Annotated in this window: 97 protein-coding genes, 1 tRNA gene and 1 pseudogene (2 of these 99 only partly in view); 65 read left to right on the forward strand and 34 right to left on the reverse strand. The window is 61.9% G+C overall.

Translation table 11 applies throughout. The features are described 5' to 3' along the window. Both GST84_04295 and GST84_04300 read left to right on the forward strand, forming a co-directional pair. Positions 1-24: the 3' end of a peptidylprolyl isomerase gene (locus GST84_04295; GenBank protein XGB11615.1), read on the forward strand. The gene continues 462 nt to the left of window position 1, outside the view; 24 of the gene's 486 nt are visible here — the last part of the coding sequence; the start codon falls outside the window, past its left edge; it ends in the stop codon at positions 22-24. Between the two features lie 145 nt (positions 25-169). Further along, on the forward strand, positions 170-652 hold the full coding sequence (locus tag GST84_04300; GenBank protein ID XGB11616.1) for a glutathione peroxidase: 483 nt from the start codon (positions 170-172) through the stop codon (positions 650-652). 64 nt (positions 653-716) lie between these two features. Here the strand turns inward: GST84_04300 and GST84_04305 are convergent, their stop codons facing one another. Next, entirely contained in the window at positions 717-1,907 is a 1,191-nt protein-coding gene (locus GST84_04305) for a glycosyltransferase (GenBank protein XGB11617.1), read from the reverse strand. Between the two features lie 178 nt (positions 1,908-2,085). Between GST84_04305 and GST84_04310 the strand changes: the two genes are divergently transcribed. The 3 genes and pseudogenes from GST84_04310 (at position 2,086) to GST84_04320 (ending at position 4,572) form a co-directional block, all read left to right on the forward strand. Beyond that, positions 2,086-3,402 (forward strand): PAS domain S-box protein, encoded by a 1,317-nt coding sequence (locus tag GST84_04310; GenBank protein ID XGB11618.1) that lies wholly within the window; start codon positions 2,086-2,088, stop codon positions 3,400-3,402. Between the two features lie 224 nt (positions 3,403-3,626). Further along, positions 3,627-3,857: pseudogene (locus GST84_04315) on the forward strand (glycine zipper family protein). Between the two features lie 91 nt (positions 3,858-3,948). Further along, entirely contained in the window at positions 3,949-4,572 is a 624-nt protein-coding gene (locus GST84_04320) for a DUF1851 domain-containing protein (GenBank protein XGB11619.1), read from the forward strand. 437 nt (positions 4,573-5,009) lie between these two features. Here the strand turns inward: GST84_04320 and GST84_04325 are convergent, their stop codons facing one another. Further along, positions 5,010-6,566 carry an IS66 family transposase gene (locus GST84_04325; protein ID XGB11620.1) on the reverse strand — a complete coding sequence of 519 codons (1,557 nt, stop codon included), beginning with the start codon at positions 6,564-6,566 and terminating at the stop codon, positions 5,010-5,012. A gap of 18 nt (positions 6,567-6,584) precedes the next feature. Then, entirely contained in the window at positions 6,585-6,941 is a 357-nt protein-coding gene (gene tnpB, locus GST84_04330; protein XGB15704.1) for an IS66 family insertion sequence element accessory protein TnpB, read from the reverse strand. Positions 6,942-7,060: 119 nt separating this feature from the next. Between tnpB and GST84_04335 the strand changes: the two genes are divergently transcribed. Beyond that, positions 7,061-7,603, forward strand: a complete 543-nt coding sequence (locus GST84_04335; GenBank protein XGB15705.1) for a DUF1851 domain-containing protein — start codon at positions 7,061-7,063, stop codon at positions 7,601-7,603. Positions 7,604-7,648: 45 nt separating this feature from the next. Here GST84_04335 and cysZ read toward each other — a convergent pair whose 3' ends face one another. Beyond that, complete coding sequence (gene cysZ, locus GST84_04340; protein XGB11621.1) at positions 7,649-8,377, reverse strand: sulfate transporter CysZ; 729 nt, start codon at positions 8,375-8,377, stop codon at positions 7,649-7,651. A 330-nt stretch (positions 8,378-8,707) separates the two neighbouring features. Here cysZ and trxB point away from each other — a divergent pair, with 330 nt between their 5' ends. Further along, positions 8,708-9,670, forward strand: a complete 963-nt coding sequence (gene trxB / locus GST84_04345; GenBank protein ID XGB11622.1) for a thioredoxin-disulfide reductase — start codon at positions 8,708-8,710, stop codon at positions 9,668-9,670. A 75-nt stretch (positions 9,671-9,745) separates the two neighbouring features. Here trxB and GST84_04350 read toward each other — a convergent pair whose 3' ends face one another. Continuing rightward, a complete protein-coding gene (locus GST84_04350; protein XGB11623.1) occupies positions 9,746-10,594 on the reverse strand; it encodes a carboxylating nicotinate-nucleotide diphosphorylase in 849 nt (282 codons plus the stop codon). Between the two features lie 242 nt (positions 10,595-10,836). Here GST84_04350 and GST84_04355 point away from each other — a divergent pair, with 242 nt between their 5' ends. The 3 genes from GST84_04355 to ampE all read left to right on the forward strand — a co-directional run bounded on the left by GST84_04355 (position 10,837) and on the right by ampE (position 14,484). Further along, positions 10,837-12,996: a DUF1631 family protein gene (locus GST84_04355; protein XGB11624.1), complete on the forward strand. Its 2,160-nt coding sequence runs from the start codon at positions 10,837-10,839 to the stop codon at positions 12,994-12,996. 88 nt (positions 12,997-13,084) lie between these two features. Next, a complete protein-coding gene (ampD, locus tag GST84_04360) occupies positions 13,085-13,657 on the forward strand; it encodes a 1,6-anhydro-N-acetylmuramyl-L-alanine amidase AmpD (GenBank protein ID XGB11625.1) in 573 nt (190 codons plus the stop codon). Next, positions 13,654-14,484 (forward strand): regulatory signaling modulator protein AmpE, encoded by an 831-nt coding sequence (gene ampE / locus GST84_04365; GenBank protein XGB11626.1) that lies wholly within the window; start codon positions 13,654-13,656, stop codon positions 14,482-14,484. The genes ampD and ampE overlap by 4 nt, the downstream gene beginning before the upstream one ends. Before the next feature lie 44 nt (positions 14,485-14,528). Here ampE and GST84_04370 read toward each other — a convergent pair whose 3' ends face one another. After that, positions 14,529-15,305, reverse strand: coding sequence for a YchF/TatD family DNA exonuclease (locus GST84_04370; GenBank protein XGB11627.1), 777 nt, complete (start codon positions 15,303-15,305; stop codon positions 14,529-14,531). A gap of 2 nt (positions 15,306-15,307) precedes the next feature. Then, positions 15,308-16,303: a catabolite repressor/activator gene (gene cra / locus GST84_04375; protein ID XGB11628.1), complete on the reverse strand. Its 996-nt coding sequence runs from the start codon at positions 16,301-16,303 to the stop codon at positions 15,308-15,310. Between the two features lie 284 nt (positions 16,304-16,587). Here cra and ptsP point away from each other — a divergent pair, with 284 nt between their 5' ends. Genes ptsP through GST84_04390 form a run of 3 tightly spaced genes read left to right on the forward strand, consistent with a single transcriptional unit; the run spans position 16,588 to position 22,127 of the window. After that, positions 16,588-19,440, forward strand: a complete 2,853-nt coding sequence (gene ptsP, locus GST84_04380) for a phosphoenolpyruvate--protein phosphotransferase (protein XGB11629.1) — start codon at positions 16,588-16,590, stop codon at positions 19,438-19,440. After that, positions 19,441-20,388 carry a 1-phosphofructokinase gene (gene pfkB / locus GST84_04385; GenBank protein XGB11630.1) on the forward strand — a complete coding sequence of 316 codons (948 nt, stop codon included), beginning with the start codon at positions 19,441-19,443 and terminating at the stop codon, positions 20,386-20,388. It begins immediately after the preceding gene. Beyond that, positions 20,385-22,127, forward strand: a complete 1,743-nt coding sequence (locus GST84_04390; GenBank protein ID XGB11631.1) for a PTS fructose-like transporter subunit IIB — start codon at positions 20,385-20,387, stop codon at positions 22,125-22,127. The genes pfkB and GST84_04390 overlap by 4 nt, the downstream gene beginning before the upstream one ends. A 59-nt stretch (positions 22,128-22,186) precedes the next feature. Here GST84_04390 and GST84_04395 read toward each other — a convergent pair whose 3' ends face one another. Continuing rightward, positions 22,187-22,408: a hypothetical protein gene (locus GST84_04395; protein ID XGB11632.1), complete on the reverse strand. Its 222-nt coding sequence runs from the start codon at positions 22,406-22,408 to the stop codon at positions 22,187-22,189. Between the two features lie 200 nt (positions 22,409-22,608). Between GST84_04395 and GST84_04400 the strand changes: the two genes are divergently transcribed. After that, the gene (locus tag GST84_04400) at positions 22,609-23,085 is read left to right on the forward strand and encodes a PA2169 family four-helix-bundle protein (protein XGB11633.1); all 477 of its coding nucleotides are present in this window, start codon (positions 22,609-22,611) and stop codon (positions 23,083-23,085) included. Here the strand turns inward: GST84_04400 and GST84_04405 are convergent. From GST84_04405 to norR, 11 genes are all read right to left on the reverse strand, one after another. Beyond that, complete coding sequence (locus tag GST84_04405) at positions 23,082-24,572, reverse strand: diguanylate cyclase (protein ID XGB11634.1); 1,491 nt, start codon at positions 24,570-24,572, stop codon at positions 23,082-23,084. The two genes, GST84_04400 and GST84_04405, sit on opposite strands and share 4 nt — an antisense overlap. Before the next feature lie 200 nt (positions 24,573-24,772). Further along, complete coding sequence (locus GST84_04410; protein ID XGB11635.1) at positions 24,773-26,107, reverse strand: outer membrane porin, OprD family; 1,335 nt, start codon at positions 26,105-26,107, stop codon at positions 24,773-24,775. Positions 26,108-26,312: 205 nt separating this feature from the next. Beyond that, positions 26,313-26,537 (reverse strand): hypothetical protein, encoded by a 225-nt coding sequence (locus GST84_04415; protein ID XGB11636.1) that lies wholly within the window; start codon positions 26,535-26,537, stop codon positions 26,313-26,315. Between the two features lie 317 nt (positions 26,538-26,854). Continuing rightward, positions 26,855-27,589, reverse strand: coding sequence for a YkgJ family cysteine cluster protein (locus GST84_04420; GenBank protein ID XGB11637.1), 735 nt, complete (start codon positions 27,587-27,589; stop codon positions 26,855-26,857). Continuing rightward, a complete protein-coding gene (locus GST84_04425; GenBank protein ID XGB11638.1) occupies positions 27,586-27,897 on the reverse strand; it encodes a hypothetical protein in 312 nt (103 codons plus the stop codon). The genes GST84_04420 and GST84_04425 overlap by 4 nt, the downstream gene beginning before the upstream one ends. Positions 27,898-27,985: 88 nt before the next feature. Continuing rightward, entirely contained in the window at positions 27,986-28,885 is a 900-nt protein-coding gene (locus GST84_04430) for a response regulator (protein XGB11639.1), read from the reverse strand. Positions 28,886-29,057: 172 nt separating this feature from the next. Next, entirely contained in the window at positions 29,058-30,242 is a 1,185-nt protein-coding gene (locus tag GST84_04435; GenBank protein ID XGB11640.1) for an HlyD family type I secretion periplasmic adaptor subunit, read from the reverse strand. Then, positions 30,239-32,407 carry a type I secretion system permease/ATPase gene (locus GST84_04440; protein XGB11641.1) on the reverse strand — a complete coding sequence of 723 codons (2,169 nt, stop codon included), beginning with the start codon at positions 32,405-32,407 and terminating at the stop codon, positions 30,239-30,241. The genes GST84_04435 and GST84_04440 overlap by 4 nt, the downstream gene beginning before the upstream one ends. Next, the gene (locus GST84_04445; protein XGB11642.1) at positions 32,404-33,840 is read right to left on the reverse strand and encodes a TolC family outer membrane protein; all 1,437 of its coding nucleotides are present in this window, start codon (positions 33,838-33,840) and stop codon (positions 32,404-32,406) included. Before GST84_04445 ends, GST84_04440 begins: the two co-directional genes overlap by 4 nt. A 63-nt stretch (positions 33,841-33,903) precedes the next feature. Continuing rightward, positions 33,904-47,424: a BapA prefix-like domain-containing protein gene (locus tag GST84_04450; GenBank protein XGB11643.1), complete on the reverse strand. Its 13,521-nt coding sequence runs from the start codon at positions 47,422-47,424 to the stop codon at positions 33,904-33,906. Positions 47,425-47,612: 188 nt separating this feature from the next. After that, complete coding sequence (norR, locus tag GST84_04455) at positions 47,613-49,169, reverse strand: nitric oxide reductase transcriptional regulator NorR (GenBank protein ID XGB11644.1); 1,557 nt, start codon at positions 49,167-49,169, stop codon at positions 47,613-47,615. A gap of 154 nt (positions 49,170-49,323) precedes the next feature. Between norR and hmpA the strand changes: the two genes are divergently transcribed. From hmpA to GST84_04505, 10 genes are all read left to right on the forward strand, one after another. Then, complete coding sequence (gene hmpA / locus GST84_04460; GenBank protein XGB11645.1) at positions 49,324-50,502, forward strand: NO-inducible flavohemoprotein; 1,179 nt, start codon at positions 49,324-49,326, stop codon at positions 50,500-50,502. Positions 50,503-50,958: 456 nt separating this feature from the next. Further along, complete coding sequence (locus tag GST84_04465; protein XGB11646.1) at positions 50,959-51,465, forward strand: disulfide bond formation protein B; 507 nt, start codon at positions 50,959-50,961, stop codon at positions 51,463-51,465. Positions 51,466-52,024: 559 nt separating this feature from the next. Then, positions 52,025-52,966, forward strand: a complete 942-nt coding sequence (gene cyoA, locus GST84_04470) for a ubiquinol oxidase subunit II (GenBank protein ID XGB11647.1) — start codon at positions 52,025-52,027, stop codon at positions 52,964-52,966. A 3-nt stretch (positions 52,967-52,969) separates the two neighbouring features. Further along, on the forward strand, positions 52,970-54,988 hold the full coding sequence (gene cyoB / locus GST84_04475) for a cytochrome o ubiquinol oxidase subunit I (protein ID XGB11648.1): 2,019 nt from the start codon (positions 52,970-52,972) through the stop codon (positions 54,986-54,988). 3 nt (positions 54,989-54,991) lie between these two features. Beyond that, the gene (gene cyoC / locus GST84_04480) at positions 54,992-55,618 is read left to right on the forward strand and encodes a cytochrome o ubiquinol oxidase subunit III (GenBank protein XGB11649.1); all 627 of its coding nucleotides are present in this window, start codon (positions 54,992-54,994) and stop codon (positions 55,616-55,618) included. After that, on the forward strand, positions 55,618-55,950 hold the full coding sequence (cyoD, locus tag GST84_04485; protein XGB11650.1) for a cytochrome o ubiquinol oxidase subunit IV: 333 nt from the start codon (positions 55,618-55,620) through the stop codon (positions 55,948-55,950). The genes cyoC and cyoD overlap by 1 nt, the downstream gene beginning before the upstream one ends. A gap of 11 nt (positions 55,951-55,961) precedes the next feature. Beyond that, entirely contained in the window at positions 55,962-56,849 is an 888-nt protein-coding gene (locus tag GST84_04490) for a protoheme IX farnesyltransferase (protein ID XGB11651.1), read from the forward strand. Between the two features lie 334 nt (positions 56,850-57,183). After that, a complete protein-coding gene (locus GST84_04495; GenBank protein ID XGB11652.1) occupies positions 57,184-58,392 on the forward strand; it encodes an alanine transaminase in 1,209 nt (402 codons plus the stop codon). 112 nt (positions 58,393-58,504) lie between these two features. Next, positions 58,505-59,632 carry a hypothetical protein gene (locus tag GST84_04500; GenBank protein ID XGB11653.1) on the forward strand — a complete coding sequence of 376 codons (1,128 nt, stop codon included), beginning with the start codon at positions 58,505-58,507 and terminating at the stop codon, positions 59,630-59,632. 160 nt (positions 59,633-59,792) lie between these two features. Continuing rightward, a complete protein-coding gene (locus GST84_04505) occupies positions 59,793-60,176 on the forward strand; it encodes a YkgJ family cysteine cluster protein (protein ID XGB11654.1) in 384 nt (127 codons plus the stop codon). A 186-nt stretch (positions 60,177-60,362) separates the two neighbouring features. Here GST84_04505 and GST84_04510 read toward each other — a convergent pair whose 3' ends face one another. Next, positions 60,363-61,097, reverse strand: coding sequence for an RHS repeat-associated core domain-containing protein (locus GST84_04510; protein XGB11655.1), 735 nt, complete (start codon positions 61,095-61,097; stop codon positions 60,363-60,365). Positions 61,098-61,325: 228 nt separating this feature from the next. Here GST84_04510 and GST84_04515 point away from each other — a divergent pair, with 228 nt between their 5' ends. From GST84_04515 to GST84_04525, 3 genes are all read left to right on the forward strand, one after another. Next, positions 61,326-61,889: a GNAT family N-acetyltransferase gene (locus GST84_04515; GenBank protein XGB11656.1), complete on the forward strand. Its 564-nt coding sequence runs from the start codon at positions 61,326-61,328 to the stop codon at positions 61,887-61,889. A gap of 86 nt (positions 61,890-61,975) precedes the next feature. After that, the gene (locus GST84_04520) at positions 61,976-62,515 is read left to right on the forward strand and encodes a hypothetical protein (protein XGB11657.1); all 540 of its coding nucleotides are present in this window, start codon (positions 61,976-61,978) and stop codon (positions 62,513-62,515) included. Positions 62,516-62,535: 20 nt separating this feature from the next. Further along, on the forward strand, positions 62,536-62,922 hold the full coding sequence (locus GST84_04525; protein XGB11658.1) for a DUF1311 domain-containing protein: 387 nt from the start codon (positions 62,536-62,538) through the stop codon (positions 62,920-62,922). A gap of 125 nt (positions 62,923-63,047) precedes the next feature. Here the strand turns inward: GST84_04525 and mnmH are convergent, their stop codons facing one another. After that, entirely contained in the window at positions 63,048-64,160 is a 1,113-nt protein-coding gene (gene mnmH / locus GST84_04530) for a tRNA 2-selenouridine(34) synthase MnmH (protein XGB11659.1), read from the reverse strand. Continuing rightward, positions 64,160-65,194: a selenide, water dikinase SelD gene (selD, locus tag GST84_04535; GenBank protein ID XGB11660.1), complete on the reverse strand. Its 1,035-nt coding sequence runs from the start codon at positions 65,192-65,194 to the stop codon at positions 64,160-64,162. The genes mnmH and selD overlap by 1 nt, the downstream gene beginning before the upstream one ends. A gap of 126 nt (positions 65,195-65,320) precedes the next feature. On the opposite strand from selD, the gene GST84_04540 reads away from it, so the two are divergent. Genes GST84_04540 through phnE form a run of 4 tightly spaced genes read left to right on the forward strand, consistent with a single transcriptional unit; the run spans position 65,321 to position 68,566 of the window. Then, positions 65,321-66,175, forward strand: a complete 855-nt coding sequence (locus tag GST84_04540) for a putative selenate ABC transporter substrate-binding protein (GenBank protein XGB11661.1) — start codon at positions 65,321-65,323, stop codon at positions 66,173-66,175. After that, positions 66,172-66,981: an ATP-binding cassette domain-containing protein gene (locus GST84_04545; GenBank protein XGB11662.1), complete on the forward strand. Its 810-nt coding sequence runs from the start codon at positions 66,172-66,174 to the stop codon at positions 66,979-66,981. Before GST84_04540 ends, GST84_04545 begins: the two co-directional genes overlap by 4 nt. Next, positions 66,975-67,802, forward strand: coding sequence for an ABC transporter permease subunit (locus GST84_04550; protein XGB11663.1), 828 nt, complete (start codon positions 66,975-66,977; stop codon positions 67,800-67,802). Before GST84_04545 ends, GST84_04550 begins: the two co-directional genes overlap by 7 nt. Beyond that, the gene (gene phnE / locus GST84_04555; protein ID XGB11664.1) at positions 67,799-68,566 is read left to right on the forward strand and encodes a phosphonate ABC transporter, permease protein PhnE; all 768 of its coding nucleotides are present in this window, start codon (positions 67,799-67,801) and stop codon (positions 68,564-68,566) included. The genes GST84_04550 and phnE overlap by 4 nt, the downstream gene beginning before the upstream one ends. Before the next feature lie 36 nt (positions 68,567-68,602). On the opposite strand, the gene GST84_04560 is transcribed toward phnE, so the two are convergent. Continuing rightward, positions 68,603-69,496 carry an effector protein gene (locus GST84_04560; GenBank protein XGB11665.1) on the reverse strand — a complete coding sequence of 298 codons (894 nt, stop codon included), beginning with the start codon at positions 69,494-69,496 and terminating at the stop codon, positions 68,603-68,605. 512 nt (positions 69,497-70,008) lie between these two features. Between GST84_04560 and GST84_04565 the strand changes: the two genes are divergently transcribed. Continuing rightward, positions 70,009-70,305 (forward strand): putative addiction module antidote protein, encoded by a 297-nt coding sequence (locus tag GST84_04565; protein ID XGB11666.1) that lies wholly within the window; start codon positions 70,009-70,011, stop codon positions 70,303-70,305. 10 nt (positions 70,306-70,315) lie between these two features. On the opposite strand, the gene GST84_04570 is transcribed toward GST84_04565, so the two are convergent. From GST84_04570 to GST84_04580, 3 genes are all read right to left on the reverse strand, one after another. Beyond that, positions 70,316-70,795 carry a GNAT family N-acetyltransferase gene (locus tag GST84_04570; protein XGB11667.1) on the reverse strand — a complete coding sequence of 160 codons (480 nt, stop codon included), beginning with the start codon at positions 70,793-70,795 and terminating at the stop codon, positions 70,316-70,318. A gap of 168 nt (positions 70,796-70,963) precedes the next feature. After that, on the reverse strand, positions 70,964-71,611 hold the full coding sequence (locus GST84_04575; protein XGB15706.1) for a serine protease: 648 nt from the start codon (positions 71,609-71,611) through the stop codon (positions 70,964-70,966). 261 nt (positions 71,612-71,872) lie between these two features. Beyond that, positions 71,873-71,957: transfer RNA gene (locus GST84_04580), tRNA-Leu, on the reverse strand. A gap of 105 nt (positions 71,958-72,062) precedes the next feature. On the opposite strand from GST84_04580, the gene queA reads away from it, so the two are divergent. From queA to GST84_04610, 6 genes are all read left to right on the forward strand, one after another. Then, positions 72,063-73,112: a tRNA preQ1(34) S-adenosylmethionine ribosyltransferase-isomerase QueA gene (queA, locus tag GST84_04585; protein ID XGB11668.1), complete on the forward strand. Its 1,050-nt coding sequence runs from the start codon at positions 72,063-72,065 to the stop codon at positions 73,110-73,112. Then, a complete protein-coding gene (tgt, locus tag GST84_04590; protein ID XGB11669.1) occupies positions 73,109-74,242 on the forward strand; it encodes a tRNA guanosine(34) transglycosylase Tgt in 1,134 nt (377 codons plus the stop codon). Before queA ends, tgt begins: the two co-directional genes overlap by 4 nt. A 42-nt stretch (positions 74,243-74,284) precedes the next feature. Continuing rightward, a complete protein-coding gene (gene yajC / locus GST84_04595) occupies positions 74,285-74,620 on the forward strand; it encodes a preprotein translocase subunit YajC (protein ID XGB11670.1) in 336 nt (111 codons plus the stop codon). Between the two features lie 62 nt (positions 74,621-74,682). After that, entirely contained in the window at positions 74,683-76,545 is a 1,863-nt protein-coding gene (gene secD, locus GST84_04600) for a protein translocase subunit SecD (GenBank protein XGB11671.1), read from the forward strand. 10 nt (positions 76,546-76,555) lie between these two features. Continuing rightward, positions 76,556-77,464, forward strand: coding sequence for a protein translocase subunit SecF (gene secF / locus GST84_04605; GenBank protein XGB11672.1), 909 nt, complete (start codon positions 76,556-76,558; stop codon positions 77,462-77,464). 119 nt (positions 77,465-77,583) lie between these two features. Next, the gene (locus GST84_04610; protein XGB11673.1) at positions 77,584-78,126 is read left to right on the forward strand and encodes a glycine zipper 2TM domain-containing protein; all 543 of its coding nucleotides are present in this window, start codon (positions 77,584-77,586) and stop codon (positions 78,124-78,126) included. Positions 78,127-78,295: 169 nt separating this feature from the next. Here the strand turns inward: GST84_04610 and GST84_04615 are convergent, their stop codons facing one another. After that, complete coding sequence (locus GST84_04615) at positions 78,296-79,114, reverse strand: inositol monophosphatase (protein XGB11674.1); 819 nt, start codon at positions 79,112-79,114, stop codon at positions 78,296-78,298. Positions 79,115-79,265: 151 nt separating this feature from the next. Here GST84_04615 and trmJ point away from each other — a divergent pair, with 151 nt between their 5' ends. The 21 genes from trmJ (at position 79,266) to GST84_04720 (ending at position 97,903) form a co-directional block, all read left to right on the forward strand. Then, positions 79,266-80,021 carry a tRNA (cytosine(32)/uridine(32)-2'-O)-methyltransferase TrmJ gene (gene trmJ / locus GST84_04620; protein ID XGB11675.1) on the forward strand — a complete coding sequence of 252 codons (756 nt, stop codon included), beginning with the start codon at positions 79,266-79,268 and terminating at the stop codon, positions 80,019-80,021. A 3-nt stretch (positions 80,022-80,024) separates the two neighbouring features. Next, on the forward strand, positions 80,025-80,810 hold the full coding sequence (cysE, locus tag GST84_04625) for a serine O-acetyltransferase (protein XGB11676.1): 786 nt from the start codon (positions 80,025-80,027) through the stop codon (positions 80,808-80,810). A 179-nt stretch (positions 80,811-80,989) separates the two neighbouring features. Further along, positions 80,990-81,481 carry a Fe-S cluster assembly transcriptional regulator IscR gene (iscR, locus tag GST84_04630; protein XGB11677.1) on the forward strand — a complete coding sequence of 164 codons (492 nt, stop codon included), beginning with the start codon at positions 80,990-80,992 and terminating at the stop codon, positions 81,479-81,481. 45 nt (positions 81,482-81,526) lie between these two features. Next, the gene (locus GST84_04635) at positions 81,527-82,741 is read left to right on the forward strand and encodes an IscS subfamily cysteine desulfurase (protein ID XGB11678.1); all 1,215 of its coding nucleotides are present in this window, start codon (positions 81,527-81,529) and stop codon (positions 82,739-82,741) included. Between the two features lie 46 nt (positions 82,742-82,787). Further along, positions 82,788-83,174: a Fe-S cluster assembly scaffold IscU gene (gene iscU, locus GST84_04640; GenBank protein XGB11679.1), complete on the forward strand. Its 387-nt coding sequence runs from the start codon at positions 82,788-82,790 to the stop codon at positions 83,172-83,174. A gap of 28 nt (positions 83,175-83,202) precedes the next feature. Then, entirely contained in the window at positions 83,203-83,526 is a 324-nt protein-coding gene (gene iscA / locus GST84_04645) for an iron-sulfur cluster assembly protein IscA (GenBank protein XGB11680.1), read from the forward strand. 8 nt (positions 83,527-83,534) lie between these two features. Further along, positions 83,535-84,056 carry a co-chaperone HscB gene (gene hscB, locus GST84_04650; GenBank protein XGB11681.1) on the forward strand — a complete coding sequence of 174 codons (522 nt, stop codon included), beginning with the start codon at positions 83,535-83,537 and terminating at the stop codon, positions 84,054-84,056. Positions 84,057-84,099: 43 nt separating this feature from the next. After that, on the forward strand, positions 84,100-85,962 hold the full coding sequence (hscA, locus tag GST84_04655; protein ID XGB11682.1) for a Fe-S protein assembly chaperone HscA: 1,863 nt from the start codon (positions 84,100-84,102) through the stop codon (positions 85,960-85,962). Positions 85,963-85,965: 3 nt separating this feature from the next. After that, positions 85,966-86,307, forward strand: a complete 342-nt coding sequence (gene fdx / locus GST84_04660; GenBank protein ID XGB11683.1) for an ISC system 2Fe-2S type ferredoxin — start codon at positions 85,966-85,968, stop codon at positions 86,305-86,307. Between the two features lie 10 nt (positions 86,308-86,317). Continuing rightward, positions 86,318-86,518 (forward strand): Fe-S cluster assembly protein IscX, encoded by a 201-nt coding sequence (iscX, locus tag GST84_04665; GenBank protein ID XGB11684.1) that lies wholly within the window; start codon positions 86,318-86,320, stop codon positions 86,516-86,518. An 88-nt stretch (positions 86,519-86,606) separates the two neighbouring features. Further along, positions 86,607-87,032: a nucleoside-diphosphate kinase gene (locus GST84_04670; GenBank protein ID XGB11685.1), complete on the forward strand. Its 426-nt coding sequence runs from the start codon at positions 86,607-86,609 to the stop codon at positions 87,030-87,032. Positions 87,033-87,060: 28 nt separating this feature from the next. Further along, positions 87,061-88,206 carry a 23S rRNA (adenine(2503)-C(2))-methyltransferase RlmN gene (gene rlmN, locus GST84_04675; GenBank protein ID XGB11686.1) on the forward strand — a complete coding sequence of 382 codons (1,146 nt, stop codon included), beginning with the start codon at positions 87,061-87,063 and terminating at the stop codon, positions 88,204-88,206. Positions 88,207-88,220: 14 nt separating this feature from the next. Then, on the forward strand, positions 88,221-88,979 hold the full coding sequence (pilW, locus tag GST84_04680) for a type IV pilus biogenesis/stability protein PilW (protein XGB11687.1): 759 nt from the start codon (positions 88,221-88,223) through the stop codon (positions 88,977-88,979). Then, on the forward strand, positions 88,976-89,992 hold the full coding sequence (locus tag GST84_04685) for a DUF4115 domain-containing protein (GenBank protein XGB11688.1): 1,017 nt from the start codon (positions 88,976-88,978) through the stop codon (positions 89,990-89,992). Before pilW ends, GST84_04685 begins: the two co-directional genes overlap by 4 nt. A gap of 3 nt (positions 89,993-89,995) precedes the next feature. After that, a complete protein-coding gene (ispG, locus tag GST84_04690) occupies positions 89,996-91,105 on the forward strand; it encodes a flavodoxin-dependent (E)-4-hydroxy-3-methylbut-2-enyl-diphosphate synthase (GenBank protein ID XGB11689.1) in 1,110 nt (369 codons plus the stop codon). 25 nt (positions 91,106-91,130) lie between these two features. Continuing rightward, entirely contained in the window at positions 91,131-92,420 is a 1,290-nt protein-coding gene (gene hisS / locus GST84_04695; protein ID XGB11690.1) for a histidine--tRNA ligase, read from the forward strand. 39 nt (positions 92,421-92,459) lie between these two features. Further along, the gene (locus GST84_04700) at positions 92,460-93,101 is read left to right on the forward strand and encodes a tetratricopeptide repeat protein (protein XGB11691.1); all 642 of its coding nucleotides are present in this window, start codon (positions 92,460-92,462) and stop codon (positions 93,099-93,101) included. After that, complete coding sequence (gene bamB / locus GST84_04705; GenBank protein XGB11692.1) at positions 93,102-94,244, forward strand: outer membrane protein assembly factor BamB; 1,143 nt, start codon at positions 93,102-93,104, stop codon at positions 94,242-94,244. A 116-nt stretch (positions 94,245-94,360) separates the two neighbouring features. Beyond that, positions 94,361-95,824 carry a ribosome biogenesis GTPase Der gene (gene der / locus GST84_04710; GenBank protein XGB11693.1) on the forward strand — a complete coding sequence of 488 codons (1,464 nt, stop codon included), beginning with the start codon at positions 94,361-94,363 and terminating at the stop codon, positions 95,822-95,824. Between the two features lie 151 nt (positions 95,825-95,975). Continuing rightward, the gene (locus GST84_04715; protein ID XGB11694.1) at positions 95,976-97,124 is read left to right on the forward strand and encodes an aminotransferase class I/II-fold pyridoxal phosphate-dependent enzyme; all 1,149 of its coding nucleotides are present in this window, start codon (positions 95,976-95,978) and stop codon (positions 97,122-97,124) included. Next, complete coding sequence (locus GST84_04720; protein XGB11695.1) at positions 97,112-97,903, forward strand: amidohydrolase; 792 nt, start codon at positions 97,112-97,114, stop codon at positions 97,901-97,903. The genes GST84_04715 and GST84_04720 overlap by 13 nt, the downstream gene beginning before the upstream one ends. Before the next feature lie 209 nt (positions 97,904-98,112). On the opposite strand, the gene GST84_04725 is transcribed toward GST84_04720, so the two are convergent. Beyond that, complete coding sequence (locus GST84_04725) at positions 98,113-100,668, reverse strand: flavodoxin (protein XGB11696.1); 2,556 nt, start codon at positions 100,666-100,668, stop codon at positions 98,113-98,115. 102 nt (positions 100,669-100,770) lie between these two features. Next, a complete protein-coding gene (locus GST84_04730) occupies positions 100,771-103,014 on the reverse strand; it encodes a TonB-dependent siderophore receptor (protein XGB11697.1) in 2,244 nt (747 codons plus the stop codon). A 221-nt stretch (positions 103,015-103,235) separates the two neighbouring features. Here GST84_04730 and GST84_04735 point away from each other — a divergent pair, with 221 nt between their 5' ends. After that, positions 103,236-103,916, forward strand: a complete 681-nt coding sequence (locus tag GST84_04735) for a Fe2+-dependent dioxygenase (GenBank protein ID XGB11698.1) — start codon at positions 103,236-103,238, stop codon at positions 103,914-103,916. 3 nt (positions 103,917-103,919) lie between these two features. Further along, the gene (locus GST84_04740) at positions 103,920-104,690 is read left to right on the forward strand and encodes a sel1 repeat family protein (protein ID XGB11699.1); all 771 of its coding nucleotides are present in this window, start codon (positions 103,920-103,922) and stop codon (positions 104,688-104,690) included. A gap of 28 nt (positions 104,691-104,718) precedes the next feature. Here the strand turns inward: GST84_04740 and GST84_04745 are convergent, their stop codons facing one another. Next, on the reverse strand, positions 104,719-105,882 hold the full coding sequence (locus GST84_04745; GenBank protein ID XGB11700.1) for a type III PLP-dependent enzyme: 1,164 nt from the start codon (positions 105,880-105,882) through the stop codon (positions 104,719-104,721). A 494-nt stretch (positions 105,883-106,376) separates the two neighbouring features. Here GST84_04745 and GST84_04750 point away from each other — a divergent pair, with 494 nt between their 5' ends. From GST84_04750 to GST84_04760, 3 genes are all read left to right on the forward strand, one after another. Then, complete coding sequence (locus tag GST84_04750; GenBank protein XGB11701.1) at positions 106,377-106,874, forward strand: sigma-70 family RNA polymerase sigma factor; 498 nt, start codon at positions 106,377-106,379, stop codon at positions 106,872-106,874. Between the two features lie 20 nt (positions 106,875-106,894). Further along, positions 106,895-107,857: a DUF4880 domain-containing protein gene (locus tag GST84_04755; protein ID XGB11702.1), complete on the forward strand. Its 963-nt coding sequence runs from the start codon at positions 106,895-106,897 to the stop codon at positions 107,855-107,857. Between the two features lie 108 nt (positions 107,858-107,965). Then, the gene (locus GST84_04760) at positions 107,966-110,395 is read left to right on the forward strand and encodes a TonB-dependent siderophore receptor (protein XGB11703.1); all 2,430 of its coding nucleotides are present in this window, start codon (positions 107,966-107,968) and stop codon (positions 110,393-110,395) included. Between the two features lie 96 nt (positions 110,396-110,491). Here the strand turns inward: GST84_04760 and GST84_04765 are convergent, their stop codons facing one another. From GST84_04765 to GST84_04780, 4 genes are read right to left on the reverse strand one after another with little or no spacing between them, the layout of a single operon-like run. Then, positions 110,492-111,649 carry a betaine/proline/choline family ABC transporter ATP-binding protein gene (locus tag GST84_04765; protein XGB11704.1) on the reverse strand — a complete coding sequence of 386 codons (1,158 nt, stop codon included), beginning with the start codon at positions 111,647-111,649 and terminating at the stop codon, positions 110,492-110,494. Continuing rightward, positions 111,646-112,299 carry an ABC transporter permease subunit gene (locus GST84_04770; protein XGB11705.1) on the reverse strand — a complete coding sequence of 218 codons (654 nt, stop codon included), beginning with the start codon at positions 112,297-112,299 and terminating at the stop codon, positions 111,646-111,648. The genes GST84_04765 and GST84_04770 overlap by 4 nt, the downstream gene beginning before the upstream one ends. Then, positions 112,296-113,210, reverse strand: coding sequence for a glycine/betaine ABC transporter substrate-binding protein (locus GST84_04775; GenBank protein ID XGB11706.1), 915 nt, complete (start codon positions 113,208-113,210; stop codon positions 112,296-112,298). The genes GST84_04770 and GST84_04775 overlap by 4 nt, the downstream gene beginning before the upstream one ends. 13 nt (positions 113,211-113,223) lie before the next feature. Then, positions 113,224-113,937 (reverse strand): ABC transporter permease subunit, encoded by a 714-nt coding sequence (locus tag GST84_04780; GenBank protein ID XGB11707.1) that lies wholly within the window; start codon positions 113,935-113,937, stop codon positions 113,224-113,226. Positions 113,938-114,494: 557 nt separating this feature from the next. Here GST84_04780 and GST84_04785 point away from each other — a divergent pair. Beyond that, a protein-coding gene (locus GST84_04785; GenBank protein ID XGB11708.1) for a peptide chain release factor 3 crosses the window boundary here: on the forward strand, positions 114,495-115,343 show its 5' portion. Its footprint extends 735 nt past the window's final position; only the first 849 of its 1,584 coding nucleotides appear in the window; the start codon lies at positions 114,495-114,497; its stop codon lies beyond the right edge, outside the window.

The following is a 115,343-nucleotide window of genomic DNA, read 5'->3' on the forward strand; positions in this document are numbered from 1 at the left end:
GGTGAAGGTGGCCATCACCACTGATTTTCTGCGCTAAGCTCAGAAAGTCGCCAGGCGCTCGGGCAAGCCGATTTGCCTTCCTACGGGAGGTGAACGGTTTGGACGAGCGCCTTTTTAGTGGGCGAAATTCGCCTGCACGGCAACCGGGAACCTGAGAGGGGATTTCATCATGAGTGCATTTCACGACCTGAAACTGGAAGCGCTGAACGGCGGAGAGCTGCCCCTCGCACCCTTCAAGGGCCAAGTGGTGCTGGTGGTCAACGTTGCCTCCAAATGTGGCCTGACGCCGCAATACAAGGCCCTGGAAAACCTCTACCAGATCTACAAGGACAAGGGTTTCAATGTGCTTGGCCTGCCGTGCAACCAGTTTGCGGGGCAGGAGCCGGGTAGCGAAAAGGAAATCCAGGACTTCTGCAGCCTCAACTACGGGGTCAGCTTCCCGCTGGGGGGCAAGCTGGAGGTCAACGGGCCGCAGCGCCATTCGCTGTACCGCCTGCTGGCAGGCGAGGGGGCCGAGTTCCCCGGTGACATTACCTGGAATTTCGAGAAGTTTCTGGTAGGCAAAGATGGCCGGGTGCTGGCGCGTTTTTCACCCCGCACGGCGCCGGATGACCCGGCAGTGGTGCAGGCCATTGAAAAAGCACTGGTCTGAATAGTACCGGGCGCGATCATTGTGGCGCCTGCGAAGCCGAGCGCCGCCTGCGCGGCGCTCACTCTCACAGGCGCTGCACATACTGCGTCGAACGACCAGCCGCAGCACTGACATTTCGACAGGCGCTATCCAGATACTCCTCGAACTGCTCGACAATCGCCGGCCAGCCCTGGCGGCTGGCGTGTTGTCGCGCATTCAGGCGTACCCTGCGCAACGTCTCTACTTCTTCCAGCAACCAGCAAGCCGCGTCGACAAACGCAGCCTGGTCCCCTGGCATGGCCAGCGCGCCGCTGTGGCCATGGCGAATATGCTGCGCTGCGGCTGCCTCGTCATAAGCAACCACCGCCAACCCTGAGGCCATGGCTTCGAGCACCACATTGCCAAAGGTCTCGGTCAGGCTCGGGAACAGGAACAGGTCGCCGCTGGCGTAGTGCTCGGCCAGTCGTTCACCGCGCTGGGCGCCGCAAAACACGGCGTCCGGTATCTGTTGTTCAAGGCTGGCGCGCTGAGGCCCGTCGCCGACCATGATCAGGCGCAGACGCTTCTGTGGATACGTCTTGCGTAATGCCTCAAAGCAAGGCCGTAGCAAGCCAAGGTTCTTTTCCGCCGCCAGCCGCCCGACGTGCAAGACGGCGATATCCTCCGGGCCTAGCCCCCAGCTTTCGCGCAAGGCCTGGCTACGTCGGGCCGGATTGAACAGGCAGGCATCGACCCCTCGTGCCAGCAGTTCCAGGCGCTCGAAACCGCGACGCTCAAGCTCCAGGCGCTGGCTGGCGCTCGGCACCAAGGTGATTGCCGTGCGCCGATGGAACCAGCGCAAGTAGTGGGTGAGCAGGCGCGCCAGCAGGCCAAGGCCGTACTGGCCGGAATACTGCGGGAAGTTGGTGTGGAAACCACTGACCACCGCCACCCCCAGGCGACGGGCCGCACGAAGGGCGCTGAGCCCCAGCGGCCCCTCGGTGGCGATGTACAGTACATCCGGGCGCTGTCGGCGCCAGCGGCGCAACAGCTTGTGCATCGACACCTCGCCCCACTGCAAACCCGGGTAGCCAGGCAGCGCCCAACCACGGCACAGCATCAGGTGCGGGTCGTTGTGCGCGTGACCTTCGTCGGCCTGGCGCGGGCGCACCACCTCGACCTCATGGCCGCGCAGGCGCAACCCTTCACTGAGGCGGCCAAGGGTGTTGGCCACGCCGTTGATCTCGGGTGGGAAGGTTTCGCTGACCAGGGTGATGCGTAGCGCGGGTGTATTCATGACAAAAAGTTTCCGCCTGCCGGGTTGCGCTAATGTGACTGCCTTATGACGTAAATATGACGCCTGATCGCCGGCATTTTTGCCTCTATGAATATTTCCTCGCACAGCACTCAAGAAGGTGTCGCCGGCAGCCGATGAAGATGCATTCGACTACGTGATGCGCTCCAGGAGAGCGGTGATGTTCAACAACAAGCTCAAGCAAGAAATCCGGCAACTGCGCGAAGACCTGATGTCCATCGAACAGGTCAAGAGTAGTCTCGACAGCGAGATGCTGGTGCTGCAGCTCGACCCTCAGGGACGGATCGAGATGGTCAACGGCAACTTCGAGAGCGAGATGCTCTACCGTGCCGAACAATTGCTTGGACGCAATATCGAGGACATCGTCCCCGCCCACGTAAAGTCACTGGACTTCTACCAGCGCATGAAAAGCGCGATCAGCCGTGGCGAACACCTGAACGGTGCGTTCCGTCTTCTGCGCGGCAATGGTCAGGAAGCCTGGCTGCGCTCGATCCTGCAGCCGGTGAAGAACAGCGAGGGGCGCATCAAGTACTTCACCCTGCATTCCAGCGACCTCACCCGAACCATCGAGACCTCACGCGAGCACGAAAGCCTGATCAAGGCGCTGATGCGCTCTACTGCGGTGATCGAGTTCGACCTCGACGGCATCATTCTCACTGCCAACGAACGTTTCCTGGCCACCGTCGGTTATCGCCTGGAGCAGATTCGCGGTAAGCACCACCGCATGTTCTGCGAACCGCAGGAGGTCAACTCGGCCGGCTACCAAGCGTTCTGGGACAGGCTACGCCGTGGCGAATATGTTGCCGAGCGCTTCAAGCGCATCGATGCCCATGGTCGGGTGATCTGGCTGGAGGCCTCGTACAACCCGATCTTCGATGCCCACGATGTGCTGTACAAGGTGGTCAAGTTCGCCACCGTGATCACCGATCAGGTCAACCAGGAGCAGGCAGTGGCCGAGGCGGCGGATGTCGCCTACAACACCTCGCTGGGTACCGATGTCAGTGCTCGCAAGGCCACCGAAGTGGTCACCCAGACTGTCACTGTGATGCGTGGCCTGGAGGCTTCGATGCAAGAGGCGGCCGACGGCATCCAGGCGCTGGATACCCAGTCGCGGGTGATCGGTTCGATCATCAAGACCATCAGCGACATTGCCGGGCAGACCAACCTGCTGGCCCTCAACGCGGCCATCGAAGCTGCCCGCGCGGGCGAGCAAGGGCGGGGCTTTGCCGTCGTTGCCGACGAAGTGCGCCAGCTGGCCTCTCGCACCAGCACCGCGACCGAAGAAATCGCCCGGGTGGTACAGCAGAACGAACAACTGGCGCAGGCGGCAGTGTCGATCATCGATACCAGCAAGCGCCAGGCCGAACAGGGGCTGGCGCTGGCGGATGAGACGGGCAGCGTGATTGTCGAGATCCAGGACGGGGCGAAGCGGGTAGTGGACGTAGTGGGGCAGTTTTCCAGCCGGCTGAGTCTTTGATATGGCTTGGGGTTTGTAATGGCCATGGGATCGAGCTTCGCCTGCGCGGCGCTCGATCTCAAGAACGATAAAAATTTCAGCCTTACTCACGCTAGCAACTGAACAGCTGAACTTCGCCGAGCATGCCGGAAACGAAGGCGCACTTTCCTACAACTGACTCAGAAACCTCCGATCCGAATCCATGATGGGATTTCCCCCTGCACACGTTGTCAGGGAGACACCTCATGTACCTGGATTACCTCGTGCCCTCATGGCACGAGATCGAGTCACGTGTCATCGCCATGGTGGGCTACCCAAGCGGTGGCCAGTTCCGCACCGGCCTCAATGAAGAGGTCGCCTCGCTGGGCCTCAACCTGCGCCGGGTCGACGCTGTCCGCACAGCCTTCCACCAGGCTGAATGGCAGGCGGCGCACATGCTACGCCAGCGCTTCGCTGACCTCGACATCAACAGCATTAAAGAAAGCGGCCGAAAGGGTACCGCTGGAGTTCAGAGGCTCAATCCGCATGAATGTCAAATTACATAAGTGCTAAGGTGAGAAGGTTGAAATGGATAAAGTATTTGCCAATTTGATTGAGAATTTCGGTCCGCCGATTGACCGCCGGGAAGTACCTGGCTCCACAATCGAAAAATACAGAGACAAGCTTCCTCCCAAGCTTTTGGAATATTGGTCCGAGCATGGGTGGGGGGGCTACGGTGAGGGCATATTCTGGCTAGTCAATCCGCAAGAATATGACGCCGTAGTTTCCTGTTGGATTGCAGGCACGGCACTTGCTTCGTACGACAACTATCATTTGGTTGCGAGAAGTGCCTTCGGAGACTTGTACCTTTGGGGAGAGAAAACTGGCTTTTCATTGGAGATAACAAGCGTGGGCTCTCAGTACATATTTTATCGAACTGAGTTCACAAAGGAACAACTAAATACTGAGCTTCAAGGCTTTATTTTGTCAAGAGAAGTGGAGTCAATGGATTTCAATGGTCTCTTCAATCCCGCCAAGGAAAAACTGGGTAGACTTAAACATGACGAGATGTACGGCTTTTTCCCCGCGCTCATGCTGGGCGGGGCTGACTCCCTGCAACATCTTAAAAAAGTCAGCGCTGTTGAACACTTGATCTTTCTGGCGCAATTGACAGATCTTCAACCTTACTCCTTTTCCGAGCAGCCAGATTAATGCCGCAGTCAACCAGCACCGCCACCGAGGAAATCGCCCGGGTGATGGACGTGGTGGAACAGTTTTCCAGTCGGTTGAGTCTTTGATAATTTGTAATGGCCATGGGATCGAGTTTCGCCTGCGCGGCGCTCGATCTAAAGAACGATAAAAATCTCCAGCCCCACCCACGGTAACAACTGAGCAGCTGAACTTCTAAGTTACAGGAGAGAATTCAGAGATCTTATGATAGCTATGAATGCCATTGAAGCTAGAAAGCTCTCGGTGAAGCAGGCAAAGGAAACCCTGTCATCTCTAGCAGCTTTGCACAATCCATGAATGCTAGTCGCTTGAGGTTTTCGCCGTGGATGAGGTTTTTTCCCTGTTTGTAGAGCAAGTTGGTGAGCCGTTTTTTCGAGTGCGATCCATGAACCCCACCTTCTAAAAGATAGGGCCTCAGCTTACCGTGGTATCTCTGGCGAGCAGTTCCATGGCAGCAAGGCTTCGTAGTCTGAGACCGACGACGCATACGGCAGGCGCTCAAGTACGTGGCGCAGCCACGTATAGGGCTCCTGGCCGTTGACCTTGGCGGTCTCGACCAAGCTGTATATCTGCGCACTTGCCGTGGCGCCCTTGGGCGTGTCACTGAACAGCCAAGCCTTGCGCCCAATGACAAACGGTTTTATCGCACGCTCTGCCAGGTTGTTGTCGATTGGCAAATGGCCCGCTTCGACATACCGTTCCAGGCGGCGCCAGTTGTTTGCCAGGTAATGCACCGCCTTGCCCAATACGCTTTGCGGCGTCACCTGGGCGTACGTCTTGTCCAGCCAGCTTTTCAGCTGACCGAGGATCGGTAAGCTTCTTTCCTGGCGACCGATGAACCGCTGTTCGTCGCTGACCTCCTTGAGGTCGCGCTCGATGTCATACAGCTTATTGATCATCGTCAGCGCCACATCGGCTCGTCCGGTCTTACCCTTGGGCTGCACCTTTTGTGCTTCGACGAACTTGCGGCGCGCGTGAACCATGCATGCCAGTCGCTCGATACCGGGCTGCAACGCCAAAGCGTTGTAACCCGCATAATCGTCGGTCATCACATAGCCGCGATAGCCTTGCAGCAGACGCAATGGTACTTCCTGCGCACGGCTGGTGGTGTAGTCGAACAGCACAACTTGTCGATCAGGCGGGCCACTGGCTTGCACCCACATCCAGGATTGGCTGGTCGGGTCTCGATCCGGTTCTTTCAACACCTGGACGCGGGTCTCATCGCAATGAATCACCGGACTTTCCAGCAGCCGATCACGCATCAGGTTCAACAGCGGCTGGAAGTATTTACTGCACTGGATCACCCAACGCGCCAGGGTTTGTCGTGGAATCTCGATGCCGTGGCGGGACAGCACACTTTCAAACCTGTGTAGCGGCAAGCCATCGACGTACTTGGTCGTCAGCAGCATGGCCAGCACGCTTGGGCTGGCCATGCTTTTTTCGATTAACTGGGCGGGCTTGTCAGCAGTGACAGGAGCAGTCTCGCAACCACGGCAGCCATAGATCTTGCGCACGTGTTTGAGTACGCGGATCTGCATCGGCACGATATCGAGCTGCTCGCTGGTTTCTTCGCCGATGACATGCTTGCGGCAACCGCAGGCGCAGGTCAGTTCGTGTTCGGGCAACTCATGGATAACTTCGATACGTGGCAGATTAGCCGCCAATGACTTGCGCTTGCCACGGCGCTTGACCGGGACAACGACTTCTTCATTGGCATCATCGACTACAGCCAGCAGAGGGTCATTTTCCGCTTCATCGAACATGGCCAGTTGCGGCGTTTTGGGATCGACGGTTTGCTCGGACTTGCGGCCAAAGAAACGGTCACGCCATAACTTGATTTGTTCTTTCAGATCGTCAATTTGGACGATGTGGGCCTGATTGACTTCCTGCTCGCGCAAACGGGCAGCATAGCTCTCAAGCAATAATTGCTTGAGCAGGGCAGGATCGTCTGGGAGATTGTCGGGCACGGAAATCATGCCGCGGATTATACCGGGTCAGGCGACGTAGCGCGGAGTCAAAACCTGATGAGGACGGTTGCGCCAAAGGTCGAAACCGTCGAGCAGCCAATTGAGTTCTTGGACGGTCAGGACAATCGCTTCGTCGCTGGGCTCAGGCGACATTTTGAAGCGCTCGGCTTCCAGGCGCTTGAGCCAGAGGCAGAAGCCGTTGCGCTCCCAGTACAACACTTTGATCCGATTACGCGCCTTGTTGAGGAAGACGAAGAGCACGGGGTCGAACACGGCGACTTTGATATCCAGTTCTACCAAGGCAGTAAGGCCGTCGATGGACTTTCGAAAGTCCACAGGCTTGGGGTAGAGGTAGACTTTTTCGACTTTGCTGTCGGGGCGCATCATGCAGGGCTGGCTCCAGAAGGAAATCGGGAGCACAGCATCGGGCATCAGGTAAGCGCTTTGAATGTGGGGTTCATGGAGCACTTACGTTTTTTCGACAGGAGGTTCCTCCCTCAAGTCTGGATCGATACAGAGGCATCTTGCCGAACAAATTGTTAGCGTATTGGAGTGAGCACGGTTGGTGCGGGTATGGTGACGGGATATTTTGGACTGTCAATCCCCAGGAATATGAAGGGGTAACTGCCTCGCTTATCGAAGGCACAATATTGGAGAAGCGAGATAGATACCACCTTATCGCTCGCGGCGCATTTGGTGACCTGTATCTCTTTGGAGAGCAAACGGGTTTCTCAGTAAAGATTTTGGCTCATATTTCACGATACAGGGGCAGTGAATATGAGTTGACGGCGGCGGATATGGACAGGGAAGTGCAAGGTTTCTTCCTTGGCAAAGAGAAGGCGTCTGTTGACTTTGATGGCATGTTCGAGCCAGCAAAGAAAAAACTGGGTATGCTAAAGCATGATGAAATGTATGGGTTCGTTCCAGCCTTGGCGTTCGGCGGGTCAAGCGATCTTGCTAACCTCGAGAAGGTTAAGGCAGTGGAGCATCTAATACTGCTTTCTCAGATTGCCACCCTCGAACCCTACAGTTTCTCCGACTTCTAAAAAAACAATCTGCAAAAAGGGGCTGCCCTGCAGCCCCACGCTCCTTCAGCTCCGCTCCCGCACCCAGAACAGCGTAGCCCCGGCCACCGCCGCCGGCATCATCAGCACGTTCACCCCCGGAATCATCAGCGCCAGGTAGGTGATGCCGCCAAAGCCCAGGCTCTGCCAGCGCTTCTGGCGCAGCCAGGCGAGCATGTCCTGCCAGCTCATCTTGTTGTTGTCCGCCGGGTAGTCGATGTACTGGATGGCCATCATCCACACGCCGAAGATCAGCCACAGCGGCGCAGCCACCACGTTGACCACCGGGATAAGCGACAGGACGAACAGGCCGATGGCGCGTGGCAGGAAGTAGCCCAGCTTGCGCATTTCGCGGCTGAGGGTGCGCGGTACCATGGCTGCCAGTTCGCCCCAGCTGAAGGCTGGGAAGGTGTCTTCGCCACGCACTACCACCTCGACCTTTTCCGCCAGAAAGCCGTTGAACGGCGCGGCAATGATATTGGCCACCAAGGTGAAGGTGAAGAACACCATCAGCACCAGCAAGGCAACGAACAGCGGCCAGAGGATGTAGCTGAGGAAGCTCAGCCAGTCAGGCAGCGTGGGCATCAGGGCATCGAGCCACATGCCGAACTGGTGGCCGGCGAAGTAGATCAGGCCACCGAACAGCAACAGGTTGACCGCCAGTGGCAGCAGCACGAACAACCGTAGGTTGGGGCTCAGCACCAGTTTCAGGCCTTCGCGCAAGTATTGGGGGCCAGAGAGGACAGGGGCTTGCATCTAGATACTCCGCAGAGAAGGAAAACGCGCTGACCTTACCGAGTTTGCCGCGCCGACGAAAGGCACGCAGTGGGCGGGAAACGGGATGTAACAAAAGCGCCCGGCGCGTGTTTATCGATGAAATCGCAGCATAGGCGATGCCTATGAGGTGGATTGTCTAAGGATATTTCCTTAATCTTTGCGACCTCGCTACAGTGCGCTCAACTTTTCGCTTTGCGGGCCTGCGCGTTTTAGCCTTCCCCAAGTGCTGCGTGGGTCCTTTTTAATTTCTTGGCTGGCGCAGCCGGTACACCGATGCCGGCCCTGCGGCCCGCTCGACAGGAGTTCGACATGTCTGAAGTACGTCATTCGCGCGTCATCATTCTCGGTTCCGGCCCTGCCGGTTACAGCGCTGCGGTGTATGCCGCCCGTGCCAACCTCAAGCCGCTGCTGATTACCGGCATGCAGGCTGGTGGCCAGCTGACCACCACCACCGAAGTCGACAACTGGCCGGGCGACCCCCACGGCCTGACCGGCCCGGCCCTGATGCAGCGTATGCAAGAGCACGCCGAGCGTTTTGAAACCGAAATCGTCTTCGACCACATCAACGCTGTCGACCTGGCCAACAAGCCGTTCACCCTGCAGGGTGACAGCGGCAAGTACACCTGTGATGCGCTGATCATCGCCACTGGCGCCAGCGCTCGCTACCTGGGCCTGCCGTCGGAAGAAACCTTCATGGGCAAGGGTGTTTCGGCCTGTGCCACCTGTGACGGTTTCTTCTACCGCAACAAGCCGGTCGCCGTGGTGGGCGGTGGCAACACTGCCGTGGAAGAGGCACTGTACCTGGCCAACATCGCCAGCAAAGTGACCCTGGTACACCGTCGCGAGACCTTCCGCGCCGAGAAGATCCTGGTCGACAAACTGAACGCCCGTGTGGCCGAAGGCAAGATCGAGCTTAAGCTCAACGCCACCCTGGACGAAGTGCTGGGTGACAACATGGGCGTAACCGGTGCGCGTCTGAAGAACAACGACGGCAGCAGCGACGAAATCAAGGTCGACGGCGTGTTCATCGCCATTGGCCACACCCCGAACACTTCGCTGTTCGAAGGCCAGCTGACCTTGAAAGATGGCTACCTGGTGGTCAACGGCGGCCGCGAAGGCAATGCCACCGCTACCAACGTCGAGGGTGTGTTTGCCGCTGGCGACGTGGCTGACCACGTTTACCGCCAAGCCATCACGTCGGCCGGTGCGGGCTGCATGGCGGCGCTGGATGTCGAGCGCTACCTGGACGGTTTGGCCAACGCCTCGTTCTGATCTGAGAAAAAGGGGTGCAAAGCGCCCCCAATAAAAAACCGGCCAAGCGCCGGTTTTTTATTGTCTGCAATCAGCTCACAGGCTCAGTCGCATCGACAGGTCCACCGCTTTCACATCCTTGGTCATGGCGCCAATCGAGATGTAGTCCACCCCTGTCTCGGCAATCACCCGCAGAGTCGTTTCGTTTACGCCGCCGCTGGCTTCAAGCTTGGCTTTGCCAGCGGTAATGCGCACGGCTTCGCGCATTTCGTCCAGGTTCAGCTCGTCGAGCATGATGATGTCCGCGCCAGCGGCCAGCGCCTGGTGCAGTTCATCCAGGCTTTCGACCTCGATTTCAACCGGCTTGCCCGGTGCAATGCGGTGCGCTGCGGCCACGGCCTCGGCTACGCCGCCGCTGGCGGCGATGTGGTTTTCCTTGATCAGGAAGGCGTCGTACAGGCCTATGCGGTGGTTGTCGCAACCACCGCAGGTAACCGCGTACTTTTGCGCCAGGCGAAGGCCGGGCAGGGTTTTGCGGGTGTCCAGCAGGCGCACCTGGGTGCCTGCTACCAGGTCGGCGAGGAAGCGCGCACGGGTGGCGACCCCCGACAGCATCTGCAGGAAGTTCAGTGCGCTGCGCTCACCACTGAGCAGCGAACGGGCCGGGCCTTCCAGGTGGAACAACGGTTGATTGGCAGTGGCCTGCTCACCGTCGGCCACCTGCCAGTGCACAGCAACGCGCGGGTCGAGCTGGCGGAACACGGCATCGACCCAGGCGGTACCGGCGACCACGCAGTCTTCGCGGGTGATGATGGTCGCCTTGGCCAGGCGCTCGGCCGGGATCAGTTGCGCGGTGATATCGCCACTGCCGATGTCCTCCAACAGCGCGCGGCGCACGTTGGCTTCAATTTCAGCGGTCAGGTCGGCAAGGCGTAGGTTCGGCATGGTCGGCTCCACAAGCTAGGTGCCCGCGATTATAGGGCAGGGGGCCTGTGTGTACAGCCGCCTTGGTGCTGACCTTTGGTCGGGCATTGTGAGTAATCGGAGCAGAGCAGGGTCATTAGCCAACCAGCGAAACGGCGCTGGCAGGCATACGATTTTTTACCGATAATGGTGACCAGTATTTGGCGTCATAGCTTTGACGATTTTCAGCCCTTTCGGGCAAGACACCCTGCAAGGAGTCCAGGATGCAAAAAGAAGGCAAGGTGGTGGCCTTGGCGGCAGCCATCGACCAAGGGGGGCGTACGCCTCTGCCTTGCCTTCCGGTCCTGTTGCTGCAGGTGCGCGACAAGGCCGCGTTGCAGTTGCGTCAGGGGCTGCAGGACTTGTTCGACAATGCCGATGACACGCTCTTCGAAATGGCCGACAAGGCCTTGGACCGCGGTGACCAAAACCTGTACTTCGAGGCCATGCGTGACCTGCGTCTGAAGCGCAAGAGCATCGAGCGTGGTTTTCTGGATACGTTCCATGATGCTTTCCTCCGAACCGGCCAGGTCGACTTGCTGGCAAACCTGGCCCAGCCGGGCAACCCGCGCAGCAAGGCTCAAATGGAGCGGGCCGCCGCCATTGAGGGCATGGTGGCGCGGGTGCTGTCACGCGATGGCATTGCCCTGCAGCAACTGGGTTTGCGCCTGCAGGCATTGCTCGACCGGCCCCTGTACGAGCAGCACAACCCATTGGGGCCTGCCGCGCTGTGTCGTTACTTCCTCGATGCCGGGCGGAATCTGGGCGTTGGCCTGCGGGTCAAGCTGGTGCTGCTGAAGCTGTTCGAGCGTTATGTGTTGCGCGATGTCGATGTGATCTATGGCGAAGCCAACCAGTTGCTGGTCGCTGCCGGCATACTGCCCGAACTGCAACCGGCGCCGCGCCGGCGTGCCGAAGACCGGCGCATGCGTGCGCGCCCAGGGCCGGCGAACCTTGGCCAGGAGGTGGGGGCGGACGCCGCAGGGCAGGCGTTTTTCGACTCGTTGCAGGCACTACTGGCGCCGGTACGCGGGCAGTTCGCTCCGCGGTTGCACGCGGTGGCTACCGCCCAGCCGATCAGTACCGCCGACCTGCTCCGGCTCCTTTCGCATTTGCAGCGCTACGTGCCCTCCACCCACGAGGCCGATGACTTCGAGCTCGGCCAGCAGCTTGAGCAACTGTTGTTGCGGGTGAGTGTGCGCAGCGGCACGCGTCGGCGCCTTGGAGTGGCTGACGAAGACGTGATCAACCTGGTTGGCTTGCTGTTCGCATTCATCCACAACGACGACAACCTGCCCGCCAGCCTGCGGGCGCTGATTGCGCGCCTTCATATTCCCCTGCTCAAGGTGGCATTACTGGACAAGGGGCTGTTCAGCCGGGGTAGCCATCCGGCGCGCCGGCTGATCAACGAAATCGCCGGCGCCGCGATTGGCTGGGAGTGCGGCAGCGAAGGCCAGCGTGACAGCTTGCATTTGCGGGTAGAGCGTATCGTCCAACGCCTGCTCAATGATTTTGCTGACGATGCAAGCCTGTTCGCCGAGCTGCTCGACGACTTCCTGGCATTCAATCAGGACGAACGGCGACGCAACGAGTTGCTGGAACAACGCACTCGCGACGCCGAAGAAGGCCGTGCCCGGGCACTGCAGGCCCGGCAGCAGGTGCAGCATGTGCTCAACCAGCGCCTGCGTGGTCGGGTATTGCCGCAGGTGGTGGTGCAAATGCTGGTGCAGGCCTGGAGCCAGGTACTGCTGTTGGCTTGGCTGAAGCAGGGCGAGGCCTCACAGGCCTGGCGCGACGCATTGCAGACGATGGACATGCTGCTGGTCAGCATCACGCCGCCGCATGAGCCGCAAACCTTGTTGCAGCAGGTGCCGGCCCTGCTCAAGGCGCTGCGCGATGGCCTGGCCAGCGTAGCCCTGGACGCGGTGGCGACCCGCGAGTTCTTCCTGCAACTGGAACAATTGCACCTGCGCGCCTGCGCAGGTAAAGAGGCGTTGCCGGCAGGTGAGGGCCAATCCTTGGGTGACGTGCTGGTGGCCGAAGAGATTGTGCTGGCGATTGCCGAAGAGCCCGCCTGCGTGCCCCTGCACGCTGCCGAGGGGCAGGCTGCAGCGCTGCGCCAGGCTCAACGCCTGCGCATCGGCACCTGGGTCGAGGCACTCGACGAGGATGAACCACTGCGCTGCAAGCTGGTCGCGCGCATCGACAGCAGCGATAGGCTGGTGTTCGCCAACCGCACCGGCATGAAAGTGCGCGAGTGGAGCAGCGCCAGCCTGGCCCAGGCATTTCAGCGGCACGAAGTGCGCGTGCTGGATGACCGCCTGTTGTTCGAGCGGGCGCTGGAGGCGGTACTTGATAGCTTGCGGCAAGGGCAGGCGCAATAGGCAGACGCATTACAATCATTCACATGCACACGGCGTTGACGGCAGGGCATACTGTGGGCATGTTCACGGCGTTTTTCAGGATCTGCCCATGCAATTGGACCGTGCCACTGGCTGGTTCCACGGAATCGGAATCACCCACTGCCCCTCGCCGAACTTCAATACGCGCCCCGAAGGCGAATCGATTTCCCTGCTGGTGATCCACAACATCAGCCTGCCCCCGGCCTGTTTCGGCACGGGCAAGGTGCAGCAATTCTTCCAGAACCGCCTGGCCCCTGATGAACACCCGTATTTTGCCAGCATCAACCACCTGACCGTGTCGGCGCACCTGTTCGTCGAGCGTGACGGCGCGGTGACTCAGTTCGTGTCGTTGCATGACCGTGCTTGGCATGCGGGTGTGTCGAGCTTTGACGGGCGCGAAGGCTGTAACGACTTTTCCATCGGCATCGAACTGGAAGGCACCGACGACCTGCCCTATACCGATGCCCAGTATGCGGTGCTGGAACAACTCACCCGGCACATCCGCGATGCCTGGCCGGCCATCGACCTGAACCGCATTCAGGGCCACAGCGACATTGCCCCGCAGCGCAAGACTGACCCCGGCCCGGCCTTCGACTGGCCGCGCTACCGCCAGGCGCTGCAGCACAACGAGGACAAGGCATGAGTTTTCTGGTGTTGTTGCTGGCGCTGTGGGTCGAGAAGTTTTCAGCCCTGCGCCATCGGGTGCAGCGCGACGGGTTCTTTCTTGGCGAACTGGTGCGTCTGGAACGCAACGGCAAGGTGCACCCATGGTGGACGTTGGCCATCCTGGTGTTGGCACCAGTAGCGCTGCTGGTGTTGCTGCTGCATGTGCTGGAGCCGGTGGCCTATGGTTTGCTGGCGTTGCCGGTGCACCTGCTGGTGCTGATCTACAGCCTGGGTCGCGGCGATGCGAAGGCATCGCTGGGGGCGTTTCGTGATGCCTGGCGGCGGGGGGACGATCAGGCGGCGCTGCACGTGGCCGAGCGCGACCTTGGCCTGGTGGCCGATGAACCGCACAGCCTGCTGGTGCGGGTGCAGGGTAATTTGCTGTGGCAGGTGTACCAGGGCTTTTTTGCGGTGATCTTCTGGTATTTCGTGTTGGGCCCTGGCGCTGCGCTGGCTTATCGACTGTTGGCGCTGTGTGGTGAACACAGCAAGCAGCCGGCGCTGAAGGTACGTGCCGAGCAGTTGCGGCACATCATGGACTGGTTGCCGGTGCGGGCGCTGGCGTTGAGCTTTGCCTTGGTGGGCAACTTCCTTGCGGTTACAAGGGTGATGCTGCACGAGGTGCTCAATTGGCACATCAGTGCCGGGCACCTGGTGGCTCGGGTCGGGCGCATTGCCGATGACATTCCCGAGGAAGAAGACAGTCAGCGCGGGTTGGGGCGGCTGGACAGCCTGTGGGAACTGCTGCTGCGCTGCGCAGTGCTGTGGTATGCAGGTTTTGCGCTGTGGACCGTGCTGGTCTGATTGCGGGCCAATCGCATCCCACGGGAATCCCGTTCACCTGGGTTTCACCAGCCAAACAACGCGCAAGCATTGCGGGTGCTGGCCTGTGCCAGCACCTCGACATCCAGTCCCATCACTTGCGCCAGCGCCGCAGCAATGTCTGGCAGATGCTCCGGGCTGTTGCGTACCCCCGGGTACATCACCGGTGCCATGTCCGGTGCATCAGTCTCCAGCACCACGCTGTCCAATGGCAGCCGCGCCAGGGTCTTGCGCAGCCGCAGTGCCTGCGGCCAGGTAGCCGCACCGCCCAACCCCAGCATGAACCCCAGCTTGATGTACTCGCGGGCCTCTTCGTAGCTGCCGGCAAACGCATGAATCACCCCCGCCCGCGCGGGCTTGTAGCGCTTGAGCGTGGCAATCACTTGGGCATGGCTGCGGCGCACGTGCAGCAGGGCCGGTAGTTCGAAGTCGCAAGCCATCTGCAGTTGCGCTTCGAACAGCGCCTGCTGGCGAGTCTTGTCCAGGTCTGTAAGGTAGTAGTCCAGGCCAAACTCACCCACGGCACATAGTCGCGGGTTGTCGCGCAGGCGCTCCAGCCACTCGCGCAGTTGCAGTAGGTGCTCAGGTCGATGCTGGTCGAGGTAGACCGGGTGCAGGCCAAGTGCGGCGAACAGGCGCGGCTCGGCGCAGGCCAGTTCCCACACCCGTTGGAAATTCGCCTGGTACACCCCCAACACCACCATCCGCTCCAGCCCACGCGCCGCCGCGTTGGCAAGCAGGCGCGGGCGGTCGGCGTCGAAGTCGGGGAAATCCAGGTGGGTGTGGGTGTCGATCAGGCGCATGTTCAGGTCGCTGAGATGCGTTGCTTGAAGGTGCGGCCAACAGCATGCACGCCGGGTTCATAGCGTTTTTCCTCGATGGCGGCCAGTGCCAGTTCAAGCGCAGTGGCGGCAATCTGGCCATGCTGCTGGGCCATGGCATTGACCGGCAGCGGCAGGAAGTCGAGCAACTGGTTGTCGCCAAAGGTACCCAGCTGCAGTTGGCGCGAGTCGACCGGGCGCGCCTGGAGGGTGTCGAACACGCCCTGCAACAGTACGTACGAAGTGGTCACCAGAGCATCAGGCAGGCCACCCAGGTCGTCGATCAGTTGCTGCATCAGGCGCTGGCCGCACTCGCGGCTGAACGCTTCGCCCTGATAGCGGCGCACTTCGCCGGTATAGCCTTGCAGGGCTTCGTCGAATCCGCCGGCACGCGCCTGGCTAACCGACAGCTCGGGGCGCGCGCCTATCAGGGCTATGCTACGTGGTGCCGCGCTGAGCAGGCTGGCGGCCAGCTGGCGGCTGGCATCGCGGTCGTCGCTGATCACCGAGCAGAAGTGTGCGGGGTCCAGACGGCGGTCGATGGCTATCACCGGCAGGCCTTTGTCCTGCAGCTCGCGGTAGCTGTCATCTTCTGGCGGCAGGCAACTGGCAACGAACAGCGCATCGCAGCGGCGCGCACGGAACAGCTGCTGCAGTTGGCGCTCGCTGTCTGGCTGGTCGTCGCTGCTGGCGATCAGAAGCTGGTAGCCGCGGGCGCGGGCGCCTTGCTCCAGTTGCTTGGCAATGCGGGCGTAGCTGGGGTTCTCCAGATCCGGGAGAATGAAGCCCAGGGTGCGGGTATGCCGGCTGCGCAGCCCAGCTGCCTGCGGGTTGGGGGTGAAGCCGTGGGCTTCGACCACCGCGCGTACCCGCTCGACAGTACTGTTACTGATGCGCTGCTGTTCAGCCTTGCCATTGATGACGTAGCTGGCAGTGGTCACGGACACACCGGCCAGACGGGCGATATCGCTGAGTTTCACCGAATTTTCCTTGTTATTACCGGGGCTGGCTGTGAGGCCGGACCGGGTAGTTTGACCCGGTACAGGCATCACGCGCAGACGACCATTGTCGCAATTGTCCGACAGGATGGGGCTTTTTACTGGGCAGATTATCGAGTAACGTGGCCGCCTGGTCAGATTAAACGTTTCAGCTGCCGATTTTTCTGCCTCGGCTGCCACCCGTGCAAGGCTGCTGAACTGGCCCTTTATGTGAATTTCACAACAATACTCCAGTACCCGAACGGGAACTGCAAAAGGAGAAGGTCATGCTCGAGCTCGCCAATGAGCAGATAGCCATGGGCCAGAAGGCCGCCGACAAGGACGAGGCATTGCGCCTTCTGGCGGATCGGCTGGTTGCGGACGGCCTGGTCGCCGAGGGTTACCTGCAAGGGCTGCAGGCCCGGGAGGCACAAGGCTCCACGTTCCTTGGCCAGGGCATCGCCATTCCCCATGGTACGCCGCAAACACGCGATCTGGTGTATGCCACCGGCGTGCGGCTGCTGCAGTTTCCCGAGGGGGTAGACTGGGGTGACGGGCAAATGGTCTACCTGGCCATTGGTATTGCCGCCCGCTCCGACGAACACCTGCGCCTGCTGCAGCTGTTGACCCGTGCGCTGGGCGAGACCGACCTGGCCGAAGCCTTGCGCCGGGCCAGCTCAGCCGAAGTGCTGCTCAAGCTGCTGCAGGGCGCGCCACAAGCGTTGGCGCTGGATGCGCAGCTGGTGGGGCTGAACTTGCCGGCTGAAGACTTCGACGAACTGGCCTGGCGCGGTGCCCGCCTGTTGCAACGTGCCGACTGTGTCGACAGTGGCTTTGCCGCCGTGCTCCAGCAGGCCGAACCGCTGCCGCTGGGCGAGGGCCTGTGGTGGCTGCACAGCGAGCGCCAGGTTCGTCAGCCGGGCCTCGCCTTCATCACCCCGCAGCAGCCGCTGCGTTACCGCGACCAGCCGCTCAACGGTCTGTTCTGCCTGGCCAGCCTTGGCGCCGCTCACGAGGCCCTGCTTGAGCGTCTTTGCGAAGTGCTGATCGAAGGCCGCGGGCAGATGCTCTACCAGGCCACCAACAGCCGTGCGGTACTGGAAGTACTGGGCGGCGAGGCGCCGGCGGACTGGCCCAGCGCACGTGTCGTGCTGGCCAATCCACATGGCTTGCATGCCCGACCGGCCAAGGTGCTTGCACAACTGGCCAAAGGCTTTGAAGGGGAAATTCGTGTGCGCCTGGTCGATAGCGCGCAGCCAGCGGTATCGGTGAAGAGCCTCAGCAAGCTGCTCAGCCTCGGCGCCCGCCGTGGTCAGGCACTGGAACTGGTCGCCGAGCCGAGTATCGCTGCCGATGCCTTGCCGGTGTTGCTGGCCGCTATCGAACAAGGCCTGGGTGAGGAGGTGGAACCGCTCCCGCAGAGCGTCACGCCCATTGCCGATGACCTACCCGAAGTGCTGCAAGCGCCTGCGGCCGGCAGTCGTATCCAGGGTGTGGGTGCCGCCCCCGGCATTGCCAGCGGCCCGGCGCATGTCTGTGTCGAGCGTGAGTTCGACTACCCCTTGCGGGGTGAATCGTGCGCCCAGGAGCGGCAGAAGCTGCGCGAAGCGTTGGCCATCGTCAATGGCGAACTGCAGGCTTTGGTCCTGCGCAGCGACAAGGCCATTGGCGAAATTTTCGTCACCCACCAGGAAATGCTTGCCGACCCGGCCCTGACCGACGATGTCGAGCAGCGCCTGGCCCAGGGCGAAAGCGCCGCGGCCGCGTGGATGGCCGTGATCGACGCCGCGGCCCGTCAGCAAGAGGCATTGCACGATGCGCTGCTTGCCGAGCGCGCTGCCGACCTGCGCGATATCGGCCGCCGCGTGCTGGCGCAGTTGTGTGGTGTGCAGGCGCAGGCTGAACCCGAGCAACCCTATGTGCTGGTGATGACCGAAGTCGGTCCATCCGATGTCGCCCGCCTGGACCCCACCCGGGTTGCCGGTATTGTCACCGCCCAGGGCGGCGCCACGGCCCACAGTGCCATCGTTGCCCGGGCTTTGGGCATACCGGCAGTGGTCGGCGCCGGTGCGTCGATACTGCTGTTGGACAGTGGCACGCCGCTGCTGCTCGATGGCCAGCGTGGTGTGGTTAGCGTCGCACCGCCTGCGGATGAACTGCAGCAGGCGCTGGCCGAGCGTGACCTGCGCGAGAAACGCCTGCAGGCCGCCTGGGCCAACCGCTTCGAGCCGGCCATCACCCAGGATGGGCATGCCGTCGAGGTGTTTGCCAACATCGGTGACAGCAACGGTATAGCCAAGGTGGTGGAGCAGGGCGCCGAAGGTGTGGGCCTGCTGCGCACCGAACTGATTTTCATGGCCCACCCTCAAGCGCCGGATGTGGCTACCCAGGAAGCCGAGTACCGCCGCGTGCTCGATGGCCTCGATGGGCGCCCGCTGGTGGTGCGTACCCTGGATGTCGGCGGCGACAAACCGCTGCCTTACTGGCCGATCGCTGCCGAGGAAAATCCCTTCCTCGGCGTGCGCGGCGTGCGTTTGACCCTGCAGCGCCCGCAAGTGATGGAAGACCAGTTGCGCGCATTGCTGCGGGCCGCCGACCAGCGCCCGTTGCGTATCATGTTCCCGATGGTTGGCCAGGTGCACGAGTGGCGTGAGGCTCGGGCCATGGTGGAACGCCTGCGCGCAGAAATCCCGGTAGCCGACCTGCAACTGGGCATTATGGTCGAGGTGCCTTCAGCGGCCCTGCTGGCAGCGCAATTGGCGCGCGAAGTGGACTTCTTCAGCATCGGCACCAACGACCTGACTCAATACACCTTGGCTATCGACCGTGGCCACCCCAGCCTCTCGGCACAGGCCGATGGCCTGCACCCGGCGGTATTGAGCCTGATCGACATGACCGTGCGCGCCGCCCATGCCCACGGCAAGTGGGTGGGCGTGTGTGGCGAGCTGGCGGCCGACCCGCAAGCGGTGGCCGTGCTGCTGGGGCTGGACGTGGACGAACTCAGCGTCTCCGCGCGCAGCATCGCCGAAGTCAAGGCACTGGTTCGCCAGGCCGATCATCAGACAGCCCGCGCCTTGGCGCGCGAGGCCCTGCAACAGGACAGCGCCGCAGCAGTTCGCGCGCTGGTGGAGCGTTACTGAATGGCCAAGATCCTCACTCTCACCCTGAACCCGGCGCTGGATATCACCATCGGCCTGGACGCTCTGCGCCCAGGCCAGGTCAACCGTAGCCAGGAGCAGCACAGTCACGCCGCGGGCAAGGGGCTGAACGTTGCACAGGTACTGGCCGATCTGGGGCACAGCGTAACCGTTGGCGGTTTCCTCGGGCGCGACAATCTGCAGCCCTTCGAGGCGCTGATCGACGGTCGCGGTTTTACCGACTGCTTTGTTCGTGTGCCGGGCGAAACCCGCAGCAATATCAAGCTGGTCGAGGCCGATGGCCGTGTCACCGATATCAACGGGCAGGGCCCGGAGGTCGACGAGGCGGCACGCAACGCCTTGCTGTACAGGCTGCAACAGAATGCCCCAGGTCACGATGCCGTGGTGGTGGCTGGTAGCCTGCCGCGCGGGATCAGTGCCGACTGGTTCCGCCAGTTGCTCGAACTGTTGAAGGCTCAAGGCCTCAAGGTTGTCCTGGACAGCAGTGGTGAAGCCCTGCGTGTCGGCTTGCAGAGCGCGCCCTGGCTGGTCAAGCCCAATACCGAAGAACTGGGCGAAGTGCTGGGTCTGCCTGTGGATAACCTGGCGCAACAGACGGCTGCCGCCAAGCGCCTGCTGGCCAGTGGCGTTGAACACGTGGTGGTGTCTGCGGGCGAGCAGGGCGTCAGTTGGTTCAGTCGTGACCTGGCCATGCACGCCCGCCCACCCAAGGTACGGGTTGCCAGCACGGTGGGGGCGGGGGATTCGCTGGTGGCCGGCATGGTCCACGGCCTGTTGCTGGCCGAGGCGCCTGCGCAGACGTTGACCCGAGCCACTGCCATCGCCGCCCAGGCCGTTACCCAGGTTGGCTTCGGTATACGTGACCGCGAGCACCTGGTGCAATTGGAAGCGGCCGTGCAACTGACAGAACAACAAGAGGGTTGCCGATGAACATTGCCATAGTCACCGCCTGCCCCAATGGCCAGGTGTCGAGTGTACTGAGCGCACGCTTGCTGTCCGCCGCTGCCCAGCGGCGCGGCTGGAGCACCAGCGTCGAAGTGCAGAATACTGAACATCCCGAGCGGCAACTGAGCGCCGCGCAGATCGCCGAGGCTGACTGGGTGCTTGTGGTCAGCACCGGGCCGGTGGACCTGGCCCGCTTCGTCGGCAAACGCCTGTACCAGAGCACGCCATCCCAGGCGCTGGCTGATCGCGAAGGCTTTCTCGACGAAGCGGCGGCCAACGCCGAGCTGCTGGTCGCAGTGACAGATGGCCCCGCCGCCGCTGGCAGTGCTGGCACCCGCATCGTAGCCGTCACTGCCTGTCCGACGGGCGTAGCCCATACCTTCATGGCCGCAGAAGCCCTGCAGCAAGCAGCACAACAACTGGGCTATCAGCTCACCGTCGAGACCCAGGGCTCGGTCGGTGCGCGCAACCCCTTGTCTGCTGAAGCCATCGCCGCGGCGGACGTGGTTTTGCTGGCCGCCGACATTGAAGTTCCCACTGCACGTTTCGCCGGCAAACGTATTTACCGTTGTGGTACCGGCATTGCCCTCAAGCAGGCCCGCGCGACTCTGGACAAAGCCTTGGCGCAGGCCACGGTGGAGAACAGCGCCGACGCCGCAGCGCCGACCACGCCGACGAAGGGCGAGAAAACCGGCGTGTACAAACACTTGCTTACCGGCGTGTCGTTCATGCTGCCGATGGTGGTGGCCGGTGGCCTGCTGATCGCTCTGTCGTTCGTGTTCGGTATCGAGGCCTACAAAGAGGCGGGCACCTTACCGGCGGCGTTGATGCAGATTGGCGGTGAAGCCGCCTTCAAACTGATGGTGCCGCTACTGGCGGGCTATATCGCCTGGTCCATCGCCGACCGCCCCGGGCTGGCCCCCGGCATGATCGGCGGCCTGCTGGCCAGCACCTTGGGGGCCGGCTTCATCGGTGGCATAGTCGCCGGTTTTCTTGCCGGTTACAGCGCCAAGTCCATTGCCCGATGGGCGCGCTTGCCCAGCAGCCTGGAGGCGCTCAAGCCAATCCTGATCATTCCATTGCTGGCCAGTCTGTTCACCGGCCTGGTGATGATCTACGTGGTCGGCCAGCCGGTAGCGGCGATGCTCGAAGGGTTGACGCACTTCCTCGACAGCATGGGCACCACCAATGCCATCCTGCTGGGGCTGTTGCTGGGCGGCATGATGTGCGTCGACCTTGGCGGGCCGATCAACAAGGCCGCCTATGCGTTCTCGGTGGGGCTGCTGGCCTCGTCGAGCTACGCGCCAATGGCCGCGACCATGGCCGCCGGCATGGTGCCGCCGATTGGCTTGGGTATTGCCACCTTCCTGGCCAGGCGCAAGTTCGCCCAGAGCGAGCGCGAGGCGGGCAAGGCAGCGCTGGCGCTGGGGCTGTGCTTCATCTCTGAGGGGGCGATTCCGTTTGCCGCCAAGGACCCATTGCGGGTGATCCCGGCCAGTATCGCCGGTGGTGCGTTGACCGGGGCATTGTCGATGTACTTTGGCTGCAAGCTGATGGCGCCGCATGGCGGCTTGTTCGTATTGCTTATCCCCAACGCGATCAACCATGCGCTGCTTTATTTGTTGGCGATCATGGCCGGTAGCTTGTTGACTGCGGTGGTGTATGCCGTGATCAAGAAGAGCGAGCGGGTGGAGCTGGCGGTGACGCCGGTTAAAAGTACCTGAGCTGACCCCACTTTGTGGGAGCGGCACAAGGTCGCTCTCACAAAGGCCGCGTTGACCTCTCAGCGCCCATGCTTCTGCCGCAACGGCACCAGCAGATCACCCAGCCCGTTGTGATCGATCTCATGCATCAACGCCAGCAACCCGCCCAGTTCCCCTGTCGGGAAGCCCTTGCGCGCAAACCACGCCAGGTAGTCTCCTGGCAGGTCGGCAATGATCCTCCCTTGGTACTTGCCGAACGGCATGCTGCGGGTCACCAGTAGTTCGAGGGTTTCCGGCTTCATCGTCGCGCACCTGGCTGTGGAAAGGCGCCGACCATACTGCAATCTGCACGAAGCCCCAAGCGGCAATCATGCAGAACGCCGTTATCAGCTGTCGTCTCTTTTGTGTAACTCATTGAAAATAAAGTAATTTATTTTTGTGGTAAGCGTGGCACGAACACTGCAATTCCCTAGAGGACTATCACCTGCCAAGGAGTTCGACCATGAGCAACCCCAACAAAGACGTGATCGACGTACTCAACGACCTGATCGAGTACAGCAAGGATGGCGAGAAAGGTTTCAAGGCCTCGGCCGATGATGTGAAGAACCCCGAACTGAAAGCGTTCTTCGTCCAGCGCGCGGGTGAGTGCGCTAACGCTGCCAGTGAATTGCAGGGCGAGGTTCGCCGCTTGGGCGGCGACCCGGAAACCTCCACCAGCATCAGTGGCGACCTGCACCGCGGCTGGGTCAACCTCAAGTCGATGGTCACCGGCAAGGACGAAGAGGCGGTGCTGAACGAGGTGGAGCGTGGCGAGGACCACGCCCTCAAGGCCTACAAGGAAGCCCGCGAGAAGCTGGTGAAACTGGGCCGCACTGCCAGCGACATGACCTACAGCCTGGTGGAAAAGCAGCTGCAAGGGGTGCAGCGCAACCATGACCAGGTCAAGGCCCTGCGCAACGCCGCTCGCGCCCGCTCCTAGTCGAGCGGGCCCTCGACCCGGTTTCGGCCCTTGGCCTTGGCCCGGTAGAGCGCTTCGTCCGCAGCACCCAGCACCCTGCCAAGGTCGTGCTGGGTGTCGGACAAACCGATACCGATGCTCACGGTTACTGCGTGGGCATCATCCGCAAACGGCGCCAGCGCCTCGACGCTGGCGCGGATGCGTTCAGCCAGTAGCTGGGCCCCGGCCAGATCGGTTTCCGGCAGCACGACCTGAAACTCCTCCCCACCGTAACGCGCGGCCAGGTCCGCCGGTCGGCGAATGCATGCCTCGATGGCCTTGGCCACTTCGCGCAAGGCATGGTCGCCACCGGCGTGACCATGGCGCTGGTTGAATGCCTTGAAGTGGTCCACATCCACCATCAGTACCGCCAGTGGTTTACGGTTACGTTGGGCGCGGGCCCATTCCTGGCGCAGCACATGGTCCAGCCTGCGACGGTTGGCCAGGCCAGTCAGGCTATCGGTGGAGGCGAGCATAGCCAGGTCTTCTTCGGCCTCGTGGCGGCGGCGCAGTTCGCGGCCCAGCAGCAACGTCAGCCAGAGAATGCCCACGCACAGACCGCCGGTGGCGACGCTGACGACAATGGCGGTGCGGCGCCAGGACTCGAACACCTCGTCGGCCGAGTGCACCACCAGCACGATCAGGGGCAGTTGCGCGACCCGGGCGAAGGTGAACATGCGGAGCTTGCCGTTGATGTCGGAGCGGGCGGTGAAGGTACCGCTCTGTTCAGCGATGATGCGCTTGAAATTGGGCCTTTCGGTGTAGGAGGTTCCAATCAGCGGGTCCTGCGCGCGGTGGGGCTGGCGGACGAGCAACTGCCCGTCGGTATTGAACAGGTTGATGCTGCTGTCGTGGCCAATGTCCAGGCGCTGGAACAACTCACTGAAGTACGACAGGCGCAGCGCACCCGCTGCCAACCCGGCGAACTCGCCATTGAGGCCGGAGATGCGTCGGCTGAAGCTGATACACCAGTCCAGGTCGCCAAGCTTGGCCTTGAAAGGGGGCCCTACCAGCAAGCCGAGGTTGGCATTCTGCTGGTGAGCCTTGAACACCCCGGTATGGCCGAAGTTGGCCTTGCGTGGCACGCTGCTGGTGGAGTCGCCGACGACATTGCCTTGCTTGTCCAGCCACAGCACGTCACCCCGCTTGCGGTCGACGAAGGCTTCATTGAACAGCAGGCGCTGGCGTATCGGGCCGGGGACTTCCGGCAGTTCCTTGCGCCCTACGGCCCAGATCAGGCCTTGCAGTGACTGATCGTAGAGTTCGACGTTGCGCAGGATGTCGCTTTCGATCAGCTGGACGATGTTGTTCGACGAGCGCAACGCCGACTGTTCGACACTTTCGCGCTCGCGGTCAAGCAGGTAGCTGACGATGGCCACGATGGCGAGCACGGCAAGGCAACTGCCCAGGTTGAGGATCAGCTCGGGGTGCGACCTGTAGACTGCGAAACGCGGGGATTGGGTGGGCATGCTCGCTACTGCGTGGGCAGGGCCATTCGCGGCGGCAACATTCTAGGGAAGCAGGGATTGTCGGACAAGATTTGTCCGACGGAAGCACGGTGTACTGTACTTTTCTATTTGTCGTGTACCTCTGTAGGAGCGGGTTTACCCGCGAACACCGGCGAAGCCTTCTTCGCGGGTGAACCCGCTCCTACACTGGCAGCAAAAGATCAGAACACGTTCAGTGGGTAATCGACGATGACCCGCAGTTCATCGTTGTCGCTGTTGCTGTCGATCGACGCATAACCCTGGCTGCCGCGGTGGGTGGCATAGCGCACCAGCACCGACAGGTCCTTGAGGTCGCCTTCCTGGAACACGTACTTCACGTCCAGGTCGCGTTCCCAGTGCATGGCGTTCTTGCCATCTTCACGGTAGTAATTGTAGTGAGTGGTGTCCTGAGTGGCCTTGGTCAGGTCGGCCTCACCGCGCGAATACGACAGCGAGGTGCTCAAACCAGGCACGCCGACTCCGGCGAAGTCATAGCCGTACTGCAGTTTCCATGAGCGCTCGTTCGGCGCGTTGAAGTCCGAGTACATGCGCGAGTTGTCCAGGTACACGCTGTCGCCCAGGTTGATGTAGTCGAATGGCGTGTTGCCGTTCACTCGCTGGTAGGCGGCGGTGACGCTGTGGAAGCCTGCGTTGACGGTGAAGTGCACGCTGTAGGTGTTGTTGTCGATCTTGCCTAGCAGGGCCTGGCCGGTGTCCTGGGTGTGATAGAAGTGCACGCCCGGGTTCAGGCTGACCAGGTCATTGACCACATAGGTGTAGTCGAAGTCCGCGTAATACTGGTTCCAGATGTCCTTCAGCTCGGCGGCGTACAGGTTGGCGGTGATGTGCTCGGTACCGCTCCACGACGCGCCGGTCCAGTTCAGGTGCTTGCTCTTGTCGTGCTCGTCCAGTGACCCGTAGTAGGTGTCGATGCGGCGGTGGCCGCTCTGGTTGTACGGGTGGGTGAAGCTGACCTGGCCGCCTTCGAGCAACAGGCCGTCGATGCTGGTATTGGTCAGGCTTACACCGCGGAAGGTTTGCGGCAGCATGCGCGTTTCGCCGCCGGCGATCACCGGGTTGGTGAGGAACAGGTCACCGGCTTTCAGCTCGGTGTCGAAGGCCTTGAGCTTGACCGCAGCACCGGCAGTGGAGAACGAGTGCGGGGCAGCGCCCAGCTCGCCGTCGTCCTTGATGTGTTTGGGCAGGATGCTGGTGCCGGCATGGCCGCCGCCGCCGTCGAGCTTCAGGCCCAGCATGGCATGAGCATCCAGGCCAAAGCCGATCACACCTGGGGTGTAGCCCGACTCGAAACGCGCAACCGCGCCCTGGCCCCACTCGCGGGTGTCGCGCACGCCGGCGTTGTGGTTGTCGCGGTTGAAGTAGGCATTACGAAAATGCAGGTTGAAGGACGAACCTTCGATGAAGCCATCAGCCTTGTCTTCATCTGCCTGGGCGGCGAAAGGGATCGTTGCAGTCAACGCAATGAAAAGCGGGGTAAAACGAAACGCGGAAGGCACCGGTACTAGCTCCTTTGGTATGACGGTGGGGCAGTTTTTATATTTGAATGTGCGTCTTTTTATAGGTGGACGTTACAACCAGGCTGAGAGTTGAAGCACATAAAAAAAGCCGCTGATTGGCAGCGGCCTTTAAAAGGCTAACATATCGGCACTGGAGGTGCCCATGGCGTAGCCAAGGGAAAGCGGGAGCAGCGACAGCGCCTGATCAGCTGTCGGCATTGGCATCGACAGTAACTTTGGAAGCTGTCTGTTTAGCGCCTTTTGCGGTATCTGCCTTGTTTGCGGCTACAGCGTCACGGGCCTCTTGATGGACAGCCGCGAGCTCTGCATTGCGGGCGACGAAAGCCGGGGATTCTTCGGCCATGGCCAGGGGCGACAACAACAGGGAAGACAGGACGAAGACGCTGGCAATACCCATACTGCTGGACATTTGAAACTACCTTCTTGCGGTGCAAGTGCTAATGAGGACAGGGGTAAAGTTAGTCCTTTCAGTGCACTCGAAACAGAGCGAAGTGCGATAAGCACTGTTGCGCAAAAAGTAACGATCCTTGGGGGAGTCAATGGGACTTTTGGCGAAAGCCCCGTGCTAGAGCGCCTGCGTACTTTTTGTAATAGATGGGCTCGTCCCCCGAGGCGGTTCACAGCGCTACGGTGGTGTTCGAAGAAAGCCAACGGCAGCTTTGTAGCTGGCCGTCAGCCAGCTATCCGGTCGCTTTTTCGTGCGTGGCCTTGGGCAAGGTGATCAGGCTAAAAGCCGATAAAGGCGTAATACACCGGGGTTTCATTGGTCGTGCGCAAACCCAGTGCCTGCAAGCTCGCCGTCAGCGCTTCATCCTGCACATGCACGGTCCACTGCGTCCCTTCATTCCCCGGCACCTGCGCCAGCGCCGCAGCAAACGCCCCCATATCCGGCAAGTAAGCGGTAAACCCGTTACCTTTTAGCGCACTGGTGGTCATGCCCAATGCCTGACATACCGCGACCTTGGCGGCAATGTCATCGCGGTCGGCCTGGCGCGAAGCCTGGACCAGCGCCTGCAGTTCCACATCGACCAGTTGCGTGCCGTGAATCAGCTCCGGCCCCTGTTGCCAGGCCTCCGGCGGGCAGTCCTTGCTGTCTGGCCGCAATGGAATATGCGGGTTGATTTCTACCGGATAGATGCGACAGACCAGCGGGCGCTGCTCATAGATGGTGCAGAGGTCGTTGGCGTCGAGGTTACGACAACGTCCGGGGTTGAATGCAGCAAAGGTCACCGAGACGCGTACCTCGCCCTCGCCGCAATGCACCGGATGGGAGCGTCGCAGCACATGGTCACGCTGCTCCAGCGGCATGCCAGGGCCGTCCACGACGAAAGCTTCGATCAGTACCACCACCTGGCCGGCATCGTCCGCCCAGCGACGAGCTTCGGCCAGCGTCAGTGGCACATGGTGGCCGGTGCAGCATTTGCCGCAGCCGGTACAGCCGAAACGTAAGCGGTCGGTCACTTGGCTTCCGGGCTCCACTCGCTGACAAAGGCACGCTGGTGCTGGCGATCGTACAGACACAGCTCGGTGCCGGTGCGCTGCTGCATGTGCTTTTGTGGGTAGACGCCTTCGATCAGCAGGGCACTCATGCCTGCCTGGTCATCGAACTCGGCGGGCTTGCCGCGAGCGTGGGCGTTCTTGAACTGGCTTGCGGTCAGGCAGGCCTTGAGCATCTGCTGGCGCTGCTCGTTCCAGGCCTGACTACTGGAGGCCTGGGCAATACCGCTGAAGAGGGCACAGCTGATCAGGATAGAGCTGAGAAGCTTCATATGTGATTCCGGCAATTTTCTTGCGAGGGGCGCGAATTATGCCCGAGTCACCCCCGGCAGCCAGCCGGGGAGTTTGTCGCTGAATATATCAGTGCTCAGCGAACACCACGGTACGCGCGGCCACCACCAGACAATCGGTCAGCTCTGGCGAGGAGAACTTGGTAAGGATGGCATTGGCCCCGGCCTGGGTCGCCTTTTCACTGCTCATGGCACTGTCCAGCGAGGTATGCAACAGCACGTAGAGGTGCTGGAAGTCAGGGGTTTCACGCAGCGTGCGGGTGAAGGCGTAGCCGTCCATCTCGCTCATTTCGATGTCGGAGACGATGATGTTGATCTCCTGCGCGGTGCCTTGCAGTTCCAGCAGCACGTTTATGGCGTCTTTGGCGCTGCGCGCGGTGTGGCATTCGATACCGAGGTTGCGCAGGGTGTGCACCGACTGTTGCAAGGCCACCTGGCTGTCGTCCACCACCAGGATATTGGCGGCGGCCAGCAGGCTGGCATCTTCTTCGTTCAAGGTGCCGTGCGCCGGCTCGGCGACGGGCGGGGCGATGGCGTGTATGACTTTTTCGATGTCCAGCACCTGCACCAGGGTGTTGTCGACGCGCGTCACGCCGGTGATGAACGAGCGGGTGCCTGAGGCGTAGGGTGGCGGTTTGATGTCGGTGCTCAGGCAATGCACGATGCGGCTGACTGCCTGTACATGCAGGCCTTGGCGCGAACGGCTGATCTCGGTAACGATCAGGCAGCCACCCTGTGGGTCGGCCAGCGGTTGTTCGCCAATGGCGCGGGACAGGTCGATGACCGACAGCGAGTGGCCGCGCAGGGTTGCCACGCCTTTTACATGGGGGTGCGACTCGGGCAGCTTGGTCAGCGGCGGGCAGGGTATGATCTCGCTGACCTTGAGCAGGTTGATTGCCATCAGCTTACCGCTGCGCAGGGTGAACAGCAGCAGGGATAGCGAATCCGCGCGGGCATTTTGCGTGGCCATGGTGACCTTCGGTGGGGAGCAGGGGATAACCGGTTATCGGCTCTTTGACGGCTGGCTTTAGGGTATTGATGGTAGTTGATGGGTTCGCCTTGGTCTTTTTTGTTGTCAGTGAGGTCGAGCGCCGCCCGCGCGGCGCTCAATCTCACTGGCAACGCAAACCTCCCGTCACGCACTACCGTTCACGCAGGGCCTCCTTGGCCCGGTTCAGCGGCTTGATCAGGTAATCGAGGATGGTTTTCTCGCCCGTTCGGATATCCACTGTGGCAATCATCCCTGGCACGATCGCAAAACGCTTACCGGCCTTGTTCTGCAAGCTGTCCTGTTCGGTGCGGATGAACACGCGGTAGTAGTAGATTTCCGGTTTGACCTCGTCCTGCAGGGTGTCCGGCGAGATGCCCACCACCTTGCCGTCCAGCCCGCCGTACACCGAGTAGTCATAGGCACTGATCTTGACCTTGGCCGCCTGGTCGGGGTGAATGAAGGCGATGTCCCGTGGCGCGATGCGGGTTTCGATCAGCAGGCGTTCGTCCATCGGTACGATCTTCATCACCTGGCCACCGGGCTGCACCACGCCACCCAGGGTGTTGACCTCGATGTCCTTTACAATGCCGCGCACCGGCGAGCGCAGGGTCAGGCGGCTGAGCGAGTCGCTGCGCCCGCGGATCACTTCCGACAGGGCGTCCGCTTCGGCGCTGGCCTTGGCCAGTTCTTCCCGGGCACGCACCAGATAGTCCGAGCGCGCCTCGTTGGCCTTGAGTTCCAGCTCGGAACGCTGGCGGTTCAGGCGAATAACTTCGACCCGGCTGGAGGCACCCATCTTCGCCAGGTTCTCGGTGATCTTCAGCTCGCTGCGCACCAGTTGCAACGAGTCCTGAATACCCGCCAGGGTCTGTTCCAGGCCGCGGCGGCGGGTCTGGTACAGCGCGGTTTCGGCATCGATCAGGTCAGGAGAGTCGCGCAGGCTCGCCGGGAAGGTCAGTGGCTTGCCGGTCACCTCTGCCTGCAGGCGGGCCTGGCTGGCCCTGGCCGCGCGGTACTTGGCTTCGCTTTCACCAACGCTTGAGGCCGTCTTGGTCGGGTCGAGTTGGGCCAGCACTTGGCCGCGCTCGACCAGGTCGCCTTCGGCGACGCTCATCTGCGCGACGATACCACCCTCGAACGACTGGATTACCTGCTCTCGCGAACTGGGGATGACCTTGCCTGTGCCGGTGGACACCTCGGTCACCTCGAACCAGGCCGCCCAGGCCAGGAACGCCGCCAGCATCAGCGCGCAGAGGGTGATGAGGCGGCCGGCGCGGAATACCGCCTGGTCGTCCTGCCCGTCCAGGTAGGAAGCCGGGAGTTCGTGGTTGCTCATGCCTGGGCTCCTTGCAGCTTGGCCAGCGCGGCATCACGCGCGTCATCGATGACGATGCGCCCGGCGTCCAGCACCAGGATGCGGTCGACCCGCTGCAGAACACTCAGGCGATGGGTTGCGATCACCAGTGTACGGCCCTGACAGAAGCGCTCCAGGTTATCCAGCAGCTTGCGCTCGGTCATGTCGTCCAGCGACGCGGTCGGCTCGTCCAGCAGCAGCACCTGCGGCTGGCGTACCAGCAGGCGCGACAGCACCAGGGCTTGGCGCTGGCCGCCAGACAAGCCCAGGCCACCTTCTAGGATCAGATGGTCCATGCCCTTGGGCAGGCGGCGGACGAAGTCCAGTGCGCCAGTGGCGGCCAGTGCGGCCACCAGTTCCTGGTCGCTGGCCTGGCCGGCGCCGAGGGTGAGGTTTTCCCGCAGGGTGCCGTGGAACAGCCTCGCGTACTGCGGCAGCAGGCCGACGTCACGGCGCAGGTCAGCCGGGTCGAGGTGAGCCATGGCGATGCCGTCCAGGCTAATCTCGCCCTGTACCAGGTCCATGGCCCCGCCCAGCGCCTGCAGCAAGGTTGATTTGCCGGCGCCGTTGCGGCCCAGCACGGCAATGCGCTCGCCCGGCTGGATGTCCAGCCGGCCAATGTTCAGCACTGGCGGGTACTCTTCGCTGTAGCGGAAGCTGGCCTGGCGCAGGCGGTACTCGCCGTGAATGGCCGGCAGGTGCACGCGGGCTTCGCCTTCGGGGTGGTCGACCGGCGATTGCATCAGCTTGTCCAGGCCTTGCAGTGCGACCTTGGCCTGCTGCCAGCGGGTCAGCACATGGGTCAGCTGTGCCAGCGGCGCCATCATTCGCGACGAAAGCATGGATGCCGCCACCAGGCTACCTGTGGTGAGGTCGCCGGCGATGACCATGGGTGCGCCGATCACGATTACCACGGCAAACACTGCACCCTGCACGTTCTGCGTCCAGGTCACCAGGCCGTTGGTGAGGGTGCGCAGGCGCAGGTTGGTGTGCGCACAGGCCGCGTTGTACTGGTTCCATTGCCGTTCGAAGCGTGCCTCTGCCTGCAGTGCCTTGATCTCGTCCAGGCCCTGGATGCTTTCCACCAGCATGGCGTTGCGCAGCGCCGACTCACGCATCGAGGCATTGGCCAACCGTGCCAGGCGCCGTTGTGCAAGCAACCCTGGCAACACCATGGCCAGCAGCGCGACCAGCGGGATGAACACCAGCACGCCGCCGATCAGCCAGAACACGAACAGGAACAGCAGGAAGAACGGCAGGTCGGCCAGCACCGTGGCGGTGCTGGACGTGATCAGGTCGCGGATCGATTCCAGCTCGCGCAACTGCGAGATGAACGAGCCGGTGGACTTCGGCCGCACCGAGTTGCGCAGGCGCAGGGCATGGCCGTAGACCAGGTCGCTCACCCGCAGGTCGGCGCGCTTGCCGAGCAGGTCGGTCACCTTCAGCCGCAGCAGGCGCATGCTGAAGTCGAACACCAGTGCCAACACCACACCGCCAAACAGGACGTAGAGGGTGGGCAGGGATTCAGCCGGTATCACTCGGTCATACACCTGCATCGAGAACAGTACGCCGGCCAGCGCGAGCACGTTGGCCACCAGTGACGCGACCATCACCTGCCCATAGGGGCGCAGGTCGCGCAGTACGATGCGGGCGAACCAGTGGCGGTCGTAAGGGGCGGTGTAGTCGTCGGTGCGCACATCGCGCAGTGGCCGGGCCGGGCGCAGCAGGGCAACGCGGTTGATGCGGCCTTTCAGGGTGTCGCGGGGCAGGCGCGAAGTCAGGCCTTGGTCACCGGCAAACACTACCGCCAGGTCGTCCTCTTCGGTCACCGACTCGACCACCGCCAGTTGCCCGTCGTCCAGCTCCAGCACCAGCGGCGTGCGCCATTGCCGCAGGCCCTTGGCATCGAAGTGCACGAAGCGCAGTGCCAGCCCCGCCTGACGTGCCATGTGGCGGAGGATTTCATTCAACGGGCGGGCATCCTCCACTGCGGCCAGGCGAATACGCTGGGGTGATACGTCCAGGCGGTAGTGGTGCGCCACCTGCAATATCACCTCAAGCCAGGGGCCAAGGTCTGGCCGGTGCGCGGCGGCCTGCTCCGGCGCGGGTGCCTGGTTGGGCAGGGTCACATCGATCGAATCACTCATGGCTGGATCTCCACACCTTGCAGGTTGCGCCCCTCAAGGCCAAAGGCCGTGCGCAGGGCGCCGGTGTTGTACAGGCAGTCGACATCCAGGCGCAGCAGATCGGAGCGGGTGCCGGCAAGTTCGAAGCGTGACTGGTAGATCTCCTGCTCGGCGTTGAGCAGGTCGAGCAGTGGCCGTGTGCCCAGGTCCAGGTACTGACGCCCGTAGAGCATGCGTGCTTCCTGAATACTGGCCTGGCGCGCTTCCAGCGAGGTCAGCCGGCGGCTTAGCCCGGAGGTTTGCGCCATGGCTTCGGCCAGGCCCCGACGCGCCTGCAGGCGGGCGGCGTCCTCGGCGGAGTCGGCTGCGGTCAGCGCGTGGCTGGCCGCGCGGGTACGGGCGCTGATGGAGCCCCCTTGGTAGATGGGGACTTCGACGTTCAGGTAGATGCCTGCCTGGGTGCGGTCCAGTCGTGAGTTATCGCGGTTATAGTCGTCGTCCAGGTAATGATTGACCTGCGGTTGCAGCGATAGGGTGGGGTAGGCCTCCGCCTTGGCCTGGGCCAGTTCAGCTTGGCCCTGTGCGCGCTGGGCCAAGGCCATCAGCACGGCGGGCAGGCGGTCATCACCCTGTGCAGGGCGCTTGCAGGCCTGGTTCAGCTCAGCGGGTGAGCCCTCGGCCAGTGCCGGAGGGGTAACGCGGCCCATCAGCGCCGCCAGGGTCGAGCGCCAGCGCTCGTACTGCGACTGGTACTCCTCCAGGGTGGCACGGGCGCTTTCCACGCGGGACTCGGCCTGCACCACGTCGGAACGGGTGCTGGCGCCCATGTCGCTACGCTGGCGGGCCATGCCGGCAATGTCGCCCACGCCGCGAATCTGATCGCGGGCAATCGTCAGCAGTTGCTCGTATCGGCGGGTTTCGATCCAGGCATAGGCTGTGTCGCGGGCCAGATCGTCGACCACCAGCAGGATATTGGCCTGGGCGCGGGCGGCAGCCGCCTGGGCGGCATTGACGGCGCTGTCGACCTTGCCGAAGTCATAGAGCATTTGCTTGAGCGACAGGTTCAGGGCCTGGCTATTGCGGTCGCCGCCATAACCGGTGTCATAACCGGTGCGCAGACCGCCGGAAATCTGTGGGTAGTACCCCGCACGGGCGACGTTGATGCCTTCGCCCTGCTTGTAAAGGTTGCCGATGGCCTCAGCGATGCTCGGGTGCCATTGCGCTGCCTGCAGCACTGCGTCGGTAAGGCTCAGCCGTTCGCCACTGGCGACCGGGGCCATGCCGATGGGGGGGCGGGCGGGCACCGCTTCGGGCGCATCGCGTAACAACGATGGCCCGATCTGGCGCAGGTGGGGGTCTATATCATCGGCTGCCTGGGCAACCGGGTGGAAGTTCAGGGCCAGGAGCCCGAATGCTCCCAGCAACAGCGGTGACAGCGGACTGCTTCGCTTCACATAGTTCCCTTACTGCTGGTCGTCCATGCCGCCGGGCATTCACCCGGCGGGTTTGCAGCGGCCTCAAACCACATGGATACCGTTTTGTACCCACAGGTGATGGCTTGGATCCTCCTGGGCCGTGTATTGGTTATAGTCGACGCCGTCGGCAGTTTGGTTCCCGACCAGCGTCCAGTTGTCCGTCATGTGAACCGAGTCTTGGTCGTCCCCCTTGATAATCAGTGTGTCGGTACCGGTTTCGGTGATTGCCACCACGTCCCCCAGGTTGAGGGTGAGCGCCACCGAGCTGGTGTCGTTGAGGTCGAGGATTTCGATGTCGTGCACGCGCTCGGCCAGGTTGCCCAGGTCGATACTGGCGTCACCGCCGCCCCACAACAGGGTGTCGGTACCTGTACCACCATCGACGCTGGCGAAGTTCTGGTCGACTATCACCAGCGTGTCGTCACCCGCCCCCCCTTGCAGGGTGATGTGGCCACCCTGGCTGCCATTGAGGTGGTCGTCGCCGTCGGTGCCGGCGATCACATCGGTGGCCGCTGCCAGGCTGGCGAGTGCCGCTGATTCGTCGCCGCTATCAGCCATCAGCGATGTGGTCGTGGTGAGGCCGGCAGCATCGTCCACGTTGATGGTCAGGGTTGCGGTGTCGGTAGTGCCGTTCGGGTGGCTGAGCTCGTAGGTGAAGGTGTCTTGCTGGCCGACCACCGCCGAGGTGAGCCCCGCGTTGAGGGTGTAGGTGTAGCTGCCGTCGGCATGCACCAGCAACGTGCCGTAGGTGCCGGCCACGCTCACCCCGTTGTAGCCTGGGATGGTGTAGGTGTTGGCCGCTGTCAGCACGCTCAGCACGGTCAAGGCCGAACCGATGTTGTCGTCAGTCAGCAGGTTGCCGGTGGCTGCTGTCGCGCCACTGACCACGAACTCGGTCAGGTACGTTGTGGTGGTGTTCAGGCTGGTGGTGATGGAGCTGAGCAAGCCGATGCCGCCAGCGGTGACACGGACGTGGTAGGTACCGGCGCCCTGATTCTCGAAGGTATACCCGGCGCCGCCCCCCAGCACGCTGATCAGCGAACCACCCGGCACCGACTGCACCAGCACGTACTGGCCGGTGGCCGGGTTGAGCTTGAGCAGCTCGATGGTAGTGCCGTTGAGCAGGCTCAACAGGTTGGCGGAGTTGACCACCACTTGCAGGTCGGCCGTGGTGTCGGCGGCAACCGTGGTGGTGTAGGTGGCCTGGCGGGTACCGATCAATGGCAGGCTCAACGAGCCCAGCGTACTGCTGCTGGTGTCCACGCGGTTGTCCAGGGTGACTTGGCTGCTACCAACGTCGTTGACTGCGTCGACCACCGTGGCCGGTGCACCGTAGTTGGTGTCGCTCCAGATCTCCGTGGCTTGCGGGCTGTCGATGCGCACGTACAGGTTGGCGGTATCGGACAGGCCGTTAGGGTGCACCAGTTGGTAACTGAACACGTCTACTTTGCCGACACTGTTCGGGCTGCCGTTGGGCGTGTAGGTGTAGCTGCCGTCCGCACTGATCACCAAGGTGCCGTACTGGCCCTGAACCGTTGTGGCGGTCCCGGCCGAGACGTAGCTGCCGTTTTTTAGTACTTGCAGCACGGCGGCGCTGTCCGGGCCACTGGCATCCACCGCGCCATCGGTGCCCACGTCGGTAATGACGTTGCCGGAGGTGGCAATGCCGGTGCCGGTGAATTGGGTCAGGCTGGTGGAGACGATGTCCAACGTGGTGCTCACTTCGGTGACCAGGCCGATGCCGCCACTGCCCACGGTCAGTCGGTAATCACCTGCTTGCAGCACGCCGATGTCCACCTGCAAGCCGATTGGCAGCACGATCAGGTCGAGCAGGCCCTGAGTGTTGCCGGTGGCGATGGTCACCCAGGCGCCGCTGGCGTCTTTCACCTGCAGGGTGAAGCTGGTGTTGTTGAGTAGTGCCAGCACGCTGTTGGTGGTCAGTGTGAGGGTAGGGTCGGCCGTGCTGCCTGCTGTCACCGTCCAGGTGTAGGTCTTGGTAAAGCCGGACAGCAGCGTGGTGAAGCTGTCGGTGTAGGTCTTCGTGGCGCTGACCGCTTCCAGGTTGACCGTGGCTGTGGCCAGGTTGTCGCTGGCGATGACCGGCGCGTTGGCATCCACATCCGGTGCAGTGACGTTGACGTTGCCCGACACGTTACCGCGCGGGTCGCTGAGGGTCACAGACAGGATCTGGCCGTTGTCCTGAGGCGGGCTCAGGGTCACAGTGAAGGTGCCGTCCGCCTGCACCGTTGCGGTTTGCAGCACGGTACCACCGGCGCTGCGTACGGTTACGGTGGCACCCACTTCGCCCGTACCGGTGAGGGTACTGCCGTCAGCACTGAATTGCAGGTTGCCGGCAGCCGCAGGCGGTGTCAGGTCCGGTGCGGTCAGCGCAGTGCCTGTGGACACGTTACCGGCGCTGTCGGTGAGGGTGACGCTGAGCGCCTGGTTGTCGATCTGCGCCGCAGCCAGACTGACCACGAACAGGCCGTTGCTGCCCACCGTTGCGGTACCCAGTACGGTACCGGCGCTGTTGCGCACGGTGACCGTGCTGCCGATCTGGCCAGAACCACTGACCGAGGTGCCGTTGGCGTTGATGGTGGCCAGCGGGGCGGCTGGCGGTGTGGTATCCGGCGCAGTCAGGCTGGTGCTGGCGGACAAGTTGCCGGCAGCATCGGCCTGGCGTACCACCAGCAGTTGCCCGTCGTTCTGTGGCGAGGTCAAGGTAATGCTGAAGGTGCCGTTGGCTTGCACCACTCCGGTACCGACCTGGCCGTTCGGGCCTTGGACGGTAACGGTAGCGCCCGCTTCACCGCTACCGGTAAGCACGCTACCCGAGCCATCGATGGCGATGTTGGTAGGGACGGCAGGTGGCTGCAGGTCTGCGGCGGTGTAGCTTGTGCTGCCGGACGCATTGCCGGCAGCGTCAGCCTGGCTCACGCCCAGTACCTGGCCGTTGAGCTGCGCGGCGTTCAGGTTGACGGTGAAGACGCCACCGCCATTCACCACCGCCGTGCCGAGCACGTTGTTGCTGGCATCACGCACTGTCACCGTGGCACCGGCTTCACCCGTGCCGGTCAGCACCAGGCCATTGACAGAGAGGCTGGTCACCACCGGGTTGGCCGGTGGCGTGATGTCAGCTGCTTGCAGGAAGGTCGGCTGCGATTCGCCGCCGACCAGTGCCACCGCTGTCACCGAAATGTGCTCGCCGTTGAGCTGGGCTGCGTCCAGCGTCAGGGTGAAGGAGCCGCCCAGGGTTGCGCTGCCTGTACCGATCAGGTTGCCTGCGGCATCGTACACGCGAATGTCCACACCGCTTGGTGCACTGCCTGTCAGGGTCAGGCCGTCGCTGCCCAAGGTCACGTCGGTTGGCGGCACGGGTGGTGCGACCAAGGGTGTGACGTAGGTCGCGACCGCAGAAGTATTGATACCGTCAGACTGTGTCACTTCCAGGGTGGCGAGCGAGCCCGCCGCCGGCACCAGTGTTATCTGGAAGTTGCCAGCGGCATCCACCACGCCGGTGCCGATCACGCTTCCGTCGAGGCTGACGGTGACCGTGGCATTGGCTTCGCCTTTGCCGGTCAGCACGTTGAAGGTGTTGTTGATCGCCAGGTTGGTTACCAGGTCGGGTGGCGAGGTGTCGTTGGTCTGGTAAGGGACGGCCACCGAAGCGTTGCCGGCATCATCCGTGGACACCACCGTCAGCAACTGCCCATTGTTCTGTGCCGGGCTGATCGGCACAGTGAACTGGCCGTTCTCATCCACTTCCACCGTGCCCACGATATTGTTGTCCGGGCCGCGTACCGTGATGGTGCTGCCGGCTTCGGCGGTACCTGTCATCGACGTACCGGCTGCGTTGAGCAGCAGGTCGGTCGGCTGTACCGGTGGCGTCAGGTCTGGCGCAGTCACTGCCAGTGGTATCGACGGGTTGCCAGTGGCGTCCTGGGCGATGATGGTCAGCGTTTCGCCGTTGATTTGCGGGAGGTTCAGGTCAAGGACGAAGGTGCCGTCCGGATCTACCGTCACCTGGCCCAGCAGGTCACCGTTGTTGTTGACCACGGTGACGCGGGTGCCGGCTTCGGCGGTACCGGTCACCTGGGTACCGCTGTCGTTGATGACGGCGATCACGGTGGCAGGTGGTGTGGTGTCCGTCGCCGTGACCGAACTGATTGGCGAGATATTGCCGGCTGCATCGGTCAGTGTTACCTGCAGCACCTGGCCATCGAGTTGCGCCGCATCCAGCTCGACGATGAAGGTCCCGTCGGCGCCCACTGTGCCGGTTCCGACCTGCGTGGTACCGACGTACACGCGCACGATGGCGCCCACTTCGCCGATACCGCCCAGCTCGTCACCTGCCGCATTGAGCCGCAGCTCTGTTGCTGCCGCTGGCGGCGTGAGGTCCGGCGCTTGCACGTTGACCGGCAGGCTGACGTTGCCGGGTGGGTCGGCCTGCAGCACCGACAGTGTCTGGTTGTTGATCTGTGCAGGTGACAGTTCGACGCTGAAACTGCCATCAGCAAGCACGATACCAGTGCCCAATACGGTACCGGCTGCGTTACTGACGATTACTGTGGCGCCGGCCTCGCCCAGGCCGCTGACCACACTGCCGTCGGCGTTGATCACCACTAGGGTGAGCGGGGCGGGTGGGGTGAAGTCCGGGGTTTGCAGGGTTGCCACTGCCGACACGTTGCCCGCCGCATCGGCCTGGGTGAAGCTGAGCAGTTCGGCGTTACCCAGCGCCGGGCTCAGCGTGATGGTGAAGTGGCCACTGGCATCGACGGTGGCGCTGCCGATTTCCTCGCCTGCCGGGTTGGTCACGGTCACCTGCGCGCCCACTTCGCCGCGGCCGGTGAGGGTGACACCATCACCGGAAATCGCCAGTTCGCCTGGTGCCGTTGGCGGGGTGGTATCGGGGGCGGTGATGGCGCTGGCGGCAGACTGGTTGCCAGCCGCATCGCCCAGCACTACTTGCACCTGTTGGCCGTTGGCCTGAGGCGATGCGAGGTTGACCTGGAAGGTGCCGTCGGCGCGCACCGTGGCACTGCCCAGCACCGAACCATCGGCGGCGAGCACCCGCACGGCGGCACCCGCTTCGCCGGTACCGTTCAGCAAGCTGCCACCCCCGGCGAAAGCCAGGTTGTCGGCCGCATCCGGCGCGACGCGGTCAGGGGCTGTCAGGCTGACGCTGTTGGACTCGTTGCCGGCCACATCGGACTGGCTGGCGCTGAGCTGTTCGCCGTTAATTTGCGCGGCGCTCAGGTTGACGTTGAAGGTGCCATTGGCATCGACCACGGCAGTGCCCAAGTCGACACCGCCTTCGCCAAGCACGGTAACGGTGGCACCTGCTTCACCGCGGCCACTGAGTACCAGGCCGTCGCTGGACAACACCAGGTTGGTCAGTGGTTGCGGTGCCGTGGTGTCTGGTGCCTGCAGGGTTGCGGGCAATGATACGGTGCCATCGGTACCCGTTGCGCTGATCTGCAGCACTTCGCCATTGGCCTGTGCACTACCCAGATTGACAGTGAACGTGCCGTCGTTGGCGACCGGGCTGCTGCCCAGCAATACGCCGTTGGGGCCGTACACCTTGATTGTGCTGCCCGTCTCGGCGGTGCCGGTCACCGACAGGCCGTCGGCGGCCAGTACCAGGTTGTCCGGTGTTGCCGGTGCCAGTACGCCCGGTGCAGTCACGCTTTGTGCAGGGGAGACGTTCTGTGCGGCATCGGCCTGGACCACGTTCAGGCTCTCACCCGTGATCGCTGTCGGTGAAAGGGACACGGTGAAGTGACCGTCGGCCGTCACTGTGGCGCTACCCAGCACGGTACCGTCCGGTGCCCGTACGGTCACGGTTGCGCCTGCTTCGCCATCGCCTGTCAGGGTGGCGCCATCGGCGGAGACCGCCAAGTTGGTCACGGCGGCCGGCGGCGTGGTGTCGGCTGCGGTGTAAGGTGCGGCCGGCGACACGTTGCCAGCTGCGTCGGTGGCAGTCACCTGCAGCGTCTGGCCATTGGTCTGGGCACTGTTCAAGGCGACCTGGAAGGTGCCGTTGCTGCCGGCTACCGCTGTGCCCAGCACGTTGCCGCTGGCATCGCGCACGGTCACGGTGCTGCCGGCCTCGGCGGTACCGGTCAGTTGCAGCCCGGTACTGGACAGGGCGAGTGCTGTCGGTGCCGCAGGCGGGGTGAAGTCCGGCGCGGTGACCGCCACGGCGGTGGAAGTGTTGTTGCCCGCGTCGGTCTGCGTAACGCTCAGGTGCTGGGCGTTGAGCTGAGCGCTGTTCAAGGTGAGGGTAAAGCTGCCATTGGCCGCTACCAGGCCGGTGCCTATGATGGTCCCGTCCGGGCCGTGAACGGTGACCGTGGCACCGGCTTCGCCAAGGCCAGTCAGGGTCAGGCCGTTGTTGTTCAGCACCACGTTGGACAGCGGCGCGGGCGGGGTCAGGTCCGGGGTTGTCACATTGATTGCCGGCGAGGTGTTGCTGGCGGCATCCACTTGCGTCACGCCGATGACCTGGCCGTTGGTTTGCGGCGTGTCGAAGGTCACCGTGAAGCGACCGTCTGCGCTCACCGTGGCGGTGCCGAGCAAGGCACCTGAGGCGTTGCGTACCTGTACCGTCGCGCCTACTTCACCGCTGCCGGAAAGCTGCCGGCCGTCCTGGCTCAACACTGGGTTAGTGATGGCCGCTGGCGGCGTGTGGTCTGGCGTGGCCAGGCTGGCCGGGCCGGACACATTGCCCGCAGCATCACTGAGGGTGACCTGCAGTGGGCTACCGGTGACTTGCGCGCTGGGCAGGGTGATCTGGAATTGGCCGCTTTGGTTGACGGTGCCGGTGGCCAGGATGGCACCACTGGCATCGCGTACGGTGACGCTGGCACCGGCTTCGCCCTGGCCGCTGAGCACGGTGGCTGCGCTGTTGAGGCTGAGGTTACTGGCCGCCAGCGGTGCCTGCAGGTCAGGCGCTTGCAGGGTGGACGCGAGCGAAACGTTACCTGCGGCATCAGCCTGGGTGACGATCAGGTTCTGCCCATTGGCCACGGCCGGCGAAAAGATGACGCTGAACAGGCCATTGCTGCCGACGGTAGCAGTCCCCAGCACGGTGCCTTGTGAGTCAGTCACGCGCACGGTTGCACCGACTTCACCCTGGCCGGTCAGTGTACTGCCGGTTGCGTCGAGGTTTACCTGTGTCGGCGCGTCTGGTGCCGTGGTGTCACTGGCCACGACGGTGGCCGGCACCGAAGGCTGGCCATCGACGGTAGCCTTGGCACTGACCTGCAAGATCTGGGCGTTGAGCTGGGCGCTCTGGAAGAACACACGGAAGGTGCCGTCGCTGCCGACCGTGGCGCTACCCAGAGTGGTGCCCCCGGAGGTCACGGTAATCAGCGAGCCGACCGTACCCTGGCCGGTCAGCAAAAAGCCGTCGGCGCTGATGGCAAGGGCCGAAGGCGTGGCCACTTCGGCACCGGTCGGGCCAGCCAGTGGTACTTCAGGCGATTCGTTGCCGGCAGGGTCGATCACCGCCACATCAACCGTTTCGCCTGATGCCAGCGGTGGGTCGACCGGTATGACGAAGGTGCCGTCCGGCCCTACGGTTACAGTGCCGCGCACGCTGTCATCCGGGTTGCGGACTTCCACTGTGCTGCCAGGCTCGGCTGTGCCGCCGACCGTGCTGCCGTCCGGGCTTACGGTAAGGCCGGTGGCTGGTTCTGGGTTGGTCGTGTCCGGAGCGGTGACTGAGACCGGCGCCGAGTCGTTGCCGGCTGCGTCGGTCACTACCACGGTTACGGTCTGGCCGTTGTTCTGCGGGGTATCCAGCGGCACGTTGAAACTGCCATCCGGGTTGACCGCCACGGTGATCACATTGCCGGCCCCATCACTCACGGTCACCGAACTGGCGCCAGGTGCGTTACCGCTCACAGCCGTGCCATCGCTGCTGACTGCAACGTCGGTGGGCAGTGCCGGTGGCGTGATGTCAGGCGCAAGGATCGGGCTGGGCTGCGAAATGTTGCCGGCCGCATCGGTCAGCGTCACATCCAGGGCCTGGCCGTCCAACTGGGCGGGCGATAGTGGGACAGTGAAGCTACCGCCTGCGGGCACGACGATGGTGCCTACCAACGTGCCGTCGCCAAGCTTCACTTCCACCGTGGAGCCAGCTTCGCCTGTACCTTGGATGGCGTTGCCAGCCGGGGTGATCGTGAGGTCGGCAGGCGCAGCCGGCGCAGTGCTGTCGTCAGCGGTGAAAGTGGCCGACGGCGAGGCATTGCCGCCGCCATCGATCAGCACCACCGACAGTACTTCACCGTTGGTCTGGGCGGGGGAGAGTACCACTTCGAACGTACCGTCTGCATTCACCGGCATGGTGCCTAGCAGGTCACCCGCAGCATTGCGTACCTCTACGGTGCTGCCTGCCTCGCCCTGCCCGCTGAGCAGTGTGCCGGTAGGGTCAAGGCCGAGCCCCTGCGCCGGCAGCGGTGCCTCGAAGTCAGGTGCGGTCACGGTGCCTGCGGGCGAGCCGTTGCCGCTATTGTCCGCCTGAGTGACAGACAGCGTCTGGCCATTGAGCTGTGGCGGGTCGATTGCTACCTGGAAGGTGCCATCGGGCTGGACCGTTGCGGTGCCCAGTACCGCGCCGCCAGTGCCTGTCACGGTCACCTGCGCACCCGGCTCGCCGCTGCCGCTCAGGCTGCTGCCGTCGCCAGCCAGGACCAGAGCGGTGGGGCTCTCGGGTGCCTGGGTATCCGGTGCTGACAAGTCGACCGCCGCTGACAGGTTGCCGGCCACGTCGCGTTGCTCCACGGTCAGTGCCTGGCCGTTGGTCTGCGGGGTGTCGAGGGTGATTTCGAAAGCGCCGCCAGCGCCGACCACCATGCTGCCCAACACGCTGCCGTCCGGCGCGCGCACGGTAACGGTGGCGCCCGGTTCGCCGTTGCCGGTGATCGTGGTACCGGTGCCGTCGATGGCCGGGTTGGTGACCACTTGCGGTGGGGTGGAGTCGGGTGCAGTGAAGTCCACGGGCCCTGCGCTGTTACCCAGGTTGTCAGTGGCTTCGACGGTCAGGCTTTCGCCGTTGCGTTGTGGCGCGTTGAGGGTGACGTCGAAACGGCCGTCGCCACCCACAGTGGCGCTGCCCAGCACATTGCCGTCGGCGTCACGCACGGTGACGATGGAGCCGCTTTGGCCCAGGCCGGTAAGGTGAATGCCAGCGGTATCGATGGCCAGCCCGGAGGGCTGCAGCGGGCCGTCGATATCGGGCGCCACGATGGTTACGGTCGAGGTGTTGCCAGCTGGGTCGCGCAGTACCACGTCCAGCTCCTGGCCGTCGGTCTGCGGAGGGTTCAGGACCACGCTGATCACACCGCCGGCACCGACCTGGGCGCTGCCCAGCACAGTACCGTCGGCGCTGATGACCTGCGCGGTGGTGCCCGGTTCGCCGCGACCGGTGAGCAGCCCGCCATCGGCGCTCAATTGCAGTTCGCTGGCTTCGTTGGGCGGGGTGATATCGGGGGCGGTGATCTGTGTCGGTAGCGAGCTGTTGCCAGCGCCGTCAACCGCCACGACATCCAGTATCTCGCCGTTGGCCTGGGCTGGGGTCAGGCCGATGGTGAAGCTGCCATCCGGTTCGGCCTGGACGCTGCCCAGAACATTGCCCTGCGCGTCACGCACTTGCACCTGCGTTCCTGCCGGTGCGTTACCGGAAATACTGGTACCGTCGCCGGTCACCAGCACGCCGCTCGGGCTTTCGGGTAGCGGTGTATCGGCAACGGTCACACTGACCCCTGCCGAGGTATTGCCGGCGGCATCGGTCTGCACCAGCACGAGGTTCTCTCCGGCGGCCAGCGGTGCTTCAAGGTCGACCACGAAGGTGCCATTGGGCGCCACGGTGCCGGTGCCGATGACTGCACCTTGGGCATCACGCACTTCCACCGTGGCACCGGGCTCACCACGGCCAGACAAGGCCAGGCTGCCATCGCCTGCCACCACATCAGTGATGATCGCCGGAACGGTAATGTCCGGGGCCACGTAACTCAGCGGCACCGAGGTATTGCCTGCCGCATCGGTCACTGTGATGGACAGGGTTTCGCCATTGGCCTGTGGCGGGTCGAGGGTCAGGCTGAAGCTGCCATCCGGCTCGGCAATGGCGCTACCGATCAGGTTGCCCGAGGCATCTTTAACCTCCACCCGGGCGCCTCCTTCTGCAGTGCCGACCAGGCTGTCGCCATTGCTCAGTACCAGGTCGGTTGGTTGCAGCGGTGCTATCTGGTCGGGCGCCGTCAGCGGGACAGATGCAGAGATATTGCCGGCGGCATCGGTCAGGGTCACTTGCAGGGATGAGCCATCCACCACCGGGGTTGGCAGTTGCACATTGAAGCTGCCATCGGGCTGAACGGTACCGCTTACCAGCACCTGGCCCTCATCGTTGCGCACCTCCACGGTGGCGCCCGCTTCGCCGCGCCCGGAGACTGTGCGGCCATCGTTGCTGATGGCCAGATCGGTAGCGGGCTCCGGCGGGGTGGTGTCGCCGCCGTTGTCCACGTTCGGTGCAGTGACGCTGCCGGCCGTGGAGGCGTTGCCTGCGGTATCGGTGGCAGTCACCTGCAACTGCTCGCCTGCCAATTGTGGCGGGGTGAGGTCGATGCTGAAGGCACCGCTGGCCCCCACCACGACACTGCCCAGCACCGTGGTGCCGTCGGCGGCCAGCACACGGACGGTGCTGCCTGCTTCGGCGCGGCCGCTGACGACGGTACCATCGCCACTGATTGCCAGGTCGTTGGGCGCCGCAGGCGCGGTGATGTCTGGTGCGGTGATCTGCACCGGCAACGACGAGGTGCCGTTGTTGTCGATGGCCACTACGTCCAGCAACTCGCCATTGGCCTGGGCCGGCGTGAGCACCACGGTGAATGTGCCCTCGGCACCCACCACGATGCTACCGATCAGTGTGCCGTTGGCATCATGCACGTCCACGCGACTGCCAGTCGGAGCAGAACCGCTGATGCTGCTGCCATCGGCGGCCACAACCAGTTCACTCGGGCTGGTCGGTGTGATCACCAGTGGCACGTCGTAGGTCAGCGCTTCAGAGACGTTGCCGCCCGGGTCGGTCTGTACCAGGGTCAGGCGCTCACCCGGCAGCGCAGCCGGATCGAGGTCGATCAGGAAAGTACCGTTCGCAGTTACCGTACTGGTACCCAGCAGCGTGCCATTGGCATCGCGCACCTCGACGGTAGCGCCGGCTTCGCCGCGACCACCCAAGGTCAGGCCGTCGGCGCCGACGACGATGTTGCTGACCACGGCAGGCACGGTAATGTCCGGGGCATCGAACTGCAGCGGTAAAGAGACATTGCCATCGGTATCGGTCAGGCGGATGTCCAGCACTTCGCCATTGGCCTGGGCAGGCGACAGGGTAATGCTGAAGCTGCCGGTATCATTGACCAGGCCAGTGCCGAGCAAGTTGCCCGAGGCATCGAAGGCCTGCACTGTCGCACCAGGCTCGCCGTTGCCACTCAGGGTCACACCGTCGGCCAAGGCCAGGTTGGTCGGCTGGGCCGGGGGCTGCAAGTCCGGGGTAACCACCGACGCTGGTGCAGAAGCATTGCCGGAGGCATCGATCAGCACCACTTGCAAGTTGCTGCCATCTTTCACCGGTGGGTCGAGGGTGATCTGGAAGGTGCCGTCGGGGTTGACTGAGCCGCTGGCCAGTACATTGCCCTGGGCATCGCGCACCTGCACACTGGCACCGGCTTCGCCGCGGCCATTGAGCTGGGCGCCGGCCAGGCCGACTACCAGGTTGGTCGCGGCATCTGGTGGTGTGGTGTCGCCACCGTCGATGTCCGGCGCGGTGATGTCGCTGGCCGGGGAGGTGTTGCCGGCGGCGTCGGTGGCGGTGACTTGCAGCACCTCGCCGTTTACCTGTGGCGGGTCGAGGGTTACGGTGAAGCTGCCGTCGGGGCCAGCCACCACACTGCCAATCAGCGTGCCGTTGGCGTCATGCACCTCTACACGGCTACCGGCAGGTGCGCTACCGCTGATGCTGCTGCCGTCTTCGGCGAATACCAGGTCGCTTGGGCTGGCAGGCGCAGTGGTGACCGGGACCTCGTATTGCAATGCCGAGGAAGCGTTGCCGCTTGGGTCAGTCTGCACCAGGCTCAATTGCCCGCCCGGCTGTGCGGCCGGACTCAGGTCGATCAGGAAGGTGCCGTTGGCCCCTACGACACCCGTGCCGATCACGGTGCCATTGGCATCGCGTACTTCGACGGTGGCCCCCGGTTCGCCGCGTCCGCTCAGAGCCAGGCCGCCAGCGCCAACTGTAATGTTGTTGACGGCATCGGGCGGGGTAATGTCCGGAGCATCGAACTGCAGCGGCGCAGAGGCGTTGCCGGCAGCATCCACCAGGCGTACGTCCAGCGCTTCGCCGTTGGCCTGGGCAGGCGACAGGGTGAGGCTGAACAGGCCGTCGGCACCAACGACACCGGAGCCAATCAGGCTGCCGGCAGCATCGCGCACCTGCACGGTAGCGCCGGGCTCACCGCGACCGGTGAAGGTGACGCCATCGGCCAGAGCCAGATCGGTCGGCTGGGCAGGGGCTGTGGTGTCAGGGTTGTCGACATCCGGTGCCGTGATGCTGGCAACGGGCGAGATATTGCCAGCCGCGTCTGCGGCGCTGACCTTCAGGGCCTGGCCGTCACTTTGTGGCGGTTGCAGGGTGATGCTGAACTGGCCGTCCGCACCGGCTACGGCAGTGCCCAGCAATGCACCACCAGCGCCTCGTACGGAAACCGTCGAGCCAGGCTCGGCAAGACCGGTGAGCGTCGTGCCCTGTTCATTGATAGCCAGGTTGGTCGGCGCCAGTGGTGCCGTTGCGTCTGGCGCAGTGACAGTGCCAGGCGCCGAGACATTGCCGGCGGCGTCGGTCAGGGTGACATCAAGGTTTTCGCTATTGATCTGCGGCGCATTCAACGTCACGTTGAAGTTGCCGTCGGGACCCACTGTGCCGCTGCCGATCAGGTTGCCGGCGGCGTCGCGGATGTTCACCGTGGTGCCTGCTTCGCCACGGCCGGTCAGGCGCAGGCCATCCGGTGAAACCAGCAGGTCGATCGGCGTGGCCGGTGCGCTGGTATCGGGGGCGGAACCGCCGCTGCTGCCCCCGCCGCCGTTGCCCGCCGCTGCCGCTGCGCCGCCCACACCGAGCAGGCTGAGCCCGGCAATCGCCCAAGTTGGCATGGCGCTACCGGCAGTGCCGATGCCAGCGACCAGTTCGTCCAGCGAGGCCACTTCTTCGAAGGTGAAACCGGTGAACGCTGCCGCATCGTACTGGGCATGCCACAGGGTGCCGTCTTCGCCGACGAAGACCATATCGCTGCCGACCCCGGCCTGGTCCGCAGCGAAGAAGTTACCGACGGTGACTTTTTCACCCGACTTCAGCGTAACGATCAGGTCTTGCCCACGTTGGGTGACGGTGGCCACTTTGTCGGGAGATACCGGTATCTGCACGACGCTTGGTGCTTTGAGATTGATATTGCCCCAGGCGCTCTGAGTGGCGACTTCGGATTGCTTATCGGCGACGACGATGTTGTCCATGGATGCTCCCTGCTGATATCCGGATCCCCTGGCCCGACTATTCGGGCGACAACCGGCGTAACAGAGCCCTGATAGGGGGTACGCGCAGCCTCGACCAGGCAGTCGACAAATGGGTCGTTAGGGAGATATAGCAGCCGGTGGGGAAGCAACCAGATGGCTTTCTGGGTTAATCCTTTGGTAGAGAAGCCTTAGCGAAGCCCTAGCCTGCGGGCTAAACGGCTCAGGTTTGCGCGGTCCAGGCCGAGTTCGCGGGCCGCTGCTGCCCAGTTGTCCTGGTGCCTTTGCAAGCAGGCTTCGATGATCTGACGCTGGTAAATGTCGACGGCCTCACGCAGGCCACCTTCAGGCGGGGTGGCCACTTGTAACGGTGCCGCAGGGGAGGGCAGCGAGCCTGGCGTCGTTGCCGACACGCGCAGGTCCAGGTCGGTGGCGTCGAGAGTGAGGATACGTGGCCGGTCAGGGTGCTGGCCCAGCGCCTTGAGGGCCGAGCGGCCTATCAGGTGTTCCAGTTCGCGCACATTGCCTGGCCAGTCGTAGGCGATCAGCGCGGCTTGGGCCTCATGGCTCAGGCGCAGGCTGTTCAGGCCCAGCCGTGAACGGTTCTGTTCGAGGAAGTAGCCAGCCAGTAGCAGCACGTCTCGCCCACGTTCGCGCAATGGTGGCACGTGCAGCGGGTATACACTGAGGCGGTGGTAGAAGTCGGCGCGGAAGTTGCCCGTACGCACCTCGGCAGCCAGGTCGCGATTGGTCGCGGCGATCAGGCGCACGTCGACCCGGTGCTCGCGGTCCGAACCCAGGCGCTGCAGCTGGCCGCTTTGCAGCACGCGTAACAGCTTGGCCTGCACCGTCAGCGGCAGTTCGCCCACTTCGTCGAGGAACAGCGTGCCGCCGTTGGCCAGCTCGAACTTGCCGCGGCGCTCGCCATGCGCGCCGGTGAAGGCGCCGCGCACATGGCCGAACAGTTCGCTTTCCACCAAGGTGTCGGGCAGGGCGGCGCAGTTGAGGCTGACCAGCGGCTTGTCGGCACGGCTACTGGCCTGGTGCAGGGCCTGGGCCACCAGCTCCTTGCCGACCCCGGTTTCGCCGGTGATCAGCACGGTCAGGTCGCTGCTGCCGACCAGACGAATTTCTTCCACCAGGCGTTTGTGCGCAGGGCTCTGGCCAATCAGCTCTCTATCCTGGCCGCTGGCCTGGCGGTAGAGCTCGGCGCGGTGGTGTTCGTCTTCGGCGCGCAGGGCCAGGTGCTCGATACGCTCGGCCACGGTAACGGTGGCGGCTGCCAGGCTGGCAAAGGCCTGCAGGGCATCCAGCTCCAGGCTCTGGAACTGCCCGGGGGTGAGGGCGTCGAGGGTGACCAGGCCCCATGGGCGCTCATCGACCATCAACGGGCAGCCCATGCAGTCGTGCACTTCAAGGTTGGCATCGGGGGCGTGGACCAAACCATCATAGGGGTCGGGCAGTTCGGAGTCGCTGGCGAAACGGGTGGGTTCCGGGCGGCTGAGCAGGACCTGGAAGCGCGGGTGCTCGCTGACCCTGAAGCGACGGCCGAGAGTGTCGGGGCTAAGGCCATCCACTGCCAGCGGCACCAGCCATTCACCATCCAGTCGCAGCAGTGCTGCGGCATCGCACGGCAGCAGGCCACGCATGGCTTGCAACAGCCGGCGGTAGCGCTCCTGGTCGGGCAAATCGCGGGACAGGTCGCTGACCAGGGGCAGCAGGGCGGTGAGCAGCGGTTTTGTAGTCATATGGACTCCTGTAGGTCGATATGACTATACGCAGGAGTAGGTCTTTTTGACATGACCTGCATCAAGCCCCTGATTTTACGGGCGATAAAAGTTGGCACGATTGCTGTAATGGCAGTGGCAGTCATTTGAAGCCACAGGCTCAGGAGTTGTTGCAATGCTCAATGCCGAACAACGTGCAATCATCAAGGCCACTGTACCTCTGCTGGAAAGCGGCGGTGAAGCGCTGACCACCCACTTCTACAAGATGATGCTCAGCGAGTACCCCGAGGTACGGCCGCTGTTCAACCAGGCCCACCAGGCCAGCGGCGATCAGCCGCGTGCGCTGGCTAACGGCGTGTTGATGTATGCCCGCCATATCGACCAGTTGGAGCAACTGGGTGGCCTGGTCGGACAGATCATCAATAAGCATGTTGCCCTGCAGATTCTGCCGCAGCACTACCCGATTGTCGGAAGCTGCCTGCTGCGCGCCATCGAGGAAGTGCTTGGCAAGGACATTGCCACCCCAGCGGTGATCGACGCTTGGGGCGCGGCCTATGGCCAGCTGGCCGACATTCTGATTGGCGCTGAAGAAAACCTTTATAAAGAGAAGGAAGCGGCCGAGGGTGGCTGGCGCGGTACGCGTGAATTCCGCCTGGTACGCCGCGAGCAGGAAAGCAGCGAGATCGTTTCGTTCTATTTCGCCCCGGTGGATGGCATGCCGGTGCTCAAGGCAGAACCTGGCCAGTACATCGGCCTGAAGCTAGACATAGACGGTGCCGAGCAGCGCCGCAACTATTCCCTGTCGGCGCTGTGCGACGGCAAGGAATACCGCATTAGCGTCAAGCGTGAGGCGGGCGGCAAGGTCTCCAATTACCTGCACGATGACTTGGTGGTCGGCGATACCCTGCAACTGTTCCCGCCTGCGGGGGACTTCACCCTGGCAGCCAGCGACAAGCCGCTGGTGCTGATCAGCGGAGGGGTGGGCATTACCCCGACCCTGGCAATGCTGCAGGCAGCACTGCAAACCCGGCGCGAGGTGCATTTCATCCACTGTGCGCGTAACGGCGCGGTGCATGCCTTCCGGGACTGGATCGATGGTTTGGCGGCACGTCATCCACAGCTCAAGCGCTTCTACTGCTATGCCGAGCCGGAAGGTGGCGCTGCAGCCGATGCGGTGGGTTTGCTGAGTGAAGACCTGCTCGCCGAGTGGCTGCCGCAGGAGCGTGACGTGGATGCCTACTTCCTCGGGCCGAAAGGCTTCATGGCGGCGGTCAAACGCCAGCTGAAGGGCCTGGGGGTGCCGGAGCAGCAGAGCCGCTACGAGTTCTTCGGGCCGGCGGCAGCGCTGGAGTGATGTAGCGTCTGTGCCGGCCTCTTCGCGGGCAAGCCCGCTCCCACAGGTATTGCACCGGTCTTGAATGTGGTGCCGTCTCTGTAGGAGCGGGTTTACCCGCGAAGGGGCCGGTACAGGCTTATAAAGTACTCGTCCCCCCGCTGCAGCACACCTTTCTGCCTATATATAAAGGAAAGATGAAACCGGGCGCTGCGCTTTCATCCTTAATCATCCTTTAATCACGGTATCCTTCACTCCCGGGTGTCGAGGGGCTTGCTCCTGCGCGGCACCTGGGCAGCCGTTTTTTTGCCGCCCGGCGTTGAACCGACGTCGTTGCGGCCGGTCTCAGCCACACTGGATAGCCCTGCGCAGTGCTTCCGCGACGCTCCCTCGGCATGCTCACAGGCCATGCCCAGCGTGTAGACTTGCGCCCAGGCAGGCGGATCACGCTGCCACTATCCATCGAAGGAACCGGCAATGAACGAACAAACATCGCGCCTGAATCGGGAACGGCGCTTTCTGGTGCTGTTGGGCCTGATCTGCCTCTCGCTGATCGGCGGCGCCCTCTACATGCAAGTGGTGCTGGGCGAGGCACCGTGCCCGCTGTGCATCCTGCAACGTTATGCATTGCTGTTCATTGCCGTGTTTGCCTTCATCGCTGCGGCGATGCCTGGGCGCCGCAGCCTGACCTTCTTCGAAGCGTTGGTGGTGCTCAGTGCTATTGGCGGAATCGTTGCGGCCGGCAACCATGTGTATATACTCGCCAACCCCATGGTCAGTTGCGGTATCGATACCCTGCAACCGATTGTGGATGACCTGCCACTGGCAAAGCTGTGGCCACTGGCGTTTCAGGTCGACGGCTTCTGCAGCACGCCGTACCCGCCGATCCTCGGCCTGTCGCTGGCGCAATGGGCGCTTGTGGCCTTCGTGCTGACCGCAGTCCTGGTTCCGCTCGGTATCTACCGCAACCGACGCCAGGTTTAGACAAAAGTCCCGAATTGCATGGGGTCTTTTGCACTCCATGCGAAGAGGGAAAAGTTGCGCACCGCTTGATCCAGATCAATCCCGAAGCCTTGTAGAATGCGGCTTTGAGGCCTGGCAAGCGGGGTGCGACAAACTGTCGCGAAGTTGAATTATTGAGCAGTATTGTTACGGATTCTGTAAAAGACTGTTGCTCAATAAGTCATAGTCAAGGGTTGGCGACCTATCTACAATCGCCCCCAATTTCCGTTCGGCACTGCTTGCGAGTCGCAGGATTGAAGGAAGCCTCAGCGCTCCTTTTTGCTGACTTCGTCAAGTTTCGCCCAACGGCGATACCGGGCGGACACCCCTCCGCGTTTTCCCGCACCAAATGGACTTGGTCTGAAGTACAGGCCTGTTGCCTACGAAACCATAAGCACCGCTAACCCGCTTGAAGCCAAGGTCCTGCAGTCGGACCCCAGGCAGGAGTGAGTACGGGCGCGAAATGCCTCACTTGGCAGGACGAAGTGCTGGCTACCAAAACACAAATTGCATTGAAGCAAGCTGATCTAGAGGTCGTGAGATGAGTAAAAAGCGTTACCCCAGACTGTTTGGCATATTGCCCTTTTTAGGCATGCTTTTACTCAGTGGGTGCAACTGGACCCTGCTCGACCCGAAGGGCCAGGTCGGCATTGAGCAAAAGAACCTGATCCTGATCGCTACCGGCCTGATGCTGCTGGTGGTAATCCCTGTGATCATCATGACCTTGGCGTTCGCCTGGAAGTACCGTGCTTCCAACAAGGCAGCCACCTACACCCCTGACTGGTCGCACTCGACCAAGATCGAGGCCGCGGTATGGATCATCCCGATCCTGATCATCATCGCCCTGGGTTATGTCACCTACCACTCCACCCACAAGCTGGACCCGTATCGTCCGCTGGATTCGGACGTTAAGCCGATTCAGATCGACGTGGTCGCGCTGGACTGGAAGTGGCTGTTCATCTACCCGGAGCAGGGCATTGCCACGGTCAACAAGATCGTCTTCCCGGCTAACACCCCGGTCAACTTCCGCGTCACTTCCGACGCTGTGATGAACTCGTTCTTCATCCCAGGCCTGGGCGGCCAGATCTACGCCATGGCCGGCATGACCACCAAGCTGCACCTGATCGCCAACGAAAATGGCGAGTTCGACGGTATCAGCGCCAACTACAGTGGTGCTGGCTTCACCGGCATGAAATTCAAGGCTACTGCCACCTCTCAGGAAGACTTCGACAAGTGGGTCGCTGAAGTCAAGCAGTCGCCGAAGAAGCTGGACAAGGCCGAATACGCCGCCTTGGCCAAACCAAGCGAAAACAACCCGGTCGCGCTGTATAGCGAGGCTTCGCCTGAGCAGTTCCAGCTGATCGTCGACAAGTACGAAGGCATGAACCGCGGTCGTAGCCACGAAGAAGCAGGCAGCACAGATCTGGCCACAACCAAGGGTGTGGAATCGAGTATGCAACCAGCTGCCGGTGCAGAGGAGTAAGAGATGTTCGGTAAATTAAGCCTGGAGGCGATACCCTATCACGAGCCGATAGTCATGGTGACGCTTGCCATGATCGCGCTCGGCGGTATCGCTGTCGTCGGTCTTATCACCTATTTCCGCAAGTGGACCTACTTGTGGAGCGAGTGGCTGACTACTGTCGACCACAAAAAGATCGGCGTGATGTACATCATCGTCGCGATGGTCATGCTGCTGCGCGGCTTTGCCGACGCCATCATGATGCGTACCCAGCTGGCTGCCGCAACCGGCGGCTCCGAAGGCTATCTGCCGCCTGAACACTATGACCAGATCTTCACCGCTCACGGTGTGATCATGATCATCTTCATGGCGATGCCGTTCTTCACCGGCCTGATGAACCTGGCGGTTCCTCTGCAGATCGGTGCACGTGACGTTGCCTTCCCGTTCCTGAACTCCCTGAGCTTCTACCTGCTGCTGGCAGGCGTGCTGCTGGTCAACATCTCGCTGGGCGTTGGTGAATTCGCCAAGACCGGCTGGGTTGCCTATCCGCCGCTCGCGGGCATTCAGTACAGCCCTGGGGTGGGTGTCGACTACTACATCTGGGCGCTACAGCTATCCGGATTGGGTACGACGCTTACCGGCGTGAACTTCCTCGTCACCGTGATGAAGATGCGCGCACCTGGCATGAAGCTGATGGACATGCCGATCTTCACCTGGACCTGCACCTGGGCCAACGTACTGATCGTCGCTTCGTTCCCGATCCTGACTGCTGCACTCGCTCTGCTGACTGTTGACCGTTATCTGGACTTCCACATCTTCACCAACGAGCTTGGTGGGAACCCGATGATGTACGTCAACCTGTTCTGGGCGTGGGGTCACCCTGAGGTTTACATCCTGATCCTGCCGGCCTTCGGCGTGTTCTCGGAAGTAACTTCGACGTTCTCTGGCAAACGCCTGTTCGGCCACCACTCGATGATTTACGCATCGGGCGCGATCGCCATCCTCGGCTTTGCTGTATGGCTGCACCACTTCTTCACCATGGGTGCCGGCGCCAGCGTCAACACCTTCTTCGGCCTGGCGACGATGCTGATCTCCATTCCGACCGGTGTGAAGCTGTTCAACTGGCTGTTCACCATGTACCAAGGCCGTGTGCGCTTCACCGCACCGATGCTCTGGACCCTGGGCTTCATGGTCACCTTCTCCATCGGTGGCATGACTGGCGTACTGCTGGCCGTTCCGGGTGCTGACTTCGTTCTGCACAACAGCCTGTTCGTAATTGCGCACTTCCACAACGTGATCATCGGTGGCGCGGTATTCGGCTACATCGCCGGTTTCGCCTTCTGGTTCCCGAAAGCCTTCGGCTTCACCCTGAACGAGAAGTGGGGCAAAGCTGCCTTCTGGTTCTGGCTGTCGGGCTTCTACGTTGCGTTCATGCCGCTGTACGCCCTGGGCTTCATGGGCATGACCCGTCGTCTGAACCACTCCGACAACCCACTGTGGGAACCCTACCTGTACGTAGCCGTTGTCGGCGCCGTGCTGATCCTGTTCGGTATCGCTTGCCAGCTGATCCAGATCTTCGTTTCGGTCCGCGACCGCAACCAGAACCTGGACGTGACCGGCGACCCATGGGGCGGCCGTACCCTGGAATGGTCGACTTCTTCGCCACCTCCGTTCTACAACTTCGCTCACATGCCTGAGAAAGTTGGTCTGGACTGCTGGCACGAAGCCAAGGAAGCAGGCGTTGCGTACAAGGCCCCGGCCAAGTACGAAGCCATTCACATGCCGAGCAACACCGCTACCGGTCTGTTCATGGGCCTGTTCCTGACCGTCTTCGGCTTCGCCTTCATCTGGCACATCTGGTGGCTGGTTGGCGCGAGCCTGGTTGCAACCATCGCTGTCTTCGTTCGCCACGCTGCACGTGACGACCAGGGCTACATGGTTCCGGCCGAAGAAGTGGCGCGCATCGAAGGCGAGCGTATGAAAGCGCTGGCCAAAGCAGGTGCTCTGCCTGCCGGCGCACGTGTCGAATCGTTTGAGCGGGTGTAATCAATGTCCAGTCAAGTAATGCACGGCGGCGCTGCTCATGGTCACGACCATGGGCATGACGACCACCACCACGACTCGGGCCAGATGACCGTACTGGGTTTCTGGCTGTACCTGATGACCGACTGCATCCTGTTTGCGTCGCTCTTCGCCACCTACGCGGTGCTGTCCGGCAGTTTTGCCGGCGGCCCGTCGGGTCACGACATCTTCCAGCTCGATTTCGTAGCTGTTGAAACGCTGTTCCTGCTGCTGTCCTCGATCACCTTCGGCTTCGCCATGCTGAAGATGTTCGATGGCAAGAAAGCAGGTGTACTGGGCTGGTTGGCCGTGACCTTCCTGTTCGGTGCAGGCTTCATCGCGATGGAAATCTATGAGTTCCATCACCTGATCAGCGAGGGCTTCGGCCCGCAGCGCAGTGGCTTCCTGTCGGGCTTCTTCGCCCTGGTAGGTACCCACGGTCTGCACGTGACTGCTGGTCTGATCTGGATGGCAATCATGATGTACCAGATCAACAAGCACGGCATCACGCCGACCGCCAAGACCCGCATGAGCTGCCTGAGCCTGTTCTGGCACTTCCTGGACGTGGTCTGGATCTGCGTATTCACCGTCGTTTACCTGCTGGGGGTTCTGTAATGGCTAACGCACACGACACTCATCACGAAGGTAATCACGGCAGCGTCAAGTCCTACATGATCGGTTTCGTACTGTCGATCATCCTGACTGCGATCCCGTTCGGCCTGGCCATGACCGCCAGCCTGCCGAAGAACCTGACCGTTCTGATCATTGTTGCCATGGCCGTGATCCAGGTAGTTGTTCACCTGGTTTACTTCCTGCACATGGACCGCTCGAAAGAGCAACGCAACAACGTTTCGACGTTCCTGTTCACCACCTTGGTGATCGCTCTGCTTGTCGGCCTGTCGCTGTGGATCATGTTCAGCATCCACTTCGAAATGTTGGCCAAGTGAGGTAAGACTGCATGTCCGTTAAGCACTTTATCCAAATCACCAAACCGGGGATCATTTTCGGTAACGTGCTTTCCGTGGCAGGCGGTTTCTTCCTTGCCTCGAAGGGCCATGTGGATTTCGCCCTGTTCCTGGCGGTGGTGATCGGTACTTCGCTGGTGGTTGCGTCCGGATGCGTGTTCAACAACTGCATCGACCGTGACATCGACCACAAGATGGAGCGCACCAAGAACCGCGTCATGGTTCAGGGCGGCATGTCGCTGCCCCTCGCGCTGATCTACGCCACCCTGCTCGGGGTGGCGGGTTTCAGCTTGCTGTATGTCCAGGCCAATCCGCTGTCTGCGTTCTGCGCACTGATTGGCTTTGTCGTCTACGTCGGTTTCTACAGCCTGTGGCTGAAGCGTAAATCGGTGCACGGCACCTTGGTCGGCAGCCTGTCCGGTGCCATGCCTCCGGTGATCGGCTACTGCGCCGTGAGCAACAGCTTCGACCTGGCTGCGGTAACCCTGCTGGTGATGTTCAGCCTTTGGCAAATGCCGCACAGCTTTGCCATCGCGATCTTCCGCTTCAAGGATTACAGCGCTGCCAACATTCCGGTTCTGCCGGTGGCACGTGGTATCCTCGCGGCGAAAAAGCAGATCGTGCTGTACGTGCTGGCCTTCGTGCTCGCCACCCTGATGCTTACCCTCGGCGGTTACGCCGGCCTTGGCTACCTGGCCGTGGCCGCTGCCATGGGCCTGTACTGGCTGTACATGGCCTGGGGTGGTTACAAGGCTGAAGACGATAGCAAGTGGGCCCGCAAGGTGTTCGGCTTCTCCATCCTCACCGTTACAGCCCTGAGCGTGATGATGGGTGTGGACAGCCAGACCGCTGCGGACGTGCTGATGACCTACGCTCGCTGAAACTGCTGCCTGTTTCACGAAAACCCCGGCCTCTGCGCCGGGGTTTTTTTATGGGTTTTTCTGTGCCGGCCTCTTCGCGGGCAAGCCCGCTCCCACGGGCATTTCGCAGGTTTTGCGTGTGGCGCGGTCCCGGTGGGAGAGGGCTTGCCCGCGAAGAGGCCGGCACAGGGAAATATAAATTTTATATTTTCAAATAATAGATCTGAAAAAATATAACAAAACAGGAAATTATCCTTTACGTGTATCATGTTTCGGGATTATCTTCTGATTCAGGCCGCCACATCGGCCAGCGTCGCTCGGACGGTTCCGGGCGCTTACGTACTCAGAGGAAGCCATGGCCAACCCAGGTTCGCCGCGCCGCTTTGCGCGCATCGATCGTCTCCCCCCCTACGTCTTCAACATCACAGCCGAGCTCAAGATGGCTGCCCGCCGCCGTGGCGAGGACATCATCGACCTGAGCATGGGCAACCCCGATGGCGCCACTCCGCCGCACATCGTCGAGAAGCTGGTACAGGTCGCCCAACGTGAAGACACCCACGGCTACTCCACCTCTCGCGGCATCCCGCGCCTGCGCCGGGCCATTTCCAACTGGTACAAGGATCGCTACGAGGTCGACATCGACCCGGAAAGCGAAGCCATCGTTACCATTGGTTCGAAGGAGGGCCTGGCCCATCTGATGCTGGCTACCCTGGACCAGGGCGACACGGTGCTGGTGCCCAACCCCAGCTACCCGATCCACATCTACGGCGCAGTGATCGCCGGTGCCCAGGTGCGTTCGGTGCCGCTGGTACCGGGTGTGGACTTCTTCAACGAGCTTGAGCGGGCCATCCGCGAGTCGATCCCCAAGCCTAAGATGATGATCCTCGGCTTCCCGTCCAACCCTACCGCCCAGTGCGTGGAACTGGACTTCTTCGAGCGAGTGGTGGCCCTGGCCAAGCAGTACGACGTGCTGGTGGTGCATGACCTGGCCTATGCCGACATCGTCTACGACGGCTGGAAAGCCCCGTCGATCATGCAGGTCCCGGGGGCCAAGGACATTGCGGTGGAGTTCTTTACCCTGTCCAAGAGCTACAACATGGCCGGCTGGCGCATCGGCTTCATGGTCGGCAACCCTGAGCTGGTCAGCGCCCTGGCGCGGATCAAGAGCTACCACGACTACGGCACCTTCACCCCGCTACAGGTCGCGGCCATTGCGGCGCTGGAAGGCGACCAGCAGTGCGTCCGCGACATTGCCGAGCAGTATCGCCAGCGCCGCAACCTGCTGGTCAAAGGGCTGCACGAACTGGGCTGGATGGTCGAGAACCCCAAGGCGTCGATGTACGTGTGGGCGAAGATCCCGCCGGAGTATGCGCACCTGGGTTCGCTGGAGTTCTCCAAGAAGCTGCTGGCCGAGGCCAAGGTCTGTGTGTCGCCGGGGATCGGTTTTGGTGACTATGGGGACGACCATGTGCGCTTTGCTCTGATCGAGAACCAGGACCGTATTCGCCAGGCTATCCGCGGAATCCGGCAAATGTTCCGGGCTGACGGTTTGGCTCGCAAGTAAGCCTATCGGGGCTGCAAAGCAGCCCCAACTACCTCTTGGGTGAGCTTTCCGCCTGCCTTCTGGTTACCCGTACGCCTACCTTCAGCACTCATTTCTCACCAAAGAGATCCCCATGAGTGTCTTCACCGCCTACTTCTGCGGCACTGGTTCGCACCGTTTTGACGACGCCAATCCCAACTTCTGGAATGGCGAGCTGGTCTCGACCCTGGCCAGCAACGACCAGAGCCGGGAATTTGCCCACTGGATCGCCGTCGACGGCCCAGGCAGCGGCAACCTTCAGGATGACAACCTGTTCGTCGTACCCGGCGGCTATTTCAACTGGACTGGCCAGCTGTTTGGCCGCGGCTGGGAGGAGAACGTCAACCATGTGCTGCAGGTCATCAAAGGCGAAAGCAGTTGGCGGCGCACCAAACTCAGTGAGCAAGAATACGAGCGGCTGAAAGCTGCCGGCGTGCCGATTCCGGATGTTTCTTCCTCCGCCTCATGGTTCTGGCGAACCTACGACTACGGCGATCGCCACCCAACCCCGCAGGAACTGCAGGAGCGCATCATCAGCATGTTCCGCAAACCGCGCCTGCCAACCCAGGTCAACCTGGTGGGCTGGAGCAGGGGAGGAATCAGCTGCCACATGCTGGCCAATGCCATGGCGCAAGACCCTGTATTGCGGGGCATACCGGTGAACATATTTGCCATTGACCCGGTGCCTGGGGTCGGTAACGTGCAAGCCGAGCGCGTAACGTTGGCTGATAACGTCAAAGAGTACGTAGGCTTCTACTCGAGGGATGAGCGCTCCAAAGGTTTTGCCTGCGTGATCCCTTCGGTCGCCAGAGGGACACGGATATGCGTTTATCCTATGCCGGGCCGTCATGCCACACTGGTGGGCAATGCCTCGGCTGATGGCGCAGGCGATGGCAAGGTGCTGGTCGAACCTGGGCTGATCGTTCGCCACTTTGCCGAGGTTTGCCTGACCCGCTGGGGCGTGCGACTGGACAAACGTCTGGCCTTGAGCAGCAGCCAGTTGATGAAGTATCACCAGGTCATGGCGGCCGCCGACAGGCAGTATCAGGCCATGCGCAGTGAGTCCTACACGGTCCTCACCGAGGGCGATAAAAGCGATCGTCTGGTGCATTGTGGCGACGTACAGACGCAGTTCAGCAAGGTTCAGGGAGGTGGCTACGAGCCGAGCGCAGGCCTGGGTTTGCAACGCTGGGATGCTGAAACTTACCAGCCCATCTGCTAACTGAAAGGGGGCGGCCGGCAAAGGCTCTGGTCGTCCTTGTTCAGCGGCCGGATCAGCGGCATTTTTTTTTGCATTCCCCCTCTATCCAGCGGCCCCCACTTGGATTAAAAATGGCGCCGCGGGCCAGCCCCGATAACAACAACCTTCCCTCCGTGACATCATGTCTGAATATAACCCTTGCCTTGACTGCGGCGCCTGCTGCGGGTACTTCCGTGTGTCCTTCTTCTGGGGCGAATGCCAGTCTGCCGGGGGCGTAGTGCCGGACGACCTGGTGGTACAGATCAACCCCACGCGCGTTGCCATGATCGGCACCGATGCCAAGCCTTGCCGCTGTGTCAGCCTTCAGGGCGAGATCGGAAAGGAAGTGGCCTGTACCATTTATGCCAACCGTTCCAGCCCCTGCCGCGAGTTCGAGGCGTCGTGGGAGGGCGGGGTTCATAACCCGAGCTGTGATGATGCGCGGGCAGCGTATGGCCTGCCGCCGCTGACCCCACCAGAGGCCAACGAGCCGCATTGGCCGGATGATGGGGTTGAGGTGGCCTGAGCGTATTCCGTTAGCCTGTGCCCGCCCTATGTCGGCTAGCCAGCCCACAGGTACTGCACAGAGCACAGGTATTGTGGGGACGCTGTGTGGAGCTGGCTGGCCGGTGATCGGGCCATCAGGTTGCAGACAGACACATGAAATTGAATGGTCAGTATCTATATGTGTGTAAAGGCTCGCAAGTTCCTGTTACCGGTAATGGAACGGCCGGATGGTGGCCCGGGTCGGTTCGGGTAATCGGATATCTGCTTGTGCGGTTTGGGCGCTAGCGGGCAACGGAGCGATATTCTCTTTGGCGCCCCTCCGAAACTCTTGGCTTTCGGCAACAATACGGCGCAGGGCATTGATCGCGCTTTGCTCAGAAGCAGAGTACTGCTCCATCAACGTCTTGTAGTGTGTGGCTTGCTGTGAGTGTTGCTTAGCTGCTTGCTGATGCTGCGTTACTGATGCCTCAGTTGTTGAAGCTTTGGCTGCCGTGATGGATTCCTGCATGGCCCGACGGAATCGTAGGTGTTTTCTAGACGCATCGTATTTAAGCCTATTGAATCGTTGCGCTAGCTGGGAAGTGTTCTCAGCGTTTCGCTCGAAGATCTCAAGCCTAACGCGAGTCGGGTTGCCTGAATGGGTGGGGGGGCGATTCGCGTTGATTCGCTTCAACGGTTTCCGAAGCTGACGAAGCTGACCGGTGGGGTCGGTGAAATTTATGGGGTCGCCAGAGCAGTAACAGTAACAATTCACTCCCCCTTGCAAGAAGGGGCTTTGTAAATCAGGTGAGTAAAATCTCATTACTGTCGGGCTGAAGGCGCGATGGCCGTTACCAAGCGAATATAGCCCGGTTAACTTATCGAGGTATTCTCCGTTGAAAAAGAGCATGGTTGAAACTTGCTGCGCGTACGAGGTAAATCCGTAGGGACTGTAATTCATTGGATGCTCCCGCTGCAGGTTTAAATCGATTAATTGCTTGAGTCGGTATGAGTCCCCAAAACTGGTCCTCTTAAAAAAAGAATGCAACTGGCATTTCTATCAGGTTTCGGTGTGACCAGACCCTGCTCCGGTTGACTTCTGGACGAGCAATGGTGAAACGAGCGGATGCTTCAGTGCGTTACTTGACGTTAAACTGTCATCTCCCCAGCAATGGACAGGAGATCCGGCGTGACCTCACCCCGCAGTTTCCCCAGCGACCTCTGCCTCGACAGCCCGCGCCTGCAATTGCGCCCCATGCGCCATGCTGATGCTGCGCAGTGGCTGGCGATCATGGCCGACCCCGAGGTCATGCGCTACTGGCACCATGCACCCTGGCAAGACCTGGCCGAGGCCGAAAGCGCCCTGGCCGCCGACCGCGAAGCCTATGCCAATGGCGACCAACTCAAGCTCGGTATGTACCGCCGCGACAACGGCGAACTGATCGGTATGGTCCAGCTGTTCAATATCGATGACGTTTCCCGTCGCGGCGAGATCGGCTACTGCTTGGCCAGTTCGGTGCAGGGCAGGGGATATATGGATGAAGCCTTGACCTGCTTCATCGACTACATCGCCAATACGCTGCATATGCGTCGTCTCGAAGGCGAGATCGACCCGCGCAACCAGGGCTCGGCACGCACCCTGGAGCGCCAAGGTTTTGTGCTGGAAGGCACCTTGCGCGCGCGCTGGTGCGTGGCTGGCGAGCTGTCCGACTCGGGTATTTACGGCTTGCTGCTGGAGCCGCCAGTAGTCTGATCTCGTAACACCCGAGCGTGAATTTGGAAGCGGGGCAGGGCCTGGGTTAAGGTCGTAGGCTGTCCCGTTTCTCTCAGGAATCCCCTTTGCCCGTTTTCTACCTGAGTATCAGCCTGCTGCTGTATTTGCTCGCCCTGTTCTTTGATGGCGCACTGATGGGCGGCGAGCGTCACATGCCGGCCCTGCAGATGCTGCTGTACGGGCCATGGGGCATGCCGTTCGGCTTGTACCAATGGTTCGCCAACCCACTGCTGGCCCTGGCGATCCTGGCTCATCGGCGGTTTCGCCGGCTGGCCTTGCTGGCCGGGCTTGGCGCAGCGTATCTGGCTGCCAGCAGTTTTGGCATCGACCGCTTGCCGGATAACCGCACCTACGAGTTTCATGACCTTACCGGCTTTGGTGCAGGCTTCTACCTGTGGCTGACAGCGATGGTGGTGTTTTGCCTTGGGCAGGCCTGGTTTTGCTGGAAGGCGCGAAGAGCTGACGACGTGCCAGGCTGGAACTGGCTTGATGTCGCCTTGATTGCCGCCCTGGGGGTAACGTTGTATGCAGCGACGCAAATGCCCTCGCTGCGCTTCGAACCAGGCAAGGTGCTGATGCCCCCGGAGCAGCCGCAGACGCTTTGATACCCACAAGGAGGGTTAGCATGACCAAGCATTACCTGGCAGGCCTGGCACTGGCCTGCGTGCTACCGGTAGCGATGGCGGACGATTACACGGCGGCCTATGGGCAGTGCATGGACAAGGCCTCCAGCACCGTGGCCATGAATGCGTGCATCGGGGCCGAAACGCAAGTGCAGGACCAGCGGTTGAACCGGGTGTACAAGCAGTTGATGGGCAAGCTGGATGCAGGGCGGCAGAAGAGCCTGCGGGATGTGCAGCGCAAGTGGCTGGCCTACCGTGATGGCAATTGCCAGTTCCATGTACAGGCCAGTGGCGGGACCCTGGCGCAGCTGGAAGGTGGCAGCTGCATCATGGACATGACCCGCGACCGCGCTGCGGAGCTGGAGCGGGTGCTTAGCCCGGGGCAGTAACGCCTGTTCAGGCATGATTGGCCTACATTTGCAGGCGCGGGTTCAGTCGCGAACATCGGCTTTGCCGGTGTCATGCACCGCGTTGCCTTCTTCGCGGGTAAACCCGCTCCTACAGGGTGCTGGTTCTATTTGCGCGGTTGGCGCAGCGCCCGGGCCTTGAGGTACTCGCGCACTTCCACGGCATCCCCGGCAAACTCGATGCGCTCGGCCTTGGCTTCGCGCTGGTAGGCATACATCGGGTCGTAGTACTCGTTCAGCAAGCCTTCGATCCAGCTCCGGTGCAGGTCTACTGCGCCGCTGCGCTGCTGCTCTTCCAAGGCTTCGCGTAGCCTCTCGGACAAGCGCTGATGGCGCTCTCCACCCAAACGCTTGTAGATATTGGCCATGCTCTGCAGCATGCGCTCGGCAAACAACCGGGGACCGTCTTCCTCACCATGCACGGCGTTGAACTCGGCGCTCAGGTTGACCACGTAGTCGCGCAGGATGCGCTCCACGCGGTTGGTGAAGCTGTCTTCAAGCCACACCAGCGGGTAATGCTGCATGCCTTGGTACAACTCCAGCGGCACCGTGCAACTGCCGACAATGCGGCCTTCATCTTCCAGCACGAACTGCCCGATACCGCGGTCGCGCTTTTTCAGCACGTCGATTGCCAGCTGGTTTTCAAAGTCGATCTGCGCCGGTTGCGCCGTGGCGCGCTTGCCGAAACTGGAGCCGCGATGATTGGCGTGGCCTTCAAGGTCGAGCACGTTGTCCAACTGGTGCAGCACATCGGTCTTGCCGGTACCGGTCAGTCCACCGACCAGCACGAAATCACATTGCTCTACCGCTTGCTGGGTAGTCTCCAGCAGGAAGGTACGCATGGCCTTGTAGCCGCCTTTGACACGCGGGTACTGAATGCCCGCCTCATCGCGCAGCCAGCCCTGCACGATCTGCGAACGCAGGCCGCCACGGAAGCAGTACAGGTAACCGTCAGGGTGTGCCTTGGCAAACGCTGCCCAGGCCTCCAGACGGGCCTGCTTGGTGGCGCCACTGACCAGCTGGTGGCCCAGGGCGATGGCGGCGGTCTGGCCCTGCTGCTTGTAGCAGGTGCCGACCTTCTGCCGCTCCTGGTCGTTCATCAGCGGCAGGTTTACCACGCCAGGGAAGGCGCCTTTGGCGAATTCGACGGGGGCGCGCATGTCCATCATCGGCACGTCGTCGAGGAACAGCTGACGGAAGTCGGTGCAGTCGGGGCGCATCAGATCACCTCGACCGCATGGCTCTGTCGCTCGACCAGCTTGCCGATCGGAGACAGTTTCAGGCCTAGTTCCGCAGCCTCGGCGAGGAACTCGGCTTCACCCTCCGGGGCAACAGCAACCAGCAAGCCACCGCTGGTTTGCGGGTCGCACAGCAGGTGCTTCTGGTCGTCGCTGAGGGCGCCGATCTTGTGCCCGTAGCTGTCGTAGTTGCGCAGGGTTCCACCGGGGATGCAGCCCTCGGCCAGGTAGTGGTCGACGCTAGGCAGGCGTGGCACGGCAGCATAGTCCAGGTGCGCGGTGAGGCCGCTGCCTTCGGCCAGCTCGACCAGGTGGCCGAGCAGGCCGAAGCCGGTGACGTCGGTCATGGCCTTGACCCCGTCCAGCTTGCCGAAGCGGCTGCCGGGCGTGTTGAGGGTGCACATCCAGTCGCGGGCCAGGCCCTGGTCCTGCGCGCGCAGCTTGGCCTTTTTCTCGGCAGTGGTGAGGATGCCGATGCCCAGGGGCTTGGTCAGATACAACTGGCAGCCTACGCTGGCGGTGTCGTTGCGCTTGAGGTGGCGTTTATTGACCACGCCTGTGACGGCCAGGCCAAAGATCGGCTCGGGCGCGTCGATCGAGTGGCCGCCGGCCAGCGGGATACCCGCTTCGGCGCACACCGCACGGCCGCCGCGGATGACTTCGCGGGCGACTTCCGGCGGCAGCACGTTGACCGGCCAGCCGAGGATGGCAATGGCCATCAGCGGGTCGCCGCCCATGGCATAGATGTCGCTGATGGCGTTGGTGGCGGCAATGCGGCCGAAGTCATAGGGGTCGTCGACGATCGGCATGAAAAAGTCGGTGGTTGAAACCACGCCGCGTTCGTCGTCCAGCGCGTACACTGCTGCATCGTCGCGTGACGCGTTGCCGACCCATAGTTTTGGGTCCAGGGCCTGGGTGCCGCTTTCGGCGAGGATCACGTCCAGCACCTTGGGGGAGATCTTGCATCCACAGCCGGCGCCATGGCTGTATTGGGTCAGGCGAATCGGCTCGCTCATACGCACCTCTGCAGGTCAAATTGTTGCGCGATTGTAGCAAAGCTGGCCTTTGGGCCCTTGCCTCTTATAATTCCCGGTGCCGGCAAATGTGTCGGCACTTCCCCGCTATTGAACCGGAGAACACCCATGCTCAAACGCCCCCTGGCGCTCGCCGCCGGCCTCGTGCTGTCTTGCTGTGCCGTTGTCGTTCAGGCCGCCGAAACCCTGCGGGTCAGCGCCATCCCCGACGAAGCGCCGACCGAACTGCAGCGCAAGTTCAAGCCTTTGGGTGAGTACCTGGCCAAGCAATTGGGCATGGACGTGAAGTTCGTACCCGTGGCCGACTACCCGGCGGTGGTCGAGTCGCTGGCCGCAGACCGCTTAGACCTGGCCTGGCTGGGGGGCTTCACGTTCGTTCAGGTGCACCTGAAGGACCCGACCGCCACGCCACTGGTACAGCGTGAGCAGGACGCACAGTTCACCTCCAAGTTCATCACCGCCAACCCCGACGTGAAAAGCCTGACCGACCTGAAGGGCAAGTCGTTTGCCTTCGGTTCCATTTCGTCCACCTCGGGCAGCCTGATGCCGCGTTACTTCATGCTCAAGCAGGACAATATCAAGCCTGAGGAGTACTTCGGCCGCGTGGCCTATTCCGGCGCCCACGATGCCACCGTGGCCTGGGTGCAGGCTGGCAAGGTCGATGGTGGCGTGCTGAACGCCAGCGTGTGGCAGAAGCTGGTGGATGCCGGCAAGGTCGATACCACCAAGGTGAAGGTGTTCGCCACCACCCCGACCTACTTCGACTACAACTGGACCGTGCGCGGCAACATGGACCCGGCATTGAAACAGAAAATCAAGAAAGCCTTCCTGGACCTCGACCCGAGCAACCCGGAGCACAAGGCCATCCTTGACCTGCAGGCCGCCAGCCGTTTCATCGAGACCAAGCCTGAGAACTACAAGGGCACCGAACAAGCTGCACGCGAGGCCGGCCTGCTCAAGTGACAGCTTCGAATGTGGCAATCCATCTGCACGGTGCCAGCCTGCGCCATGGCCAGGTACGCGCGCTTGATGCGGTGAGCCTGCGTATCGCGCAGGGCGAGCGTGTGGCCATCATCGGGCCGTCGGGAGCGGGCAAGTCCAGCTTGCTGCACCTGATGGCCACGGCCGTCCAGCCCAGCAGTGGGCGCCTGGAGTTGCTTGGCGAGCAGCCTTGGGCGTTGTCGGCAAGGGCACGCCAGCGCCTGCGCGCGAGGGTTGGCCTGGTACATCAATCGCCGCCTTTGCCACCGCGTCAGCGAGTGGTGACCGCGGTGCTGGCGGGGCGGCTGGGGCAGTGGGGTACGCTGCGCGGTTTGCTCAACCTGCTGTGTCCCAGCGATGTGCCGGGGGCGCGCCAGGCGTTGGCGGAACTGGGCCTGGCCGACAAGCTGTTCGTGCAGTGTGGGCAGTTGTCCGGTGGCCAGTTGCAGCGGGTGGGCATTGCTCGGGCGTTGTACCAGCGGCCGCAGGTGCTGCTGACCGATGAACCGGTGTCAGCCATGGACCCGGTGTTGGCCGACCACAGCCTCGCCTTGCTCAGTCGCCATGCCCAAGCCACTGGCGTGACGTTGGTGGCGAGCCTGCACGCCGTAGAGCTGGCGCTGGCGCATTTTCCGAGGATTATTGGTATTCGTGAAGGGCAGGTTGTGTTCGACTGCCCGGCGGAAGCCGTGACCGAACAGCTGCTGGAAGCGCTATACGCCAACGAGCAACTGGCTCCGCCGCCAACCCAGGAGCCGACCCTGACCGTGCAGATTCCGCGATGCTGAAGGCTGACGTCCGCGACCCGGCGCTGCTGCCGCGGTTGTTGCTGGCCCTGTTGGCGGTGGCAGTACTCTGGCCGGCTATCCAGTCAAGCGAACTGAACCCTTGGGTGCTGCTGCAGGCGGACAACCGTCAGCAGATTGCCAGCTTCACCAGCGCCTTCTGGCCGCCGGCACATGATGCCGATTTTCTTGCGCTACTGTATGAGGCCACCTTGCAGACCCTGGCCGTGGCGACTGCCGGCATGGCGCTGGCGTTATTGTTGGCGATCCCGGCTGGCTTGCTGGCCAGCCGTGCCTTGTCCTTGCGCGCCGCTTCACGCGGCGGGCGGGCCGGGTTCTGGTCGAGAATGTTGCGCCTACCGGTGCGCGGGCTGCTGATTTTCCTGCGTAGCGTGCCGGAGATCGTCTGGGCGTTGCTGTTCGTGCGCGCCGTGGGGCTGGGGCCGACGGCGGGCGTACTGGCTATCGCCATCACCTACAGTGGCATGCTCGGCAAGGTTTACGCCGAAATATTCGAGTCGGTCGACCAGCGCCCGGCGCATGCCTTGTTGCAGGCGGGCAGTGGCCGGCTGGCGGCGTTTTTCTACGGTATCCTGCCCAATGCCGCCAGCGAAGTGGTGTCGTACACCGTGTACCGCTGGGAGTGCGCGGTGCGGGCTTCGGTGGTGATGGGCTTTGTCGGTGCTGGCGGGCTTGGCCAACAGATCGACCTGTCGATGCGCATGTTTGCTGGTGCGCAGGTGGCAAGCATGCTGTTGACGTTCCTGCTGCTGGTGATCCTGGCCGACCTGCTCAGCCGCCTGCTGCGTTGGAGGTTGGCATGAACCGGGTGATCAACCTGCTGCTGCTGGGCACCATCGCGGTAGCGGTGGTGGCCTCGTTCGCATACCTGGAGCTGGACCTGCACGCACTGGTCGGCAATGGCGGGCTGGGGCAGATGGGTGAGTACGCCGGGCGCTTCCTGCAGCCGGATCTGTCGACCGGCCACCTCAAGGCAGTGTGGCGCGGGGCGCTGGAAACCCTGGCCATGTCTGGCATGGGCACCTTGTTGGCAATGGTATTGGGGATGTTGCTGGCACTGCCGGCGGCGGGCCGCTTCGGTTGGCCGTTGCAAGGGGCGGCGCGTTTGCTGCTCAATGCCTTGCGCGCCATTCCTGAGCTGGTGTGGGCAGCGCTGACTGTGCTGGCGGCCGGGCTGGGGCCGAATGCCGGTACCCTGGCTTTGGCGTTGCACACCGCTGGCGTGCTGGGGCGGCTGTTTGCCGAGGCGCTTGAGAACGCCCCGCCCGAGCCGGCGGCGGCGATCCGTTTGCAGGGTGGCAGCCAGGTGGCCGCGTTCTGCTTTGGCACCCTGCCCAACCTGTGGCCGCAGTTACTGGCCTACAGCTTGTACCGCTGGGAGAACAACATCCGCATGGCCAGCGTGCTCGGGTTCGTCGGGGCGGGTGGGTTGGGGCAGATGCTGTACACCACCTTGAGCCTGTTCCAGGAGGCCCAGGCCAGCACGGTGATCATGGGTATGCTGTTGCTGGTGTTGTTCGTGGATCTGTTGAGTGATGTATTGCGCCAGCGTTATGTACGGGCCTGATGGATAGGCGATGTTTCAAAGCAACCCCAAGATCTGTCAGGTGCCGACAGCCTCGGCACACTGCGCCTCCCGCTGCATCGACTCCAGGTTACGCTCGATCGTCTCGCAGATGGTATCCATCTGGATCTGATGCTCGCTGAACCTGAACGGGCTCTGCAAATCCGTGCCGATGCGCTCGATAGCCAGCAACATGAACCCTACCACCGTCGACGCCAGCGGCGTGAACCAGCCCAGCGACTCCACCAGCCCCACCGGCACGATCAGGCAGAACAGCGTGATGAACAGCCGTGGGAAATACACATAGGGGTAGGGCAGTGGCGTATTGGCAATCCGCTCCATGCCACCCTGGGCGTTAGACAGGTCTACCAGCGTCGACTCCAGTCGCGCCAGGCGAATGCTGTCCAGCCGCCCGGCCTGGTACTCCCGCGCGAGCAAGGCCGCAGAGCCACTGAGGATGTCATTGGCGAAATTGTTCGAACGGTTGCGCCGTTCGAACTCCGCCGGGGGGATGAAGGCCATCAGTTCCTCTGGGCAGCTTTCGCCTTTCAAGTGCGCCGCCAGACAGTTCACATAGGCGATATGCCGGCGCAGCAGGGTGGCCTTGACCGGGTTCAGGCCGTCATCCGGGTCATCGATCAGCGTCAGCGTCTGCCGGGCGAAGCTGCGCGAACTGTTCACCAGCGCCCCCCACAGGGTGCGAGCCTCCCACCAGCGGTTGTAGGCGCTGCTGTTGCGAAAGCTCACCAGTACCACCAGCGCTGAGCCCAGCAAGGTCAACGGGATCAGTGGCAGGGTGAACTTGCTGTTCAAGAACAGCATGAAATCGAGGGTGACCAGCACATCCCAGATCAGCAGCCAGAACAGCGACCAGCCGATATAGCCGATGGTCTTCACCACCAGGCGGTACTTGCGGGCGATGACGTCTTTCACGCGGGGGTACCTCGGAACGCGGGGGATGCAGGATGGGACGCCGAGGCTCGTCGAAGGTTCGAGGGTTGAATGTTGCAAGGGATTTTGTAGCTGAAACGAAGGGAAAAATCCGACCAGCCCAGCGGATGTACCTGAATTCCTGATTCAGCTCAAAAACGACAGAGTGGGTCGTTTCGATCCTTGAATGAGTGTATCCATAAGGATACGATTGGGTGACCACTTGATGTTTCTCGTTGAACAGACGGAAAGCTTTGCCGCTTGGCTATCGAGCTTGAGAGATTTGAGGGCCAGGCTGGCGTAGGTCGTAGGCTGGAGCGAGCAGCGGCGGGCAATCTTGGTGACTTCAAGTGGCTTGGAGGCGGTATTGGTGAGCTTCGCATCGACGTAGCTGCCGGTTAACGCGTCTATTTCACGCAAAAGGGGCAGAGGTTGGTTTTACTGCTGGTCGGCGGCGACAAGTCCACCCAGGCCGCCGACATCCTCAAAGCCAGAAAGCTGCTGAAGGAGATGAAATGAGCGAAAAATTGATCCCGTTTGATATGACCGCCTTGTTGAGCAGCGATGAGGCAATCAGTGAATACCTTAGCCAGGTGCTATCAGGTGGCGATACCGAGGAAATCATTCGAGCACTTGGCCATATCGCTCGTGCACGGGGCATGACACATATTGCTACGGAGAGTGGGCTGGGTAGAGAAAGCCTGTACAAGGCGCTGAGCCCTGGCGCGAAGCCTCGTTTTGACACTGTATTGAGGGTCATTCGTGCGCTGGGGGTTGACCTTCTCGTTCAGCCACATGCAGTGACCCGCTGATCCAGCTCGGTCAAGTCAGTATTTGCTTCATCTGCACCAACGCTACCCGCGTGCCGTCCCACGACTGCCGCTCCTCAATGCCGAACGGTGTGAAGCCCAGCTGTGGATAAAGCAGCAGGCCGGCGGTGTTGTGATTGAAGCATGACACCCAGACCTCCCGGGCGCTGTACTGCTGGCGGGCGAGGTCGATCATGGCCGTTACCAGATAACGCGCTACACCAAGGCCGCGGGCGCTGGGGGCCACCACTACGTTGCCCAGGGCACATACGCCGCCATGTTCGGCTTTGTAGAAATTGGCGAAGGCCAGGACAGCGCTGTTACCTTCCACTACCGTGGAGCCGCTGCGTTGGGCTATGGCGTCGCTCAGCTGGTCGGGGGTGAGGGGGGCGGTGGCTTTGGGGAACATGTAGAACAGTTCGTCCGGGCTCTGCGGAAAGCTGCAGATAACGGGGATGTCTTCTAGCCGGATGGGGCGGTGGGTCAGGTGCATGGCAGGTCCTTCTCGCGTTGGCTGGCAGGGCCTCTTCGCGGATAAACCCGCTCCCAGGTACTGCACAAGGCTCAAATCCTGTGCAGGCCCTGTGGGAGCGGGTTTACCCGCGAAGAGGCCATCAGCCTCACATCATAGGCCGCTTTCCATCCAACACCGCGCCCCGATTCACGGCTTGGCGGCCACCGCCACGTAGCCTTTGACCGCAGCCGGCGCCCTCGGCTTGGCCTTGTGCGCCAACAGGTACTGATAGCGCCGCCATTCCTTGTCGATCTCGTTGAATGACATGAACACGCTGATGCGATCCTTGCCCGCCAGGTCAGGGCGCTTGCCAGCGTCGATCTCGCGGGTGGGAATGATCGCGACGTTGATACCTACGACCTTGCCGTCATCGGCAAACACAGGCCCGCCCGACATACCCTTGGTAATCGGGCCGTCATGCACCGAGTAGAAGACGCTGCCCGGCGTACCTTCAAGCCGTACCAGCGACGACAGGGCATGGCCCTTGCCCTGCATCGGCATCATGAAACTGTTGAAGCCCACCGCCGTCACGGCTTCCCCTGGCACGTACTGGCGCCAGTGCGGCACGTTGCTGGCCTTGTGCTTGAAGAACACCACGTCACCCAGGCCCTCGTGGACCACGTTGCGCAGGAAGGGGGTGTGTTTGGCGGTGACTGCGTAATCCTCGTTCCACTGGATGGCGCTGGCCATCAGCAACATGGGGAGCGGGGCACCTGATGTGACCACGAACGCCTGGCTGTAGACGGGATCTGAAACGTAAGACGTTGGCACTCCATTGCACCCACTGAGCAGCATCATTGCCGCCATGCAGGGCGCGACTGTTTTCATGGGACACACATTGCGTGGAGAAAAGGGAGCGCTACTATGGCTAAGTGCCATTACTCTAACAATACTTTCGGAATATATCTGACGAATGACAGCTTAAGCGCCAGTGCCAAGCGCGGCCAATAGAATGCAGGCATGTGGGAAGGCGCGGGAGTCAGGAGGGCGGCGCCAATGTCTGGCGTGAATCGCAGGCACAAAAAAACCGACCATAAGGTCGGTTTTTTCCGGATTTGGTGCCCCGAGGGAGACTCGAACTCCCACTCCTTTCGAAAACGGATTTTGAATCCGCCGCGTCTACCAATTCCGCCATCAGGGCGTGGCGCGCAGTATAAAGAGGTGCCGCTGGTCGGTCAATCGGCTTTCATGGTCAATTTTCACACATTGGGCTAAACTTCCCGGCCCTGCCGAACCGAACATCATCATGCGCGTCGCCGATTTCTCCTTCGAACTCCCTGATTCCCTGATCGCCCGCCACCCGTTGGCAGAGCGCCATGGCAGCCGTCTGCTGGTGCTCGATGGGCCTACCGGCGCGCTGGCGCACCGGCAATTCCCCGATTTGCTCGACTATCTGCGCCCCGGCGACCTGATGGTGTTCAACAACACCCGGGTGATTCCGGCGCGGTTGTTCGGCCAGAAAGCCTCCGGCGGCAAGCTGGAGGTACTGGTCGAGCGTGTGCTCGACAGCCACCGGGTGCTGGCCCATGTGCGTGCCAGCAAGGCGCCCAAGGTAGGCGCGGTCATCCTCATCGATGGCGGTGGCGAGGCCGAAATGGTCGCGCGTCATGACACGCTGTTCGAGCTTCGCTTCACCGAAGAGGTGCTGCCGTTGCTCGACCGTGTCGGCCATATGCCGCTGCCTCCCTATATCGACCGCCCGGACGAGGGCGCTGACCGTGAGCGCTACCAGACCGTGTACGCCCAGCGCGCCGGTGCGGTCGCCGCGCCTACTGCAGGCCTGCACTTTGACGAGGCGCTGCTGGAAAAGATCGCAGCCAAGGGTGTCGAACGCGCCTTCGTCACCCTGCATGTGGGCGCTGGCACCTTCCAGCCGGTGCGGGTCGACAAGATCGAAGACCACCACATGCATAAAGAGTGGCTCGAAGTGGGCCAGGATGTGGTCGATGCCATCGAGGCCTGCCGTGCCCGTGGTGGTCGGGTGATCGCCGTTGGCACCACCAGTGTGCGTTCGCTGGAGAGCGCCGCGCGTGATGGCGTGCTCAAGGCCTTCAGTGGCGACACCGACATCTTCATCTACCCGGGCCGCCCGTTCCATGTGGTCGATGCCCTGGTCACCAACTTCCATCTGCCGGAGTCCACGCTGCTGATGCTGGTCTCGGCTTTCGCCGGCTACCCCGAGACCATGGCTGCCTACGCAGCGGCGGTCGAGCACGGGTACCGCTTCTTCAGTTACGGTGATGCCATGTTCATCACCCGCAATCCGGCGCCACGCGGGCCCGAGGATCAAGCATGAGTCGCACCTGTCGAATGTCCTTCGAACTGCTGGCCACCGACGGCAAGGCCCGTCGTGGTCGCATCACCTTCCCACGTGGCACCGTGGAAACCCCGGCATTCATGCCGGTGGGTACCTATGGCACGGTCAAGGGCATGCTGCCACGCGATATCGAGGCCATCGGCGCCGAGATGATCCTTGGCAACACCTTCCACTTGTGGCTGCGTCCTGGCACCGAGGTGATCAAGAAGCACAACGGCCTGCACGATTTCATGCAGTGGAAAGGCCCGATCCTCACCGACTCCGGTGGTTTCCAGGTGTTCAGCCTGGGTGCCATGCGCAAGATCAAGGAAGAGGGCGTGACCTTCGCCTCGCCAGTCGATGGCTCGAAGGTGTTCATGGGCCCGGAAGAGTCGATGCAGGTGCAGCGTGACCTGGGCTCGGACGTGGTAATGATCTTCGACGAGTGCACCCCGTACCCGGCCGAGCACGATGTGGCACGTACTTCCATGGAGCTGTCGCTGCGTTGGGCCCAGCGCTCGAAAAACGCCCACGCCGACAACACTGCAGCGCTGTTCGGCATTGTCCAGGGCGGCATGTATCAGGACCTGCGCATGCGCTCGCTGGAAGGCCTGGAGAACATCGGTTTCGATGGCCTGGCCATTGGCGGCCTGTCGGTGGGCGAGCCCAAGCACGAAATGATCAAGGTGCTGGATTACCTGCCGGGCCAGATGCCTGCTGACAAACCTCGTTACCTTATGGGGGTAGGCAAACCGGAAGATCTCGTTGAGGGTGTGCGCCGCGGCGTCGACATGTTCGACTGCGTGATGCCGACGCGTAACGCGCGCAACGGTCATCTGTTCGTTGATACAGGGGTGATCAAGATCCGCAACGCGTTCCATCGTCATGATGAATCGCCGCTGGATCCGACCTGTGACTGCTATACCTGCACCAACTTCTCGCGCGCCTATCTCCATCATCTGGACAAATGCGGCGAAATGCTGAGCAGCATGCTGAATACCATCCACAACTTGCGCCATTATCAGCGCTTGATGGCCGGTTTACGCGAGGCTATTCAACAGGGTAAATTGGCCGCCTTTGTCGACGCCTTCTACGCCAAGCGCGGGCTTCCTGTACCGCCCTTGGACTGACTGTCCGCATCCATTATTAGAAAATTACATTAGGAGTGCCCAATGAGCTTCTTCATCCCCGCCGCATACGCGGACGCTGCAGCACCTGCCGCTGGCCCAGCCGGTACCGGCTTCGAGTGGATTTTCCTGGTCGGTTTCCTGGTCATCTTCTATCTGATGATCTGGCGCCCGCAGGCCAAGCGCGCGAAAGAGCAGAAGAACCTGCTGAGCAACTTGCAGAAAGGTGACGAAGTTGTCACCAACGGCGGCATCGCTGGCAAGATCGTCAAGGTTTCCGATGACTTCGTGGTGCTGGAAGTGTCCGACACTGTCGAGCTGAAGTTCCAGAAGGGTGCCATTGCTGCGACCCTGCCAAAAGGTACGCTCAAGGCTATCTGAGTTACCGGTTTTTTTTCCAGTCGGGGCGCGCAACGCGCCCCGCGTCTTGAACGGGCGGCGTGATGCTGAACAAATATCCTCTGTGGAAATATGCACTGATCGTGCTGGTACTGGTGGTCGGTTTCATTTATTCCGCTCCCAACCTCTACCCGGATGACCCGGCGGTACAGATCAGCGGTGCCAGTTCGGCGCTGCAGGTGAATCAGGCCGACCTCGATCGCGTCAGCAAGGCGCTGGTCGATGCCAAGATCGCGGTCAAGGGTGTAAGCCTGGGTGAAAAGGGCAGCGGGCTGATTCGTCTGACCAATCAGGAAGATCAGTTGCCTGCCAAGGATGTAGTGCGCAAGGCACTGGGCGATGATTACGTCGTGGCCCTGAACCTGGCCCAGACTACCCCGAAATGGCTGCGCAACCTGGGTGCAAGCCCGATGAAGCTGGGCCTGGACCTGTCCGGTGGTGTGCACTTCCTGCTGGAAGTGGACATGGACAAGGCCATGACTGCCCGCATGAAAGTCTACGAAGGCGAGGTCAAGACCTTGCTGCGCAAAGAGCGCATCCGCTACCGCAGCCTGCCTCAGCAGGATGGCGGCATCATGCTGGGCTTCGCTGACGATGCTACCCGCGAACAGGCACGTGCCCTGATCCGCAAGAATTTCAATGATTTCGACCTGACCACCACCGAGCGCAACGAGCTTGCGGTGCTGCGTCTGGCGCTGACCCAGGCGAAAGTCGCCGAGATCCGCGAATACTCGATCAAGCAGAACCTCACCACCGTGCGCAACCGCGTGAACGAGCTGGGTGTGGCCGAGCCGCTGGTACAGCGCCAGGGCGCCAACCGTATCGTGGTCGAGCTGCCAGGCGTGCAGGACACTGCCGAAGCCAAGCGGATCCTTGGTAAAACCGCCAACCTGGAGTTCCGCTTCGGTGCCGAGCCGGGCGCGTCCAAGGCCACCACCGAGGTGTTCGAGTTCCGTGAAGGCGGCCGCTCCGCTGCCGTCGAGCGTGGCCTGATCATCACAGGTGACCAGGTTACCGACGCCCAGGCCAGCTTTGACGAGCATGGTCGCCCGCAGGTGAACATCCGCCTGGATGGTCACGGTGGCGAGCTGATGAGCCGTGCTACCCGTAGCAACGTCGGCCGTAGCATGGCGGTGATCTTTATCGAGCAGAAGCCAGTCACCCGCTACGTCAAGCAGACTGTCGGTGGCGTCGAGAAGGACGTTGCCGTACAAAGCTTCGTGGAAGAGAAGAAAATCATCAGCCTGGCGACCATTCAGTCGCCACTGGGCAGCCAGTTCCGCATCACCGGCCTGAACGGCCAGGGCGAATCGTCGGAGCTGGCACTGCTGCTGCGTGCGGGTGGTCTGGCCGCCCCGATGTACTTCGCTGAAGAACGTACCATTGGCCCGAGCCTGGGTGCCGACAACATCACCAAGGGTATCGATGCGTCGCTGTGGGGCATGTTGTTTGTCTCTCTGTTCATCATTGCCATCTATCGCGCCTTCGGTGTGCTGGCCACCATCGCCCTGGCGGGCAACATGGTGCTGCTGCTGGCGTTGATGTCGCTGCTGGGGGCCACGCTGACCCTGCCGGGGATCGCCGGCATCGTGTTGACCATGGGTATGGCAGTGGACGCCAACGTGCTGATCTTCTCGCGTATTCGCGAAGAGATCGCTGCTGGCATGTCGGTGCAGCGCGCCATCCACGAAGGCTTCAATCGCGCCTACTCGGCAATCGTCGACGCCAACCTGACCACTCTGTTGGTCGGCGGCATCCTGTTTGCCATGGGTACCGGCCCGGTCAAAGGCTTTGCGGTCACCATGTCCCTCGGGATTTTCACCTCGATGTTCACTGCCATCATGGTGACCCGTGCATTGGTCAACCTGACCTGTGGCGGGCGTGACATCAAGAAGCTGTGGGTTTGAGGGAGCTGCGATGAAAACCATCAATTTCATGGGCGTGCGCAAAGTCGCGTTCGCCGTCACCGTGCTCCTCACCGTGCTGGCGCTGTTCAGTTGGTGGCAAAAGGGCCTGAACTTCGGGCTGGACTTCACCGGGGGCACGTTGATCGAGTTGACCTACGAACGCCCGGCTGACGTCAAGGCTGTGCGTGCCGAGCTGGTCAACTCCGGCTTCCACGAAGCTGTGGTTCAGAGCTTCGGTGCTACCACCGACCTGCTGGTGCGCATGCCTGGCGACGACCCGATGCTGGGTAACAAAGTGGCCGAAGCCCTGCAGAAGGTTGGCGGCGACAACCCGGCCAAGGTCAAACGCGTCGAGTTCGTTGGCCCGCAGGTGGGTGAAGAGCTGCGTGACCAGGGCGGCTTGGGCATGCTCCTGGCTCTGGGTGGCATCCTCATTTACCTGGCGTTCCGCTTCCAGTGGAAGTTCGCCGTGGGGGCGATCGTTTCGCTGATCCACGACGTGGTCGTAACGCTGGGTATCCTGTCGTTCTTCCAGATCACCTTCGACCTGACGGTGCTGGCGGCGGTACTGGCGATCATCGGTTACTCGCTGAACGACACCATTGTCGTGTTCGACCGGGTGCGCGAGAACTTCCGCGTGATGCGCAAGGCCTCACTGATCGAGAACATCAACATTTCCACCACCCAGACGCTGCTGCGTACCATCGCCACTTCGGTTTCGACCTTGCTGGCCATTGCCGCGCTGCTGTTCTTTGGGGGTGACAACCTGTTCGGTTTCTCGCTGGCCCTGTTCATTGGTGTCATGGCTGGTACTTACTCGTCGATCTATATCGCCAACGTGGTACTGATCTGGCTGAATCTGAACAGCGAAGATCTCATTCCGCCGGTCAAGGCCGAGGGTGTGGACGACCGTCCGTAAGTTCTTCCCTGCGCCGCCTGGCGGTGAAAAGGCGCGAGTGTTGAACTCGCGCCTTTTTTTTTGCTCCAAGGCTGGGAGAAGCGCGGGTTCATGCCCGCTGGTACGATCAGGAGGTTCACGTGAATAAATCAATGCTGGTGGGTGCGGTGCTGGGTGCTGTCGGTGTAACCGCCGGAGGTGCTGTGGCGACCTACAGCTTGGTGAACAAAGGCCCCGAAGTCGCCCAGGTGACTGACGTGCAGCCGATCAAGCAGCAGGTGAAAACCCCGCGTGAAGTATGCAAGGACGTGACAGTGACGCGCCAGGCGCCCGTCAAGGATCAACACCAGATAGCCGGTACCGTGGTCGGTGCGCTGGCGGGTGGTCTGCTCGGTAATCAGATTGGTGGTGGTACCGGCAAGAAGATTGCTACGGTGGCTGGTGCGGTCGGTGGTGGTTATGCGGGTAACAAGGTGCAGGAAGGCATGCAGGAGCGTGATACCTACACGACCACGCAAACACGCTGCAACACGGTCAACGACATCAGCGAGAAGGTGGTGGGCTATAACGTGACCTATTCCATCGGTGACCAGGTAGGCAAGGTGAAGATGGATCGCGAGCCGGGATCGACCATTCCGCTGGACAAGAATGGCAAGTTGATCCTGAGCGAAGCTGGTCAGTAATTTGCGTTGCCTGTACCGGCCTCTTCGCGGGTAAACCTGTTCTTACAGGGGCAATGCGATCCATGTAGGAGCAGGTTTACCCGCGAAGAGGCCGGTACAGGCCACGCAAAACCACCAGGCACAAAAAAAGCACCTCGAGAGGTGCTTTTTGTTTGCCGGCAATCTGCGCTTAGCGCTTCATGCTTTCTGGCAGGTGCGGCTGGATGGCAGTCAGTACCGCCTTGAAGCACTTGATGTTGCCTGCAACGATGTGGCCTTTGTCGAGGAAGTCGTGGCCGCCGTTGAAGTCGCTTACCAGGCCGCCGGCTTCCTGGATCAGCAGCACGCCAGCTGCCATGTCCCATTCGGACAGGCCCGACTCCCAGAAGGCGTCGAAGCGGCCAGCAGCCACATAGGCCAGGTCCAGGCTGGCGGAGCCGGCGCGGCGGATGCCGGCGGTCTGGCCGGTCAAGGCGCGGAGCATACCCAGGTAGTTGTCCATGTCCGCCATCTGGCCATCACGGAACGGGAAGCCGGTGCCCAGCAGGGCGCCTTCCAGGCTTGTGCGCGAGCTGACGCGCAGGCGGCGGCCATTGAGTTGGGCGCCACGGCCGCGGCTGGCAGTGAATTCTTCCTGGCGAACCGGATCCACGATCACGGCGTGCTCAAGGCGGCCGCGGTATTTGCAGGCGATGCTGACGGCGAAGTGCGGGATGCCGCGCAGGAAGTTGGTGGTGCCGTCCAGCGGATCGATGATCCACAGGTAATCCTTGCCTTCTTCGCCGCTACCCGCGTGCAGGCCGGTTTCCTCGCCCTGGATGGAGTGGTTCGGGTAGGCCTTGCGCAGGGCGTTGACGATGCTTTGCTCGGCGGCGCGATCGACTTCGGAAACGTAGTCCTTGGCCTCTTTCTCATCGACCTTGATGCTATCCAGGCGTTCGATGGAGCGGAAAATCAGTTCACTGGCGCTGCGAGCGGCGCGCAGGGCGATATTCAGCATAGGCTGCATGGGCGGGTCACCTGGAGATGTTAAAGAAGAAAGCCGATCATTCTAGCAGAAAACTTTGGCGGCAGAAGTGTCACATTTGCTTTCATGGCGTTACGTCTGTCGGTTCTGTAAGATCGAAGACCCTGATTCCTGCATCTGTGAGCACAACACCTTGCTGCAAAATATTCGTGTTGTTCTGGTCAATACCAGCCACCCCGGCAATATCGGCGGCGCTGCGCGTGCCATGAAAAACATGGGCTTGTCGCGTCTGGTGCTGGTGCAGCCGAAAGAATTCCCCGCCTTGGATGCCAGTGCCCGAGCTTCGGGCGCCGACGACTTGCTGGATAACGCCCAGGTGGTCGACAGCCTCGAACAGGCGCTGGTTGGCTGCAACCTGGTGATGGGTACCAGCGCCCGCGAGCGCAGCATTCCCTGGCCGTTGATCGGCCCGCGTGAGTGCGGTGCCAAGGCGGTGGAGCATGCCAATGGTGGCGAGGAAATCGCCCTGGTGTTCGGGCGCGAGCACGCCGGCCTGACCAACGAAGAACTGCAGCGATGTCATTTCCATGTGCACATTCCCTCCAATCCCGACTTCAGCTCGCTGAACCTGGCTGCTGCCGTGCAGGTGCTCTCCTATGAGGTGCGCATGGCCTGGCTGGCTGCCGGTGCGGCGCCGGGCAAAGTCGAGAAGGTTGATGCCACTGAGCTGGCGACCATGGATGAAATGGAGCTGTTCTACGACCACCTGGAGAAAACCCTGGTGGGCATCGGTTTCCTCGACCCCGAAAAACCCAAGCACCTGATGCCGCGCCTGCGCCGGCTGTATGGGCGGGTGGCGGTCGAGCGTTCGGAAATGAGCATTTTGCGCGGCATCCTCACCGAGACCCAGAAAGTGGTCCGGGGCGAGCCGCATAAACGGAAGGACTGACAGATGTTCGAACGCCTGCGTGAAGATATTCAAAGCGTATTCCACCGTGACCCGGCTGCGCGCAATGCCTTCGAGGTGCTCACCTGCTACCCCGGCATGCATGCCATCTGGCTGCACCGCTTGGGCAATGCCCTGTGGAAGCGTGATTTCAAGTGGTTGGCCCGGCTGGTGTCGAATTTCGGTCGCTGGCTGACCGGTATCGAAATCCACCCTGGCGCCACCATTGGCCGGCGCTTTTTCATCGATCACGGTATGGGCATCGTCATTGGTGAAACCGCCGAGATCGGCGATGACGTCACCCTGTATCAGGGCGTGACGCTCGGCGGCACCAGCTGGAACAAAGGCAAACGCCACCCCACCTTGGAGAACGGCGTGGTGGTAGGGGCGGGTGCCAAGGTCCTGGGGCCTTTCACCGTCGGCGCCGGGGCCAAGATCGGTTCCAATGCGGTGGTCACCAAAGCAGTGCCGGCCGGGGCTACGGCGGTAGGCATTCCAGGGCGGATCATCGTCAAGAGCGAGGACACCGAAGTCGAAGCCAAGCGTAAGGCAATGGCTGAGAAGATCGGTTTTGATGCCTACGGTGTCAGTGGCGACATGCCCGACCCGGTCGCGCGGGCCATCGGCCAGATGCTCGATCATCTGCAGGCCGTCGACGAACGGTTGGAGGGTATGTGTGGCGCGCTGACCAAGATGGGCAGTGACTATTGTGCCAAGGAACTGCCGGCCTTGCCGGAAGACGACTTCACCGAGGTTGCCCAAGTGGCCCAGCGCGACACTCAGTCGCATTGATCGCGCCGTACTGAAATCATGTTGACATGCGGGGCGTGTGCTCACGCCCCTCGTCTGCTACAATCGCGCCCGCCTCCCTGATGCAAACCCGACTAAAGCAGTAGGTCTAATAGTTGACTTAAATGCTCGGGAATCGCATACTCGCACACATCCCGAAACTCCCGTGGTACCCAATAGCCATGCGACTGACTACCAAAGGCCGATACGCTGTGACCGCCATGCTCGACCTGGCGTTGCACGCGAAGCATGGGCCGGTGTCTTTGGCCGATATTTCCGAGCGCCAGGGCATTTCCCTCTCTTATCTGGAGCAGCTTTTCGCCAAGCTGCGCCGTAGCAGCCTGGTTTCCAGCGTGCGCGGTCCAGGCGGTGGCTACCAGCTGTCGCGGGGCATGGAAACCATCCAGGTGGCCCAGGTCATCGACGCGGTCAACGAATCGGTTGATGCCACCCGTTGCCAGGGGCTCGGGGACTGCCATGCCGGTGATACCTGCCTGACCCACCACCTGTGGTGCGACCTCAGCCAGCAGATCCATGAATTCCTCAGCGGCATAAGCCTGGCCGACCTCGTCAAGCGCCGTGATGTGCAGGAAGTCGCCCAGCGCCAGGACCTGCGGCGTGTCGCAGGACGAACCGCCCAGCTGGACAAGATTGAGACGTCTGCCGTCGATTGACCCCCTGGGACGACGAGCGACGCCACCGCCTGATAGGAGAGACAAATGAAGTTGCCGATCTACCTCGATTACTCCGCGACCACTCCGGTCGACCCACGCGTGGCCCAGAAGATGGCCGACTGCTTGCTGGTCGACGGGAACTTCGGTAACCCGGCCTCGCGCTCCCACGTCTTTGGCTGGAAAGCCGAGGAGGCGGTGGAAAACGGTCGCCGCCAGGTTGCCGAGCTGATCAATGCCGATCCGCGTGAAATCGTCTGGACCAGCGGTGCCACCGAGTCCGACAACCTCGCACTCAAAGGTGTCGCGCACTTCTATCAGACCAAGGGCAAGCACATCATTACCTCCAAGATCGAGCACAAGGCGGTCCTGGATACCGCTCGCCAGCTGGAGCGCGAAGGTTTTGAAGTCACCTACCTGGAGCCAGGCGAAGACGGCATCGTCACTCCGGCCATGGTAGAGGCGGCGCTGCGCGACGACACCATCCTGGTCTCGCTGATGCACGTGAACAACGAAGTCGGCTCGATCAACGACATCGCCGCCATCGGTGAACTGACCCGTTCGCGCGGCGTGCTGTTCCATGTCGATGCCGCCCAGTCGGCCGGCAAGGTCGAAATCGACCTGCAAAAGCTGAAGGTCGACCTGATGTCGTTCTCGGCGCACAAGGTCTATGGCCCGAAAGGCATCGGCGCACTGTACGTCAGCCGCAAGCCGCGTGTACGCCTGGAAGCCATCATTCACGGCGGCGGTCATGAGCGCGGCATGCGTTCGGGCACCTTGCCGACCCACCAGATCGTCGGCATGGGCGAAGCCTTCGCCATTGCCAAGCAGGAAATGGTTGCAGAAAACGCACGCATCAAGGCCCTGAGCGACCGCTTCTTCAAGCAGGTCTCAAACCTTGAAGAGCTGTACGTCAATGGCAGCCAGACTGCGCGTGTACCGCACAACCTGAACCTGAGCTTCAACTACGTCGAAGGCGAATCGCTGCTGATGTCGCTGAAAGACATCGCCGTATCGTCCGGTTCGGCCTGTACCTCCGCGTCGCTCGAGCCGTCTTACGTACTGCGTGCTCTGGGCCGTAACGACGAGCTGGCGCACAGCTCGATCCGCTTCTCCTTTGGCCGATTCACCACCGAAGAAGAAGTCGACTACGCCGCGCAGAAAGTCTGCGAGGCTGTCAACAAACTGCGTGAACTGTCGCCGCTGTGGGATATGTACAAAGACGGCGTTGACATCTCCAAGATCGAGTGGGCCGCCCACTAAGCAGTCGCCGGCAAGAGCGGCTCCCTGATGAGGAAGGAATTGCACCATGGCATACAGTGAAAAGGTCATCGACCACTACGAAAACCCGCGCAACGTCGGCAAGATGAATGCCGAAGACCCGGATGTCGGCACCGGCATGGTCGGCGCCCCGGCCTGCGGTGACGTGATGCGCCTGCAGATCAAGGTCAACGAGCAGGGCGTTATCGAAGACGCCAAGTTCAAGACCTATGGCTGCGGCTCGGCCATCGCTTCCAGCTCCCTCGCCACCGAGTGGATGAAGGGCAAGACCCTGGACGAGGCCGAAACCATCAAGAACACCCAACTGGCCGAAGAGCTGGCGTTGCCGCCGGTCAAGATCCACTGCTCGGTACTCGCCGAGGATGCCATCAAGGCAGCCGTACGCGACTACAAGCAGAAGAAAGGCTTGATCTAAGTCGCCTGTTGCAAGGTAAGGAGTTCTGATGGCTATCAGCATGACAGAAGCCGCCGCCAACCACATTCGCCGCTCCCTCGACGGGCGCGGCAAGGGTGAGGGCATTCGCCTGGGCGTGCGCACCACCGGTTGCTCGGGTCTGGCCTACGTGCTGGAATTCGTCGACGAACTGGCGGACGAAGACCAAGTGTTCGAGAACCATGGCGTCAAGGTGATCATCGATCCCAAGAGCCTGGTTTACCTCGATGGCACCGAGCTGGATTTCGTCAAGGAAGGGTTGAACGAAGGCTTCAAGTTCAACAACCCCAACGTGCGCGGTGAGTGTGGCTGCGGCGAAAGCTTCAACGTTTGAGGCTGGCTGTGGGTACTCCTTGTCATTACGCATTGTTTGACCTCCAGCCAAGCTTCCGTCTGGATCTCGACAAGCTGGCCACTCGCTATCGCGAGTTGGCCCGCGAAGTCCATCCTGATCGCTTTGCCGACGCCTCTGAGCGTGAGCAGCGTATAGCGCTGGAAAAATCCGCTGCCCTCAACGACGCTTACCAGACGCTGCGCAGTGCGCCGCGTCGTGCGCGCTACCTGCTGGCCATCAGCGGCCACGAAGTGCCTCAGGAAGTCACGGTCCACGACCCTGACTTCCTGCTGCAGCAGATGCAGTGGCGTGAGGAGCTCGAAGAACTGCGGGATGAAGCCGACCTTGATGGTGTCGGCGTGTTCAAGAAGCGCCTGAAGGCCGCTCAGGACACGCTGAATGAGGACTTTGCCGGCTGCTGGGATGCCCCTGGCGAGCGCGACAAGGCTGAACGCCTGATGCGCCGCATGCAGTTCCTCGACAAGCTCGCCCAAGAAGTGCGCCAACTGGAAGAGCGCCTCGACGATTAACCCCGGTGCTGCCCGTGATGGCACCTAAGGTATTCAGATAAGCATGGCCCTACTGCAGATTGCCGAACCCGGTCAAAGCCCTCAGCCGCACCAGCGCCGCCTGGCGGTTGGGATCGACCTGGGCACCACCAACTCAATGGTCGCTGCCTTGCGCAGCGGCCGTAGCGAGCCCCTGCCCGATGCGCAGGGTAACGTCATTCTGCCGTCCGCGGTGCGCTACCTCGAAGGGCGCATCGAAGTGGGGCAGGCCGCGCGTGATGCTGCCTCCAGCGACCCGTTTAACACCGTGCTGTCGGTCAAGCGCCTGATGGGGCGCGGCCTGGCCGACGTCAAGCAACTGGGCGAGCAACTGCCATACCGCTTTGTGGGTGGTGAGTCGCACATGCCGTTCATCGACACCGTGCAGGGGCCGAAAAGCCCCGTGGAAGTGTCTGCCGACATCCTGAAGGTGTTGCGCGAGCGTGCCGAAGCTACCTTGGGTGGCGAACTGGTGGGCGCGGTGATCACCGTGCCGGCCTATTTCGATGACGCCCAGCGTCAGGCTACCAAAGATGCTGCGCGTCTGGCTGGCCTGAACGTGCTGCGCCTGCTCAACGAGCCGACCGCGGCCGCCGTAGCCTACGGCCTGGACCAGAACGCCGAAGGCGTGGTGGCCATCTATGATCTGGGTGGCGGCACTTTTGATATTTCCATCCTGCGGCTGACCGCTGGTGTATTCGAAGTACTGGCCACCGGCGGTGATACCGCTCTGGGTGGTGACGACTTCGACCATGCTATTGCCGGCTGGATCATCGAGCAGGCTGGCCTCTCGTCCGATCTGGACCCGGCTACCCAGCGCGCGCTGCTGCAAACCGCCTGCGCCGCCAAAGAAGCCCTGACCGATGCTGACGTGGTCAACGTCAGCCACGGTGCCTGGCACGGTGAGCTGACCCGTAGCGCCTTCGAAGCCATGATCGAACCACTGGTTGCCCGCAGCCTGAAGGCTTGCCGCCGCGCCGTGCGCGACAGTGGTGTTGAGCTGGAAGAAGTCAGCGCCGTGGTCATGGTCGGTGGTTCGACCCGCGTGCCGCGTGTGCGTGAGGCCGTGGGCGCGCTGTTCGGGCGCACCCCGCTGACCTCGATCGACCCAGACCAGGTGGTGGCCATTGGTGCCGCCATCCAGGCCGACACCCTGGCCGGTAACCGCCGCGAAGGTGGCGAGCTGCTGCTGCTCGATGTCATCCCGCTGTCGCTTGGTCTTGAAACCATGGGCGGGCTGATGGAGAAGGTGATCCCGCGTAACACCACCATTCCGGTGGCGCGGGCTCAGGAGTTCACCACGTACAAAGATGGCCAGTCGGCCATGATGATCCACGTGCTGCAGGGCGAGCGCGAGCTGATCAGCGACTGCCGTTCGCTGGCCCGCTTCGAGCTGCGCGGCATTCCGGCCATGGTTGCCGGTGCTGCGAAAATTCGCGTCACCTTCCAGGTGGATGCCGATGGCCTGCTCAGCGTCGCTGCCCGCGAGCTGGGTTCGGGCGTGGAAGCCAGCATTCAGGTCAAGCCGTCCTACGGCCTGACCGACGGCGAAATCGCCCGCATGCTCAAGGACTCCTTCGAGCACGCCGGTTCCGACAAGCACGCCCGCCAGCTGCGAGAGCATCAGGTAGATGGCGAGCGGCTGCTCGAGGCGGTACAGGGCGCCCTGGACGCCGACGGCGAGCGCCTGCTCAGCAGTGACGAGCGCGACGCCATCGAATTCCAGATGCAAGAACTACGTGATTTGCTGGCCGGCACCGATGGCGCAGCCATCGAGCAACAGACCAAGCGTCTGTCGCAGGTGACCGATGCATTTGCCGCCCGTCGCCTTGATTCGACGGTCAAAGCCGCACTGGCCGGGCGCAACCTGAATGAGATCGAGGAGTAATCGATGCCGCTGGTGACATTCCTGCCGCATGAGAAGTTCTGCCCCGAGGGGCTGACCGTGGAGGTCGAGCCCGGGACCAACATCCTGGAGCTGGCCCACGACCATCACATCGAGATGGAAAGTGCCTGCGGCGGCGTCAAGGCCTGCACCACTTGCCACTGCATCGTGCGCAAGGGCTTCGATTCGCTCGAAGAGGCTGACGAACTGGAAGAGGACATGCTGGACAAAGCCTGGGGCCTGGAGGCGCAGTCGCGCCTTGGCTGTCAGGTGGTCGTCGCTGACGAAGACCTGACCATCGAGATCCCCAAGTATTCGCTCAACCACGCTGCCGAAGCACCGCACTGAGGGCCTGTACATGAGTCTGAAATGGGTTGATGTACTTGAGATCGCAATCCAGCTTGCAGAAAGCAAGCCTGAGGTCGATCCTCGTTATGTGAATTTTGTGGACCTGCACCGCTGGGTGCTGGCATTGCCCGAGTTCAGCGATGATCCGTCACGCGGCGGTGAGAAAGTGCTCGAGGCAATCCAGGCCGCCTGGATCGACGAAGCCGACTAAGCGTCACTTGCAGGTTAGGCAATCCCCTGGAACCCGCGTATAATTCGCGGGTTTAATTTTTCGTAACACTCATATTCTGGAGTTTTCCATGGCTGTTCAACGTACTTTCTCCATCATCAAGCCTGACGCTGTTGCCAAAAACGTCATCGGCAAGATCACCACTCGCTTCGAAGAAGCCGGCCTGAAAATCGTTGCCTCGAAAATGAAGCAACTGTCCAAAGCCGAAGCCGAAGGCTTCTACGCTGAGCACAGCGAGCGCGGCTTCTTCGGTGACCTGGTTGCCTTCATGACTTCCGGTCCGGTCGTTGTCCAGGTTCTGGAAGGCGAGAACGCCATCGCCAAGAACCGTGAGCTGATGGGCGCTACCAACCCTAAAGAAGCTGCTGCCGGCACCATCCGTGCTGACTTCGCCGAGTCGATCGACGCCAACGCCGTTCACGGTTCGGACTCCGAAGCTGCTGCTGCTCGCGAAATCGCTTACTTCTTCGCTGCTACCGAGGTAACCACTCGCTAAGCGAAAGCTTACGGGTGAGGGTGAATCCATGACGACATCTACTGGCAAAATCAACCTGTTGGGTCTGACCCAGCCGGAAATGGAACAATTCTTCGACTCTATCGGGGAGAAGCGCTTCCGTGCCGGCCAGGTGATGAAATGGATTCACCATTTTGGCGTGTCCGACTTTGCGGCCATGACCAACGTAGGCAAGGTCTTGCGCGAAAAGCTCGAGGCCGTTGCCGAGATTCGCCCACCGGAAGTGGTCAGTGAAGACATTTCCGCTGACGGCACCCGCAAATGGGTGATCCGCGTTGCCTCCGGCAGCTGCGTCGAGACCGTCTATATTCCAACCGACGACCGCGGCACCCTGTGCGTATCGTCGCAAGCCGGCTGTGCCCTGGACTGCAGCTTCTGCTCCACCGGCAAGCAAGGCTTCAACAGCAACCTCACTGCCGCCGAAGTGATCGGCCAGGTGTGGCTTGCCAACAAATCCTTCGGGACCGTTCCTGCCAAAGTCGACCGCGCGATTACCAACGTGGTCATGATGGGCATGGGCGAGCCTTTGCTGAATTTCGACAACGTCATTGCCGCCATGAAAATCATGATGGATGACCTTGGCTATGGCATTTCCAAACGTCGTGTCACCTTGTCCACCTCGGGCGTGGTGCCGATGATCGACGAACTGGCCAAGCACATCGACGTGTCGCTGGCCCTTTCGCTGCACGCGCCGAACGACGAACTGCGCAACAAGCTGGTGCCGATCAACAAGAAGTACCCGCTGAAGATGCTGCTGGAATCGTGCATGGGCTACATGTCCACCTTGGGCGGCAAGCGCGTGCTCACCATCGAGTACACCCTGCTCAAGGACGTCAACGACCAGCCCGAGCATGCCGCGCAGATGATCGAACTGTTGCGCGATGTACCCTGCAAGATCAACCTGATCCCGTTCAACCCGTTCCCGCATTCGGGTTACGAGCGACCGAGCAACAACGCCATTCGTCGTTTCCAGGATCTGCTGCACCACGGTGGCTTCAACGTCACCACCCGTACCACGCGCGGTGACGATATCGACGCTGCCTGTGGCCAGCTGGTCGGTCAGGTCAATGACCGTACCCGTCGTAGTGAGCGCTACATCGCTGTTCGCCAGCTTTCTGCGGACGTCGAGCTGCCAGACAGCGCCGCCAGCCACTGACAGGGACCTTGCCCATGAGCCTGCGCGCCGCGTCGATCCTTGCGCTTTCGCTGCTGGCCGGCTGCGTGTCAGGCGGCGCGAGCGACCCTTTGGCCAGCCGCCAGGGCAGGGCGGAGGCAGGGCGGGCTTATGTGCAGCTTGGCTTGGGTTATTTGCAACAAGGATTGACCGAGCAGGCCAAGGCGCCGCTGGGCAAGGCCCTGGCACTGGATGATCAGGATGCCGACGCGCACGCGGCCCTGGCGGTAGTGTTTCAAGCCGAAGGTGAGCCGGCGCTGGCCGGAGCACACTTTCGCAAGGCCTTGCTGATAAGTCGCGGTGACACGCGAATTCGCAACAATTACGGCAGTTTCCTTTATGCTCAGGGACGATTTGCCGAGGCCAAGCAGATGTTTCGCCTGGCCAGTGCCGATACCCTGTATCCTGAGCGTTCACGCGTGTATGAAAATCTGGGCCTGACCGCCCTGAAGCTCGAACGCCGCGATCAGGCGCACGCGTATCTGTTGAAAGCGTTACAACTCAACCAGCACCAACCAAAAGCGTTGCTGGAAATGGCTGAGTTGTCCTACGAAAACAGGCATTATGTGCCGGCCCGGGACTACTACGATCGTTTCAGCCAGTTGAGCGACCACGACGCCCGTAGCCTGCTGCTGGGCAGCCGCCTTGCCAGGGTGTTCGACGAGCAGGGCGCACTGGCCGAGTTGGGCCAGCAATTACAACGACTTTATCCCGGTACGCCGGAATACCAGCAATACCTGTCGGAGCAACGATGAACGCCGCGCATCCCGAAGTAGCTGTAGCGCCTGGCCAGAACCCCGGTGAGCTTTTGCGCCTGGCCCGTGAGAAACGGGACTGGTCTCAAGCCGAGGTGGCCCGCAAGCTCAACCTCACTGTCAGTTCGTTGAACCACGTGGAAACCGGCGCCTTCGACAAGCTGCCCGGGCATACTTTCGCTCGTGGCTACATTCGCGCCTACGCCAAGCTGATGGACCTTGACCAGGCCGCCCTGGTAGATGCCTTCGACCGCTACACCGGTACCCACGCCAAAGGCAGCGACGTGCATTCGCTGGGCCGTATCGAAGAGCCTGTGCGGCTGTCGCACAACATCCTGCGCGGCGTCAGCCTGCTGTTGCTGGTGGCTGTTGTCGGTGGTGGCTTTTTCTGGTGGCAGGACCAGGGCAGCCTGCGGGGCAAGGAGCTGGCCAAGATTGCCCTGGAGCACGTCGAAGTCGAAAGCGCCGACGGCACTACACAGATTCACCCGCTCGATGAGCCTGAAGACCAGGCCGTTTCCGTTGGCCAGCAAGCTGAGAGTGCACCGCTGGCTCTGGAGCCGGGCGCTGCCGAGCAGCCTGCTGCCAATGAACAAGCGCCGGTAAGCTCGACCACAGCCACTGCCGCAGCGCCTGCTCCGGCACAGCAAGCGCCCGTGCAGCCCGCACCCGCTGCTTCGCCTGAGCCGATTACGCCTCCGGTACAGCCCACTGCTGCACCAGTACCTGCACCGGCAGTGGCCGCCGCTGAGCCTGCCGCGGTGCCGGCTGGCAGTGCCAAGGTCGCCATCCAGTTCACCGCCGATTGCTGGACCCAGGTCAGCGACGGCAATGGCAAGGTGCTGTTCAGCGCCATCAAGCGCAAGGGGGACAACCTCGAGCTGACCGGCAAGCCGCCATTCGCGGTACGCTTGGGCTTTGCCCGGGGCGCCCAGGTCAGCTACAACGGCCAGCCCGTTGATGTTGCTCCGTTCACCAGTGGCGAGACTGCTCGCCTGAAGTTGGGACAGTAAGTCATGCACGGCGAATCTCCGATCAAACGTCGCGAATCCCGCAAAATCTGGGTTGGCAATGTGCCGGTGGGCGGTGATGCGCCCATCGCGGTGCAGAGCATGACCAACACCGACACCAACGATGTCGCTGCTACCGTGGCGCAAATCCAGCGTCTGGTCGATGCTGGCGTGGATATCGTGCGGGTCTCGGTACCGGACATGGACGCCGCCGAAGCTTTTGGCAAGATCAAGCAACTGGTCAGCGTGCCGCTGGTCGCCGACATCCATTTCGACTACAAGATCGCATTGCGCGTTGCCGAGCTGGGCGTTGATTGCCTGCGTATCAACCCGGGCAACATCGGTCGTGAAGACCGTGTACGCGCCGTGGTCGATGCCGCCCGCGACCGCGGCATTCCGATTCGTATCGGGGTTAACGCCGGTTCGCTGGAAAAAGACCTGCAGAAGAAGTACGGCGAACCGACCCCGGCTGCGCTGGTCGAGTCGGCCCTGCGCCACGTCGAGCATCTCGACCGCCTGGATTTCCAGGACTTCAAGGTAAGCGTCAAGGCCTCGGACGTGTTCATGGCTGTCGAAGCCTACCGTTTGCTGGCCAAGCAGATCGTACAACCGCTGCATCTGGGCATCACTGAAGCCGGCGGCCTGCGTTCGGGGACGGTGAAGTCCGCCGTCGGCCTCGGTATGCTGCTGGCCGAGGGTATTGGCGATACCATCCGTATCTCGCTGGCGGCCGACCCGGTCGAAGAAGTGAAAGTCGGCTACGACATCCTCAAGTCGCTGCATCTGCGTTCGCGTGGCATCAACTTCATTGCCTGCCCGAGCTGCTCGCGGCAGAACTTCGATGTGGTCAAGACCATGAACGAGCTGGAAGGGCGTCTGGAAGACCTGCTGGTACCGCTGGATGTGGCGGTGATCGGTTGCGTGGTCAACGGCCCGGGTGAAGCCAAGGAAGCCCATGTAGGGTTGACCGGCGGCACGCCGAACCTGATCTACATCGACGGCAAGCCTGCGCAGAAACTGACCAATGACAACCTGGTCGATGAGCTGGAAAAGCTCATCCGCCAGAAAGCGGCCGAAAAGGCCGAAGCCGACGCGGCGCTGATCGTCCGTGGCTGACACACCGAATTCGTAAGGACTTTTCGTGAGCAAATCGCTGCAAGCCATCCGTGGCATGAACGACATCCTGCCAGAACAGTCGCCGCTGTGGCGCTACTTTGAAGGCACCGTGGCCGGCCTGCTGGACACCTACGGGTACAGCCAGATCCGCACGCCGATCGTCGAGTTCACCGAGCTGTTCAAACGCTCGATCGGTGAAGTGACCGACATCGTCGAAAAAGAGATGTACACCTTCGAGGACCGCAACGGCGATTCGCTGACCCTGCGCCCTGAAGGCACCGCTGCCTGCGTGCGAGCGGTGCTCGAGCACGGCATCACCGGCAACGGTCAGGTGCAGAAGCTGTGGTACATCGGCCAGATGTTCCGCCACGAGCGCCCGCAGAAGGGCCGTTACCGTCAGTTCCACCAGATTGGCGTGGAAGTGTTCAACCTGGACGGCCCGGACATCGATGCCGAGCTGATCATGTTGACCTGGCGCCTGTGGGGCCAGTTGGGCATCCAGGACGCGGTCAAGCTCGAGCTCAACAGCCTGGGCACCAGTGAAGCCCGCGCACGCTACCGTGACGCGCTGGTCGAATTCCTTTCGGCGCGTCTGGAGCAGTTGGACGAAGACAGCCAGCGTCGCCTGAAGAGCAACCCGCTGCGCATCCTCGACAGCAAGGACCCGAACACCCAGGCGGTGCTGGTCGGCGCGCCGAAGCTGGAAGAATACCTGGACGAAGAATCGCGCGTGCACTTCGAGGGGCTCAAGGCCCGCCTGGATGCCGCCGGTATTCCGTTCGTGATCAATACCAAGCTGGTACGTGGCCTGGACTATTACAGCAAGACCGTGTTCGAGTGGGTAACCGACAAGCTTGGCGCCCAGGGCACCGTGTGCGCGGGTGGCCGTTACGACGGCCTGGTCGAACAGATGGGTGGCAAGCCGACCACTGGCGTTGGTTTCGCCATGGGCATCGAGCGCCTGATACTGCTGTTGGAAACCCTGGGCAAGGTGCCGGACTCCATCAGCCGCCAGATCGACGTGTACCTGTGCGCCTTTGGCGAGCAGGCGGAGCTGGCCGGCCTGCGCCTGTCCGAAGGCCTGCGCGACCGCTTGCCGGGCCTGCGCCTGGCCGTCAACGCCGGTGGTGGCAGCTTCAAGAGCCAGTTCAAGAAAGCCGACAAGAGCGGTGCACTGTTCGCCCTGATCCTCGGCGACGACGAGCTGGCCAAGCAAGAAATCGGCTTGAAGCCCCTGCGTGGCCAGGGCGAACAACAGAACATTGCCTGGGATGCTCTTGCAGAGCACCTGGAAACCGCGATCGCGCAGGCGTAACGCGGTTCAACAAGCGAATAGGCGAAAAGGAGTATTGGGGTGTCGAGTACCGATGATGATGACCTGGCAGGGATCAAGGACTGGTGGAGCCGCAACGGTAAGCCGCTGCTGACCGGCGCTTTGCTGGCTGGCGTGGTGGTGTTGGGCTGGAATACCTGGCACAAGTACCAGAACAACCAGTCGCAAGGTGCCTCGCAGTTGTATCAGGCGTTGATTGAAACCAGCCTGACACCGACCGGCCAGCCGGACACCACCAAGGTCGCGGAGCTGGCCGGCAAGCTCAAGAGCGAGTTTGGCGGTACCGCTTACGCCCAGTACGGCAGCCTTTTCGTGGCCAAGGTCGCGGTCGACAGCGGCAAGCTCGATGACGCCGCAGCCGAGCTGAAAAGCGTGCTGGACAATCCGGCCGACGTCACGCTGGGCGAGATTTCGCGTCAGCGTCTGGCGCGTGTACTGGCAGCCCAGAACAAGGCCGAAGATGCCCTGAAGCTGCTCGACGGCGACGCCGATAAAGCCTTTCTGGCCAGCCGTGAAGAGTTGAAAGGGGACCTGCTGGTTCAGCTGGGTCGCCCCGACGACGCACACAGCGCTTACGAAAAAGCCAAGGCCGCGCTGTCCGATGATGCGGCGGTCGGTGGCTTGCAATTGAAGCTGGATGACCTGGCTAAAGGGGACGCGTAAGTGATCGGTTGGAAACATGCAGCAGTGCTGACCCTGGCCGTACTGGCCGCAGGTTGCAGCAGCAACAGCAAGAAGGAACTGCCCCCGGCCGAGCTGACCAAGTTCACCGAGGAAGTGGTGCTGAAGAAGCAGTGGAGCCGTTCGATCGGTGACGGCCAGGGTGAAACCTACAACACCCTGGTACCGGCCATCGAGAACGACCGCATCTACGCTTCCGACGTCAACGGCGAAGTCTATGCCCTTGATCGCATCACCGGTGACGTAGTGTGGAAGAAGGACCTGGAGCTGAAGGTTTCCGGCGCAGTTGGCGTGGGCTACGGCCTGGTCATGCTCGGTACCCTCAAGGGTGAAGTCATTGCCCTGGACTCCAGCACCGGTGAAGAGCGTTGGCGCTCGCGCGTGACCAGCGAAGTGCTGGCCCCGCCTGCCAACAACGGTGACGTGGTAGTGGTGCAGACCCAGGACGACCGCCTGATTGGCCTGGATGCCGCCACTGGCGACCGCCGTTGGATCTACGAAAACTCCCCGGCCGTGCTGACGCTGCGTGGCACCGGTGCGCCGATCGCCACCAACCGCCTGGCTGTTGCCGGCCTGTCTACCGGCAAGGTTGTGGCGGTGGACATCAACAACGGTGTGCCGGTGTGGGAAAGCCGTGTGGCCATCCCGCAGGGGCGTTCCGAGCTGGACCGTGTGGTCGACATTGACGGCGGCCTGCTGCTGTCCGGTGGTATCTTGTACGTCAGCACCTACCAGGGGCGCGTTGCTGGCCTGGACCTGGAAAGCGGCCGCGAGCTGTGGCAGCGCGATGCCTCCAGCTACGTGGGTGTCGCTCAGGGCTTCGGTAACGTCTATGTGAGCGAGGCTTCCGGCTCGGTCGAGGGTATCGATGAGCGGTCTTCCAGTGCCCTGTGGACCAACGACTCGATGGCGCGTCGCCAACTGACGGCGCCTGAAGTGTTCTCCAGCTACGTAGCGGTAGGGGACTTCGAAGGCTATCTGCACTTGCTCAGCCAGGTCGATGGCCGTTTCGTTGGCCGTGAGCGCATTGACAGCGATGGCCTGCGCGCCCGCCCGCTTGTGGTCGGCGACACCATCTATGTCTTCGGCAACAGCGGCAAGCTCGAGGCACTGACCATCCGCTGAAGCTATGCTTGAAGCCTTGACCGGCTTCAAGTCGCGGCGTAGGACACGCCGCCCGTACTCCGGCCGCTGCCTTGCAGCGGCCTTTGCATTTTCAAGAATTCTAGAGTGGAGAGCCGATGGTTCCCGTAATTGCCCTGGTGGGCCGCCCGAACGTCGGCAAATCCACCATGTTCAACCGCCTGACCAAGACCCGCGATGCCATCGTCGGTGACCTCTCGGGCCTGACCCGTGATCGCCAGTATGGTGATGCCAGCTGGCAGGGTCGCTCCTTCATCCTGATCGACACTGGTGGTATCACCGGTGACGAAGTGGGCATGGACGAGAAAATGGCCGAGCAGTCGCTCATGGCCATCGAAGAAGCCGACTATGTGCTGTTCCTGGTTGATGCCCGTGCGGGCATGACCGCAGCAGACCAGATGATCGCCGAGCACCTGCGCAAGCGGAACAAGTCGGCGATCCTGGTTGCCAACAAGATCGACAACATCGACCCCGACGTTGCCCGCGCCGAATTTTCGCCAATGGGCATGGGTAACGCCATTCCGGTGGCGGGCTCCCAGGGCCGTGGTATCAGTGCCCTGATGGAAGCCGTGCTCGGCCACTTGCCGCGCGATGCCGAAGAGGAAGCCCTCGACCAGGAGGTCGCTGAAGGTGAGGAAGCCGTGCGCATTCCTGGCCCAAGCGAGAAGGATGGCATCAAGATCGCCATCATCGGCCGCCCGAACGTTGGCAAGTCGACGCTGGTCAACCGCATGCTCGGCGAGGAGCGTGTGGTGGTCTACGACGAGCCGGGCACCACCCGTGACAGTATCTACATCCCGTTCGAGCGCGATGGCGAGAAGTACACCTTCATCGACACCGCCGGGGTGCGCAAGCGTGGCAAGATCCACGAGGAAGTCGAGAAGTTCTCGGTGGTGAAGACGTTGCAGGCGATCAAGGACGCCAACGTCGTCATCTTCGTCATGGATGCCCGCGAGGGTGTGGTCGACCATGACCTGAACCTGCTGGGCTTCGCCCTTGAAGCCGGTCGCGCCATCGTCATTGCCCTGAACAAGTGGGATGGCATGGAGCCGGGTGAGCGCGCCTACGTGAAGACCGAGCTGGAGCGCCGGCTGTTCTTCGTCGACTTTGCCGACATCCACTTCATTTCCGCGCTGCATGGCACGGGCGTGGGTAACTTGTACAAGTCGGTACAGGCTGCGTTCCAGTCCGCGGTCACCCGCTGGCCGACCAGCCGCCTGACGCAGATCCTCGAAGATGCCGTGAGCGAGCACCAGCCGCCGATGGTCAATGGTCGCCGCATCAAGCTGCGCTATGCCCACCTCGGCGGTGCGAACCCGCCGCTGATCGTGATCCACGGCAACCAGACCGACAGCATTCCCAAGTCGTACTCGCGTTACCTGGAAAACACCTATCGCCGGGTGCTCAAGCTGGTCGGTACGCCGATCCGTATCGAGTACAAGGGCGGTGAGAACCCGTACGAGGGCAAGAAGAACACCCTTACCGATCGCCAGGTCAACAAGAAACGCCGCCTGATGTCGCACCACAAGAAGGCCGAGAAGAAGCGTCGCGACAAGCGCTAAGTCGCCCCATGTGGGGGCGGGCAAAGCCGCCCCCACAGACGCCCCTTGATCCAGAGCAATCCCCCTATTGTTTCAACCTTTTTCCTGACCGCTCGATCCGCTATGCTCGGACTCCACCCCGTGCCGGATATACCCCAGGAAAGAGGGCTCCATGATCCGCAGCAAACTGCCGAACGTCGGCACGACCATCTTCACCACCATGTCCCAGCTCGCCGTGCAGACTGGCGCGCTCAACCTGTCCCAGGGCTTTCCTGACTTCAATGGCCCGCAGGCCCTGCTTGATGCCGTGGGCCGGCACGTGGCTGCCGGGCATAACCAGTATTCGCCGATGACCGGCCTGCCGGCCTTGCGCCAGCAGGTAGCGGCCAAGGTCGAGCGGCTGTATGGGGCCAGGGTGGATGCCGATCAGGAAGTGACTATCACCCCCGGCGCCACCGAGGCTATTTTCTGTGCCATCCAGGCGGTGGTACATGCCGGTGACGAAGTGATCGTCTTCGATCCCTGCTACGACAGCTACGAGCCGTCAGTGGAGCTGGCCGGTGGCCGCTGTGTTCATGTGCAGTTGAGCGACGGCACCTTCCGTATCGACTGGCAGAAATTCAGCGATGCCTTGAGCCCGCGCACGCGCATGGTCATCCTCAACTCGCCACACAACCCCAGCGGCGCGCTGATCACTCGCGAAGACCTTGACCAGTTGGCCGCACTAATTGCCGACCGCGATATCTACCTGGTCAGCGATGAAGTGTACGAGCACCTGGTCTACGACGGTGTACGCCACGCCAGCGTGCTGGCCCATGAGCAGTTGTACTCGCGTGCCTTCGTGGTCAGTTCTTTCGGCAAGACGTACCACGTTACCGGCTGGAAGACCGGGTACGTGATCGCACCGCCTGCCCTGAGCGCCGAGCTGCGCAAAGTGCACCAGTACGTCAACTTCTGTGGGGTGACGCCGCTGCAGTGTGCCTTGGCCGACTTCATGGCCGAGCACCCCGAGCATATTGATGAATTGCCAGCCTTTTACCAGGCCAAGCGCGACGTGTTCTGCGGCTTGCTGGAAGGCTCGCGTTTCAACTTTACCCGCACGACGGGCACTTATTTCCAGCTGGTGGACTATTCGCAAATCCGCCCGGACCTGAACGATGTCGACATGTCGCTGTGGCTGACGCGTGAGCACGGCGTGGCGACCATCCCGGTATCGGTGTTCTACCAGCAACCCATCCCCGAGCAACGCCTGGTGCGCCTGTGCTTTGCCAAACGAGAGGAGACGCTGCGTCAGGCAGCGGAAAGACTATGCGCGATCTGAGTACACTGCCGAACCTGAAAGTCGCCCTGGTGCAAACCACCCTGGCCTGGCATGACCGCGAGGCCAACTACGCGCACTTCGAGGTGCTGCTGGAGCAGGTGGGCGAGGTGGACCTGGTGATCCTGCCGGAAATGTTCACCACCGGCTTTTCGATGCAGTCGGAAAGCCTGTGCGAGCAGGAGAACGGTCCGACCTATAAATGGTTGAAAGCCCAGGCGAAGAAGCACAATGCGGTGATTACCGGTAGTGTGATCATCCAGGCGGCCGATGGCAGCCACCGCAACCGCCTGTTGTGGGCGCGGCCGGACGGCGAGATTCTGCACTACGACAAGCGCCACCTGTTCCGCATGGCCGGTGAGCACAAACATTACACCCCAGGCGAGCGGCAGGTGCAGTTCGAGGTCAAGGGCTGGCGGATTCGCCCGCTGATCTGTTACGACCTGCGCTTCCCGGTGTGGAGCCGCGACGCCCAGGACACCGACCTGCTGCTTTATACGGCCAACTGGCCGGCCGCGCGTCGCCAGCACTGGAACCGCCTGCTACCGGCGCGGGGCATCGAGAACCTGTGCTATGTGGCAGCGGTGAACCGGGTGGGCACGGACGGTAAAGGCTTTGCTTATTCTGGTGACAGCCAGGTGCTGGATTTCCAGGGTGAGAGCCTGCTCAGTGCCGGCGAGGCGGACGGGGTGTTCACTGCAGTACTGAGCGCGTCGGAACTGGCGGCGTACCGGGCCAAGTTCCCGGCCAACCTGGATGCCGATACCTTCGAGTTGCACTGACAGCAGCGCCGGCTTCTTCGCGGGCTTGCCCGCGAAAGGGCCTGGTGGCCAATCTCCCTGGCCCTTCACCGTTACCGCCGCCACCGTATTCGCGGGTAAACCCGCTCCTACACAGATCGGTGGTGGACATACATCTGGGGTTGGACACAGCCCGCTGTAGGAGCGGGGTTACCCGCGAAGAGGCCGGCGCTGGTTGAATCGATTTCCGGTCAATACACATCCCGCCGATACCGCCCATCCTCGATCAACTGCTGTACAGCTTCTTCACCCAGCATGCGATTGAGCGCAGCATCCACCCCCGCCGCCATGCCTTTCAGGCTGCCGCAGACATACACGCAAGCCCCATCGGCTACCCAGCGCTTGAAGTCCTCGGCCTGCTGCAGAATCACGTCCTGCACATACACCTTCTCGGCCTGATCGCGCGAGAACGCCAGGTCCAGCCGTGCCAGGTCGCCGTTGTCCAGCCAAGCTTGCAGCTCATCGCCGCACAGCAAGTCATGCGCCCGATTACGCTCGCCGAACAACAGCCAGTTGCGCTGCTCACCGGCATTGACCCGCGCGCGCAACAGGCTGCGAAGGCCTGCCAGGCCAGTGCCGTTACCGATCAGGATCATCGGCGCAGCGGCCTCAGGCAGATGGAAACCACTGTTACGCCGCAGGCGCAGGCTCAGGGTGCCATTCATTGGCAGGTATTCGGTCAGCCAGCCAGAGCCCAAGCCAAGGTTGCCGTCGGGGTGGCGTTCCTGGCGCACGATCAGCTCCAGCACACCATCGCTAGCGATCGAGGCGATGGAGTATTCGCGGCTGCCGATCGGTACCAGTGCATCCACCAGTGCCTGCGGCTGCAAGCCGATCAGGTGATCGCGGCGCGTCGGCAACTGGCGACCAGCGAGTGCCTGGGCAAGGGTTTCGCTCAGGCCATTCACCTGCACTTGGCTGCTGGCGTCCAGTGCCATGCCCTTGAGGAACGCGTCGATACGTGGCTGCCCATTTAGCGGCAGTATTTCTACCAGGTCGCCGGCTTCCCAGATCGCAGGTTCTGCAGCCTGCAGGCCAAGCAGGTACACCGGTTGGCCTTGGCTGCCGGGGTTGAGCAGTTTGCGGCGCACCAGCGACCAGTTGGCAAAGGTTGGCGGCTGCCAAGCGGCGACCGGCTGGGCGCCGGTCAGTTGCGCCAGTTCCTGCTGCCATTGCTGCAGGGCGGCCTGGTCGGCGTTGTCCACTTCCACCGGGCTGAATGCACTGCTGGCGCCGCGCTCCCCCAGCCACGCCTGGAGGCGACGAGCGAAGCCGCAGAAGTGCGGGTACTGACGATCACCGAGGGCGAGCAGGGCATAGTTGAGGTTGTTCAGTGCCCAAGGCTGGCCGAGCACCTTGCGCTCGAAGGCGCGGGCGCTGTCGGGCGCTTCACCGTCGCCGAAGGTACTCACCACGAAGAGCGCGCGATGGGCCTGGCGCAGGTCGTTTTCACCCAGCTGGGCAAGGGCGCGCACTTGAACGGGCTGGCCGGCTGCCTGCAGCTGCCTGGCGCTCTGCCAGGCCAACTGTTCGGCAAAGCCACTCTGGCTGGCAAAGCCGATCAGCCAGCCGTCGCCATTGCCGTTGCTGTTGGCGACGTTGCCACGGGCTGCGCGCACCTGACGTTTCTTGCGGCGACGGTCGAGGTACAGCAGCCAGCCGGTGACGAAGAACAACGGCATGGTCAGGCTGGCGATGGTGACGATGATGCGCCCCGGCAAGCCGAAGTACTCGCCCACATGCAAGGCGTAAACACTCTGCAGCAGTTGCGCCTTGAAGGACTTGTCGGTGTAGCGGTCGTGCTTTTTAACCTGGCCGGTGGCCGGGTCCAGGACCAGGGTATTGAAGGCACGTGGGTGGGCAGCGTTGTCGAGCAGGTAGAACAGGTTGGCCGGCTGACCGCCAGCGGGCGGCAGGCGCAGGTTGTAGGTGGACAGGCCTGGGCCCGCGGCATCCTTGAGGTTGGCCCAGATGGCGTCATAGTCCACCACCAGCGGTGGCGCATTCCTGTCGACTTTCTGCGGCCCGTGCCGGCCACGGCCTTCACCACGTTTTTGCTGCTGGCCCGCAGCCGGCGCGTCAGCCAGCAGCTTGTTCAGGCCTTCGCGGTACCACTCATAGGACCAGAACAGGCCGGTCAGGGCGAACAGAAGGTAGAACAGCAGGCACCAGGTACCTGCCACGGCGTGCAGGTCCCAGTTGAAGGCGCGGCCTTTCTTGGCCCATTCGAAGGTCAGCCAGGTGCGCCAGGCCAGTGCTTTGCGCGGCCAGCGCAGGTACAGGCCGGACAGGCAGAAGAACACCAGCATCAAGGTGCAGGCCCCGGTGATTTGCCGGCCAGTATCGCCCATGGCGAGGAAACGGTGCAGCTTGAGCATGAGGTTGAAGAAGCCTTGCCCGGCCACTTCACCCTTGAGCTCGCCGGTGTACGGGTCGGCATAGCGCAGTTCGCCACGGCGTTCGCCCGGTGCCGGCATGAAGAAGATACGTGCAGCGTTGCCTTCACGCACGTCGACCCACAGCATCGACACCTTGTCGTGCTGCTGGGCTTCGACTCGTTTAACCAGCTCGGCCGGCGGCAGCACGCCTTCGGCGCGTACTTCTACCTTGAGTACATCGGCATTGAATGCGCGCAGCAGTTCTTCCTGGAACGAGTACAGCGCCCCGGTAATGCCCATCAAGGCCAGCACCAGGCCAGCGGTGATGCCAAAGAACCAGTGCAATTGGAACAGCGTCTTCTTCACCACGTTACTCACCTTGAGTTGCTGCCGCGACCTGCGCGGCGTGCATTATGCCTTGATACGCAAAAGCCCCGCTCACGGGAATGAACGGGGCTCGGGGTGACTTGATTAGAAGTGGAAGTTGGCACTCATGAGTGCAGTACGGCCAGGCGCTACGTGAGCGTAATGCGTAGCGAATACTTGATCGAAGTAACGCTTGTCGGTCAGGTTCTGCACATTCAGTTGCAAGTCGACATTCTTTGTCAGGCGATAGGTAGCCATGGCGTCATAGCGCCAGTAGGAAGGTACCTCGACCGAGTTGGCTTCGTCACCGAAGCGCGAATCGACAAAAGTCGCTCCAGCACCAACGGTCAGTTGCGGAATGATGTCGTAGGTCGACCAGAACGTGAAGTTGTTACGCGGCGTGCTAGGCATGTGGTTGCCTTCGTTCGCTGCAGTAGAGGTTTTCACGATCTCGCTTTCCATATAGGTGTAGCCGCCATAGACCTTCCACTTGCTGGTCAGGTTACCCGAGTAGGTCAGCTCCACACCCTGGACCCGTTGTTCGCCATCGAGCACCTGATATGTGGCATTGTCTGGATCGGTGACGCGTGCGTTGGTTTTGTCGGTACGGAACAAGGCTGCGGTCAACGATAGGTTATCGTCGAAGAAGTCCCACTTCGTGCCGATTTCGTAGTTGCGGTTACGTTCTGGATCGAGGTTGCTGTTGTTGGCCGCCAGCTCCAGGCCTCCATTACCGCTGGTTTCGCCCGACGGGTTGCTGGAGGTCGACCAGGCGGCGTAAATACTGCCGTTGGGCAACGGCTTGTAGACTACGCCAACTTGGTAGTTCCACAGATGCGCGTTGTTTTCGCGAGAGAAGTCCCCCGCAACCGAGCCACGCCCACCTGTGCTGTATCCGCTTGATTTGGTCTGGTAATCGTCGTAACGCAGGCCAAGGTTCAGCGACCACTGTTCGTTGAAAGTCAGTGTGTCAAATACGTAGGCAGCGCTGGTCTTCGTATCCGTATCGGTGAACGCTTGGCTGTCGGTAATCGTGCCAGACCAGCCGTCATCCGGGGATGGGTCGTAGAGGCTGGTGCAGTCGCCCGAAGCCAGCAAGGCGGGGGTGCAAACAGTGCCTGTGCCCGCGGCCGAGGTGACGACATACCCGCGGTTATGCGTGTCGCTGTAGGTGAACTCCAGGCCTGTCACCAGGCTATGCTCGATGAAGCCGGTATTGAACTTGGCACTCAGGTCGGTCTGGTTCACCCAACCTTTGGACGTCGAATTGCGGTTCTTGGTTGCGCGATAGACCGTACCGTTGGCGACGTTACCTTTACTGTCATCCGGGTTGGTCACGATGTAGTCGAGGGTCGAGCGCGACATGCGGAAGCTGTTGGACAGTGTCAGGTTTTCGTTCAGGTCATGTTCGATACGGATCGTGCCGCTGTCGTTGCTGGTCTTGCGGTAGTCGCGTCCGTTCAAACCGTAGAAGTTGTCGCGGTCTACATGAGCCGGGCCATCTACATTGTATTTGCTGCGCGTGGCGCTGCGATTCAGCGGGATGCCGTAGTCAGGCATATCGTCGGTTTTCAGGTGGTAGTAACCCACTGTGACCCGTGTATCGGTGCCCAAGCCAAAAGCGAACGACGGTGCCACCCCCCAACGGCTCACATCCACATCGTCACGACCGGCGACGTTGGCTTCGTGCTTCATCAGGTTCAAGCGAAAGGCAGAGGTGTCGGTCAGCTGTTTGTTCAAATCCAGGGTGGTGCGTTTGGTCTGGTCTGAACCCCAAGTGAACCCACCGTTGTAGCTATCGCCAAGTTTTGCGCTCTTGGTGACCAGATTGAGGCTCCCGCCCGTCGAGCCAGCACCGGTAAAAGCGGAGCCAGGGCCTTTTGCGACCTCAATGGACTCCACGTTGAAGATCTCCCGGCTTTGGGATGCGACATCGCGCATGCCATCGACAAATACGTCACTTTCGGCGTTGAAGCCGCGGATGATAGGGCGGTCACCCGCTGGGTTGCCGCCTTCGCCTGCGCCAAAAGTGATGCCTGGGGTTGTACGCAAGGCGTCTACCAAGGACGTCGCCCCCGTGTCACGAATGACTTGCTGAGGGATCACCGTGACACTCTTCGGTGTTTCACGCAGCGGGGCGGTGTACTTCTTCGAGCTGGCGGTGTCCGTCTTGTAGCTGGTGACATCCTGTGCCGCGTTGACGCTGGTTGCGTCGAGTGAAATGACAGAATCAGCAGCCTGATCATCTGCATATGCAAGCTGAGCAGTCGATGCTGCAGAGATGGCAACGCCAATGGCGGACGCAAGCAGGCGTTGTGAGCTCACAGCAGATGGCACGTAATGACGCATTGGTAAGGACCTTCCCCAAGGTTTCGAGGCGGTGGATCTTAATGTAAGCAATTTTGACTAACAATTGAGATTCGTTACCATTCGTGAAGAATTTACAATCTTTACAATTTGTCTTTACGGTTTCATGCAGCTGAAACGTCTTAACTGGCAAATGGGGCTTGTGTAGCGCAAAAGGGAATCAATATCATTGAGCCTTTACATTTCCCAACGGTGCTGTTGCCATGCTGCTTCACATCCCAGGTCTGTTCGACGCTGATGAACTGGCCCGTATTCGCGAGGCGCTGGAGCAGGCCGACTGGGCCGATGGCAAGCTTACGGCGGGTTATCAGTCGGCCAAGGCGAAGCACAACCTGCAGTTGCCGGAAGGCCATGCGCTGGCCAAGGAAATTGGCACTGCGTTGATCGACCGCCTGTGGAAAACCCCGCGCTTCATGTCGGCAGCGTTGCCGCACAAAGTGTTCCCGCCGCTGATCAATTGCTATCGCGAAGGTGGCAACTTCGGCTTCCACATCGACAACGCCCTGCGCCAGCCCAAGGGCAGCCCGGAGCGGGTGCGTACCGACCTGTCTTCCACGTTGTTCCTCAGCGACCCGGAAAGCTACGACGGCGGTGAGCTGGTGATCCAGGACACCTATGGCGTGCAACAGGTCAAGCTGGCCGCCGGTGACATGGTGCTGTACCCCGGCACTAGCCTGCACAAGGTCAACCCGGTGACCCGTGGCCAACGCTATGCCGCATTCTTCTGGACCCAGAGCCTGGTGCGCGATGACAGCCAGCGGACGCTGCTGTTCGAGATGGACAACGCAATCCAGCAACTGACTGCCGATGTGCCGGACCATCCTTCGTTGTTGCAGCTGACGGGCACCTACCATAACTTGCTGCGCCGCTGGGCTGAGGTCTGAGCCGTGTCCTACCTGCTGCGGCGTGAGGAAGTGGTGGATGTGGCCGGCTTGCAGGCCATGCTCGAGGAATCCCCCGGCAAGGCCGCCCAGGCAATTCTGGCGGCAGCGGGGCAGGGTGCGGTCGAGGCGCAGTTGCTGCTGGGGCAGATCCTGCTGGATGGGCTTGGCATCCAGCAGGATGCCACCGTCGCCCGGCGTTGGTTCGGTATCGCTGCACAGGGGGGGAATGCCATGGCGCACAACATGCTCGGGCGTTGCCTGGAGCATGGTTGGGGCGGTGAGGTGAGTTTGGCGCAGGCTGCCGTTCACTACGCCCGTGCGGCCGATTCCGGTTTGGACTGGGGCCTGTATAACCTGGGCAACCTTCTGGCGACCGGGCGCGGGGTGCCGGTCAATCAGGTGCAGGCGCTGATGTGCTACGAGAAGGCTGCGCAGCTGGGGCATGCCAAATCGATGAATCTCTATGGGCGTTACCTGGAGCAGGGCATTGCCACGGCGCCCAGCCCGGCGCGGGCGGTGCGCTGGTATCGGCGTTCGGCCGAGGCGGGGGATTTTCGCGGGATGTTCAGCCTGGCGCTGGTGCTGGTCGAGCGTGGGCAGTTGGCCGAGGCAGGGCAGTGGCTGGAGCAGGCCCGGGTTGCGGGGAACATGAATTTCCTGCGTGCTGCGTTGGTAACCCTGCAGGACGCGGGGCCGGTGTTGATGGCCTTTGCGGCGCGGTATGCCGAGGAAATCGATCGGCGCGAAGAGGCCGGTACAGGAGAGCACACATGAAAACGGGGCCTTTCGGCCCCGTTGTGCATTACAGGTAGTAAGCCTTCAGCGGCGGGAAGCCGTTGAATTCCACTGCGCTGTAGCTGGTGGTGTAGGCGCCGGTCGACAGCCAGTACAGGCGGTCACCGATGGCCAGGTTCAGCGGCAGCCCGTACTTGTAGTTCTCGTACATGATGTCGGCACTGTCGCAGGTCGGGCCGGCGATGACCACTTCTTCGGCTTCGCCTTTTTTCTCGGTCCAGATCGGGAACTTGATGGCTTCGTCCATGGTTTCGATCAGGCCGGAGAACTTGCCTACGTCGGTGTAGATCCAGCGCTCGACGGCGGTACGCGACTTGCGTGCGACCAGCACCACTTCGCTGACCAGGATACCGGCGTTGGCGATCAGCGAACGGCCAGGCTCGAGGATGATTTCCGGCAGTTCGTCACCGAAGTCTTCCTTGAGGAAGCGGATGATTTCTTCGGCGTAGGTTTCCAGGCTGTTGGTACGGGTGATGTAGTTGGCCGGGAAGCCACCACCCATGTTGATCAGCTTCAGTTCGATGCCGTCTTCTTCTTTCAGGCGCTCGAAGATCACCTTGACCTTGGCGATGGCGGCGTCCCACACGCTGATGTCGCGTTGCTGCGAACCCACGTGGAAGGAGATACCGTAAGGAACCAGGCCCAGGTCGCGGGCGAGGATCAGCAGGTCCATGGCCATGTCGGTCTGGCAGCCGAACTTGCGGGACAGTGGCCAGTCGGCAGTGGTGGAGCCTTCAGTCAGAATGCGCACATACACTTTCGAGCCCGGTGCGGCCTTGGCGATGTTGCGCAGGTCGGCTTCCGAGTCGGTGGCGTACAGGCGCACGCCCTTCTCGTAGAAGTAGCGGATGTCCTTGGACTTCTTGATGGTGTTGCCGTAGCTGATACGGTCAGCGCTGACACCGCGGCCCAGTACTTTGTCCAGTTCGTAGATCGAGGCGATGTCGAAGCTCGAACCTTTCTCTTTGAGCAGGTCGATGATTTCCACGGCCGGGTTGGCCTTGACCGCGTAGTAGACCTTGGCAAATTCGAAACCGGCGCGCAGGTCGTCATACGCCTGGCTGATCATCTGGGTGTCGATGAGTACGAACGGGGTTTCCTGCTTGTCAGCGAACGCCTTCATTTTCTGGAAGGTTTCACGCGCGAAATAGTCTTCGACCTGGATCGACATGCTCAGGGACTCCATGGGCAAACTGAAAGATTAAGTGGCTGCAAACTGAACGTCCTCCGTATCCCCACTTTGGTTCGCCTACTCAGTACTTGAGCCGGATGGATCGTTTCCAGCATGGACGTTCGGCGCGCACTTTAGGGCGTGAAGAATGCAGAATCAACAGGCAATCCGGGCGTGATCGACGTGGATCGACGACCAGCCATTTGAATAACCGACTCGTGTGACCGGCTGATGTTCCCTGCGATGTTTCAAGCGTAAAAAATTGTGGAATGGAGCGTGTTGGGTCCTTCGCGGGCAAGCCCGCTCCCACAGGGGATACGCGTTCAATGTGGGAGCGGGCTTGCCCGCGAAAGGGCCGGAGGTGTTCATATTTATGGCCACATTTTCCTGGTACCCCCGTACAGGAAATCGCCCATAAATTTTTTGTTACCGACTGGCGGATTTGCTGCTTTTGATGCGAAACATTACTATTCGCACCCTTATCTGCCTCCCTGATGACCCCGACCGTGTCCGGACACAAAGGCTTCCTCGACCACTACCATGAGCTGATCGGCACCTGGACGCGCAAGCTACGCAGTCGTCAGCAGGCCGAGGACCTCACCCACGATGCCTTTGTCCGGGTACTGGAAACCCCGCGCGAGCAGGTTGAGCAGCCACGCGCCTACCTGCATCAGGCTGCGCGCAACATCGCTGTGGATGGCTTCCGTCGCGAAGACCGACGCCAGGCCCTGGAGCGGGAAGCCTTCGAAGAAGGCGCAACCGGCAGTGGCGACCCGGAAGCCTACGTGCATGCCCTGGAGCTGGCCGACAGCGTTGAGCGGGCGCTGGCCGAGCTGCCTCTCAACTGCCGGCAGGTGTTCATCTGGCAGAAGCTCGAAGGCCTGACTCAGGCCGAGATTGCCGAGCGCATGGGGTTGAGCAAGAACATGGTCGAAAAGTATATGATCCGCACGCTCCGGCACCTGCGTGAGCACCTGGATGTGTCGGCATGAAGAGTCAGGAGATCTTTTCGATGGAACAGCACGGTACCGATGCCGTCCGCGAGCAGGCGGCCGCATGGTTCGCCCGCGTGCAGGATGCACCTCGGGATGCCGGGCTGCACAAGCAGTTGCATGCCTGGTTGGCGAGCGACGAGCACCACCGGGAAGAATATGAGCATCTCTGCCGCGTGTGGCAGGCCGCCGACTTCATTCCACGTCAGCGCCTGGAGGCGCTGTGCCAGCGAGACCCGGTGCAGCAGCTGCCACGACGGCGTTTCATGCGCCAGGCGTTGGCCGCCAGTGTCGCGGTAGTGGCGCTGGGCCTGGGCTGGGGCGGCTGGCACCACCTGCAACTGAACCATCAAGGCAGCCTGCAGACGGCCTTCAATGAGCGCCGTCAGGTCGAACTGCCGGATGGCTCGCATCTTGAGCTCAATGGCAACACGCAGTTGCAGGTCGAGTTCAGCGCCGGCCGGCGGCACGTGCGCCTGAACGCCGGTGAAGTGATGTTCAGCGTCGCCCATGACAGTAACCGGCCGTTTGTGGTCGACACTGCCCAGGGCAGTGTGGTCGTCACAGGTACCCGCTTTGACGTCCGCCTTGACCCAGCCAGCACCCGTGTGGCGGTGGAGCAGGGGTCGGTGCGGGTGCAGGGCAAGGGCGACTCGCCGGCGCAACTGTCGGCCGGGCAGGGGTCGCATATAGATGCACAGGGCCTGGTCGCCGCACCCTATGCGGTCAACACCGGCGCCATGACCGCATGGCGACAGGGCAAGCTGGTGTTCGACAACGCAACCCTCGCCGAAGTAGTGGCCGAAACCTCGCGCTACCGTCGCCAGACATTGCGGGTCGCCCCTGGGAAAGTCGCCCGGCTGCGCCTGTCCGGTACCTTCAGTACCAACGATACAGACGCTCTGCTGCGGGCCTTGCCGAGCATTCTACCGGTGGCCATCAAAGCCCATGAAGACGGCTCCAGCGAAATAATCGCCAAATAGATTCAGGTTTTTTTTCACTCGTTCGTCTTCCTCGCCAGCTGCAACTGCCAAGCATTTCCATTTGCACGCGGTTGGCGTTTATTCCGCATTCCAGGATGTTTCGACGACGTGAACAACAACAAACCTCTCCCACGCTTTCGCGCCCTGGCGCTGGCCCTGGCGGTCAGTACTGTGGCCGTTGGCAGCCCGGCCGCAGAGGCCGCTAATGCCCTCCACATCCAGGCCCAGCCGTTGGGTTCGGCGCTGAACCAGCTCGGCCAGCAGACCAGCCTGCAGCTGTTTTTCAGCCCCGAGCTGGTCGCCGGCAAACAGGCCCCGGCGGTATCGGGCTACCTGGCGCCGGTGCAGGCGCTGCAACAGCTGTTGCAAGGCAGCGGGCTCACCTACGAGATGTCCGGGGACACCGTTGTGGTGAAGCCTTTGCCGACTACCCTTGACCTGGGCAGCGGCAGCCTGGAGCTGGCCCCCACCGACATCAAGGTGGTCGGTGACTGGCTGGGTGATGCCCAGCAGAGCGTGATACAGAACCATCCCGGGGCACGCACCGTGGTACGCCGCGAGGCAATGGTGGAGAAGGGCGCAATGAACGTGCGCGACGTGCTGCGCGGCATCCCTGGCGTGCAAGTGCAGGACTCCAACGGAACCGGTGGCAGCGACCTGTCGCTGAACGTGGGCGTGCGCGGCCTTACTTCGCGCCTGTCGCCGCGCTCCACGGTACTGATCGATGGCATCCCGGCCGCCTTCGCGCCGTATGGCCAGCCACAGCTGTCGATGGCACCGATTTCTTCTGGCAACCTCGACAGCATCGACGTCGTGCGGGGTGCCGGCTCGGTGCGCTACGGCCCGCAGAACGTGGGTGGTGTGATCAATTTCGTAACCCGGGCGATTCCGCAAAAGGCCTCGGCAGAGCTGTCCACCACCCTGGAGACCTCCCAGCACGGTGGCTGGAAACACACCGAGTCAGCCTTCGTCGGTGGCACGGCCGACAATGGCATGGGCGTGGCGCTGTTGTACACCGGGGTGAATGGCAACGGTTACCGTGAAAGCAACAACGGCAACGACATCGACGACGTTATCCTCAAGACGCATTGGGCGCCAACCGATGTCGATGAGTTCTGGCTCAACTTCCATTATTACGATGGCCGTGCCGACATGCCGGGTGGCCTGACCCAGGCCCAATACGACAGCAACCCGTACCAGTCGCTGCGCGATTACGACTACTTCGCGGGCCGGCGCAAGGATGTGTCGTTCAAATGGCAGCGGCAGCTCGACGATGCCACCCAGTTCGAAGTGCTGACCTACTACACCGACAGCTTCCGCGGTAGCACAATAGCTTCGCGGGACATGAAGACGTTGTCGTCGTACCCGCGCAACTACCACACCTTCGCCATCGAACCCCGTGTGTCGCGCATCTTCTTTGCCGGCCCAACCACCCAGGAAGTCAGTGTCGGTTACCGTTACCTGAAGGAAGCGATGCGCGAACAGACGACTCGGCTGGCGCTGATCGACAACGTGCCGACGGAGACCCCGACTTCCGACGGCCACGTGTTCCAGGACCGCAGCGGCGGCACCGAGGCCAGCGCCTACTACATCGACGACAAGATCGACGTGGGCAACTGGACCATCACCCCTGGCGTGCGTTTCGAGCATATCAATACCGACTGGCGCGACCGCCCGGTGCTGGGCGCCAACAACCTTCCGGTAGCCGAGAAGAAGCGCAGCATCACCAGCAACGAGCCTTTGCCGGCGTTGAGCGTGATGTACCACGTTTCCGATGCCTGGAAGGTGTTCGCCAACTACGAAACCTCGTTCGGTAGCCTGCAGTACTTCCAGCTGGGCCAGGGCGGTTCTGGCAACAGTACGGCCAATGGCCTTGAGCCGGAAAAAGCCAAGACCTACGAAATCGGTACCCGTTATGACAATGGCAGCTTTGCCGGTGAGCTGACGGCGTTCTACATCGACTTCGATGATGAGCTGCAGTACATCAGCAACGACGTGGGCTGGACCAACCTCGGTGCGACCAAGCACCAGGGCATCGAGGCTTCGGTGCGTTATGACCTGGCCGGGCTGGACCCGCGCCTGGACGGGCTGTCGGTGAGCGGTGGCTACACCTATACCCGCGCGACCTATGAAGGGGATATCCCAGGGTTCAAGGGCCGAGACCTGCCGTTCTATTCACGCCAGGTGGCCACTGCCGGGGTGCGTTACGCGGTCAACCGCTGGACCTGGAACCTGGATGCCTACGCCCAATCCAGGCAGCGCGCACCCGGCACCGGAATCAATGCCGATGGCAGTTTCAATGGCGACTACATCACCGAGCCGAGTGCCGACGGGCGGTATGGCGATATACCGGGCTACGTGACCTGGCATGCCCGTGGTGGTTATGAATTCGGGCCGCAGTGGTCCAATTTGAAGCTGGCGGCGGGGGTGAAGAACCTGTTCGACAAGCAGTACTTCACACGTTCGAGCGACAACAATGCCGGCCTTTACGTGGGTGAACCGCGGACCTTCTATGTGCAGGCCAGTGTTGGGTTTTGATCCGAGATTACCGGGGCCGCTTTGCGGCCCTTCGCAGGTAAACCCGCTCTTGTAGGAGCGGGTTTACCCGCGAAGGGGCGCAAAGCCCCCCAACGCTTACGAAACCACCGCCTCGGCCGGCGAAACGATACTGGTCTTCGCCCCCCGCGACCTCCCCGAGCTCAGGTACGCCGCAATCGACTCCTGCGTCACCTCGCCCAAGAACACCTGCTCGGCATCCAGCACTGGCAACCACGCGCGGTTGAACTCGTACATGCGCGACAACAGGATGCGCAAATGCTCATCGTGCGACGCCGTGGCATTGAACGGCCGCAGGAAATCGCCACACGTCCCTTGCTGGCGGTGCATGTCGCGTCGGCGTACATAGCCCAGCGCCTTGTTTTGCGCATCGGTCACCACCACGTAGCGGCGGTCGTGTTCATCAAGCAGCTCCAGCGCATCGCTCACAGGCGTTTGCGGGCTCACCGACGGCGCGTTGTCCGCGGCATCCTCGGCACGCACCAGCAACAGGCGCTTGAGCGTGCTGTCCTGGCCCACGAAGTTGCTGACGAAATCATCCGCCGGGTGGGCCAGCAAGGTGTCCGGATGGTCCAGTTGCAACAGCTTGCCGGCACGGAAGATGGCAATTTTGTCGCCCAGTTTGATCGCTTCGTCGATGTCGTGGCTGACCATGATCACCGTCTTTTTCAGCGCCCGCTGCATTTCGAAGAACTCGTTCTGGATCATCTCGCGGTTGATCGGGTCGACCGCGCCGAACGGTTCGTCCATCAACAGCACGGGTGCATCTGCTGCCAGGGCACGAATCACGCCGATACGCTGTTGCTGGCCGCCGGACAGCTCGCGCGGGTAGCGTTGCAGGTACTGCTTGGGTTCGAGCTTGATCATGTGCATCAGCTCGAGGGCGCGTTCGTGGCATTTCTGCTTGTCCCAGCCGAGCAAGCGTGGCACCACGGTGATGTTTTCTTCGATGGTCATGTTGGGAAACAAACCGATTTGCTGGATCACATAGCCGATGTGCCGGCGCAGGGTGACTTCGTCCAACCCGGTGGTGTCTTCGCCATTGATGAACACTTGGCCCGAGGTGGGCGTGATCAGGCGGTTGATCATTTTCAGCGTGGTGCTCTTGCCACAGCCCGAGGGGCCGAGGAACACGCAGATTTCCCCTTCGTTGACGGTGAGGCTTACCGAGTCGACGGCTTTGACGTCCTTGCCGTTGACGTTGAAGGTTTTGCTGAGGTTCTTCAGTTCGATCATGAGCGCAGTCCTTCTGGAGTCAGGGCACGTTGCAGGGTTTGCAGCAGCAGGTCGGCGATGATTGCCAACAGGCTCACCAGCAAGGCGCCGATCAGCAGCATCGACATGTCGCTGCGGCTGATGGAGGTGAGGATGAGCACACCCAGGCCGCCGGCGCCGATGGTGGCAGCAATGGTCATGACACCGATGTTCATGACCACGGCGGTGCGTACACCGGCGAGGATGACCGGTACGGCGATGGGCAGTTCGACCATGCGCAGGCGCTGACCGAAGGTCATGCCTATTCCGCGTGCGGCTTCACGGATGCCGGGCTCGACATTGGTCAGGGCCAGGTAGGTGTTGCGCAGGATCGGCAGCAGCGAGTACAGGAACACCGCAGTGATCGCTGGCATCGGCCCCAGGCCCTGGCCGAACTTGGAGTAGAACGGCAACAGCAGGCCGAACAGGGCAATCGAGGGGATGGTCAGCAGCACCGTGGCGCTTGCCTGCAGCGGGCCTGCGAGGGCCGGAAAACGGGTCATGAGGATGCCCAGCGGCACCCCGACCAGAATCGCCAGGCCCACGGCAACGCCTACCAGCATGATGTGCTGCCAGGTCAGATGCAGCACCTGGGCCCAGTCCAGGTGGCTGAAGGTATCGATCAGGTTCATGGCTGGCCCTCGCTGTTCAGTGGGTGCTTGCGCAGGAAGTCTGCGGCCACGGCAGTGGGGTTCTGGTGCTCGACATCGACCTTGGCGTTGAGCTGGCGCATGGTTTGGTCATCCAGTTGCTCGGCTAGCGGCTTGAGCAGGCCAGCCAGCTGCGGGTTGGCGTCGAGCGTGGCTTTGCGCACCACCGGCGCGGCGGTGTAGTCGGGGAAGTAGTGTTTGTCGTCTTCCAGCAGCTTGAGGTCGAAAGCGTCCAGGCGGCCGTCGGTGGTATACACCAGGCCGGCGAACACCTGATTGTTGCGCATGGCGGTGTACACCAGCCCGGCGTCCATCTGGCGGATGTTGCGCCGGCTCAGCGGCAGGTCATACATTTCGCGCAGGCCTACCAGGCCGTCGGGGCGGTTGGCGAACTCGGTGTCCAGGGCCACCAGGTGATTACGCTTGCTCTCGTCGCGCAGCACCTGGTTGAGGTCGCTGATCGAGTTGATCTGCGGGTAGGCCTCGGCGACCTGCTTCGGCAAGCCGAGGGCATAGGTGTTGCTGAATTTCGACGGGGTCAGCCAGATCAGGTCTTTTTTGGCATCCAGCTCCTTGACCTTGGCGTAGGTGGCCTCGGCGCTGGGCATGCGCTCTTCGATGTGGTTGTACGACACCAGCGACACACCGGTGTATTCCCACATCAGGTCGAGCTGGCCGGTTTCCTGAGCCTGGCGTGCGAGGCTGCTGCCAAGCCCGCCGATGACACGCACATCGAAGCCGTTGGCGCGCAGGTATTGCGCGGTGATTTCGGCGAGCACGGTCTGTTCGGTGAACACCCGCGCGCCGATGCGGATCAGCGGTTTTTCCGCTGCCTGGGCAAATCCTGCGTACAGCAAGGCCGCGCCCAGTAGCAAGGCGATTCTCTTCTTCATACGTTTCCTATCCTTATTCGACCAGGCCGCGTTCCAGCCAGCGCTTGCTGGAGAAACTCACCGCCGCATCCAGCACCAGTGCCAGCAGTGCGGTGCAGGCGGCACCCAGCAGCAGTTGTGGCTGGTTGTTCAGGGCGATGCCGGGGAAGATCAGGCTGCCCAGGCTGTTGGCGCCGATCAGGAACGCCAGCGGTGCGGTACCCACATTCAGTGCCAGGGCCACGCGTACGCCGCCGACGATGATCGGCACGGCGTTGGGCAGTTCCACTTGCCAGAGTTGCTGGCGCGGGGTCATGCCAATGCCGGTGGCGGCTTCCTTGAGCGAGGCAGGGACGTTTTTCAGGCCTTCGTAGGTGTTGCGCACAATGGGCAGGAGGGAGGCGAGGAATAGCGCGAAGATCGCAGGCCCGGCTCCGATGCCCAGGATACTCAGGGCGATGGCCAGAACGGCCAGAGGGGGAATGGTGTTGCCAACGTTGAAGAACTGCATGAAGCGCTCGGCTTTGTCGACCCGGTGCGGTCGACTTAACGCAATGCCGGCGGGGATGCCCACGGCCAGCGCCGCCGCCATCGAAGCCAGCACCAATACCAGGTGCGCTTGCAGGTAGAACCCAAGATCGTCGCGATAACGCGCGATCGTGTCGATGCCGATCCAGTGGACCAGCAGGGCCAGGATGACGAGCACGGCGGCCCATCCCAACAGCCCCGAACCGTAGCGTTTTGCCACAGGTGGACTCCTTGTGTAGTCGGCGAGCACACTTCTTGGTTGCCGGCCAGTCCTGGCGGCGGGTGGTGTGTTCGCGAGTAGCAGCGTGAGGCAAGCCGAGGGCTGCGATCAGGCCATGAGCCGAACCCCGTCGGGCCCGAAAATGCTGATGAAACCAGTCCCCAACCGAAGCGGTTTGCAGGGGAGTGGACGTCTCCATGGGTGTCAAGGTTCCCATCTGAGGCAGCATTTGACCAGCGTTAATCACTGGGTGGCAGGATTTTTGGCGAGAAAAAACAGCGACTTAATGTGCTGCAGGCGTTGAAATAACTGCGCTTTGGTCATTTGTCGTGATAAAGCGATTGCCTGTTGGATTTCTTTTGTCTATGCCGGCCTCTTCGCGGGTAAACCCGCTCCTACACAGACTGCACCGCATTCGAATCCTGTGTCGTACCTGTGGGAGCGGGTTTACCCGCGAAGAGGCCGGCACGGGCGCCATTCATTCGGCAGATTTTGGTCCAGGCCCAACTTCAGGTATGATACTGCCCCTTTCAAATCCCCCAGTCAGGCGATTTCCCATGACCAACCAGGCCGCCGAAGTCGCGAAGCGCCGCACTTTCGCAATCATTTCCCACCCCGACGCCGGTAAGACCACCATCACCGAGAAGCTGTTGCTGATGGGCAAAGCCATTGCCGTCGCCGGTACCGTGAAGTCGCGCAAGTCCGACCGCCATGCCACCTCCGACTGGATGGAAATGGAGAAGCAGCGCGGCATCTCCATCACCACCTCGGTGATGCAGTTCCCGTATCGCGAGCACATGATCAACCTGCTCGACACCCCCGGCCACGAAGACTTCTCCGAAGACACCTACCGCACCCTGACCGCGGTGGACTCGGCGCTGATGGTGCTCGATGGCGGTAAAGGTGTAGAGCCGCGTACCATCGCCCTGATGGACGTGTGCCGGCTGCGCGACACGCCAATCGTCAGCTTCATCAACAAACTCGACCGTGACATCCGCGACCCGATCGAACTGCTCGACGAGATCGAAGCCGTTCTGAAGATCAAGGCCGCGCCAATCACCTGGCCAATCGGTTGCTACCGTGACTTCAAGGGTGTGTACCACCTCACTGGCGACTACATCATCGTCTACACACCGGGCCACGGCCACGAGCGCACCGAAGCCAAGATCATCCAGAAACTGGACTCGGACGAAGCCCGCGCACACCTGGGCGACCAGTACGACGCGTTCGTCGAGCAACTGGAACTGGTGCAGGGCGCCTGCCACGAGTTCAACCAGGAAGAGTTCATCAACGGTCAGCTGACCCCGGTGTTCTTCGGTACTGCGCTGGGCAACTTCGGTGTCGACCACGTGCTCGACGCCGTGGTCGACTGGGCGCCACGTCCGCTTGGCCGTGTGGCCAACGAG

The organism is Pseudomonas putida, from assembly GCA_041879295.1.
Taxonomy (GTDB): domain Bacteria; phylum Pseudomonadota; class Gammaproteobacteria; order Pseudomonadales; family Pseudomonadaceae; genus Aquipseudomonas; species Aquipseudomonas putida_Y.

Bases quoted from the DNA above. Each gene is read 5' to 3' on its own strand.
- GST84_04300 (XGB11616.1), top strand. From the start codon at position 170: ATGAGTGCATTTCACGACCTGAAACTGGAAGCGCTGAACGGCGGAGAG.
- GST84_04305 (XGB11617.1), bottom strand. From the start codon at position 1,907: ATGAATACACCCGCGCTACGCATCACCCTGGTCAGCGAAACCTTCCCA.
- GST84_04310 (XGB11618.1), top strand. From the start codon at position 2,086: ATGTTCAACAACAAGCTCAAGCAAGAAATCCGGCAACTGCGCGAAGAC.
- GST84_04320 (XGB11619.1), top strand. From the start codon at position 3,949: ATGGATAAAGTATTTGCCAATTTGATTGAGAATTTCGGTCCGCCGATT.
- GST84_04325 (XGB11620.1), bottom strand. From the start codon at position 6,566: ATGATTTCCGTGCCCGACAATCTCCCAGACGATCCTGCCCTGCTCAAG.
- tnpB (XGB15704.1), bottom strand. From the start codon at position 6,941: ATGCGCCCCGACAGCAAAGTCGAAAAAGTCTACCTCTACCCCAAGCCT.
- cysZ (XGB11621.1), bottom strand. From the start codon at position 8,377: ATGCAAGCCCCTGTCCTCTCTGGCCCCCAATACTTGCGCGAAGGCCTG.
- trxB (XGB11622.1), top strand. From the start codon at position 8,708: ATGTCTGAAGTACGTCATTCGCGCGTCATCATTCTCGGTTCCGGCCCT.
- GST84_04350 (XGB11623.1), bottom strand. From the start codon at position 10,594: ATGCCGAACCTACGCCTTGCCGACCTGACCGCTGAAATTGAAGCCAAC.
- GST84_04355 (XGB11624.1), top strand. From the start codon at position 10,837: ATGCAAAAAGAAGGCAAGGTGGTGGCCTTGGCGGCAGCCATCGACCAA.
- ampD (XGB11625.1), top strand. From the start codon at position 13,085: ATGCAATTGGACCGTGCCACTGGCTGGTTCCACGGAATCGGAATCACC.
- ampE (XGB11626.1), top strand. From the start codon at position 13,654: ATGAGTTTTCTGGTGTTGTTGCTGGCGCTGTGGGTCGAGAAGTTTTCA.
- GST84_04370 (XGB11627.1), bottom strand. From the start codon at position 15,305: ATGCGCCTGATCGACACCCACACCCACCTGGATTTCCCCGACTTCGAC.
- ptsP (XGB11629.1), top strand. From the start codon at position 16,588: ATGCTCGAGCTCGCCAATGAGCAGATAGCCATGGGCCAGAAGGCCGCC.
- pfkB (XGB11630.1), top strand. From the start codon at position 19,441: ATGGCCAAGATCCTCACTCTCACCCTGAACCCGGCGCTGGATATCACC.
- GST84_04390 (XGB11631.1), top strand. From the start codon at position 20,385: ATGAACATTGCCATAGTCACCGCCTGCCCCAATGGCCAGGTGTCGAGT.
- GST84_04395 (XGB11632.1), bottom strand. From the start codon at position 22,408: ATGAAGCCGGAAACCCTCGAACTACTGGTGACCCGCAGCATGCCGTTC.
- GST84_04400 (XGB11633.1), top strand. From the start codon at position 22,609: ATGAGCAACCCCAACAAAGACGTGATCGACGTACTCAACGACCTGATC.
- GST84_04405 (XGB11634.1), bottom strand. From the start codon at position 24,572: ATGCCCACCCAATCCCCGCGTTTCGCAGTCTACAGGTCGCACCCCGAG.
- GST84_04415 (XGB11636.1), bottom strand. From the start codon at position 26,537: ATGTCCAGCAGTATGGGTATTGCCAGCGTCTTCGTCCTGTCTTCCCTG.
- GST84_04425 (XGB11638.1), bottom strand. From the start codon at position 27,897: ATGAAGCTTCTCAGCTCTATCCTGATCAGCTGTGCCCTCTTCAGCGGT.
- GST84_04430 (XGB11639.1), bottom strand. From the start codon at position 28,885: ATGGCCACGCAAAATGCCCGCGCGGATTCGCTATCCCTGCTGCTGTTC.
- GST84_04435 (XGB11640.1), bottom strand. From the start codon at position 30,242: ATGAGCAACCACGAACTCCCGGCTTCCTACCTGGACGGGCAGGACGAC.
- GST84_04440 (XGB11641.1), bottom strand. From the start codon at position 32,407: ATGAGTGATTCGATCGATGTGACCCTGCCCAACCAGGCACCCGCGCCG.
- GST84_04450 (XGB11643.1), bottom strand. From the start codon at position 47,424: ATGGACAACATCGTCGTCGCCGATAAGCAATCCGAAGTCGCCACTCAG.
- norR (XGB11644.1), bottom strand. From the start codon at position 49,169: ATGACTACAAAACCGCTGCTCACCGCCCTGCTGCCCCTGGTCAGCGAC.
- hmpA (XGB11645.1), top strand. From the start codon at position 49,324: ATGCTCAATGCCGAACAACGTGCAATCATCAAGGCCACTGTACCTCTG.
- GST84_04465 (XGB11646.1), top strand. From the start codon at position 50,959: ATGAACGAACAAACATCGCGCCTGAATCGGGAACGGCGCTTTCTGGTG.
- cyoA (XGB11647.1), top strand. From the start codon at position 52,025: ATGAGTAAAAAGCGTTACCCCAGACTGTTTGGCATATTGCCCTTTTTA.
- cyoB (XGB11648.1), top strand. From the start codon at position 52,970: ATGTTCGGTAAATTAAGCCTGGAGGCGATACCCTATCACGAGCCGATA.
- cyoC (XGB11649.1), top strand. From the start codon at position 54,992: ATGTCCAGTCAAGTAATGCACGGCGGCGCTGCTCATGGTCACGACCAT.
- cyoD (XGB11650.1), top strand. From the start codon at position 55,618: ATGGCTAACGCACACGACACTCATCACGAAGGTAATCACGGCAGCGTC.
- GST84_04490 (XGB11651.1), top strand. From the start codon at position 55,962: ATGTCCGTTAAGCACTTTATCCAAATCACCAAACCGGGGATCATTTTC.
- GST84_04495 (XGB11652.1), top strand. From the start codon at position 57,184: ATGGCCAACCCAGGTTCGCCGCGCCGCTTTGCGCGCATCGATCGTCTC.
- GST84_04500 (XGB11653.1), top strand. From the start codon at position 58,505: ATGAGTGTCTTCACCGCCTACTTCTGCGGCACTGGTTCGCACCGTTTT.
- GST84_04505 (XGB11654.1), top strand. From the start codon at position 59,793: ATGTCTGAATATAACCCTTGCCTTGACTGCGGCGCCTGCTGCGGGTAC.
- GST84_04510 (XGB11655.1), bottom strand. From the start codon at position 61,097: ATGAATTACAGTCCCTACGGATTTACCTCGTACGCGCAGCAAGTTTCA.
- GST84_04525 (XGB11658.1), top strand. From the start codon at position 62,536: ATGACCAAGCATTACCTGGCAGGCCTGGCACTGGCCTGCGTGCTACCG.
- mnmH (XGB11659.1), bottom strand. From the start codon at position 64,160: ATGCGCCCCGACTGCACCGACTTCCGTCAGCTGTTCCTCGACGACGTG.
- selD (XGB11660.1), bottom strand. From the start codon at position 65,194: ATGAGCGAGCCGATTCGCCTGACCCAATACAGCCATGGCGCCGGCTGT.
- GST84_04540 (XGB11661.1), top strand. From the start codon at position 65,321: ATGCTCAAACGCCCCCTGGCGCTCGCCGCCGGCCTCGTGCTGTCTTGC.
- GST84_04550 (XGB11663.1), top strand. From the start codon at position 66,975: ATGCTGAAGGCTGACGTCCGCGACCCGGCGCTGCTGCCGCGGTTGTTG.
- phnE (XGB11664.1), top strand. From the start codon at position 67,799: ATGAACCGGGTGATCAACCTGCTGCTGCTGGGCACCATCGCGGTAGCG.
- GST84_04565 (XGB11666.1), top strand. From the start codon at position 70,009: ATGAGCGAAAAATTGATCCCGTTTGATATGACCGCCTTGTTGAGCAGC.
- GST84_04570 (XGB11667.1), bottom strand. From the start codon at position 70,795: ATGCACCTGACCCACCGCCCCATCCGGCTAGAAGACATCCCCGTTATC.
- GST84_04575 (XGB15706.1), bottom strand. From the start codon at position 71,611: ATGCTGCTCAGTGGGTGCAATGGAGTGCCAACGTCTTACGTTTCAGAT.
- queA (XGB11668.1), top strand. From the start codon at position 72,063: ATGCGCGTCGCCGATTTCTCCTTCGAACTCCCTGATTCCCTGATCGCC.
- tgt (XGB11669.1), top strand. From the start codon at position 73,109: ATGAGTCGCACCTGTCGAATGTCCTTCGAACTGCTGGCCACCGACGGC.
- yajC (XGB11670.1), top strand. From the start codon at position 74,285: ATGAGCTTCTTCATCCCCGCCGCATACGCGGACGCTGCAGCACCTGCC.
- secD (XGB11671.1), top strand. From the start codon at position 74,683: ATGCTGAACAAATATCCTCTGTGGAAATATGCACTGATCGTGCTGGTA.
- secF (XGB11672.1), top strand. From the start codon at position 76,556: ATGAAAACCATCAATTTCATGGGCGTGCGCAAAGTCGCGTTCGCCGTC.
- GST84_04615 (XGB11674.1), bottom strand. From the start codon at position 79,114: ATGCAGCCTATGCTGAATATCGCCCTGCGCGCCGCTCGCAGCGCCAGT.
- cysE (XGB11676.1), top strand. From the start codon at position 80,025: ATGTTCGAACGCCTGCGTGAAGATATTCAAAGCGTATTCCACCGTGAC.
- iscR (XGB11677.1), top strand. From the start codon at position 80,990: ATGCGACTGACTACCAAAGGCCGATACGCTGTGACCGCCATGCTCGAC.
- GST84_04635 (XGB11678.1), top strand. From the start codon at position 81,527: ATGAAGTTGCCGATCTACCTCGATTACTCCGCGACCACTCCGGTCGAC.
- iscU (XGB11679.1), top strand. From the start codon at position 82,788: ATGGCATACAGTGAAAAGGTCATCGACCACTACGAAAACCCGCGCAAC.
- iscA (XGB11680.1), top strand. From the start codon at position 83,203: ATGGCTATCAGCATGACAGAAGCCGCCGCCAACCACATTCGCCGCTCC.
- hscA (XGB11682.1), top strand. From the start codon at position 84,100: ATGGCCCTACTGCAGATTGCCGAACCCGGTCAAAGCCCTCAGCCGCAC.
- fdx (XGB11683.1), top strand. From the start codon at position 85,966: ATGCCGCTGGTGACATTCCTGCCGCATGAGAAGTTCTGCCCCGAGGGG.
- iscX (XGB11684.1), top strand. From the start codon at position 86,318: ATGAGTCTGAAATGGGTTGATGTACTTGAGATCGCAATCCAGCTTGCA.
- GST84_04670 (XGB11685.1), top strand. From the start codon at position 86,607: ATGGCTGTTCAACGTACTTTCTCCATCATCAAGCCTGACGCTGTTGCC.
- rlmN (XGB11686.1), top strand. From the start codon at position 87,061: ATGACGACATCTACTGGCAAAATCAACCTGTTGGGTCTGACCCAGCCG.
- pilW (XGB11687.1), top strand. From the start codon at position 88,221: ATGAGCCTGCGCGCCGCGTCGATCCTTGCGCTTTCGCTGCTGGCCGGC.
- GST84_04685 (XGB11688.1), top strand. From the start codon at position 88,976: ATGAACGCCGCGCATCCCGAAGTAGCTGTAGCGCCTGGCCAGAACCCC.
- ispG (XGB11689.1), top strand. From the start codon at position 89,996: ATGCACGGCGAATCTCCGATCAAACGTCGCGAATCCCGCAAAATCTGG.
- der (XGB11693.1), top strand. From the start codon at position 94,361: ATGGTTCCCGTAATTGCCCTGGTGGGCCGCCCGAACGTCGGCAAATCC.
- GST84_04715 (XGB11694.1), top strand. From the start codon at position 95,976: ATGATCCGCAGCAAACTGCCGAACGTCGGCACGACCATCTTCACCACC.
- GST84_04720 (XGB11695.1), top strand. From the start codon at position 97,112: ATGCGCGATCTGAGTACACTGCCGAACCTGAAAGTCGCCCTGGTGCAA.
- GST84_04730 (XGB11697.1), bottom strand. From the start codon at position 103,014: ATGCGTCATTACGTGCCATCTGCTGTGAGCTCACAACGCCTGCTTGCG.
- GST84_04735 (XGB11698.1), top strand. From the start codon at position 103,236: ATGCTGCTTCACATCCCAGGTCTGTTCGACGCTGATGAACTGGCCCGT.
- GST84_04745 (XGB11700.1), bottom strand. From the start codon at position 105,882: ATGTCGATCCAGGTCGAAGACTATTTCGCGCGTGAAACCTTCCAGAAA.
- GST84_04750 (XGB11701.1), top strand. From the start codon at position 106,377: ATGACCCCGACCGTGTCCGGACACAAAGGCTTCCTCGACCACTACCAT.
- GST84_04755 (XGB11702.1), top strand. From the start codon at position 106,895: ATGGAACAGCACGGTACCGATGCCGTCCGCGAGCAGGCGGCCGCATGG.
- GST84_04765 (XGB11704.1), bottom strand. From the start codon at position 111,649: ATGATCGAACTGAAGAACCTCAGCAAAACCTTCAACGTCAACGGCAAG.
- GST84_04770 (XGB11705.1), bottom strand. From the start codon at position 112,299: ATGAACCTGATCGATACCTTCAGCCACCTGGACTGGGCCCAGGTGCTG.
- GST84_04775 (XGB11706.1), bottom strand. From the start codon at position 113,210: ATGAAGAAGAGAATCGCCTTGCTACTGGGCGCGGCCTTGCTGTACGCA.